Annotated in this window: 94 protein-coding genes (1 of these 94 cut by a window edge); 52 read left to right on the plus strand and 42 right to left on the minus strand. The window is 52.9% G+C overall.

The features are described from left to right. Positions 1 to 881 precede the first annotated feature (881 nt). The 7 genes from LX87_RS21135 to LX87_RS21165 form a co-directional block, all read right to left on the minus strand. Entirely contained in the window at positions 882 to 3,500 is a 2,619-nt protein-coding gene (locus tag LX87_RS21135; protein WP_229310755.1) for an ABC transporter permease, read from the minus strand. Positions 3,501 to 3,599: 99 nt separating this feature from the next. Next, on the minus strand, positions 3,600 to 3,941 hold the full coding sequence (locus LX87_RS21140) for a PadR family transcriptional regulator (RefSeq protein ID WP_111630257.1): 342 nt from the start codon (positions 3,939 to 3,941) through the stop codon (positions 3,600 to 3,602). 192 nt (positions 3,942 to 4,133) lie between these two features. Then, positions 4,134 to 5,072, minus strand: a complete 939-nt coding sequence (locus tag LX87_RS21145) for an aldo/keto reductase (RefSeq protein ID WP_111630500.1) — start codon at positions 5,070 to 5,072, stop codon at positions 4,134 to 4,136. Between the two features lie 13 nt (positions 5,073 to 5,085). Continuing rightward, positions 5,086 to 5,445: a glyoxalase superfamily protein gene (locus LX87_RS21150; RefSeq protein WP_111630258.1), complete on the minus strand. Its 360-nt coding sequence runs from the start codon at positions 5,443 to 5,445 to the stop codon at positions 5,086 to 5,088. Between the two features lie 38 nt (positions 5,446 to 5,483). Beyond that, complete coding sequence (locus LX87_RS21155) at positions 5,484 to 6,809, minus strand: PQQ-dependent sugar dehydrogenase (protein WP_111630259.1); 1,326 nt, start codon at positions 6,807 to 6,809, stop codon at positions 5,484 to 5,486. A 153-nt stretch (positions 6,810 to 6,962) separates the two neighbouring features. After that, a complete protein-coding gene (locus LX87_RS21160; RefSeq protein ID WP_111630260.1) occupies positions 6,963 to 7,958 on the minus strand; it encodes an alpha/beta hydrolase in 996 nt (331 codons plus the stop codon). Positions 7,959 to 8,025: 67 nt separating this feature from the next. Then, entirely contained in the window at positions 8,026 to 8,958 is a 933-nt protein-coding gene (locus tag LX87_RS21165; protein WP_111630261.1) for a YEATS-associated helix-containing protein, read from the minus strand. 110 nt (positions 8,959 to 9,068) lie between these two features. Between LX87_RS21165 and LX87_RS21170 the strand changes: the two genes are divergently transcribed. The 10 genes from LX87_RS21170 (at position 9,069) to LX87_RS21215 (ending at position 22,202) form a co-directional block, all read left to right on the plus strand. Further along, positions 9,069 to 10,031 carry a sugar phosphate isomerase/epimerase family protein gene (locus LX87_RS21170; protein ID WP_111630262.1) on the plus strand — a complete coding sequence of 321 codons (963 nt, stop codon included), beginning with the start codon at positions 9,069 to 9,071 and terminating at the stop codon, positions 10,029 to 10,031. 330 nt (positions 10,032 to 10,361) lie between these two features. Then, the gene (locus LX87_RS21180) at positions 10,362 to 12,131 is read left to right on the plus strand and encodes an ATP-binding protein (protein WP_111630264.1); all 1,770 of its coding nucleotides are present in this window, start codon (positions 10,362 to 10,364) and stop codon (positions 12,129 to 12,131) included. Positions 12,132 to 12,169: 38 nt separating this feature from the next. Next, a complete protein-coding gene (locus LX87_RS21185) occupies positions 12,170 to 13,036 on the plus strand; it encodes a sensor histidine kinase (RefSeq protein WP_111630265.1) in 867 nt (288 codons plus the stop codon). 154 nt (positions 13,037 to 13,190) lie between these two features. Next, positions 13,191 to 13,877 (plus strand): response regulator transcription factor, encoded by a 687-nt coding sequence (locus LX87_RS21190; RefSeq protein ID WP_111630266.1) that lies wholly within the window; start codon positions 13,191 to 13,193, stop codon positions 13,875 to 13,877. 1 nt (position 13,878) lies between these two features. Next, positions 13,879 to 15,246, plus strand: coding sequence for a sensor histidine kinase (locus LX87_RS21195; protein WP_111630267.1), 1,368 nt, complete (start codon positions 13,879 to 13,881; stop codon positions 15,244 to 15,246). A 193-nt stretch (positions 15,247 to 15,439) separates the two neighbouring features. After that, positions 15,440 to 16,693, plus strand: coding sequence for a TolC family protein (locus LX87_RS21200; protein WP_111630268.1), 1,254 nt, complete (start codon positions 15,440 to 15,442; stop codon positions 16,691 to 16,693). An 8-nt stretch (positions 16,694 to 16,701) separates the two neighbouring features. After that, positions 16,702 to 17,784 (plus strand): efflux RND transporter periplasmic adaptor subunit, encoded by a 1,083-nt coding sequence (locus tag LX87_RS21205; RefSeq protein ID WP_111630269.1) that lies wholly within the window; start codon positions 16,702 to 16,704, stop codon positions 17,782 to 17,784. Between the two features lie 98 nt (positions 17,785 to 17,882). Continuing rightward, positions 17,883 to 21,020, plus strand: a complete 3,138-nt coding sequence (locus LX87_RS21210) for an efflux RND transporter permease subunit (RefSeq protein ID WP_111630270.1) — start codon at positions 17,883 to 17,885, stop codon at positions 21,018 to 21,020. 387 nt (positions 21,021 to 21,407) lie between these two features. Further along, a complete protein-coding gene (locus LX87_RS28990) occupies positions 21,408 to 21,584 on the plus strand; it encodes a hypothetical protein (protein ID WP_211325346.1) in 177 nt (58 codons plus the stop codon). Positions 21,585 to 21,791: 207 nt separating this feature from the next. Beyond that, a complete protein-coding gene (locus LX87_RS21215) occupies positions 21,792 to 22,202 on the plus strand; it encodes a response regulator (protein ID WP_211325347.1) in 411 nt (136 codons plus the stop codon). On the opposite strand, the gene LX87_RS21220 is transcribed toward LX87_RS21215, so the two are convergent. From LX87_RS21220 to LX87_RS21235, 4 genes are all read right to left on the minus strand, one after another. Continuing rightward, positions 22,199 to 23,161, minus strand: a complete 963-nt coding sequence (locus LX87_RS21220; protein ID WP_111630272.1) for a threonine ammonia-lyase — start codon at positions 23,159 to 23,161, stop codon at positions 22,199 to 22,201. The genes LX87_RS21215 and LX87_RS21220 overlap by 4 nt on opposite strands. A 60-nt stretch (positions 23,162 to 23,221) precedes the next feature. Next, the gene (locus tag LX87_RS21225; protein ID WP_229310756.1) at positions 23,222 to 24,100 is read right to left on the minus strand and encodes an alpha/beta fold hydrolase; all 879 of its coding nucleotides are present in this window, start codon (positions 24,098 to 24,100) and stop codon (positions 23,222 to 23,224) included. Between the two features lie 135 nt (positions 24,101 to 24,235). After that, positions 24,236 to 24,712 carry a methylated-DNA--[protein]-cysteine S-methyltransferase gene (locus tag LX87_RS21230; RefSeq protein WP_111630274.1) on the minus strand — a complete coding sequence of 159 codons (477 nt, stop codon included), beginning with the start codon at positions 24,710 to 24,712 and terminating at the stop codon, positions 24,236 to 24,238. Between the two features lie 107 nt (positions 24,713 to 24,819). Continuing rightward, positions 24,820 to 26,040, minus strand: coding sequence for a PQQ-dependent sugar dehydrogenase (locus tag LX87_RS21235; protein WP_229310757.1), 1,221 nt, complete (start codon positions 26,038 to 26,040; stop codon positions 24,820 to 24,822). A 294-nt stretch (positions 26,041 to 26,334) separates the two neighbouring features. Between LX87_RS21235 and LX87_RS21240 the strand changes: the two genes are divergently transcribed. From LX87_RS21240 to LX87_RS21250, 3 genes are all read left to right on the plus strand, one after another. Then, the gene (locus LX87_RS21240) at positions 26,335 to 27,159 is read left to right on the plus strand and encodes a serine O-acetyltransferase (RefSeq protein ID WP_111630502.1); all 825 of its coding nucleotides are present in this window, start codon (positions 26,335 to 26,337) and stop codon (positions 27,157 to 27,159) included. A 71-nt stretch (positions 27,160 to 27,230) separates the two neighbouring features. Beyond that, positions 27,231 to 27,782, plus strand: coding sequence for an RNA polymerase sigma factor (locus LX87_RS21245; RefSeq protein WP_111630275.1), 552 nt, complete (start codon positions 27,231 to 27,233; stop codon positions 27,780 to 27,782). Between the two features lie 79 nt (positions 27,783 to 27,861). Then, positions 27,862 to 28,206: a thioredoxin family protein gene (locus LX87_RS21250; RefSeq protein ID WP_111630276.1), complete on the plus strand. Its 345-nt coding sequence runs from the start codon at positions 27,862 to 27,864 to the stop codon at positions 28,204 to 28,206. Between the two features lie 204 nt (positions 28,207 to 28,410). On the opposite strand, the gene LX87_RS21255 is transcribed toward LX87_RS21250, so the two are convergent. The 3 genes from LX87_RS21255 to LX87_RS21265 form a co-directional block, all read right to left on the minus strand. Next, a complete protein-coding gene (locus tag LX87_RS21255; RefSeq protein ID WP_111630277.1) occupies positions 28,411 to 29,277 on the minus strand; it encodes a hypothetical protein in 867 nt (288 codons plus the stop codon). A gap of 211 nt (positions 29,278 to 29,488) precedes the next feature. Then, entirely contained in the window at positions 29,489 to 30,082 is a 594-nt protein-coding gene (locus LX87_RS21260; RefSeq protein WP_111630278.1) for a TetR/AcrR family transcriptional regulator, read from the minus strand. A 173-nt stretch (positions 30,083 to 30,255) separates the two neighbouring features. Next, positions 30,256 to 30,996, minus strand: coding sequence for an SAM-dependent methyltransferase (locus LX87_RS21265; protein ID WP_111630279.1), 741 nt, complete (start codon positions 30,994 to 30,996; stop codon positions 30,256 to 30,258). Between the two features lie 130 nt (positions 30,997 to 31,126). Here LX87_RS21265 and LX87_RS21270 point away from each other — a divergent pair, with 130 nt between their 5' ends. Then, positions 31,127 to 32,047, plus strand: coding sequence for an ROK family protein (locus tag LX87_RS21270; protein ID WP_111630280.1), 921 nt, complete (start codon positions 31,127 to 31,129; stop codon positions 32,045 to 32,047). Between the two features lie 93 nt (positions 32,048 to 32,140). On the opposite strand, the gene LX87_RS21275 is transcribed toward LX87_RS21270, so the two are convergent. The 3 genes from LX87_RS21275 to LX87_RS21285 form a co-directional block, all read right to left on the minus strand. Continuing rightward, on the minus strand, positions 32,141 to 34,702 hold the full coding sequence (locus LX87_RS21275) for a TonB-dependent receptor (RefSeq protein ID WP_111630281.1): 2,562 nt from the start codon (positions 34,700 to 34,702) through the stop codon (positions 32,141 to 32,143). A gap of 342 nt (positions 34,703 to 35,044) precedes the next feature. Then, positions 35,045 to 35,671 carry a hypothetical protein gene (locus tag LX87_RS21280; protein ID WP_111630282.1) on the minus strand — a complete coding sequence of 209 codons (627 nt, stop codon included), beginning with the start codon at positions 35,669 to 35,671 and terminating at the stop codon, positions 35,045 to 35,047. A gap of 8 nt (positions 35,672 to 35,679) precedes the next feature. Beyond that, on the minus strand, positions 35,680 to 36,171 hold the full coding sequence (locus LX87_RS21285; protein WP_111630503.1) for an RNA polymerase sigma factor: 492 nt from the start codon (positions 36,169 to 36,171) through the stop codon (positions 35,680 to 35,682). Between the two features lie 213 nt (positions 36,172 to 36,384). Here LX87_RS21285 and LX87_RS21290 point away from each other — a divergent pair, with 213 nt between their 5' ends. Next, the gene (locus LX87_RS21290) at positions 36,385 to 36,885 is read left to right on the plus strand and encodes a DUF4385 domain-containing protein (RefSeq protein WP_111630283.1); all 501 of its coding nucleotides are present in this window, start codon (positions 36,385 to 36,387) and stop codon (positions 36,883 to 36,885) included. Positions 36,886 to 36,963: 78 nt separating this feature from the next. Here LX87_RS21290 and LX87_RS21295 read toward each other — a convergent pair whose 3' ends face one another. The 3 genes from LX87_RS21295 to LX87_RS21305 form a co-directional block, all read right to left on the minus strand. Beyond that, positions 36,964 to 39,231 (minus strand): NADP-dependent malic enzyme, encoded by a 2,268-nt coding sequence (locus tag LX87_RS21295; protein ID WP_111630284.1) that lies wholly within the window; start codon positions 39,229 to 39,231, stop codon positions 36,964 to 36,966. Positions 39,232 to 39,445: 214 nt separating this feature from the next. Further along, complete coding sequence (locus tag LX87_RS21300) at positions 39,446 to 39,688, minus strand: hypothetical protein (protein WP_111630285.1); 243 nt, start codon at positions 39,686 to 39,688, stop codon at positions 39,446 to 39,448. A gap of 187 nt (positions 39,689 to 39,875) precedes the next feature. Continuing rightward, entirely contained in the window at positions 39,876 to 41,141 is a 1,266-nt protein-coding gene (locus LX87_RS21305) for an MFS transporter (protein ID WP_229310758.1), read from the minus strand. Between the two features lie 272 nt (positions 41,142 to 41,413). On the opposite strand from LX87_RS21305, the gene LX87_RS21310 reads away from it, so the two are divergent. The 5 genes from LX87_RS21310 to LX87_RS21330 all read left to right on the plus strand — a co-directional run bounded on the left by LX87_RS21310 (position 41,414) and on the right by LX87_RS21330 (position 45,754). Continuing rightward, positions 41,414 to 42,550: a Gfo/Idh/MocA family protein gene (locus tag LX87_RS21310; RefSeq protein ID WP_111630505.1), complete on the plus strand. Its 1,137-nt coding sequence runs from the start codon at positions 41,414 to 41,416 to the stop codon at positions 42,548 to 42,550. Between the two features lie 146 nt (positions 42,551 to 42,696). Then, positions 42,697 to 43,842 (plus strand): Gfo/Idh/MocA family protein, encoded by a 1,146-nt coding sequence (locus LX87_RS21315; protein ID WP_111630286.1) that lies wholly within the window; start codon positions 42,697 to 42,699, stop codon positions 43,840 to 43,842. Between the two features lie 34 nt (positions 43,843 to 43,876). Next, positions 43,877 to 44,251, plus strand: a complete 375-nt coding sequence (locus LX87_RS21320) for a four helix bundle protein (protein WP_111630287.1) — start codon at positions 43,877 to 43,879, stop codon at positions 44,249 to 44,251. A gap of 58 nt (positions 44,252 to 44,309) precedes the next feature. Next, positions 44,310 to 45,362, plus strand: coding sequence for a sugar phosphate isomerase/epimerase family protein (locus tag LX87_RS21325; RefSeq protein WP_111630288.1), 1,053 nt, complete (start codon positions 44,310 to 44,312; stop codon positions 45,360 to 45,362). A gap of 188 nt (positions 45,363 to 45,550) precedes the next feature. Next, positions 45,551 to 45,754 (plus strand): hypothetical protein, encoded by a 204-nt coding sequence (locus LX87_RS21330; protein ID WP_111630289.1) that lies wholly within the window; start codon positions 45,551 to 45,553, stop codon positions 45,752 to 45,754. 98 nt (positions 45,755 to 45,852) lie between these two features. On the opposite strand, the gene LX87_RS21335 is transcribed toward LX87_RS21330, so the two are convergent. After that, positions 45,853 to 46,404, minus strand: coding sequence for a hypothetical protein (locus LX87_RS21335; RefSeq protein WP_146624524.1), 552 nt, complete (start codon positions 46,402 to 46,404; stop codon positions 45,853 to 45,855). 85 nt (positions 46,405 to 46,489) lie between these two features. Here LX87_RS21335 and modA point away from each other — a divergent pair, with 85 nt between their 5' ends. From modA to LX87_RS21395, 12 genes are all read left to right on the plus strand, one after another. Then, positions 46,490 to 47,227, plus strand: a complete 738-nt coding sequence (gene modA, locus LX87_RS21340) for a molybdate ABC transporter substrate-binding protein (protein ID WP_111630291.1) — start codon at positions 46,490 to 46,492, stop codon at positions 47,225 to 47,227. Beyond that, entirely contained in the window at positions 47,224 to 47,895 is a 672-nt protein-coding gene (modB, locus tag LX87_RS21345; protein ID WP_111630292.1) for a molybdate ABC transporter permease subunit, read from the plus strand. Before modA ends, modB begins: the two co-directional genes overlap by 4 nt. Continuing rightward, positions 47,895 to 48,743: a sulfate/molybdate ABC transporter ATP-binding protein gene (locus LX87_RS21350; RefSeq protein ID WP_229310759.1), complete on the plus strand. Its 849-nt coding sequence runs from the start codon at positions 47,895 to 47,897 to the stop codon at positions 48,741 to 48,743. The genes modB and LX87_RS21350 overlap by 1 nt, the downstream gene beginning before the upstream one ends. 632 nt (positions 48,744 to 49,375) lie before the next feature. Next, on the plus strand, positions 49,376 to 50,215 hold the full coding sequence (locus LX87_RS21355) for an MBL fold metallo-hydrolase (protein WP_111630293.1): 840 nt from the start codon (positions 49,376 to 49,378) through the stop codon (positions 50,213 to 50,215). A 19-nt stretch (positions 50,216 to 50,234) separates the two neighbouring features. Beyond that, positions 50,235 to 51,002, plus strand: a complete 768-nt coding sequence (locus LX87_RS21360) for a patatin-like phospholipase family protein (RefSeq protein ID WP_111630294.1) — start codon at positions 50,235 to 50,237, stop codon at positions 51,000 to 51,002. A 408-nt stretch (positions 51,003 to 51,410) separates the two neighbouring features. Beyond that, a complete protein-coding gene (locus tag LX87_RS21365) occupies positions 51,411 to 54,416 on the plus strand; it encodes a SusC/RagA family TonB-linked outer membrane protein (RefSeq protein ID WP_111630295.1) in 3,006 nt (1,001 codons plus the stop codon). 78 nt (positions 54,417 to 54,494) lie between these two features. Further along, a complete protein-coding gene (locus LX87_RS21370) occupies positions 54,495 to 55,892 on the plus strand; it encodes a RagB/SusD family nutrient uptake outer membrane protein (RefSeq protein ID WP_111630296.1) in 1,398 nt (465 codons plus the stop codon). Between the two features lie 269 nt (positions 55,893 to 56,161). Next, entirely contained in the window at positions 56,162 to 59,209 is a 3,048-nt protein-coding gene (locus tag LX87_RS21375) for a SusC/RagA family TonB-linked outer membrane protein (RefSeq protein ID WP_111630297.1), read from the plus strand. A gap of 47 nt (positions 59,210 to 59,256) precedes the next feature. Continuing rightward, a complete protein-coding gene (locus tag LX87_RS21380) occupies positions 59,257 to 60,630 on the plus strand; it encodes a RagB/SusD family nutrient uptake outer membrane protein (protein WP_111630298.1) in 1,374 nt (457 codons plus the stop codon). A gap of 66 nt (positions 60,631 to 60,696) precedes the next feature. Continuing rightward, entirely contained in the window at positions 60,697 to 61,524 is an 828-nt protein-coding gene (locus LX87_RS21385) for a Calx-beta domain-containing protein (protein ID WP_111630299.1), read from the plus strand. 39 nt (positions 61,525 to 61,563) lie between these two features. After that, the gene (locus LX87_RS21390) at positions 61,564 to 62,055 is read left to right on the plus strand and encodes a hypothetical protein (protein WP_111630300.1); all 492 of its coding nucleotides are present in this window, start codon (positions 61,564 to 61,566) and stop codon (positions 62,053 to 62,055) included. Positions 62,056 to 62,116: 61 nt separating this feature from the next. Continuing rightward, entirely contained in the window at positions 62,117 to 64,498 is a 2,382-nt protein-coding gene (locus LX87_RS21395) for a M43 family zinc metalloprotease (protein ID WP_111630301.1), read from the plus strand. A gap of 57 nt (positions 64,499 to 64,555) precedes the next feature. On the opposite strand, the gene LX87_RS21400 is transcribed toward LX87_RS21395, so the two are convergent. Both LX87_RS21400 and LX87_RS21405 read right to left on the minus strand, forming a co-directional pair. Continuing rightward, a complete protein-coding gene (locus LX87_RS21400) occupies positions 64,556 to 65,395 on the minus strand; it encodes a TIM barrel protein (protein WP_211325352.1) in 840 nt (279 codons plus the stop codon). An 84-nt stretch (positions 65,396 to 65,479) separates the two neighbouring features. Further along, complete coding sequence (locus tag LX87_RS21405) at positions 65,480 to 65,809, minus strand: DMT family protein (protein ID WP_111630302.1); 330 nt, start codon at positions 65,807 to 65,809, stop codon at positions 65,480 to 65,482. A gap of 126 nt (positions 65,810 to 65,935) precedes the next feature. Between LX87_RS21405 and LX87_RS21410 the strand changes: the two genes are divergently transcribed. Then, complete coding sequence (locus LX87_RS21410) at positions 65,936 to 66,598, plus strand: endonuclease III domain-containing protein (RefSeq protein ID WP_111630303.1); 663 nt, start codon at positions 65,936 to 65,938, stop codon at positions 66,596 to 66,598. Between the two features lie 125 nt (positions 66,599 to 66,723). Here LX87_RS21410 and LX87_RS21415 read toward each other — a convergent pair whose 3' ends face one another. Further along, complete coding sequence (locus LX87_RS21415) at positions 66,724 to 67,689, minus strand: fasciclin domain-containing protein (protein ID WP_229310760.1); 966 nt, start codon at positions 67,687 to 67,689, stop codon at positions 66,724 to 66,726. 213 nt (positions 67,690 to 67,902) lie between these two features. Between LX87_RS21415 and LX87_RS21420 the strand changes: the two genes are divergently transcribed. From LX87_RS21420 to LX87_RS21435, 4 genes are all read left to right on the plus strand, one after another. Continuing rightward, the gene (locus LX87_RS21420; protein ID WP_111630305.1) at positions 67,903 to 68,544 is read left to right on the plus strand and encodes an RNA polymerase sigma factor; all 642 of its coding nucleotides are present in this window, start codon (positions 67,903 to 67,905) and stop codon (positions 68,542 to 68,544) included. Positions 68,545 to 68,615: 71 nt separating this feature from the next. Continuing rightward, the gene (locus LX87_RS21425) at positions 68,616 to 69,611 is read left to right on the plus strand and encodes a FecR family protein (RefSeq protein WP_111630306.1); all 996 of its coding nucleotides are present in this window, start codon (positions 68,616 to 68,618) and stop codon (positions 69,609 to 69,611) included. Between the two features lie 8 nt (positions 69,612 to 69,619). Next, on the plus strand, positions 69,620 to 72,292 hold the full coding sequence (locus LX87_RS21430) for a TonB-dependent receptor (RefSeq protein WP_111630307.1): 2,673 nt from the start codon (positions 69,620 to 69,622) through the stop codon (positions 72,290 to 72,292). A gap of 3 nt (positions 72,293 to 72,295) precedes the next feature. Beyond that, positions 72,296 to 73,204, plus strand: coding sequence for a DUF4249 family protein (locus LX87_RS21435; protein WP_111630308.1), 909 nt, complete (start codon positions 72,296 to 72,298; stop codon positions 73,202 to 73,204). 172 nt (positions 73,205 to 73,376) lie between these two features. Here LX87_RS21435 and LX87_RS21440 read toward each other — a convergent pair whose 3' ends face one another. After that, on the minus strand, positions 73,377 to 74,243 hold the full coding sequence (locus LX87_RS21440; protein ID WP_111630309.1) for a sugar phosphate isomerase/epimerase family protein: 867 nt from the start codon (positions 74,241 to 74,243) through the stop codon (positions 73,377 to 73,379). Between the two features lie 83 nt (positions 74,244 to 74,326). Continuing rightward, positions 74,327 to 75,673 (minus strand): D-arabinono-1,4-lactone oxidase, encoded by a 1,347-nt coding sequence (locus LX87_RS21445; RefSeq protein ID WP_111630310.1) that lies wholly within the window; start codon positions 75,671 to 75,673, stop codon positions 74,327 to 74,329. Positions 75,674 to 75,807: 134 nt separating this feature from the next. Between LX87_RS21445 and LX87_RS21450 the strand changes: the two genes are divergently transcribed. After that, on the plus strand, positions 75,808 to 75,990 hold the full coding sequence (locus LX87_RS21450; RefSeq protein ID WP_111630311.1) for a hypothetical protein: 183 nt from the start codon (positions 75,808 to 75,810) through the stop codon (positions 75,988 to 75,990). 881 nt (positions 75,991 to 76,871) lie between these two features. Here LX87_RS21450 and fbaA read toward each other — a convergent pair. Continuing rightward, positions 76,872 to 77,951 carry a class II fructose-bisphosphate aldolase gene (fbaA, locus tag LX87_RS21455; RefSeq protein ID WP_111630312.1) on the minus strand — a complete coding sequence of 360 codons (1,080 nt, stop codon included), beginning with the start codon at positions 77,949 to 77,951 and terminating at the stop codon, positions 76,872 to 76,874. Between the two features lie 264 nt (positions 77,952 to 78,215). Between fbaA and LX87_RS21460 the strand changes: the two genes are divergently transcribed. Then, positions 78,216 to 78,755, plus strand: a complete 540-nt coding sequence (locus tag LX87_RS21460; RefSeq protein WP_211325353.1) for an MOSC domain-containing protein — start codon at positions 78,216 to 78,218, stop codon at positions 78,753 to 78,755. Here LX87_RS21460 and LX87_RS21465 read toward each other — a convergent pair. From LX87_RS21465 to LX87_RS21475, 3 genes are read right to left on the minus strand one after another with little or no spacing between them, the layout of a single operon-like run. Further along, complete coding sequence (locus tag LX87_RS21465; RefSeq protein ID WP_111630509.1) at positions 78,679 to 79,371, minus strand: HAD family hydrolase; 693 nt, start codon at positions 79,369 to 79,371, stop codon at positions 78,679 to 78,681. The genes LX87_RS21460 and LX87_RS21465 overlap by 77 nt on opposite strands. Before the next feature lie 17 nt (positions 79,372 to 79,388). Further along, positions 79,389 to 79,775, minus strand: a complete 387-nt coding sequence (locus tag LX87_RS21470; RefSeq protein WP_111630313.1) for a VOC family protein — start codon at positions 79,773 to 79,775, stop codon at positions 79,389 to 79,391. Then, positions 79,772 to 80,965, minus strand: a complete 1,194-nt coding sequence (locus LX87_RS21475; RefSeq protein ID WP_111630314.1) for an MFS transporter — start codon at positions 80,963 to 80,965, stop codon at positions 79,772 to 79,774. Before LX87_RS21475 ends, LX87_RS21470 begins: the two co-directional genes overlap by 4 nt. A gap of 97 nt (positions 80,966 to 81,062) precedes the next feature. Between LX87_RS21475 and LX87_RS21480 the strand changes: the two genes are divergently transcribed. Together LX87_RS21480 and LX87_RS21485 are read left to right on the plus strand one after the other, a co-directional pair. Next, entirely contained in the window at positions 81,063 to 81,947 is an 885-nt protein-coding gene (locus tag LX87_RS21480) for an AraC family transcriptional regulator (protein WP_111630315.1), read from the plus strand. Positions 81,948 to 82,023: 76 nt separating this feature from the next. After that, positions 82,024 to 82,902 carry an SDR family oxidoreductase gene (locus LX87_RS21485; RefSeq protein WP_111630316.1) on the plus strand — a complete coding sequence of 293 codons (879 nt, stop codon included), beginning with the start codon at positions 82,024 to 82,026 and terminating at the stop codon, positions 82,900 to 82,902. Positions 82,903 to 82,924: 22 nt separating this feature from the next. Here the strand turns inward: LX87_RS21485 and LX87_RS21490 are convergent, their stop codons facing one another. Beyond that, on the minus strand, positions 82,925 to 85,039 hold the full coding sequence (locus tag LX87_RS21490; RefSeq protein ID WP_111630317.1) for an outer membrane protein assembly factor BamB family protein: 2,115 nt from the start codon (positions 85,037 to 85,039) through the stop codon (positions 82,925 to 82,927). Positions 85,040 to 85,150: 111 nt separating this feature from the next. On the opposite strand from LX87_RS21490, the gene LX87_RS21495 reads away from it, so the two are divergent. Together LX87_RS21495 and LX87_RS21500 are read left to right on the plus strand one after the other, a co-directional pair. Beyond that, entirely contained in the window at positions 85,151 to 86,527 is a 1,377-nt protein-coding gene (locus LX87_RS21495; protein ID WP_111630318.1) for an L-serine ammonia-lyase, read from the plus strand. 241 nt (positions 86,528 to 86,768) lie between these two features. Beyond that, positions 86,769 to 87,836, plus strand: a complete 1,068-nt coding sequence (locus tag LX87_RS21500; protein ID WP_111630319.1) for an AI-2E family transporter — start codon at positions 86,769 to 86,771, stop codon at positions 87,834 to 87,836. Between the two features lie 59 nt (positions 87,837 to 87,895). Here the strand turns inward: LX87_RS21500 and LX87_RS21505 are convergent, their stop codons facing one another. From LX87_RS21505 to LX87_RS21555, 11 genes are all read right to left on the minus strand, one after another. Further along, positions 87,896 to 88,408 carry a dihydrofolate reductase family protein gene (locus LX87_RS21505; RefSeq protein WP_111630320.1) on the minus strand — a complete coding sequence of 171 codons (513 nt, stop codon included), beginning with the start codon at positions 88,406 to 88,408 and terminating at the stop codon, positions 87,896 to 87,898. 59 nt (positions 88,409 to 88,467) lie between these two features. After that, on the minus strand, positions 88,468 to 89,307 hold the full coding sequence (locus LX87_RS21510) for an AraC family transcriptional regulator (RefSeq protein ID WP_111630321.1): 840 nt from the start codon (positions 89,305 to 89,307) through the stop codon (positions 88,468 to 88,470). 236 nt (positions 89,308 to 89,543) lie between these two features. Next, positions 89,544 to 91,499, minus strand: a complete 1,956-nt coding sequence (locus tag LX87_RS21515) for a glycoside hydrolase family 127 protein (protein WP_111630322.1) — start codon at positions 91,497 to 91,499, stop codon at positions 89,544 to 89,546. An 11-nt stretch (positions 91,500 to 91,510) separates the two neighbouring features. Beyond that, positions 91,511 to 94,846 carry a UvrD-helicase domain-containing protein gene (locus LX87_RS21520; RefSeq protein ID WP_170139415.1) on the minus strand — a complete coding sequence of 1,112 codons (3,336 nt, stop codon included), beginning with the start codon at positions 94,844 to 94,846 and terminating at the stop codon, positions 91,511 to 91,513. Positions 94,847 to 94,895: 49 nt separating this feature from the next. Continuing rightward, entirely contained in the window at positions 94,896 to 95,429 is a 534-nt protein-coding gene (locus LX87_RS21525; RefSeq protein WP_111630324.1) for a hypothetical protein, read from the minus strand. An 11-nt stretch (positions 95,430 to 95,440) separates the two neighbouring features. After that, entirely contained in the window at positions 95,441 to 96,538 is a 1,098-nt protein-coding gene (gene hisC, locus LX87_RS21530; RefSeq protein WP_111630325.1) for a histidinol-phosphate transaminase, read from the minus strand. Between the two features lie 168 nt (positions 96,539 to 96,706). Beyond that, the gene (gene hisD, locus LX87_RS21535; protein WP_111630326.1) at positions 96,707 to 97,975 is read right to left on the minus strand and encodes a histidinol dehydrogenase; all 1,269 of its coding nucleotides are present in this window, start codon (positions 97,973 to 97,975) and stop codon (positions 96,707 to 96,709) included. 95 nt (positions 97,976 to 98,070) lie between these two features. Continuing rightward, positions 98,071 to 98,931: an ATP phosphoribosyltransferase gene (hisG, locus tag LX87_RS21540; protein ID WP_111630510.1), complete on the minus strand. Its 861-nt coding sequence runs from the start codon at positions 98,929 to 98,931 to the stop codon at positions 98,071 to 98,073. 143 nt (positions 98,932 to 99,074) lie between these two features. Next, positions 99,075 to 100,115: an isoaspartyl peptidase/L-asparaginase family protein gene (locus LX87_RS21545; RefSeq protein ID WP_111630327.1), complete on the minus strand. Its 1,041-nt coding sequence runs from the start codon at positions 100,113 to 100,115 to the stop codon at positions 99,075 to 99,077. 87 nt (positions 100,116 to 100,202) lie between these two features. Next, positions 100,203 to 100,982 (minus strand): hypothetical protein, encoded by a 780-nt coding sequence (locus tag LX87_RS21550; protein WP_146624525.1) that lies wholly within the window; start codon positions 100,980 to 100,982, stop codon positions 100,203 to 100,205. A gap of 93 nt (positions 100,983 to 101,075) precedes the next feature. After that, positions 101,076 to 101,966: a helix-turn-helix domain-containing protein gene (locus LX87_RS21555; RefSeq protein ID WP_146624526.1), complete on the minus strand. Its 891-nt coding sequence runs from the start codon at positions 101,964 to 101,966 to the stop codon at positions 101,076 to 101,078. Positions 101,967 to 102,118: 152 nt separating this feature from the next. On the opposite strand from LX87_RS21555, the gene LX87_RS21560 reads away from it, so the two are divergent. The 9 genes from LX87_RS21560 to LX87_RS21600 all read left to right on the plus strand — a co-directional run. Next, on the plus strand, positions 102,119 to 102,796 hold the full coding sequence (locus tag LX87_RS21560) for a 3-keto-disaccharide hydrolase (RefSeq protein ID WP_229310761.1): 678 nt from the start codon (positions 102,119 to 102,121) through the stop codon (positions 102,794 to 102,796). Further along, complete coding sequence (locus LX87_RS21565) at positions 102,793 to 104,178, plus strand: Gfo/Idh/MocA family protein (protein WP_111630330.1); 1,386 nt, start codon at positions 102,793 to 102,795, stop codon at positions 104,176 to 104,178. Before LX87_RS21560 ends, LX87_RS21565 begins: the two co-directional genes overlap by 4 nt. Positions 104,179 to 104,191: 13 nt before the next feature. After that, on the plus strand, positions 104,192 to 105,097 hold the full coding sequence (locus tag LX87_RS21570) for a sugar phosphate isomerase/epimerase family protein (RefSeq protein WP_170139416.1): 906 nt from the start codon (positions 104,192 to 104,194) through the stop codon (positions 105,095 to 105,097). 61 nt (positions 105,098 to 105,158) lie between these two features. Continuing rightward, entirely contained in the window at positions 105,159 to 105,947 is a 789-nt protein-coding gene (locus LX87_RS21575) for a phytanoyl-CoA dioxygenase family protein (protein WP_111630332.1), read from the plus strand. 33 nt (positions 105,948 to 105,980) lie between these two features. Further along, on the plus strand, positions 105,981 to 109,058 hold the full coding sequence (locus tag LX87_RS21580) for a SusC/RagA family TonB-linked outer membrane protein (RefSeq protein ID WP_111630333.1): 3,078 nt from the start codon (positions 105,981 to 105,983) through the stop codon (positions 109,056 to 109,058). Between the two features lie 20 nt (positions 109,059 to 109,078). Next, the gene (locus tag LX87_RS21585) at positions 109,079 to 110,692 is read left to right on the plus strand and encodes a RagB/SusD family nutrient uptake outer membrane protein (protein WP_111630334.1); all 1,614 of its coding nucleotides are present in this window, start codon (positions 109,079 to 109,081) and stop codon (positions 110,690 to 110,692) included. A gap of 96 nt (positions 110,693 to 110,788) precedes the next feature. Beyond that, positions 110,789 to 111,598 carry a sugar phosphate isomerase/epimerase family protein gene (locus LX87_RS21590; protein WP_111630335.1) on the plus strand — a complete coding sequence of 270 codons (810 nt, stop codon included), beginning with the start codon at positions 110,789 to 110,791 and terminating at the stop codon, positions 111,596 to 111,598. 119 nt (positions 111,599 to 111,717) lie between these two features. Then, a complete protein-coding gene (locus LX87_RS21595; protein ID WP_111630336.1) occupies positions 111,718 to 114,765 on the plus strand; it encodes an amidohydrolase family protein in 3,048 nt (1,015 codons plus the stop codon). A gap of 73 nt (positions 114,766 to 114,838) precedes the next feature. Further along, a protein-coding gene (locus LX87_RS21600; RefSeq protein ID WP_111630337.1) for an amidohydrolase family protein crosses the window boundary here: on the plus strand, positions 114,839 to 115,343 show its 5' portion. It continues 800 nt past the right edge of the window; only the first 505 of its 1,305 coding nucleotides appear in the window; it begins with the start codon at positions 114,839 to 114,841; the stop codon falls past the right edge of the window.

Genomic DNA, 115,343 nt, shown 5'->3' on the forward strand with positions numbered 1-115,343 from the left:
AAAGAGCAGAAAGGCCGTTTTCCAGCCCGACCGGTATGTTTAAAAATACGGATAATAGAGTTATTAACCGTCCTGTTAAGGGTAAAAACGACCCTATGGGGACAGTGGCACGAATGACACCCGACACACTATGGTTAGGCCATCAATGCCTGTCTTACTTCAGGCGTTGATGACTCGGCTACCAGGTTTGTAAGCGGTTGCCAGTAGACCAAAGTTAAAGCAGTAACTTCTTATAAAACAGCGTAATAATGCTTGATTTTCAGGTTGCGTAATTCCACGCACAACCGGTGAGATTTACTTGAACAGGCAAGAAGGACAAGTGCCGGACAAAACAGCCAGCCCCTTGCAGGCGATAGGCTATATCAATTTGCAGCAAAAAGGGGCGGTGGGGAGGACTTTTGGAGAAGACCGTTAAAAAAGGCTTTTTGACGGTTTATGGCGGTTCATTTTTCGGAAAAGAACACTCACGATAAAGACAAGTAACAACTCGATGAAGCCCCATTTGGCCACTTGCAGAGCGTTTAGTGGCTGGGGCCGCTCAGCGGAAACCTCCTGAAAAGAAACCTTCTGGGAAAGCGGGGGCGATTGATAAATCGGTACAGGTTCCATAACGTCCTTTTTGAATTAGACGCTTCAGACCCGGAAAAGTAACAGAATCTGGTGTGAATTTGTCTGATTATTAGGGTAAGGACCAGGCCGGACCCATTCGCCCACGGCTGAGTCTTCTTTTTAACAGGTTACATGGTGTTTCGGGATGCAGTTTGTCCAGTTATCAGGCTGGTTCTGCAATGCTTCGAGCCTTACGGATGGCTTTTTTAGGCAAATGGCGGGGCAACCGAAGAGGAAGAGAAGGGCAGAGAAACGTTTCTCCGCCCCTGTATCTATTCGCTCCGCAGGGCTTTCACCGGATTCATTCCAGCGGCTTTCATAGACTTGAAACCGACGGTAAGAAATGCGATCAGGAACGTGCTGGCAATGGCGGTGGCAAATACGCCGACACTCACATCGATGTGAAAAGTGAAGTGGTTCAGCCAGGCATTCATGCCGTAGTAGGCCACCGGAGCGGCTACGGCGAAAGCAATCAGAATCAGGCGGGAAAACTCTTTTCCGAAAATCCACAGGATTTGCCCGATACTGCTGCCCAGCACTTTCCGAATGCCGATTTCCTTGGTTTTCTGAGCGGCCATAAACGAAACCAGTCCGTATAGTCCGAGGCCGCCGATAAAGACAGCAAGGGCGGCAAAGGTTTGAATGAGCCTGAGCATGAGGTCTTCGGTTTTGTAAAAATTGGCGATATGCTCATCCAGAAATTCGTATTCGTAAAGCTGGTCGGGATGCAGGTCGCTCCAGGTTTTTTCCAGCGCAGCGAGCGTCGGTTTCACCGTTGTTCCATCAATTTTAACCGCGTAGCTGCCATACAAATCGCTGGCCGACATGATGCAAACGGCGTTAATGTCTTCGTGAAACGATCGGTCATGGAAGTCGCCCACAACCCCGACAATCGGCCCGGTTGTCTGACCTTTGTTTAAACTGAGGGTTTTTCCGATCACCTCCTGCGGAGATTTCAGGCCCAGTTTTTTGGTAAAGGTTTCATTAACAACAAACTCCCGGGCGGAGTCGGCGGGAAACAGATTCCGTCCGGCCACCAGTTTCAGGTCAAACATCGGGATGTACTGCTCATCGGCGGCTTTGACGCTGACGCTGAATAATTCGTCCTCGCTGCGGTTATCGTACTGTGGCGACGTGTTCCAGACATTGTAATTGGAGGCCGGTGCCGACTGGCAGACGGATACGGTTTTGACCCCCGGAATCTGGGCGAGTTGATGCTTGACGGTTTTCAGGCTTATCGGTTTCGTGTCCGGCGCAATGGGCAGCATGACAACGGCTTCCTTATTGAAACCCAGATCGGATTGCGTAGAATACCGCATTTGATCCGTAATGACAATCATGCCGATGAGCAGCGCTTGGGAAATCGCGAACTGGCCCACAATCAGCGTTCGCCGTGTATTGAAACCGCCGATATGCTGCTGCGACAGTTTGCCTTTCAGCGCCACAACCGGCTGAAAACCCGCCAAAATAAGACCTGGATACGAACCGGCAAAGAACGTGACCACCACCGCCAGTGCGGGAAGAAACAGGGCCAGTCGCCAGTCGTCCAGCGGGTTGAGGCTGATTTGAACCTGAAACCAGTCGTTGACGGAAGGCAGCAGCAACCAGGCGGTAACAAACGCCAGGAAGATAGCCAGTGTGGTAATTAAACCCGTTTCGGCGATGAACTGCCAGAAAAGCTGCCCGCGAAAACTGCCCAGCACTTTCCGGACGCCCACTTCCTTCGAGCGGTTGAGGGCCTGGGCCGTAGCCAGATTAATGAAGTTGATGCAGGCGGTGACGATCAGAAAGAAACCAATACAGGCCAGAACCCACAAATTACTTTTGGAAATTGCACCGCCGTAGCGGGGGTTAAAATGAATATCGGCCAGCGGTTGCAGCTTGTAGTGATGGACGTTTTTGTTGGTGGGCCGGTATTTTTTTACGTAAGCTGGCAACACCTCTTCAACCTGCGCGGGCGAGACACCGGGTTTGAGCCGGACAAAACATTGCATGGCGCTGTTCATACCGCCCCACGATTCGTCGCTGGCCATCCATTCGTCGTACTGCCTGAGCGTATTATAGGACAGAAAAATCTCGGTTTTTCGGTCGGTATGAACCGGTAAATCCTTCAGAATGCCGGTAATGCGGAATTGAACTTTGTTGTCCAGATGGAAGGTCTGGTTGATCGGATTCTGATCGCCGAAATACTTTCGGGCCATTCTCTCGGTCAGAATAGCCGTATTGGGTTCGCGCAAAACCGTTTTGAAATCTCCCTGCAACAGCGGATAATTAAAAATGTCGAAGAAATCGGTTTCGGCAAAAGCGACTCCGGCATCTTCCTTAAACTTGCGGATTTCTCCACCGGTTTTCAGGCTGATTAAAACATCATTGGAGCTGGCAATCCGGGCCACCTTCTCACCGAACGTATAATCATTCCGGAACACCTTGCCGAACGGATTGGGCACGTTGGGCCGGTAACTAACGGTTTCGCGGTGCTGCTCGGTCACGAAGCGGTAAATCCGGTCGGCGTTTGCGTGGAAATTATCAAAGCTCAGGTGGTAGCTAATCAGCATGAAAATCAGAATACCGCAGGCCATGCCCAGTGCCAGGCCCGATACGTTGATGAGCGTGTAGGATTTTTTTCGCTCCAGATTCCGGAGGGCAATTTGGAAATAATTACGAATCATGGCAGTATGGCTTGGTTTCGGATGGTCCGACGGTTTGCGTTTGAAAAAATACGGTTGCAGGTAGTGCAGGACGGCCCAGATAAAGGCGCGCCGGGCTTTGACCAAGCCGTTCTGTTCGAGTTGTTTATAAAAGACCTCGTGCAAATCGCCCTGCACATCTTCGCGCAGGTGAGGGGCCACGAAAATCTCCAGCAGGCGGTCGGCCCAGCGCGGTGGCTTCATAGGAGTGAAGAGTGATGAGTGAAGAATTATGAGTTAGGAGTGATGCGTAAAGAGGATGCGTCAGCCTGACTTTTAACTCATCACTCTTCATTCTTCACTCTATAAAGGTTCGATTAGTTGAAATTTTCCGGGTGGAATGGCCTGCCAGAGCCGAGTGCGCACTTCCTGAATGTCGTTCAGCGCCCGCACCCCGGCCTGGGTCAGTGCGAAAAACCGTTTGCGTCGGCCCCCGCGTTCGGCAGTGGCTCCGCCCATTTGTGAGGAAAGAAAGCCTTTTTCTTCCAGCCGGTACAGGGTGGCATGGACGGCACTCATCGTGATCGACCGGCCGGTTTGCTGCTGAACTTCCTCCCAGATTGTAACTCCGTAGGCTTCGGCCGGACAAGCCGCTACCACCAGTAAGACAATCTCTTCAAACTCGCCTAAAAAGGACCTTCGCATGATGGGTACGAGCTGGTTTAATTAGTTGTAATTTTGCAAAACAAATAGAGTGCCAGAGGAGGGAAAGGCTTTCAGGAGCGTTCTGAGTAGGAAAACGAGCAGGGAAGGTGTCCGAAATCGTACAGGGTTTTGTCCAGGTGCGGACAGTGTACGTACCAACCGGAGCAACGGCAGTTGACCGCCGAAACAGCATTAAAACGACCGAATCAGGGCCGCCATTTTTTCGCGTAACGCCGAATCGGGCTGGCGACCGTGTCCGGCCAGCATGTTGTCGGCGGCATGGCGCGGGTTGCTGGTGCCCGGAATGACACAGGTGACGGCGGGGTGACCGATGAGAAATTTAAGGAAAAACTGCGCCCAACTGTTGATGTCGTTTTCCTTCGCCCAGGCGGGGAGTTCTTTGCCTTTGACGAGCGAAAATAGACGTCCTTCCGCAAACGGCTGGTTAATAATCGTTGCCACGCCCTTGTCCTGCGCGGCTGGCAGGAGTTTCTTCTCGGCGTTGCGGGAGAGGATCGAATAATTGAATTGCACGAAGTCGATGGGGTATTTGGTAAAAATATCGACCAGATCATCGTGCATGGAGTCGGTGTAATGCGTAATACCGATGTAGCGGATTTTTCCGGCGGCTTTCCAGGCTTTTAGGGTTTCCAGATGCGTTTTCCAGTCGAGCAGGTTATGAATCTGCATCAGATCCATCGTCGGTCGTTTCATTTTTCGCATCGAATCGTCCATTTGCTGAATGCCCGCTTCCCGGCCCCGCGTCCAGACCTTGGTAGCGTAAAAGAATTCGTTCTGGATGCCGGACCCGGCCGTCAGCGTTCCCACCACTTCCTCCGACCGGCCGTACATGGGGGACGAATCGATGAGCCTGCCACCCGCCTGATGCACGGCTTTAAGTGCCTGCAACAACGGTTCCTGTTCGGTTTTACCGGCAACGTCGAACGTTTGCCAGGTGCCAATGCCGACAACGGGCAGTTTTTCCTTGCTGGACGGAATCGGGCGGTTTAGCATGGTCGTTTGGTTTGAAGAAGAAAAAGCCGTCAATCCGCCGGATGCCAGCGTTGCAGTCGAAGCCGCCAGCAAACCGAGGGTTTCGCGCCGGGAATACCGTTGGTGGAGCGTTTTCATAAAGCCGTTGATTTTAGTTTCGTTCAAAAAACTCAATCCGGTTGCTGAAGGGGTCGGTTACAGTAACCGTCCACGCACCCCAGAAAGCTTCATGTAGGCCGGGTTTCATGTATCGGTAATTTTTGGCGGTCAGCTCCTGATGGAAAGCAGCCAGATTTGGGTATTCAATCAGGACTTTTGAACCGGGGCAGCAGTCGCCGTGGTGTTCGGACAGGTGCAGCCGCAGATCGCCCTTCGTGATTTCCAGATAAATCGGGAAATTCTCTTCAAACCGGTGTTCCCAGGCGATGCCGAAACCAAGCCATTCGACATAGAATTCAACGGCTTTCTGGTAATCAAAAATACGGAAAATCGGGATGATGGGAGAGGGCATAGGGCGGGGCCACGGGAAAAAACCGTGGCCCCGCTAAGTTACTGTTTTGCACTCACTCGCCAAACCCGGTTACCGGCGTCGTCGGCCACGAGCAGGGCTCCGTCTGGCGTTACGGTAACACCCACCGGCCTGCCGTGTACATCCTTGTCATCGATGATGAATCCGGTCAGAAAATCTTCCGGCTTTCCGCTGGGTTTTCCGTTCGTAAATGGTACGAAAATAACTTTATAACCCGCAAAGGCCGAGCGGTTCCACGACCCCCGCTGACCGATGAAGGCACCGTTCCGGTATTTTTCCGGAAACGCTTTCTTGTCGTAAAAAGCCAGCCCCAGCGAAGCCGTATGCGAACCCACCGCCACATCGGGTATAAGAGCTTTTTTGACCAGATCGGGCCGTTCACCTTTCCGGCGCGGGTCTTCGTGTTGGCCGTAGTAGGAGTAAGGCCAGCCGTAAAAACCGCCTTCTTTTACACTGGTGATGTAATCCGGAACCAGATCATCGCCCAGTTCGTCGCGTTCGTTCACCGCCGTCCACAGGGTTTTGGAGTCCGGATTCCAGTCCATGCCCACCGGATTGCGGAGGCCGCTGGCGAATATCCGTTCGCCCGTTCCATCAGGGCTGATTTCCAAGATATTGGCCCGGCGTACCTCGTGTTCCATACCGTTATCGCCCACATTGCTGCCCGAACCCACGGAGATATAAATCTTCGAGCCGTCGGCGTTGGCAAGCAGGTTGCGCGTCCAGTGGTTGTTATAACCGCCCGCGGGCAGCGACATAATGGATTTGCCTTTGGCCGTGATTTTGGTCTGTCCGGTCTGGTAGGGAAACGTCACAATGCCGTCAGTATTGGCAACATACAGCGTATTGCCGATCAGCAGCACACCAAACGGTTGATTTAAGCCCTCCAGAAACGTTTCGCGCAGTTCCGGTTTGCCGTCTTTATTGGCGTCGCGCAGGAGCGTGATGCGGTTGGCGCTTTTGCCGGAAGCTTCTGAGTCTGCCTTTCCGCTAATGGCGGACGTTACTTTTTTAACAATCCCTTTCCGCTCGGTTTGCGATTCTACCACCAGCACGTCGCCGTTTGGCAGGACGTAGGTAGTACGCGGATTTTTGAGGTCGCGGGCAAACTCGGTAACCACAAAGCCCTCGGGTGCCTGGGGTGTCTGACCGTCTTTCCAGCCAATGACGTTGCTAAAATGATTGGACCCTTTGCCCGGGGGCGGCAAATCCGGTGCTGTGGGTGCTTCGGCGGTGGCGGTGGTATCGGTATTTTCGGCGTTTTCGGATTTTTTACCCTGACCGCATGACGACATAAAACCCGCCAGCAGGATTGCGTACGTGAAAAGAACGAATGGTTTTTTCATTGTTGAACAGAAATTAAACATATTCTGTATCAACCGACTGCGCAGCGCCTTTGTTTAGCGTGGGCCTTTCTTCTTCGTGCCGGTATTGCCTGTAATTTTCATCGTAAAGCCGGTGTGCTGCCCGGTGGCCTGTCGCGGGTGATCGTAACCGTGTCAGCGCATCTGAGGGGCTGTAACCGGCTTGGAAACGGATTGTGGTTGCGGACTGGCCTGTAAAAAACGGCTTATTGTGGCCCGCCATTTTTCCGGTTCGTTGGTGCAGTACGACTGGTGGGCGGAGTGTTCAAAAATGACCAGTTGTTTTTGTTGGGTACCCAGATTCTCAAAAATAGCGTCGGTTTCGTGCCGCAGCACCCGCGGATCGTTGGCCCCCCAGTTGAGCAACACCGGCATGGTGAGTCCTTTCGCATATTCCGACGGACGGTATTGGTAGGCACTCATGCTACGCTCCAGACCGCCCCACAAAAGCAGCAGTTCCGATGCGGGATGGGCCGGAATGTTCATAGAGCGAAGGCGTCCCTGAACGGCATCGTATAGAGACGCAAACGGGCATTCCAGAATCACCCGCGACGGTTTCAGGCGGTGCTCGGGAACGGCTTTCAGGATAGTGGCCGCACCCATCGAAACGCCCCAGAGAATAATGTTTTTCTCACCACCCCGGGTTACAAAATCGTAGGCGGCTTTCAGGTCGTTGGTTTCGCGAAAACCGATTGTGCAGATGTTGCCCTGGCTGTTGCCGTGCGCCCGGAAATCGAACGACAGCGTATTGTAGCCCAGTTCATGAAAATAATCCATTTCGCAGAGCACCCGCGATTTGTTCGACGCGTGGCCGTGGCAGAGGATGATGGTGCCTTTGGCCTGCTCCACCGGAATGTACCAGCCTTCCAGCTTTTGACCCAGTTCGTTGGTCAGCCGCAGGGTTTCGTACGGTATTTTGGGATGATCAGTAACGACCGATTTCTTTAGTTTCAGGCCGAACAGGGCGGCATTCAGCTTCTCGCTGGTGGAATAACTCTCCGGTTTTTTGGAGGGCGTTTTCTCGGGATTATCATAGAAATACGTGAATCGGGCGGCATGAAACGCCAGAATGACATTCAGCAGGGCAAAAAAGACGAGCAGAACCAGCCCGATACGGCGGAGGGCAACCATAGGAATCAGCGAAAGTTAAGTTCTGGCAAACATACCCAATTTTAGCATCCGTTTACTGATAGGGCTTTTACCGGTTGCGGAACGACAGCGGCACATCCGGCGCATCGGACAGGTCCAGTTCCAACTGCGTTCCATCGGATGTTTCGGCTCCCACCGTAAAGGCGCCCCAGGCGATTTTTTCCAGAACCGCCCGATTGTTTACCACCGGAACGCTTACGGTATCCGGAGTGAATGTGTCGTGAAGATGAAAGGTTACGCTACCGGTAAACGGGTGATTCTGTGGGTCGGTCGAAACTACTTCCATCCGGACGTTGAACCAGTCCTCGTCGTCATCGATGGCGGTCACGGTGGCCTGGAGTTGCCTGAAATTAACAGTGGGTTTTCCGCCCCATCGTCCTTTTTGCGGGTCATCCGGGTGGAGTAGGGCCGACGTATCGGGCGATGGTCCCCGCGTGGCTTCCCGTGTTATCGGAAGGGCGGTGCCGGTTTTGCGGGCGATGGAGTTTTCCTGAATCTTTTTCTTAACGGCCTGCAACGTTGCCCGGTTACCGATTGCTTTCTGCTGGGTTTCCTCGACTTTCTGATCGGTTTCACGAACGGCTTGCTTGGTGGCATCCACCTCTTTTTTCAGTTCGCTGAGCAGCCGGTCGCTGACGGTGGTGATAAACCGGGTGGAGGTAATGGCGGCAATGGTGCAGAAGCTAAAGAATACCAAATAGTTCTGAACTTTGCGGCCCATTGCTTCCGCGATTGTTGGGGCCGTCGCGTTTTCGGGAAGCACCCGCACCAGTTCGTCCAGAATTTTGCTTTGGGTGAGAAACAGAAAAACCGGAACAATCAGGGACGCGCCCAAACCCGTCAGGATACATTTCCACCAGATTTTGGGCGGTTCGCCCTGCGCTGTGGGGAGAAAACCGTTTACTAAACCGCCGATAACGCCCGCCAATACCATTGTTCCCAGAATGGTCCACAGATCGGGTGAGGAGAGAATGGAGTGCATACGGTTACAGTCAGGTAACAGGGAAGAGATGTAAGGTAGTGAATAAGAAGACAGGTCGAGTAGATCAATCCGTAAAATTTCTTATCGGGAAAACTCATTCACGAAATGCCATGTCCGCTCCGCTTCAACGACGTGAACTGTTAAAAGGGCTCCTGGCGACTGGTCTGGTTGGCCCGCTATCCGGGGCGATGGCCAGTTTGCCGCCACTCGCCGACGAGAAGCCTTTCAGCGTTCATATTTTCTCCAAACACCTTCATTTTCTGCCGTATACCGAACTGGCGGCTACGGCTTCCGACCTGGGTTTCGACGGGGTGGACCTGACGGTGCGGCCCGACGGCCACGTGGAGCCCGCCCGCGTTCGGGAGGATTTACCCAAAGCTGTACAAGCCCTCCAACAGCGGAACCTGCGGGCGTCGCTGATGACTACGGCGGTGGTAAAAGCCGACGATGCCGTTAGCCGAACGGTATTGGAAACCGCCAGCCAGCAGGGCATCCGGTATTACCGCACCGGCTGGCTGCCGTATCCGGCCAATCAGTCCATGCCGAATGCCCTCAAACAGTGTCGGCAGCAACTGGGTGAACTGGCCAAACTGAACCAGCGGCTGAACCTGGCGGGTGCGTATCAAAACCACGCGGGGACCAATTTCGGATCGGCGGTCTGGGATCTGGCGACGGTTCTGGAGGAAATCAACAGCCCGGGTCTGGGCTGCCAGTACGACATTCGGCACGCGACGGTCGAGGGTGGAACCTCCTGGCCGACGGGGTTGCGAATGATTCACCCGCACATCCGGTTTATTGCGGTGAAGGATGTGATCTGGGAAAAAGTGGACGGTAAATGGAAGGCCGTAAGCGTACCGCTGGGGCAGGGGATGGTCGATTTTCCGGCGTATTTTGCCCTGCTCAAACAATTGAACGTCCGGGTGCCGATTTCGCTGCACCTCGAATACCCGCTGGGCGGAGCCGATCAGGGCAAACGCGATATTACCATTCCCCGCGAAAAAGTGTATCAGGCCATGCAGACCGATTTGCAGACCCTGCGGGCCATGCTGAAAAAGGCAGGTCTGGTCAGTTGACCCGCTTGTTTGGTTGACGGCAAACGACTCGGTCGTTTGATTGGCTGGATAGCAGCCAGATTGTATAATACGGGCAAAATCTTGTTTGATATCGGACAGGCTTTTCCCGTATTAGCATTGTTTTGAGTTTTAAGGCTATCTTTGTATTGTTTCCAATATCTTTCATCCCTTTAGCAGTCCCTTGAAAGGCCGTTAGGCCGAAGAATATACCGTTGTACACCTCGCATCCTGCTGACATCTACCCTATTTTTGATCAAATGAGCTACATCCATAACAGATTCTGAAAGCCCGGAATCTGATTTAAGATAATTTTATGTGTCAGAATTACCTATGAATACAAAATTACCCCTTTGGAACTGGTCACTGGCCAAAACGCTGAATAGCGTTACAGAGCCCTTGATGAAGGAGCAAGTACGGATTTTTTATTTCATGTTTATCATGAATATTCCCAAACTCCTGCTTGCCATCGCCACGTTTTACCAGGCAGGCGATCAGCCGGCCATGTTCAAACAGATTCGCATCTTCCTGGTTTCGCTGATTGTTCTGAAAATACTGCTGGCCCGACCCAGGCGAATTTATAGTTTGATTCACTTTTTGCAGGTCTCCACCATTCTTGTTTTATGGTATGCGTTTTATAAGCATAAATTGACCTGGGGGATTAATGCCCACCTCCAATTGGTTCTGTTTATGTTGTCTGCTTTTTTCGGATTAGGTCGAAACTGGGGCTTTATTTATTCCATTCTGAGTCTGATGCCTTACCTGATCGGACTGATTGGTATGAGCGGAGTCATTACGCCTTTCAACGTCTTTTCCGAGGAGCCTGTTACGCTGAAATATGTCTTGATGACCATTATCAATTTTGCCGTTCTGGTTGGTTCAAGCTATTATTTTCACCGGGCTCTCTACGGCGCTATTCAGCAGGGACAAAGCCTGAATAACCAGCTTCAGGAGTCGCTGCAAGCCAAATCTAACTTCCTGTCGACGATGTCGCATGAACTGAGAACTCCGCTCAACTCCGTTATCGGCATGACCAACCTGCTGCTGGCCGACCGTCCGCGCGAAACCCAGAAAGAAAATCTAAATATCCTGCGGTTTTCGGCGGAAAGTCTGCTCTCGCTCATCAACAATATTCTGGATTTTAATAAAATAGACCTGAAAAAGGTCGAACTGGAAACCATTCCGTTTCACCTGCCCAGGTTACTTGACGATACCAGCGCCAGTATGGCGCCCAAAGCGTACGAGAAAGGGCTTCTCTTCGAGCTGTCGGTTGATCCGGAGTTAACCCGGCAAAATGTTCTCGGCGATCCGACCCGGCTCACCCAGATTCTGTTTAATCTGGTAGGGAATGCCATCAAGTTTACGCAGCAGGGGAGTGTTGCCCTGACCGCCCGGGTGGTGGCCCGGCAAGCCGATTCCCTCGACATCCGTTTTACTGTTACCGATACCGGTATTGGCATCAGTGATGAGCAGCAAAAGATGATTTTTGAGCCTTTCGTCCAGGCGTCCAGTATGGTCAACCGCAGGTTTGGCGGAACGGGTCTGGGCCTGGCTATTGTCAAACATTTGCTGGAACTGCACCACAGCGCGATTCATGTAAAGAGTCAGCCGCAGCACGGAACGCAGTTTTACTTCGATCTCCACTACAAAACCAGCCCGCTGCAAGAAACCCCGGCGAATGGAATAACCGCAGTGCCGCAGAGTCTGGAGCAGGTGCGGGTATTGCTGGCTGAAGATAATGCCATGAATATCACGCTGATGGAGCGGCTTTTGACTCGCTGGGGCATCGAACTGACCGTAGCGGAAGACGGTCGGCAGGTGCTCGAACTGATGGAAACAAATCAGTATGATATTATTCTGATGGATATTCAAATGCCCGAACTAAACGGTTTTCAAACCGCCGAACGAATTCGCCAGTTAGCCGATCCGCAAAAAGCCGGAATTCCGATCATTGCGCTGACGGCGGCCATATCGACCGAGGTTATTGCCCGGATTAAGGAAAGCGGCATGAACGACTACATCAGTAAACCGTTCAAACTGGAAGATTTATACTATAAACTGGCCCAGAGTGTGGCTTCCCATCTGCCAAACACGGCATCGTAGCCTAAGGAGCAGATGAGTTGTATGTGAGAATGAGATTTATGAACGAGAAAGGGGCTTTTTCGCTTTCGGTTGTCTTTCTGCTCAGTGTGAGCAATCCGGCCGTTTGTCAGGTGACCATACCCATCCTGTCTTCTACGGCGGAATTCGGTTTTCTGGGGACCGCCATTGCACTGGCTTTGCTGGGTCTTTTGGCATATCGGCTGTATCAGCTTCAAGCCAGACAAAAGGTCTTGATCAGTCAGAAAAAGGAGTTGGAAACACAGGTTGCGCAACTGCAACACGATGCGCAGCGTCAGAATGCCTTTTTTTCAGACATCAGGCATGATTTACGGAGTCCTGTCGCCAATTTGACGAATGAGCTTGTGCTGCTCAAATCAAAAGCCGGGCACTTGCCGGAACTGGCTCGTTTTGAGCGGTCGGTGCAGGAATTGAACCTTCGGCTGGACAATATCATTTACTGGTCACTGATTCAGCAGAACGAACTGCCGCTTTTTCCGCGCCTGGTTAACCTGGCAGATCTGATGAGGGAAGTTATCGAAGAGTTCGACGGATTAATTAGCCAGAAAAGTCTGGTTATCAAATTCGACGAGCAGGTAGCTACCCGGCTGATCGACGAAATTCTGATCACGCTGATCCTGCGCAACAGCCTGTATTACGCCATCAGTGTAGCCCTGGCGAATGGCGTCATTTTGATCAGTCTACGGCACGAACCCGTCCGAACCGAACTTATTATTACCAACATCGGGCAGGGAGTGACTTCGGATGAACCCCTATTGCCGCAGGGGAAACAAAGCTCCAGCCCCGGCCTGCTTCTTTCGGCAGAACTGATGAAACGCAGCCAGGGGCAGTTACAGATCAAAAACGAATTTTCCCGCCAACCGTCCATTACCCTGAGCTGGCCCTGAGTCGATTCCGATAAAAGCCTCCCGATCCGGATGGCTCGTTTCGGGGTTGTAAATCTGGCTGCTCTGGCATTAGAATACGCTTAGAAATACAGCTTGACGAACCGTGCGTGGTTCGTCTGACGTTATCTTTGCTAATTGTCGATTCAAGAACCGTATGAAATCTATTCTGATCGTTGAAGATGACCGCCGGATTGCCCAGAACATCAGCCGCGGCCTGATGGAAGAGGGGTATCAGACGGAGGTGGCTTATGAAGGCTACAACGGCCGCGATCTGGCGCTGAATAAACCCTTCGATCTGATTATTCTGGACATTAACCTGCCGGGTCTGAACGGCTACGAAATCTGCCGAAATGTCAGGGCCGAAAAACCGTATGTGCCCATCATCATGCTGACGGCACTGGGCGAAATCGAAGATAAGGTGGAAGGGCTGGAACGCGGAGCTGACGATTACCTGGTCAAACCGTTCGATTTTCGGGAGTTGAACGCCCGGATTGCGGCCTGTTTCCGGCGGGTGGATTTTCTCGATAAAGCGTTGAACGATGAGGTATTGCGCATTGCCAACCTCGAAATTAACATTTCGACCAAGCAGGTCCGGCGCGACAATACCCTGATTGAACTGACCGCCCGGGAGTTTGCGCTCCTTGAATACCTCGTTCGGAACCGGGGCCGGGTGGTTTCCAAAATGGATCTGGCGGAAAAAGTCTGGAGCCTGAATTTTGATCCCGGTACGAATGTGGTGGAGGTGTATATCAACTACCTGCGTAAAAAAATTGACCGGGATTTTGAACCGAAACTCATTCACACCCGGGCCGGTATGGGCTATCTGTTAAAAGCAGAATAAGATGAAAATCAGAACCCGGATTGCGCTCCAGTTTTCGCTCATTGTAGCCTCCATCCTCCTGGGTTTTTGCCTTATTATATATTTTACGACAGCCGCCTACAGCCGTGAGGACTTCTACGAACGGCTGAAAAAGAAGGCCCGGACCACCGCCCGGTTTCTGGTTCAGGTCAAGGAAATTGATCAGAACCTGTTGAAAATCATCGATCGGAACACGCTGACGGCTCTGTACGACGAGAAAGTGCTGGTATTCGATGAACGCAACAAGCTGATTTATGCCAGCGTGGATGACCACATCATTCATTACCAGCGCAGTTTACTCGATGAGGTTCGGGAAGCAAAGGAAGTTGAAACCTGGAGCGATGAAAACCAGCTCGTCGGTTTATTTTATGATGAAGGCGGGCGCAAACTGGTGGTGCTGGCTTCGGCTTACGACCGGGTGGGGCGGAGTAAGCAGATAAACCTGCGGATGACGCTCATCTGGTGCCTGATGGGTGGTATCGGTCTGACCGTTGGCCTGGGTATTTTTTTCGCCGGGCAATCGCTCCGACCCATTGGGGAAATTAACACGCAAATCTCGACGATCACGGCCCGAAACCTGCGGCAACGGCTCGACGAAGGGGATCGGAAGGACGAAATCGATCAGTTGGCCGTTAACTTCAACGCCGTGCTGGAGCGGCTCGAACAGGCTTTTGAGCAACAGCGCAGCTTTGTATCCCATGCTTCCCACGAACTGCGCACCCCGCTGGCGGCCCTCAAATCCGAAATTCAACTGGGCCTGCGCCGTCGGCTGAATCCGGACGAATACGGCGATATTCTGACTAATTTACTGTCGGATGCAGATCGGCTTATTGCGCTGACGAACAGTTTGTTATTTCTCGCCCGTACGCTCGAAAACATCAGCCAGATGCCGCTGGAACCGGTTCAGATGGAGGAAGTCATTCTGCTGGCGCGGGATGAACTGCTGAGTGCCCAGCCACGCTACCGGATTGAATTTGATTACGAAAACCTACCCCAGTCGGAAACCGCAACGACGGTTTCGGGAAATGAAGAACTGTTAAAGCGGGTGCTGCTGAACCTGATGGATAACGCCTGCAAATACTCGCCTGACCACACGGCCCGGGTCCGGATCCGGACCGATGAGAAATCCTGCTCGGTGAGCGTCAGTGATGAAGGCATCGGTATGAACCCGGAAGACACCGAGCGTATTTTCGAGCCGTTTTACCGCACCGCCACCGCAGCCGGGTATGACGGTTTCGGCATTGGCCTTTCCATCTGTCAGCGCATCATCGAGTTGCATCAGGGCCAGATTACCGTCAAAAGCCGTCCAAATGAAGGGAGCCAGTTTACCGTGCAGTTAGCCCACCTATAAGCTCCCATGCCCAGCAACCGGCCCCTACAAGCCTGAAAAGCTTGTAGGGGCGGCATCGTCAGTCAGCAAGAGTACCCTCAAAAGGTCGTTCTAATCTTTTTTTAACAAGTCTTTAACTTCTTTCTAATTTGCTTTTAACGGTCTTCTAACACGGATTGATGAATCTTGCAGCCGCAATGTGCAATCGATCTGAATGCGTTTTTTAATCATTATTTCTCTGTGTTGCCTGTTTTCCGGGAGTGGTCGGGCGCAGGATTCGCTCCGTCTGAGCCGTCGGCAGGCGGATAGCCTTTTTATCAAAAACAATCTGCTGCTGCTGGCCGGGCGGTTTCGCATCGAAGCCGGGCAGGCGGAAATCATCCAGGCCAGTTTGTATGACAATCCCACGGTTTCGGTCGAGGTGAGTGCCTACAACATCGAACGACAGCGCGCGTTGGATGTGGGGCGTCAGGGGCAGAAAATCATCTCCGTTCAGCAACTGCTGTACACGGCCGGCAAACGCAACAAGCGGATTGCGCTGGCCCAGGAATCAGCCAAACTCAACGAATACGAGTTTGCGGATTTGCTGCGTTCCCTCCGGTTTGAACTGCGCAGCCGGTTTTTCGAGCTTTATTTTCAGCAACAGACGCTCGGACGTTACGATCGGCAGATCAGCACCTTACAGAGTACTGTAACGGCTTTCGAACGGCAGTACGACAAAAACAACGTGTCGCTGCGGGAGTTGCTCCGGCTTAAGGCACTGCTTTTCCAGTTGAACAACGACCGGCTGGAAATCCGGCTTCGGCAAACCGAAAATCAGCAGGTGCTGAGGACGTTGCTGTCCATTGATCAGCCCATTCTGCCGGTGGTCGATGAAGCGCAGTTGCGGCAATACCGTTTGCCCAGCCAGCCGGTTGACTCGCTGCGGGATATGGCCCTGCGCCACCGCGCCGATGTGCTGGCGAGCCAGTCGCTTACCCGGCAATCGGAGTTGAACTATAATCTGCAAAAATCCCTGGCGGTGCCGGATGTGCGCGTCGGCGGAACCTACGATCAGGCCGGAAGCTACATACCCAATTACCTCGGCGTTTCGGTGAGCATGGACCTGCCGTTTTTAAACCGCAACCAGGGGGCCATCAAAGCCGCCCGTAGTCAGATCAATTACCAGAAGCAGCTCCAGACTCAGAAAACCGTTCAGGTGGGTAACGAAGTCCTGGCCGCCCTGCAAAAAGTGCAGGAAGTGGAGCAGACGGTGCAATCGGTCGAATCCCGGTTTTCAGAGCAGTTCGAGCAACTGAATCAGGGGCTGTTTACCAACTTTCAGAAACATAACATCTCGCTGCTGGAGTTTATCGACCTCATCGAAACGTATAACGAAAGCACCCGGGAACTGAATCGGCTCAAAGCCGACCGCATTAGTGCGTACGAAGAATTGAATTATGTCGTGGGAGAGGAATTATTTAATTGAAAATGAGGATGAAATCAGTGGTTAGTTATGTGTTTTTGGGAATGATCGGCCTGGCGACGGCCTGCCATCAGAAACCGGAAGCCGAAGAAGCGCAGGCTTTTATGATGTCGGATACGATGATGAACCGTATTCGGCTGGATACCGTCACGACGCTCCCGGTCCGGAGTGAACTGACGCTGGTTGGCAAGGTGGCCGCCGACGAAAACAAGGTCATTAAAGTGTTTCCGCTGGTGGGTGGCGTAGTGGAGGAAGTGGATGTGGAACTGGGCGATTTTGTGAAGAAAGGTCAGCAGTTGGCCGTGATTCGCTCGGGCGAAGTAGCTGATTTTGAGCGTCAGATGATTCAGGCGCAGTCGGACCTTTTGCTGGCCCAGAAAAACCTGAGCGTGGCCGAAGACCTGTTCGAAAGCAAGCTGAACTCCCAGCGCGAAGTAATCACTGCCCGGAAAGACGTAGAAACTGCTCAGGCCGAACTGGCCCGCGTAAAGGAAATCTTTCGGATTTACGGCCTGGGCAAAACGCCGACCTACATCGTCCGGGCGCCGATTGACGGGTTTGTGATCGAGAAAAATGTTAACCGGGAGATGCAGCTTCGGTCCGATAATGCAGACAATCTGTTTACCGTCGGCCAGATCAGCGACGTCTGGGTGCTGGCGAATGTGAACGAAAGCGACATTGGCCGCGTCAAAGCCGGAATGGCCGCCAGCGTGCAGACGCTGAGCTACCCCGATCAGCGATTTAACGGGCGGGTTGATAAGATCTTCAGCGTGCTTGATCCCGGAACCAAAGCCATGACCATTCGAATCCGGCTGCAAAATGAGGGCATGAAGCTCAAACCCGAAATGCACGCAACGGTGTCGCTGCGGTTTGACGAAGGCCAGCGCATGGCTTCCGTACCGTCAAACGCGGTTATTTTTGATAATTCCAAATACTACACCATGGTGTTCCGGAGTCGCTCCGACATTGAAACCCGTGAAGTCCAGATCCATAAATTTCTGGGAGATATTGCCTACGTCAGCTCGGGTCTGAAACCGGGGGAGAAAGTCATCTCGAAGAATCAACTGCTGGTATACGACGCGCTTAACGATTAAGGTGCGGCTTTGGGCGTGGGCATCGGCAGACCAATCGCTATATCCACACCATTTTCGCTTGTTGCCCACGCCCGAAGCCTTCCGTCCCTCTTATTTTCATGGATAAATTCATTCGAAATATTGTCGGTTTTTCGCTCAAGAACCGGTTCTTTATCTTCTTTCTGACCGCCGGGCTTATCATCGCCGGGGTGGTCAGTTACCTGAATACGCCCCTCGAAGCGTTTCCAGACGTTACGAATACGCAGATCATTGTCGTCACGGAATGGAATGGCCGGAGTGCCGAGGAAGTGGAGCGGTTTGTAACCGTGCCCATCGAAGTCGCCATGAACTCGGTGCAGCGCAAAACGAACGTGCGGTCCATTACGATGTTCGGGCTATCGGTTATCAAAATCATTTTTGAGGACGACGTAGAGGATTTTTTCGCCCGGCAACAGGTCAATAACCAGCTTCGAACCGTAACCCTGCCCGAAACCGTCGAACCTGATGTGCAGCCGCCCTACGGGCCGACCGGTGAAATCTTCCGCTTTACGCTCGAAAGCAAAACCCGCGATAGCCGCGAACTGCTGACCCTTCACAACTGGGTAATCGACCGGCAACTGCGCAGCGTGCCCGGCGTGGCCGATGTGGTGGCGTTTGGGGGGCAGGAAAAAATCTACGAAATCCGGGCGAACCCCTCCCAGCTAACAAAATACGACCTGACTCCGCTAGAAGTTTACCAGGCCATCACGCGCAGTAACATCAACGTCGGGGGGGATGTCATTGAGCGCAACGGGCAGGCTTACGTGGTGCGGGGGGTGGGCCTGTTGACGTCCATTGCCGACATTGAAAACATCATTATTCAGGAACTGAACGGCAACCCCGTGCTGGTCCGGAATGTGGCCGAGGTGGCCGAGTCGAGTCTGCCGCGCGTGGGGCAGGTGGGCCTTAACGATAACGACGATGTGGTGGAAGGCATTGTGGTGATGCGGAAAGGCGAAAATCCGAGCGAGGTCCTGAAGCGGGTAAAAGACAAGATTGAGGAGCTGAACACCCGCATTCTGCCCGCCGATACCAAAATGGTGACGTTCTATGACCGCGATAACCTCATTGCGTTCTGTACGCGCACGGTTATGCACAACCTGACGGAAGGCATTGTTCTGGTGACGGTGATCGTTTTTATTTTCATGGCCGACTGGCGGACCACCGTCATCGTTTCCATCATCATTCCGCTGGCGCTGCTGTTTGCGTTTATGTGTCTGAAGCTGCGGGGTATGTCGGCCAACCTGCTGTCGATGGGGGCGGTTGATTTCGGGATTATCATTGACGGGGCGGTGGTGATGGTGGAGGGGATTTTTGTCTCGCTCGACCACCTGGCGCACAGGAAAGGCATGGAGCGCTTCAACCGGATGAGTAAGCTCGGCCTGATCAAAAAGACCGGGGGCGAACTGGGCAAAGCCGTGTTTTTTTCCAAACTCATCATCATTACGGCGCTGTTACCGATTTTCTCGTTCCAGAAAGTGGAAGGAAAAATGTTTTCTCCGCTGGCCTGGACGCTCGGTTTTGCCCTGTTGGGTGCGCTGATTTTTACGCTGACACTGGTACCGGTGCTGTGCTCCATTCTGCTACGGAAAAACGTTCGGGAGAAAAATAACTTCATCGTTCGGTTTTTCGACCGGACCGTTACCGCCGGTTTTGAGTGGTGCTATGCCCGCAAACGGCTGAGTTTTCTGCTGGCGACGGTATCCCTGGGGCTCACGTTTTTTTCGGCCACGCTGTTAGGAACCGAGTTTTTACCGCAGCTTAACGAAGGGGCCTTGTGGGTGGAAGCCAAGCTGCCGATGAGTTCTTCCCTGAGCGAAACGACCAAAATGGTGCGGGTGCTGCGCAAAAAACTGATGGAATTTCCGGAGGTAAACGGCGTTTTGTCGCAGACGGGCCGCTCCAATGACGGCACCGATCCGTCCGGATTTTATTACGTGCAGATGCAGGTCAACCTAAAACCGAAGGACGACTGGACCCGCAAGATCACGACCGACGAGCTGATTGAGGAGATGGACGGAAAACTCAAACAGTTTCAGGGCATTAACTACAATTACTCGCAGCCGATCATTGACAACGTGGCCGAAGCCGTGGCCGGGATGAACGCGTCCAATGCCGTCAAGATTTTTGGCGAAGACCTCAACACCCTCAACGGGCTGGCGAACGAAGTGATCGACGCCATCAAAGATGTGCCCGGTATCAAAGACGTCGGGATTCTGCGCAACATCGGTCAGCCCGAAATCAGTGTGTTGTTTCACGACCACAAAATGGCGCTCTACGGTGTTTCGACCGCCGACGCCCAGGCCGTGATCGAAATGGCCATTGGGGGGAAAACCGCGTCGATTCTGTACGAGGGCGAGCGCCGGTTTGACATCCGGCTGCGCTACGCCGAGAATTACCGTAAAACCGAGGACGACATCATGCGCCTGATGGTGCCGACCCTCCACGGGGGGAAAATACCGCTCAGTGAGATTGCTACCCTGCACAAAACCACCGGACCCGCCTTCATCTACCGCGACCTGAACAAACGGTTTATTGGGGTGAAGTTTTCCGTTCGGGAGCGCGACCTAGGCAGCACCATTGCCGAGGCCCAGCGCAAAGTGGAGCAGAAACTGAAAAAGCTGCCGAAAGGCTATTCGGTCAATTGGACGGGAGAATTTGAAAATCAGGTCCGGGCTACCGACCGGCTGGCGCAGGTGGTTCCGATCTGTCTGGCGGCCATTTTCGTCATTCTGTTCGTGATGTTTGGCAGTGCCAAGGATGCCGGGCTGGTGTTGCTCAACGTACCGTTTGCCCTGATGGGCGGCATTCTGGCACTCCACATTACGGGGATGAATTTCGGGATTTCGGCGGGTGTGGGCTTTATTGCCCTGTTCGGAATCTGCGTGCAGAACGGGGTTATTCTGGTATCGGTTTTCAACCAGAACCGGGCTCATCGCCTGCCGCTCGACGAGGCCATCCGGCAGGGGGTGCAGTCGCGTATCCGGCCTGTGGTGATGACGGCCCTGATGGCGGCCATCGGTTTGCTTCCGGCGGCTGTCTCAACCGGCATTGGCTCGGAAACCCAGAAACCGCTGGCGATTGTGGTGATTGGCGGGCTGATCACGGCGACGGTATTGACGCTGCTTGTTTTTCCGATCTTGTACCGGTATTTCTACCGCAAGGCTCCGGCCACCGTCAAACCGTGGCGTCGGGAGCCGCAACCGCTCGAAGGTTGAAAAAATTAACTTTTTTCTAAGATTACTCTAAGCCTTTTCTAATGCTGCGGTGCCTATTTTGTAGGAGAAACACGGCACGACAGGCGGCAAACCTGGCATATTTCTTCTCAGTGCGGTTCGTCTATTTTAGGAGAAATCCAAACGAGCATACGCGTAGAAGGTACCCTTAACCGATAAGGGGTTGCCCTGATTTTATTGACATTACAATCTTAGTGTTAGATAGAAGTTTTAGCGAGTAATTGCTAATTTCAGGTGATTTCGATAGCCGGTCTCTTCTTGGAGGCCGGCTATTTTTTTAGAAAAAAATCTAATTTTTTTCTAATCCACTTCTAATGCGTATTTAAGCTTGGGATGGCATCTTTGTACTAAGACTAACCCTTATGAAAAATGTCCTGGTTTGAATATAGTCAGTGTGTACTGAACAAAGTAGATTTCGACCGGCGGCTGTTCCGAAAAGAGTTGCGTAAGCTACTGAGGTGGCTTTCTCCGCCGGAACGTTTGCAACTCCTGCGGTGGTGCAGACAGCAGTTAAAGCGAAAAGGGCGGCTGCATCCCAGCGGCTAATCTTCAGGTAGAAGTAGCTGACAAAGGGCTGGAGAAGGTATCTTAACACTTTTGTCCTTGCTTTTTTGTCTATAGTCTTCCTTTTATAGTAGTGTTTTCTTTAGCGTTTTAGGTAGAAAGCGATTAGCCGATTCAGTTACTGAGTCGGCTATCTTGTTGCAGTCCATTTAACTAAAAAACAGATTTAGTATGTCGTTGAAACACCGTATGATTTTTATTGTCGATGACGACGACGATGATTGCTCCATGCTTTGGCAGGCGTTTCAGAAACACCATCCCGGTTGTCTGTTGTTTGGATTTTCGGATGGGCAGGAATTACTGGATCATCTGGCGGATTATTATGATGTGCCGGATTTGATTATCCTGGACCTGAATATGCCGGTAATGGACGGCATCACGACGTTGAAACGGTTGAAACACAGCAGTCGGTTCCGCACCATTCCCACCGTTCTGCTAAGTTCGTCCTTCGAAACCAACCATAATTTGCGTATCAACGAGTTAGGCCCCGGTGCTCTACGGTTTAAGCCCACGAATTACAGCGAATTCGTTCAGTTGACGAATCAGTTGTATCCGGCTGAAACCGTTTCGGGGTTTAATTCCGCAAAGGCGAAGGGTTAAAACGGCAATCTGCCCAGATCGACATTCCCACCGCTTAAGATGATGCCCATTTTCTGACCGGCAAACCGCTCATTGTGTTTGAGTAAAGCCGCGAGCGGAACCGCGCTCGACGGTTCGATTACGAGTTTCATTCGTTCCCAGACGAGTCGCATGGCGGCCACAATTTCGGAATCCGAAACCGTCAGAACATCCGTGACGTGTTCGCGGATGTAGCCCAGCGTTCGTTCGCTGAGGCTGGTCATCAACCCATCGGCGATGGTGTTGATGTACGGCGCTTTTTCCACCCGGCCACTTTGGAACGACAAAACCGCATCGGCTGCGCCTTCTGGCTCTCCGGCAATGACGAGGGTTTCCGGACTCAGAAAATGGGTAATCAAGGCCGTTCCGCTCAGCAAACCGCCCCCACCAACCGGCGTCATGATCACGTCGAACGGTTGATCCAACCCCACATCCTCGATCAATTCCTTGGCGGCCGTTGCCTGCCCGGCAATCACGCGGTCGTCGTCAAACGGATGGATTAAGGTAGCCCCGGTGCGCCCGATCACTTCCAGCACCCCGGCTTCCCGGGCCTCAAGCGTAGGTTCACATTCGATGATTTCGGCTCCATAATCCCGAACGGCATCTTTTTTGACCTGCGGGGCTGTGCGCGGCATCACGATATAAGCCGTTGTACCCACCTGCCGGGCCGCAAAGGCAACGGCCTGAGCGTGGTTACCCGATGAGTGGGTCGTAACCGGGCCCAGCGTGCGACCGTGATACCGTTCCAGTTCCGACAGGTGCAGAACCGCATTCAGACCGCCCCGCGCTTTAAAGGCCCCGATTTTCTGCAAATTCTCCGGTTTAAAATAGATATCCGCGCCACTCAGGCTGTTGATGGTCTGATTGGTCAGAACGGGCGTTCGGTGAATGTGTGCCCGGATGCGATCGTGGGCCGCCTGAATGGTGTCGAGTAAGATCATTAAACGATTGGAATAGCGTAAAAAGGAATGCGGGCAAAGATAGGCTTTAGGCTGGTATCCTTAATTGGCCGAGACCTCATTACTTTTCGGCGGTCGATAACTGCCGCTACGGAGAATGAGACTTTTGACCATATCAGCGTGAGAACTGGTGATCATGTGACCGGCTTCGGGGAGAAAAATATATTCCGCCGGTTTGCCCATCAGTACCTTTTTAGCAAAATCGAGATTGGCCGGGTCTACCAGCCAGTCTTTACCGCCCTGCACCAGCGTAACCGGCACGTTTAGCTTGGACCATAAAGGACGAAGCTGGCGCAGTTCGGCAACGTGGGTGTATTTTTCGGCGGTCGCCAGGTTGAGATGCCGGTGCAGAAAGAGCTTGACGGGAGCCATTTTGCCCCATTTCGAAAACCAGAAAAACTTCTCTTTGTCGGGGTCGAGCGGAGAGGCAATCAGAAAGAGGTGTTTCACCCGGTTTGGATACATGATCGCCAGCCGGGCCGCCACCGGTGAGCCGTACGAGCGACCCAGCACAATAGCCCGTTTGCCCGAATGATTCAGGTTCAGCGCGTGGGCAATCCACTGGGCCTGTCGGGTCAGGGACGTGATGGCTTTGCGGCCCTTCCGGGATTTGCCGTAGCCCGGCCGGTCAACGGACAGAATGTGAAATTTAGTATGCAGCAAGCTATCGTCAAACATACGGAGGTAACCGTACCACGAACCCGGCGCCCCATGAATCAGCAGCAGGGGAGGCAGGGTGTCTGCACCAATGCTGGCGACGTGCAGCTTCAGGCTGTCGTTTTCGATGGTAAAAAAAGTAGGCTTGACCGCCCGATGGGCAAAGTGCTTCTGAATCTGACGGTCGCTCATCCGCCAGCGACGAAAACAGCCCGAAAGACTGAAAAGAAGCAGGAGAAACAGAATGCTAGGAAATACTCTCACGCAACAGATTAAGCTACATTTGAATCATTTATGGAATACGGTTTACGGAGGGTCGCCACCGCCAGAACCGGTATTCTTAAAAAACGTGTTAGTCAACAGAAATGATATACTAAATCACGAAACCGTAAGCCAGCTTTAAAATAAACTCAACTGGCCGTTGGCAATCTGTTCGTGTTCCAGTAGCCATTTTTTTCGGCCCAGACCGCCCGCATACCCCGTCAGATCACCGTTGGAACCGATGATTCGGTGGCACGGAATAATAATCCAGATGGGGTTTTTGCCGTTGGCCGCAGCCACCGCCCGAATGGCTTTTTCGTCGCCCAGGCGCCGGGTTAGTGCCAGATACGACATGGTTTTGCCGTAGGGTACCTCAACCAGCATCTGCCAGACCGACCGCTGAAAAGGGGTGCCCTGCGGACAAAGCGGGAGGTCAAACGACTTACGGCGGTTCTGAAAATATTCTTCCAGTTGCCGCGCGCATTTGTGCAGCACGGCGGGCACAAATGCCGAGTCCGGGCCGGGTTGGTCGCTGCATCGAACGCTCGTAATACCGTCTTCGTTGCCGCTGATGACAGCAAATCCGACCGGCGTGTGAATCGTTGTCGTATACATGGCGGATGGGTTGGCGTTCATAGCGACCAATCTACAGAAAATACGCTAAAAAAAAACAGACCCCTACCGGAATCTGTCGATAATTCTAGCGTCGAAAACGGAAGTGATTAATTGGTAGTAAAGCGCTTAATGGTGCCGCTGCTGTAGTCCAGTAAGTACACTTCCTGCCGGGCGTCTTCTCCAAAAGCCGAAACCGATCCGCCCTGGCTGCTAAGCAATTGATTGCCCGTTTTCTTGCCGTCTTCAAAACTCAGCGCCCACACCTTGCCGCTGCCAAAATCAGCATAGAGGTATTTTCCTTTCAACGTGGGTGTACTGCTTCCTCGGTATACCACTCCGCCCGTAACCGATATGCCCTCGCCACGAGGGTACTGGTGAATGGGGTCCATGAGCTGGCCCTGGTTGCAATCGTTTTTCGGATTAAAACACTCCTGGGCTTCCTTGAGCCGCCAGCCGTAGTTACCGCCTTTTTTGATGATGTCGATTTCTTCGAGTAGGTTCTGTCCTACGTCGCCCACCCAGAGCTGACCGGTTTCCCGATCAAAACTAAAGCGCCAGGGGTTGCGCAGACCATAGGCGAAAATTTCCGGAAGAGCGTTGGCATTGCCTACAAACGGATTGTCAGCCGGAATACCGTAATGGTCTTTATCGGTTTTGTCCACGTCAATGCGCAGCATTTTTCCCAGATAGGTCTTCAAATTCTGGCCGTTGTTCTGCGGGTCGCCACCACTGCCGCCATCGCCCGTAGCAATGTACAGAAAGCCGTCGGGTCCAAAGGCCAGTTTACCGCCATTATGATTGGAATACGGTTGCGCAAACTTGAGCAGAACCGTTTCGGTAGCGGGATCGACACGGTTGGCCGTGGGCGACGCTTTAAACCGGGAAATAACGGTTTCGCGGGGATTGTTTTTCGTATAATTAACGTAAAAGTACCCGTTCTGCTTAAAATTGGGGTGAAAAGCCAGTCCCAGCAGGCCCATTTCTCCGCCCGAAGCCACCTTATTAACTATGTCGAGATAGGTTTCGGCGGTTTTGGTCGCCGTGTTGTTTTCAAACATTCGAATTTTTCCTTCCTGTTCAATCAGAAACAGACGATTGGTACCGTCGCCTGCGTGAGTCAGTTCGACGGGCTGTTTAAAGGTCAGATTGGGGAAGGCATTTTGCAACTGCACGGCAACGGGTGCAGTTGTTTCGGTGCCCGTCGGCTCAGTGGCTGTCTCTCCATTTGCATCATCCGGTTGACACGCCAGGGATACCAGAAAGGCGAAGCCAACCGTTGCAGCCAGAGAGCCCATCAGCGTTGCAGCCGTTTTTTTTAAATATGTCATCGAAGTATTGATGAAGTTCGGTACTTTCGTCATATCAAGATTGTAGCCAGAAGGTAAAGACGAACTTTTTAGCACTGTTTTTGTTTCTTTTTCAACCGATTACCGGGAAAGTTGTTTTCATGCTCATTACCAGACAAATCACAGCCTGTTGTTGTCGTTCCTCAAACCGGGGAAGTCGGTCTACGGTATTTGTCTACCCTGTTGACCCTTCGAAAGAAGGATTTTTTTTGGGCCACGGTTTTATTACTCGATCGAATTGATTCTTTCTATAGACTTTTACTGAGCTGCTACTTCATGACTTCTGCCGAACAGCAACATTTCTTTGAACGAATGGCTACGCAAAACGCCAGCTTTCGATACCGTTTGCCTTCCAAACCGGATGTGGGCCGGTTCATCGACAGTCTGATTCGTTTTCTGTTTCCAATTACCCAGGATTGCAAACAATTTGTGGTCAGCACCGCCGATACGTATCGTGAGCTGAACCGGCAGTTGGGGTGTCTGCTGAAGCCGCTGGAAGAGCATCTGCCGGTCGATAAGGACTTGACGGCGGAACGGTTTTTCGACCGGCTGCCGGACACGTACGATGCCCTGCTGCTGGATGCACAGGCCATTGCCGCCTTTGATCCGGCGGCTGCGGGCGTGGAAGAGGTGATTGCGATTTATCCCGGTTTTTACGCCATCGCCGTATACCGTATTGCCCACGTGCTAACGGGGCTGGAGGTGCCCCTGTTGCCCCGGATGATGACCGAGTACGCCCACGGCCATACCGGTATTGATATTCACCCGAACGCCAAAATTGGTTCATCCTTCTTTGTCGATCACGGTACGGGCGTGGTGATTGGAGAAACGGCCATTATCGGCTCCAACGTTAAAATCTACCAGGGTGTTACGCTGGGTGCTACGAACGTTGCCAAGTCGATGGCGTCGAAAAAGCGCCACCCAACTATCGAAGATAACGTCATCATTTACGCCAATGCCACGATCCTGGGTGGTCGGACGGTGGTGGGACATGATTCGGTGATTGGCGGTAACGTCTGGCTGACCCAGAGCGTCGAACCGTATTCGCTGGTATACCACACGAGCCAGATTGAAGTCCGGTCGCTGGCTGCCGAATCCTAAAAAGTTAAAAAATCGGGAACCATCGGGTGATCCTTTGCGGCTTTGTGGTATAAAGGCTAAATGGATTTGCCATGAACTGCATTTGTGATCATAACCTGCTGGAATTGTTACGGTTGGGCGATACGTCGGCCTACGAGTGGGTTTATAAAAAGTATTACCCGACGGTTGCCCGGTTTATTCAGCGCAACAACGGTAACGAAGGGGATGCGGAAGACGTTTTTCAGGAATCGGTGATTCTGCTCCACCAAAAAGTAACTGCCCCCGGCTTTCAATTAACATCAACGCTAAAAACCTTTCTGTTTTCGATTGCCAGAAATCTCTGGCTGAAAAAGCTGCGGGATGAAAAGATGGTGACCATTCCGGAAGAGCAACTGATTGCGTTGCAGGATACCCAAGATTTTATGACGGACGAGCCCGCGTCCGCCGATGTTCAGCACGAACGGCTTAACGCCTGGATGGCCCGTATTACCGGCCACTGCCAGCGCGTGATCAAATCCATTTACTTCTCGCACGAGCCGATGGATCACCTCATGGTGACGATGGGCTGGAAAAACCGCCATACCGCCGTCAATCAGAAATACAAGTGCATCCAGCAGTTGAAGCGGGCTTCGGAAATCAGCTGAAATTTCTCAATTAATTTTTGAATACCGGGTGATTTTTACCCGTCAATTGGAATCAACAGAAAACAAACGATTCGCAACGATGACGATTGAAAACACCAAAGCGGTTTACGCGACCGATCAAAACTGGGACGCTCTATTGGAAAAACCGGGCGTGATGCTCGTTGATTTCAGTGCAGAATGGTGCCCGCCCTGCCGCCGTCTCGAACCTATTATTCATGAATTAGCCGGTGATTTTGCCGGTACGGCCACTGTTGCTACCATCGACGTCGAAATGAATCCGGCGGTGACGGCCCGTTACAACGTCCGGAATATGCCGACCCTGCTGGTGTTTAAAGACGGCCAGCTCGTCAACCGGCAGGTGGGCTTCACGACGAAGTCCGTTCTGGCGGATTTGATTGAAGGCCAGCTTGTTACACTTCCCTGACCAGCGCAATGGCGTCGTTGGAAAGGGTTTCAAATTCCAGCGCATCCGGTGTTGCTGCGCCCGTCGCGGGTATCGTTGGTGTTGGCGTTTTGTTGTATACGCCAACACCAACGATGCAGGTAAACCGCAGGCGTCTGTCGGTGAATGGGGGAGACCGGTGAAAAAGCCGTCCGGCGATGGCTTGACGATAAGAATAGGCGGGTTTTAGTGGGCCAGAACAAAGCCAAGCCAGGGAGTCAGGCGCTCGTATTCCTTGCGCAACTCCTTTTCTAGTAACGCATTACGAGCAATTAGGTCCTGCATGGACTGCCGGATGATGAGACGGTTTTCGGGCGAATCGGGTAGGGGCGCTAACCGGTTTTCGAGGCTTCGGAGCTCATTTACAAAGGCCGTATCGTGCGGAGCTGTTGTCCATGCAAGGGACACAGTTAATTTCCAGACGACCTGACTACAAAATGCTTCCAACAGGGGGCGATTGCTAACTTCACTTCGGTCGTTGCCAGGTTTGATTTGCCATTGTATGTGTTGACCATCACTCGCTTTGATCCACTCAAAAAACCGGGCTGTGGTTTGCATCAATTCGGGCATCGTTACCGTAATTTTAGGCGGTACGGTATATCCTTCCACGTCAGTGCCTTTGGCTTGCAGGTAATAGGTCGTCATGGTCAGAAAATGGCGGTTTAACACGCTGTCTTTTTGCAGGGCCTGGTGTAAGACGGTATTTAAGGTGTTGAGCGTGTCCTTAAGAAAGGTGCTTTGTTGTACCGGAGTGAGGGTAGATAAATGAAACTCCCGTGGGGCTGTTATAGGAGGAGCAAGGGTTGAATACCGACTTAATACGTAGCTCCAGTAAATGGCATTTTGAGGAGTATATATTTCAGCCAGAACGTGGTTTGGTGGTAATGTATCCAGCACCACGGTCAGATAATACCGACTATCTCCCGTTGGTATGACCTGGAATTTGGTCAGGAAGGGCAGTTGCTGGCTGACCCGCTGAACCGTCCAGCGTTGACTGAAACCCGATTGCTGCAACAGAAACAGAAAGCCCAGAACGATCGTTAGCGGTTTCATGGTGAGAAGGTTTACGGTATTCTCCCTACAATCAGCTTGTTGGGAGTGAAGGTAATCATCTTCTCAACGAAATGGTGAACGGTTAACTTTCTTTAACAAACGTGGGATCGCTCGAAACCGGATACGAAGAAAACGGCAAAATAAGGCACTCGTATCTCAGCATTGCCGATAAAAAGCAACGTAACGTTTGATTAAAACGGGTAGGGTGAACTTACCGCAGTCCGCGGACAAACCGGCGGATGGAGTCACGGTATACCTGCTCCGATAATTCCAGCGACTGCCGATCCCGCAGCATCAGGGCGAGGCTGATCATTCCGTGCGACAGCGACCACCACTCAAAATAAAGCTTTTGGATGCTTTCCTGCGACTTGGGAATAAACGTAAAAATGATCTCCCGAATCAGTATACTAACCGCTTCCATTCCGCTGGATTCGCAAATGGGGCGATTGCAGTAGGCACCGTTCAGGTTGTGCATGACCTGGTAAATTTCGGGCTGGTGCATGGCAAACTGCCACTGTGCAACCGACATTTCGAACAGCCGTTTTTCGGGATCACGGTAGAGCTTTTTGATCCGTTCGTATTCGTGTTGCAGTTCACGAAAGCCGTCATTCCGGATTTCGTCCAGCAGGATATCTTTACTATCGAAATATTCGTAGACAATCGGGGCACTGTAATCAATGGCATCGGCAATCTTGCGAATTGACACGGCTTGCCAACCTTCCCGGCGAGCGATGTCTTTCGCAGTCAGAACAATAGCAGATCGGGTTTGCTCCCGGCTGCGTTGTTTGCGCTCAAGTGTCTCCATTCGGTTTTTTGTCAAGTTAACAGTGTTAAATCGCCGTTAAACTACACATAACTCGTCAGATCATCTAATTAAATTGCAATTATTCTTGTTAAAGTTCAATGTTTGCACTGAATAATATTGTTAACTTATTCGTTTTCAGATGTTACCATTAATGCCTCCCTGAGTACCGTAATTTACTCGGTTTTTTGAGCAATCAGCAGTAGACGTTCATCCCCAAGTAGAAAGTCCGAACCATCCAGGCTGCTGTACCGATCGGTAAGGATCAAACCCGCCTGTGTAAAAAGCCTTTGTAACTCAGCCATTGTATAGACATAATGTTTCGCCATACGCTGTAAGGTCTGACCATCCCGCAGATACGTCAACTGGGCGTTGATACAACTTTCGTGGATGTCGTACTCATTTTCCATCAGAAACGTAATGTCACCAATTTGCATCCAGTTTCGTTCCTGAAAATCGGGTAAGACGCTCTCGGCAACCATGGCCGTGTCGGCAACAAACCGGCCACCCGGAACAAGAGACTCCGCAATTTTTCGGAGAAAAGCCAGCATCTGATCATGTGGAAAAAAGCTGAAGCTGTTGCCCAGGCAGTAGGCCGCCTGAAAACCGTCACCTGGCGGTACGGTCAGAAAGTCCCCCAGATGGGTTTCAACAGCTAATTTCTCGGCTTTAGCGGCTTTTCGAAGTGCTTCGATTGACTCGGCTGAAATATCAATACCGGTCACGGCGTAGCCCATGCGGGCCAGTTCGAGTGCATGCCGACCGTGGCCGCAGAACACATCCAGTACCCGCTGACCGGGTTGTAATTCGAGAACATCGTTCAAAAAATCGCATTCCAGTTCGGTTTGCTCGTCGGTTTGGGCCGCATTCCAGGCTTCCTGCACCAACCCGTTAAAAAAATTATCGTACCAGGCCATGAGAGAGTGATTCGTTAAGCGTTACGAATTGGGGGTTATCAGGAAGCGCGTCGGCAACTCTTCACACCTAACTCTTACTTCTTAACTCCTTTTTTTCGTAATTCGCGAGTCAAAATTCTTGAATCCATTCATGCAAACCTATTGGGGGATCGATTTAGGCGGAACTAAAATTGAGGGCGTGGTGCTGTCGGCACCTTCGCCGGATGCCGTCGTTATTCGGAAACGTATTGATACTGAGGCCGATAAAGGATATGGGCACATTGTAAGCCAGATTACGAAATTAGTCGGTTTACTCAGAGCCGAAACCGGTTACCAGCCTGATCATATCGGCTTCGGAACGCCCGGTACCTTTGATCCGGCCCGGCACGTTATGAAAGGCTGTAACACGACCTGCCTGAACGGAATGCCGTTACCGCAGGAACTGGAAAAAGCACTGGGCGTGCCGGTGTCGATTGCCAACGACGCCAACTGCTTCGCTCTGGCGGAGGCTACGATGGGGGCCGTGCCGGAGGTGGTGCCGGATTTTCGCGCCGTTTTCGGGGTGATTATGGGCACGGGCGTTGGCGGTGGTGTTGTTTTTCGCGGAAAAGACGGCCAGCCCTTTGTGCAGAACGGTTTACAGGGCATCGGGGGAGAGTGGGGCCACATTATTCTTGAAGAAAACGGATACCCGTGTTACTGCGGCAAGCGGGGTTGCAACGAGCAGGTTTTTTCCGGCCCGGCCCTGCAACGGTATTACGAAGACGTTAGTGGCGAAAAGCGGAAGATGAAGGAGATTGTCGAGCGTCACTACGCGGGTTCGGACCCGTATGCAAGCCAAACCGTCGACCGGCTGCTGGAAAATTTTGGCAGAGCCATTTCGGTCATTATCAACGTGCTGGACCCCGATGCCATCGTGTTGGGCGGAGGTGTTGGCAACATTGATCTGCTCTATACCGAAGGCGTCGAACGGGCTAAGAAGTACGTCTTCAACGAAGGCCGGCTGGAAACCAAATTTCTGAAACCCAAACTCGGCGACAGCGCAGGCGTCTTCGGCGCAGCCATGTTGTAATTAAAAATTAAAAGTTAAGAGTTAAAAGTAGGGCTCCGCCAGATCATACGCGCCAGCCAACTTTTAACTCTTAACTCTTTATTCTTAACTCAATTACCGTTGCCGGTTATTCTCACCGCCTTGTTGGCCGCCACCGTCTTTAACGTCGTCGTTGTTGACGGATTTTTTCCGGCGCTGGGGCTGGTCGAAGCTCATTTTACCGATCCGGTAGCTGAACGTCAGGCGCACACCCCGGTTGTAAATGTAATTGATGTTGGTCTGCTGGAAGGTCGGTGAAGTAAGCTGGGTTTGCATCTTAAACCGATTGGCCAGAAAGTTTTCGCCCGCCAGACCCAGGCTGCCTTTCGTTTGTCCTTTGCTGTCCTTGAAGTCTTTCTTGACCCCCAGCGTGTAGAATCCAAAGCCGGACTGGTAACCTTGCAGTTGCACGCTCCGGCCCTGCATGAACCCAAATCCCTGCACACCCCAGCCATTTTTCAGGCTCAGGTTGGTAAACAACCGGCCCGTTACTACCCAGCCCGAATTGCTGGCATTCAGCGAAGCTGTCGGGCTGTTGTTGGTGATGTATGAATAGTAGGTATCTACACCACCGCCCACCTGCCATTTCGGCAACAGGGTGATGTTTCCGAACACATTGGCTCCATAATTCTCCTTATGGCCGATGTTCTGGTAGGTTGTCGTAATGACACCATCCTGCGTGGTTGACCGGACGCTTTCGATGGAATTGTCCGTCCGGCGGGCAAATAGTGAGAAGTTCAGGTACGTCTTCTTGATGAAAACGCTGGAACTCAGTTCAACGTTGTCGGTCAGTTCCGGTTCCAGATACGGGTTTCCAAAGGTAATGTTCTGCGGATTGGACGCATTTACGTTCGGGTTCAGAAACTGGATACCGGGGCGTTGCAAACGGCGGTTGTAGGCCACCTTCACGGTTTTGCCGCCTTTCAGGGCTTTCGAGATGTTGATGCTCGGAACCAGGTTGCCGTAGCTCGGAATGTCGATGGTCTGGCCCGGTGTTTCCGATCGGAAGTTGGCATCGATTACCGTGTATTCATACCGCGTTCCGGCTTTGACGGTATATTTACTTTTCGACGTGTAGGTGTACGACACATACGTACCGGCTACATTCTGGTTGTAGTCCAGACCATTGTTCGGGCGCAGCGGGTCCTGGCCGTAGGCACCGTCGGGTCCGGTTGAAACGAAATATTTGTAGTCGCTGTCAACCTGCCGGAAAATTCCCTTTCCACCAAATTCGAGTTGCTGATTCGTCTTGATTGGTGTTTGGTAATCAATCTGAATGGTCGATTCCTGGTTATAACTCAGGTTGTCGTTGCGGTCGCGGCCCGTGATGATGGCCGTGTTGCCAAACAGTTCGGCTTCGTAATCGTTCGTCCGGTTGTTGCGGCTGAATTGCGTCAGAATGCTCAGCTCCTGCTGTGGTTTTTTGAAGGTTCGTGTGTAGTCAACGTTCAGATCGACGGTTCCCGACAGGTTTTTAATATCCACATCCCGGCGGGACGTTTCGCTGGAAACCAGCCCGCCCGGGAAGAAGGCCGTGGCCAGGTTTTGCGAGGATTTTCCGTTTTGGGCACCGTAGCGCAAGCTGGCCGTCAGGCTCTGGTTCTTGGCAATGTCGTAATCAAAACCCAATTGGTAGTTTCCGAAGAGAAACTGGTTTCTCGAATCGGCCATTTGCCGGGTTTCGGTGGTTACATCGCCGAAAAAGCTCCGTTGTGTGTTCTCAAACTTGCCTTTCATGTTATAATTGGCGCGACCAAAACCACCCAGCGAAAAGCCCATTTTCCCGGCGCGGTAATTTCCGTTCAGACCCAGGTTGGAGCCCCGGTTTCCAACACCGGCATCCATGTTCAGGGTCAGGCCCTGTAGGGTGTTTTTCTTGGTGATGATGTTGATAATCCCGGCGGAACCTTCGGCATCGTACTTGGCCGACGGCGACGTGATAACCTCCACCGACTTGATCATGTCGGCCGGAATCTGCTTCAGGGCGTCGGACACGCTGGCGGCCACAATCGTTGACGGTTTGTTGTTGATCAAAACCCGGACGTTGGTGCTCCCGCGCAGACTGACGTTTCCGTCCAGATCGACCGACAGCATCGGTACTTTTCGCATCACCTCGGCGGCATCACCGCCTTTGTTCGTAACGTCCTTGTCGGCATTGTACACCAGCCGGTCGACTTTCTCTTCAATCATCTGCGCCTGACCGACTACGTTTACTTCCTGAAGCGTTTTCACATCCGGCGACAGCGCGACGTTTCCGACGTTGATGTCCGTACCGCGCTCAATTTTCAGAACGCGGGTTTCTTTGTTCTGATACCCCAGAAACGAAACCTGAAGCCGGTATTCGCCGGGTACGAGTTTCGTTAAAGAAAACTTGCCTTTTTCGTCGCTGGTCGTACCGTCAACGGGTTTGCCGGTTTGCACATTGATCAGCGCAATGGTGGCAAATTCAACGGGTTTGTTCGTCGTAGAATCGGTTAATACTCCGGTAATTTTACCGTTACCGCGGGGCGCATCGGGATTCACGGTTCCGGGGATGGCGGGGGTGGGCCGGGCACCTGGAGGAGGACCGGCCGGAGGTTGCTGAGCATACGAAAGTGTGGAGCAGCAAATAATACTAAAAAGTATTAAATTTTTCATAATTTTTATATGAAGATCAGTTAGGTTCCTTAGGGGGCGAGATGGAATTGAACTATACAAAGATATTACGAACTTCAGTCAATAAGATAAACGATTTATCTGCCATTCTGGCGAATATGTGGAACGGTAAAATTTGCCCCTCAGATGGTGCCTGAAAGTGATAAGCGGAAGCGATTACTCATGCAAAAAATACTCTCAAATTTAGGCTTGCGTACAGACTTTACATACGGGTTTTCGACGAATGGCTATTTTCGTGGGATAGACACCTGATTTTGCGGGGTAAGTTAACTTGCAACGGGAGCCAGCAGCGGCAAAGAGAGGGGGAACGGTAGGTTTAAGCAGTTACAAAATGGATTTTAACTGATCCAGTTCCTGAAGGTTCTCCTTTAATTCGAGGCCTATCTTGTCTTCAAAGGCATTGAAAAGCCACCGGGCCAGCCCGTAAAACAGCAGAATGAAGGCGGCTTGCGACCCCAGGGCCAGGCTGATTTTCAAGGCGCTGTAGGCTTCAAATTTTCGGGCAATCATGGAAATTGTAAAGAGAAATCCGGCCAACAGACACAACATCCAGACTTTTGATAAGGCAGCCTGGGCTTTTTCGTGCCAGCCCAAAACCGTTTTCAGGCTATCATAGAGGTTTTGCTGACTTAAGCTGATGCGGCTCAGGTTGCGGTAATTTTTCACCACTACCGTCAGCGCAACAACCGCCAGACCAATGTAGATCACCGACGGGATGTATAGATACCAGCGTTCATAATCGAAAGCATTGCCGATGATAGCCGCCGAGAAAAAAACGATAACAGCCGTCATTACAACACCGGCCACTTGCAGATGACGCGCCATTTTAGCTAGCGTTCCTTTCGACCGGTCTTTGATCATCAGAATAATCATCCGCTCGGTCAGTTGCTGATGCGCCAGGAGTTTTTCGTCGTAAGCCTTCCAGGTTATTTTTAAGTCGTCGAGGGTCATGGTATTGGTTAGTAACGGGTTGTCGATTTAAGAAGTCTCTCCAGTTTCGCTTTGATCCGGTTCAGTTTGACACCGACATTGGTTTTGGTAATACCGATAATGGTCGCAATCTCGTCGTAACTTCGGTCGTCGAGGTAAAGCGTGATGACGGCTTTTTCGATGGGGGAGAGTTGTTCGATGGCTCCGTAAAGCGCTCTCACCTCCTCGTCGGTTGTATCCTCCCGTAAATCCGGAATCTGGAGTTCGTTTTCCGAAAAAGGTACGCCCTGTACCTTGACGGCTTTTCGGCGGAAATTCGAGATGGCGGTGTTCAGCGCAATCCGGTACATCCAGGTCGTTACACTCGATTCGTTTTTGAACCCCGGATAAGCCCGCCAGAGTTGCAGGACAATCTCCTGAAAAAGGTCTTCCCGGTCGGCGGGTTCCTTACAATACAGCGAACAGACCTTGTAAAGGATGCCGGGATGACGGTTCAGTAAGCTGACAAATTCCTTTTCCATAGCGATCATCTGGGCGGGCTTTCAGGGTATTAGTCGCCGGAGTGGCGGAATTATTACAACGGTATCGAAAAAAGAAAGAGAAAAGGGCAAACCGGTTGCTGAAAAACCAAAAGCCGTAGCCTGCGTTTACTCAACAGCAAGCCCGAAAGGCTTAACGCTGGATAACCCCGGATGCAATCCGGGTGGCAGACCGTCTAACGACCCGTACCGCTCATGAAAACCGAAGACCGGAAATTTAACTATCATCTGGATTACCGAGAACTGAATCTGCGTGAACAGCCGGAATTATACCGCGTCGGAAAAGGTGAGCAGGGCGTGTTGCTCGTGCAGCCGTACAAATCCGAAATCCTGCCGCACTGGCGGTTCAAAACGCCGGAGATTGCGCGGGAGTCGTCGGAAAAGATTTACGAGTTGTTTCTGGACTATAAAAAGAAAGAGGACTTTATCGGGATGGACATGGCCCGGAAGTTTCTGCAAATGGGCGTAACGCGCTCCCGACGGTATGCCAATCACCGGACGGGGCAGAAGTACGACGGTCCCGTTCCGGACGACAAAAAAGGCCGCAGCGGAAGCCACGGCCGTGATCAGTTACCGCTCGATGTTGATCCGGTCAAAGCCGAAAGTGCCGCCATCTTCCGCGAAAAATACCTCCAGGCCCGCGAAGACCCGGAGTACAAGCAGCTACGAAAAGAGTGGCAGGAAAAATATGGATGAGTGAAGAATTAAGAGTGATGAGTTAAAAGTTAATAAGTGCGTCAGCCAACTCTTAACTCATCACTCTTAATTCTTCACTCATTTCCCTTGTGCTTCGACGACGGCGATGGCAACCATGTTGACGATTTCGCGTTCGGAGCTGCCCAGTTGCAGAACGTGAACGGGTTTGCGCAGACCCAGCAGAATAGGGCCAATGGCGTCAATACCGGCAGATTCGGTCAGGAGGTTATAAGCGATGTTGGACGCAGACAGGTTCGGAAAAATCAGGGTGTTGGCGCCTTCGTCAACCAGTTTGCTGAACGGGTGGTTGAGTTTCAGCAAATCCGTATTGAAAGCCAGGTGGGCCTGAATTTCGCCATCAACAATCAAATCCGGGTGTTTGCGTTGCAGGATCTCAACGGCCTGGTTCATTTTGACGGCATCGTCGCCTTTCGCACTGCCGAAGTTGGAGTAGGAAACCAGCGCAATCCGGGGCTTGATATTAAACCGTTCAACGGCCCGGGCAGTCAGCTCCGTGATTTCAACAATCTCATCAACGGTCGGGTTGAAGTTGACGGTGGTGTCGGAGAAAAACAACGGGCCACGTTTGGTCAGCAGAATATACATCCCGGCCACTTTTTTAACTCCGGCTTCTTTGCCAATGACCTGTAGGGCCGGGCGAATCGTGTCGGGATAATTACGGGTTAACCCCGAAATGACGGCATCAGCTTCACCGGCTTCGACCATCATCACCCCGAAGTAATTCCGGTAGTACATTTGCTTGGTCGCTTCCGTCGCATTAATGCCCTTTCGTTGACGTTTTTCGTAATAAAGTGCGCTAAACTTCTGAATCAGTTCATCCTGCTCGGGTGCGCGCGGGTCCAGAATGGGTACATTGCTCAAATCCAGGTTGTTTTCAGAGATCAGGGACCGGATGGGTCCCACTTCTCCGAGTAAAATCGGAAACGCAATTCCCTCATCCCGAACCTGTTGAGCCGCTTTTAATACTTTCAGGTTTTCGGCGTCGGCAAATACCACCCGCTTCGGGTTCGATTTGGCCTTGTTCAGGATTACCCGCGAAATCTGATTATCCTGACCCAGTCGCCGGGCCAGTTGCTGTTCGTAGGCTTCCCAGTCCGTAATCGGTTGTCGGGCCACACCCGAATCCATTGCGGCTTTGGCCACGGCGGGGGCTACGGTGGTGAGCAGGCGCGGGTCAACGGGTTTCGGAATGATGTATTTCCGGCCAAACATCAGGTTGGATTCGCCATAAGCCAGATTGACCAGATCAGGGACGGATTTTTTCGCCAGATCGGCCAGAGCGTGAACGGCAGCCAGTTTCATGGCTTCATTGATCTCCGTCGCCCGAACGTCCAGCGCACCCCGGAAAATGAAGGGAAAACCGAGTACGTTATTGACCTGGTTGGGATAGTCGGACCGGCCCGTTGCCATAATAATATCGTTGCGCGCGTCGGTGGCGTCTGGGTAGGAAATTTCGGGCGTGGGGTTTGCCATCGCAAACACAATCGCGTCGTTTGCCATCGAGCGCACCATGTCCTGCGTTACGACATTGCCTTTTGAAAGACCGATAAACACATCGGCACCCACCATGGCTTCTTCGAGCGTGTGCAGGTCGCGGCTGGTAATAAACTGGCTTTTGCGTTCGTCGAGATCGGCGCGGTCGGCACGAATAACGCCTTTGCTATCGCACATGACGAAATTCTCGACGCGGGCGCCCAGCGAAATATACAACTTCGAGCACGAGATGGCCGAGGCTCCCGCGCCGTTGACGACAATTTTAACGTCTTCAATCTTTTTGCCGGTAAGCTCAAGCGCGTTCAGCAGGGCGGCTGCCGAGATGATGGCGGTGCCGTGCTGGTCGTCGTGCATGACCGGGATGTTCAGTTCGCGTTTCAGGCGTTCTTCAATCTCGAAACACTCCGGAGCTTTAATGTCTTCCAGGTTTACGCCCCCGAACGTTGGTTCCAGAATCTTGACGGTGCGGACAAATTCGTCCACATTTTTGGTGTTCAGTTCAATATCGAAAACGTCGATGTCGGCGTAAATTTTGAACAGCAGCCCTTTGCCTTCCATGACGGGTTTGCCAGCTTCGGGGCCGATATCGCCCAGCCCCAGAACGGCGCTACCGTTGCTGATGACAGCCACCAGGTTACCTTTGGCGGTATACTTATAAACGTCTTCGATGTTTTCGGCAATAGCCAGACACGGCTCGGCCACACCCGGTGAATAGGCGAGGGTAAGGTCGCGCTGGGTGTTGTATTCTTTGGTTGGAACAACTTCAATTTTACCCGGACGGCCTTTGGCGTGGTATTCGAGGGCGTCTTCCCGGCGGATTTTCTTCTCCATAATATGTTATAGGGATGGTCAAACAGCGCTAAAATGTAAGTTTTCCGAACGGTTGTCGGTTCGGATGGGTTTGTTGGTACTCGGGTCGCTAAGGTAAGGAAAAAGTGGGCGATTATGATTTCTTAAAACTAAGATGACCCGCTGGGTATAGCGGGTCATCGGGAAATAGAGATCAGCAGGTGTATAAAGTCTGTCAAATAGGCCGTGGTTTAATTTAAAAAGATGCTTTAGCGGGTTTAGGTAGAGTTGAGGTATTTTTAGCGACCGACTGGTCATTCAATTTCCCGGTGTCTTTAAGGATCATCTGAACAGGAATGCCTTTGGGTAAAATCTGTTCGTACTGAAATTTCCAGAAAGCCATACCGGCTATCAGGGCGGAAAGCATTGTCAACTGGATAACCTGCCAGCGTGATAAATGCAATTTCGGCCATTCACGGTTTTGGGTTAAATGATTCATTGATCGTACTTTATGGCTAGAGTTGTTAATTAAAAACGACTTCCCGAACTAGCTCATCAGTGTGTTGTTGAGTTATATGATCAAATATACTAAAAATATGATATAATGCTACTAAATCTGAAAAAAATTAAAAAGGCGGACCGATTTTTCGGTCCGCCTGCTTTTTCAAAAGATATGGCTACGTTTTTTAGAGCTGAGGTTGCTGATTGGCTAACTGGTCGTCACCCGGTCCCCGTTTGCGGTTGCGCATCCAGAACCACAGTACCGTGAAAGCCACGATCAGGATGATTGGAAACGTGGTCATTTTGGCAAGGGTAGCTTGCCCGGCAGCCAGTTCAAGCGCATCGCCCGACAGGCCGGTAGCGGTTTTTTCGGCCCGTTCGCTATCGATCCAACCTCCGATAAACGGTTGGAAGATTGACGTTGAGAACATCCCGACGCCCCCGATGATCGACATACCCAGCGCCCCGCTCAACGGAATGCGCTCGGCCACGAAACCAACCATCGTTGGCCAGAAATAACAAACGCCCAGCGCAAAAAAGACGGCGGCAACGTAGGCCATAGCGCCGGTTTGAGTGCTAAACAGATAAATACCGATGAGGGCAAATACGGCTCCACCCAGGAGTACACCCGTCTGGTCGAGCCGGTGAATCAGAGGGCCACCGAAATAACGGCCAATGGCCATCAGAAGCGTTGTGAGCGCCAGAATCAGCATCGGAGCGGCACCGCTTTTTGCCATGATCAGACCCACCCACTGTTGCGGGCCGAACTCGGAAATAGCCGTGAAGGCCATGCAGCAGAACATAAACAGGTAAAGCGGAGTCAGCATGGCCTTGAAGTTTTTCGACAGAGACGTAGCCCCTTCCACTTTAGAAGCCGGGAAGGTCTGACCGAAGAACAAAAACGCGTACACCACGGTCGGGATCATAATCACCCAGATTTGGCTCTGCCACGACATACCGGCATCGGTCATGAATTTGGAAATCAGACTGCCGAGGAAAATGCCGCCCGGGAACCACATATGGAAGCGGTTGAGCATTTTGTTCATGGTGTTGCCGGAATACATATCGGCAATCAGGGGGTTACAGGCCGCTTCCGTACAGCCGTTTCCAATTCCGATGAATAGGGTCGAAATCAGCAGTGTTGTGTAGCCACCGGCGTAGATAGTCAGCAGAATTCCCAGCGTGTGGCAAAGAAAGGCTACCGACATGATAATCCGGGGACCCACCGAGTGGTATACAAGGCCACCGACGATCATGGAAATGGGGAAACCTAAAAACCACATGGAGTTAATAAAGCCTAACTGCTCAGCAGTCAGCCCAAATTCGTTGCCCAGTTGGGGCAGAATACCGGCTCTGATACTAAAGGAGAAAGCCGTGGTGATAAGGGCAAAGCAACTGGCATTAAAAAGGCGGCTTTGATTGACGGACGTCGTCGCCATAACGGTCTGCATAAAGGTGATGTAGGGGGTTTAGTTGGAAAATTTTAGGTCGATACTAATGTTTTATTGAATGGAAATATACAAAATTTCCGAAAAATAAGTGAATCTGCTAATTTCCCCGCCAAATTCTTCTGATTTTAAATTTTCAACTTTTTGATGGGGAAGTAGTAGGATCTGATTTTCTAAAGCTTCACCTTTCAAAACACGAAATCTTCGATCAGAAAGTCTAACGATACTAACCAAACTTCAGTTTATTCTACATTATGGCGCACAGAAAAATGCGGATGGGCATGATTGGCGGAAGCCTTGAAGCTTTCATTGGGGCCGTCCATCGCCGGGCAGCCGTCTTCGACGGAGAAATCGAACTGGTCTGCGGAGCGTTTAGTTCCAATCCGGAAAAATCGAAAGCAACCGGTCATGCCCTGTATCTGCCCGAAGAGCGGGTGTACGGGAGCTATGAAGAAATGATCCTGAAAGAAAAAGAATTGCCGGAAGGCGAGCGGATGGATTTTGTGTCGATTGTGACGCCAAACCACGTCCACTTTCCTCCGGCTAAACTGGCCCTCGAAAACGGTTTCCATGTGGTTTGCGACAAACCCATGACGCTGAATCTGGAAGAGGCCAGGGAACTGGCCCGCATTGTGAAGGAAACCGGCAAACTGTTCTGCCTGACCCACAATTATACAGGGTATCCGATGGTGAAAGAAGCCCGCGAGATGGTTCGTAGCGGCAAACTGGGCAAACTCCGCAAGGTGGTGGTCGAATACCCACAGGGCTGGCTGTCGACGCTGGAGGAAGCCACCGATTACAAACAGGCCATCTGGCGGACCGACCCGGAAAAATCGGGCGCGGCTGGCTGCATGGGCGACATTGGAACCCACGCTGAAAACCTGGCCGAATACATCACCGGCCTGAAAATTACCGAACTCTGCGCGGATCTGAGCATCTTTGTCGAAGGCCGGAAGCTGGACGACGACGGCAACGTTCTGCTGCACCTGGAAGACGGGGTGAAAGGCGTTCTGCATGCGAGCCAGATCGCCAACGGCGAAGAAAACAGCCTGAACATCCGGATTTACGGTGAACTGGGCGGGCTGGAATGGCATCAGATGGAGCCTAATACGCTGATTTACAAAACACAGGAAGGTAAGCGGATTTTCCGTCCGGGTGTGGGCGAACTGTCGGCGGCTGCCAAAGCGCACATTCGGGTTCCGTCGGGTCACCCGGAAGGGTTCTTTGAAGCGTTTGCCAATCTGTACCGCAACTTTGCCATCACCCTGCGGAGCAAGATGGAAGGCAAGGAACCCGATCCAATCTACGCCGATTTTCCGTCGGCCGAAGACGGTGTGCGCGGGCTGGCTTTCATCGAAACCGTTATCCAGTCGAACAAGTCCAGCGAGAAGTGGACGAAGTTTGTGGACTAGTGACTGAAAGTAAAATTTGTTACACAGAGGACATCAGGGATTATCAGGGTTGATCAGAGAAACTTTGATAACTCTGATGTCCTCTGATAAACTCTGTGTAATAACTCCTTTTTAACCTCTTAAATACATTCTTTTAAATCTCACAAATGGAAAAAATCAAAGTTGGTGTAGTTGGTACGGGCTTTATCGGTCCGGCTCACATTGAAGCCCTGCGTCGGCTTCCGAACGTCGAGGTAGCGGCTCTTTGTGAAGTCACGGCAGAACTGGCCAGACAGAAAGCGGATTCGCTCGGCATCGCCCGTTCCTACACCTTTGACGAATTGCTCAAACAGGACGACATCCAGTCCATTCACATCTGTACCCCCAACTTCCTGCACTATTCACAGTCGAAAGCCGCCCTAGAAGCCGGAAAGCACGTTATTTGCGAAAAACCGCTGGCCAAAGACCTGAAAGAAGCCGAAGAACTGGTACAACTGGCCGCCCAAACCGGTCTGGTCAATGCCGTTCACTTCAACTTACGGTATTACCCATTGGCCCGGCAGATGAAGGTGATGCGCGAAAAAGGCGATCTGGGCGAGGTATATTCGATCATCGGTTCATACTTGCAGGACTGGCTGTTCTACGAAACCGACTACAACTGGCGGCTCGAACCCGATAAGTCGGGCGACTCGCGGGCCATTGCCGACATCGGTTCGCACCTGATGGACATTATCGAATACATTACCGGTTTGAAAACCGTAGCGGTACTGGCCGATTTCAATACCATTCACAAAACCCGCAAAAAACCGCTGAAGCCGGTTGAAACGTACTCGGGCAAGATGCTGCAACCGGAAGATTACGCCGATGTACCCATCAACACCGAAGACCACGCCAACGTGCTGCTGCGGTTTGATAACGGCAACAAGGGCGTTATTACGGTATCGCAGGTTTCGGCGGGCCGGAAAAACCAGATGAAGCTGGAGATTGCCGGATCGAAGAAAACCTTCGCCTGGAACTCGGAAGCCCCGAACGAGATGTGGATTGGAAACCGCGACGGCTACAACGAAAACCTGATGCGCGACCCATCGCTGATGTATGCCGAAGCGCAGTCGGTCATTTCGTTCCCGGGTGGTCACAACGAAGGGTTCCCCGACACCTCCAAGCAGATGTTCAAGGAAGTATACGCGGCTATTGCGGCCGGTAAACAACCCGAAAACCCCACATTCCCGACCTTCGCCGACGGCTACCGTGAGCTGTTGATCTGCGAGAAGATTCTGGAATCCAACCGCAAGCAGGCGTGGGTTGAAGTGTAATTTTGAATGAGTGAATGATAGAATGAGTGAATAAATGGATGGAGTTTCATCGGCTTCGAATAAAGAAGAATTTATTGAAGAATTTAAGCGAAGAACGAAGCAGTATGTCCTGAGGAGCATAAAGGTTTTCCAGGCATTGCCAAATACGAGTGAAGCACAGGTAATTGGCAAACAATTTTTACGTTCGGCTTCTTCGGCTGGAGCAAATTACCGGGCGGCTTGTCGTGCCCGGAGCAAAGCCGAGTTCTACGCTAAATTGAGTGTCACAATTGAAGAAGCTGATGAGTCGCTGTTCTGGATGGAGATTTTGTCCGAATCCGAAATCATACCGTATTCAAGGCTTGAAAGCTTAATGAACGAGGCTACAGAAATTGTGAAAGTCCTCTCTAAAGCCCGAAAAAACACCTGATGTTTGTTCACCTATTCTATCATTCACTCATTCACTCATTCAAAATTCTAAAATCACCATGAAAACCATCCAAGGACCCGCCATCTTTCTGGCGCAATTTCTGGGCGATACCGAACCCTTTAACTCGCTGGAATCCATCGCCAGGTATATGGCTGATCTGGGTTATAAAGGCATCCAGATCCCGACCTGGGACCCCCGCATGATCGACCTCAAGCAAGCCGCCGAAAGCACCGGCTACTGCGACGACCTGAAAGGCAAGCTGAAAGACATCGGCGTGGAAATCACCGAGCTTTCAACGCACTTACAGGGACAACTCGTGGCGGTTCACCCGGCTTACGGCGAAATGTTCAACGGGTTTGGTCCGGCGGAGCTGGCCAATAAGCCGAAAGAACAGCAGGAGTGGGCCACGCAGCAACTCCTGTGGGCCGCCAAAGCCAGCCAGAACCTCGGCCTGACGTCGCACGTGACGTTCTCCGGCGCTCTGCTGTGGCCCTATGTCTACCCCTGGCCGCAACGTCCGGCCGGTCTGGTGACGACGGCGTTCCAGGAGCTGGCCAAACGCTGGACCCCCATCCTGAATGCTTTCGACGAAGCCGGTGTGGATGTGGGCTACGAACTGCACCCCGGCGAAGACCTGCACGACGGCGTTACGTTCGAAATGTTCCTCGATTACGTCAACGGCCACCCGCGCGCCGGAATCAACTATGATCCGAGCCACTTCGTATTGCAGCAGCTGGACTACCTGCAATTCATCGACTTCTACCACGACCGGATTTATGCCTTCCATGTCAAGGATGCGGAGTTTAATCCGACCGGCAAACAGGGCGTTTACGGTGGCTACCAGGGCTGGGTCGAACGTGCGGGACGGTTCCGTTCGCTGGGCGACGGTCAGGTCGATTTCGGCGGTATTTTCAGCAAACTGTCGCAGTATGACTACGATGGCTGGGCGGTGCTGGAGTGGGAGTGTGCCATCAAACACCCCGAGCAGGGCGCGGCCGAGGGCGCACCGTTTATCCAGGATCATATCATCCGGGTGACGGAACGGGCCTTCGACGATTTCGCCGGAACCGGTGCCGACGAGGAGTTTAACAAGCGCGTACTGGGCTTGTAAGAAAAGAGTGGGGGAGTTGTCGCCTGAATCCGGCAATCCGGGTTCTGCGGCAACTCCCTCAAAATTTTAAACCAGTCCTGGTTTTTGACGGTTTAAAGAGTCGTGATTCCGTTTGTCATAAAGCAGGCGGATTGATTGCGAACCACCCTACTTTAGGTTCGTGAATGTCACTTTAAACGATCAAAAGCATGGCAGGTCAAGGATCGGGCGGTAATGTACTGGCAGCCCTCTGTAGTTTCTTTATTCCCGGATTGGGTCAGTTGTTGCAGGGCCGTTTGCTGATGGCCATTGTCCAGTTCGTACTGGCTGGCGGGCTCTGGTTTATCCTTCTGGGCTGGGTCATTCATCTGTGGTCCATTATTGATGCGGCCCGGTATAATCCGGCTAAATAAAAGGCAATACCTAGCCCACAATCATCTGACTGCGACGCCTTCGGTTGTCATAGTAAAGCCCTATCATTACCTGATAGCAATTCTATAAACCATCCGGTTTATTTTCGGCCCAGATAGACATTAAGCGAAGCCTGAAAACTGGGCTGAAACCAGTTGGCATCGGTGAGCTTTCCGATTTTTCCGACACCTTCAATCGAAAATTGCCGGGAGAGGGTTATTTCAAGGCCCAAAGCACCATTTAATTTAGCGCTCTCGTAGCGGGTTGGCGAACCGGGCGTCTCGTTGTCAATATCCATATCCCAGCCCTGAAAATGCCCGTAGGAAACCCCGCTTTCTGCAAAACCGCTGATAAAGCCGCCGTTCCAGAGGTAGTAGCGGGCAAATAACCCGGCTTCTTTCCGGTTAGACAGAAAACCGTGTACTTCTCCTTCAACGCCGACCCAGAAGCGGTGGGCTGGAAAATAACCCGCCTTAGCCGTCGCGCCCAGAAGAGTAAGACCGGCACCGATTAACCAACTGCCTCGCTGGTGTTGTGCTACGGACTCCGCTTTCCATTCCGGGTTTTTCGGACCCGTTAATTTTTTCAATGCCTGCGCCGGGGCCGAGAAGCTGACCGTGCACAATACGAGAGCAAGTAAATGGTGTTTCATCGCCGTGTTGGTATGCTATAAATCTAGGCATTTACCTCTGTTTTTTCAATAACTCGTTATATTTGGAAAACTATAACGAGTTGCGATGCGTCACTGGCTGATTCTGTTTCTTGTTGCCTTGACCGGAGCTGCCCAAGCCCAGAAAATCCGGGTGGCGGTGGCCGCGAACGCCCAGTTTGTCATGGAAAAGCTGAAAGCCGGATTTGAGAAGAAAACCGGGCTGGACGTGGAAGTAATCGTTAACTCCTCGGGCAAATTAACCACCCAGATTCAGAATGGTGCCCCTTTCGACGTGTTTCTGTCGGCCGATATGAAGTACCCCGCAGCGGTTGACAAGGCCGGTCTGGCGGCTACCAAACCGAAAGTTTACGCCTACGGGTTGCTCGTACTCTGGACCCGGTCCGACATCGACCCGGCGAAAGGGCTTGCCGTGTTGAGCGATCAGCGGATTCATAAAATTGCCGTCGCTAATCCCAGAATGGCCCCCTATGGTGCAACGGCCATTGCAGTGCTGGCTCAGCAAAAACGGCTGGAGGCTTTGCAACCTAAAATCGTTTACGGCGAAAGCATTGCGCAGGTGAACCAGTACCTGATTTCGGGCGCGGTTGAAGCGGGTTTTACGGCAAAATCGGTCGTGCTGGAACCGTCAATGCAGGGAAAGGGGCGCTGGGCCGATGTAAAAGGAGCCGAACCGATGGCGCAGGGTGTGGTTTTATTGAAGGGTGCCAGAACCGATGCCCGCCAATTTTATGACTATCTGTTTTCGCCGGAAGCCCGGGCTATTTTCCAGCGATACGGCTACCAAAAGCCTGTTCATCCATGACGAATTTCGACTGGCAGCCTCTCTTATTGACCTTACGGCTGGCTACGGTTACAACCGGGTTGCTGTTGCTGGTCGGGATTCCACTGGCTGGTTGGCTGGCCTTTACGCGATTTCGGCTCAAACCGGCGGTCGAAGCCGTGATTAGCCTGCCGCTGGTGTTGCCGCCGTCGGTGCTGGGCTTTTACTTTCTGCTGGCGTTTAGTCCAACGGGTTTTCTGGGGGCAAAGTTGCTTTCCTGGTTCGATCTGCGGCTGTTATTTACGTTCGAGGGACTGGTGGTAGCATCGCTTTTTTACAGCCTGCCGTTTATGGTTCATCCCGTTCAGGCCGGGTTGGAAAACCTGCCGGCGTCGCTGCGGGAAGCCGCCTATACACTGGGTAAATCGCCCCGGGAGACGTTTTTACGCGTCTTGTTGCCCAATATAAAACCGTCATTGCTGACGGGCGTTGTGCTTTCATTTGCGCATACGATTGGTGAATTTGGTCTGGTTCTGATGATTGGCGGCAACCTGCCGGGGCAGACCCGCGTGGCTTCCGTAGCGATTTACGACGAAGTAGAATTGCTGCATTATGACACCGCCAATGTCTACGCGCTGTTGCTGTTGGCGGTATCTTTTGGGATTTTACTGGCGGTGTATGCCATCAATCGGCGATGGGTGATATTCTGATGTCTACAATTCACCTGCACGCCCGAATGAACCTGCTGTTTGCCAGTGGTCCGGCTCCCCTTGAGGTTGATTTCACGCTGAAAGCCGGAAGTCTGACGGGCTTATACGGCCCTTCCGGTTCTGGAAAAACCACGCTATTGCGAATTCTGGCGGGGCTAACGACGCCGGAAATGGGCCTCATCCGGGTTGACGATCAGCTTTGGCTTGATACCGAACGGCGGATCAACGTGCCAACCCAGCAGCGAAACGTCGGGATGGTATTTCAGGATGCTGCGTTGTTTCCCAACATGAGTGTTCGCGAAAATGTCCAGTTTGCCGCCGAAAACCGTCGGGACCCGATTGTCGAAGAACTCCTGGAACTGGCCGGTTTGACCAGTCTGGCCAATCGGAAACCCGCTACGCTGTCGGGTGGGCAGCGGCAACGGGTGGCCCTGATCCGGGCGCTGGCCCGTCGGCCCCGGATGTTGTTGCTGGATGAGCCCTTTTCGGCCCTTGATTTCGAAACCCGTGCCCAATTGCTGAGCGAACTGGTTCGGTTGCACCAGCGTTTTGGCACCACCACCGTACTGGTCACCCATCATCAGGAAGAAATCCAACGCGTTGCGGATCGGTTTATTAAACTGGAGCGGGGTAGGGCTGCTTTTATTGAACCGAGTGCAAAAGCCCAGCCGTCTATAGAGGGTGTTATTACCGCTCTTCGCCCCGAAGCGGGTCTGGCCAAGATTCAAATTCAGGTACGAAACGAGCAGTTCACGCTGGAAATTCCGTTAAACCCGTCGGAATGGCGGCTTGGGCAAACCGTACGTGTGTTGATGGAGCCTGCTGTGCCGGTGCGTAAGCTGGATTGATACCAAAGAAAAAGCCCCGAAATACTCAGGGCTTTTTGCTACCATTTTCTCTGTCCTACCTACCTTACCCGGTTAGGAGTAAGGCTCAAAAAAAGATCGGTATACCCGTTGCAGATAGTGAAACATAGGGGCCAGATTTTCCGGTTGTGTCCGTATTTGCAAGCGAGGTTTTTAAACTATCGTTAAATCCAGTGTATCTTTCAGTGGGCTGTCATCGAGCCGGTTTGCGTGTCAAGTAGCACGCGTTTTTTCTAAAAGATATGGACGAAGGATCGAGCGTGGGAACACAAAAATTCAATGTCTATACTGGCTCAAAACGAGCAGTATGGCAGGGGATTCCATCATGTTCATACACGTTGTACACTTATAATAACGCCTAAAGGTATAGAATATGTCTGGTAAATGCAAGCATTTACCGGGATACATACATAGAAAAAATATAGTTTTTCTCGAACGGTATTTATGATCAAATTTTTATGCCGTTCTTAAACATTTTTTAGCTATTGTTGAAAATGAATGTCTGTTTATGGATTTTTCACTAAAAGAATTTTCATCAAAATGATGAGAAGGCAGGCCGAGTTTGGTGCTGTTCTGGTTCTGTATAAGCGGCTTCGACGGATAAAAATGCAATGATGACCCTTAAAACAATTGATACCGGTTTTTTTAAGTTAGATGGGGGCGCCATGTTTGGTGTGGTCCCCAAAGCACTCTGGAATAAGCAGAATCCGGCCGACGATGCCAACCGGTGTACCTGGGCCATGCGGTGTTTGCTGGTAGAAAACGGTCAGCAGTTGCTGTTGATCGACACCGGTCTGGGCGACAAACAGGATGACCGGTTTTTCAGTCATTACGACCCCCACGGCGAGGCTTCCCTGTTGAAGTCCATCCGGCAGGCGGGCTATTCCGAAAAGGATATTACCGATGTGCTGCTCACGCACCTGCATTTTGATCATGTGGGGGGAGCGGTTCGGCGGGCTGGGGAGCAGTTGCTGGCTACCTTTCCGGCGGCCACGTACTGGAGCCACAGCCAGCACTGGCAATGGGCCGTCAATCCGAATCCCCGCGAAAAAGCGTCGTTTCTGAAGGAAAACATCCAACCCTTGCAGGAGAGTGGTCAGTTGCAGTTTGTCGATCAGCAAACGTTCCCCTTCCCGGACATCGAGCTGTTGCCGGTTGACGGGCATACCGAGAAAATGACTTTGCCAATTATTCGGGTGGGCAGCCAAACTGTCGCTTACGTGGCGGACCTGCTCCCGTCGGCGGCCCACATTCCGCTTCCGTGGGTGATGAGCTACGATGTGCGGCCGTTGCTGACCATGCAGGAAAAAGCGCAGTTGCTGCAACAGGCAGCCGACGAAAACTGGATTCTGGTTTTCGAACATGACCCTCTGATTGAAGCCGCAACCGTCGAAGCGACTGAAAAAGGCATCCGGGTTCGTGATAAAGGCACGCTGGTTTCGTTTTTAGAATAACAGAAACCAACCGATTGATATGAAATTTGGCTTAGTGCTTTCCGGGGGTGGAGCGCGGGGCATTGCGCACCTGGGTGTTCTGAAAGGATTGCTGGAGGAGGGGTTTACGTTTAGTCAGATTGCCGGAACCAGCGCGGGGGCCATCACCGGTGTCATGCTTGCCAATGGCTATACGCCCGATGAAATCCTGAGAATCATTGAAACTACACCGTTGTACCGGCACATCCGACCCGCCTTTACCCGCATGGGGCTGCTGCGCATTGATAGGGCGGAAGCCATCTTCCGGACTTATTTGCCCCACGATAGCTTCGAGGCACTGAAAATTCCGATGCACATTGTTGCCACGGATTTGACGGAAGGCTGTCTGACGGTATTTGATACGGGCGAGCTTGTTCGGCCCATGCTGGCATCCTGCTGCCTGCCCGGTATTTTTGAACCCTACCGGATCAACAAGCACCAGTATGTCGACGGGGCTGTGCTGAACAATATGCCGGTGGAGGTGATCGAACAAAAAGTGGATTTTATCGTGGGCGTACACTGCAATCCGTTTGTTCTTCAGAAACCCATCACCTCCATCAAGGGTGTTCTGGAACGGAGCCTGATTCTGGCCGTCCGGAGCAAAACCCGGGAACGTCTGAGCCGCTGTAATCTCCTGATCGAACCGCCGGAACTGAGTCGCTACGATGTGTTTGACTGGCGACGCGCCCGTGAACTCTTCCGGGTTGGTTATCAATACACCCAGTCGATCAAACCCCAGTTGATCCAAACCCTGACTTCCGCTCTGTAGAGTTGGGGTATTCCAGTTTTTTATTGCGATTTTCCTTTTACATGAATTAGGATTCAGAAGATATTTTATGTCTGAAAAAAGCCGGGATAGGGGGATGTGTCAGCGCCCGTTGCGTCGCGTGGATGTTCAAGCCCGGTTCAGGAGCGGAAAACTAAGTAAACGGTTTAATTGCTGATAAATACAATTTCGTTAAAAACTAACCGGTTGTAGGATAGCTTATTATAAAGAGTTCCTGTTCGCGCGAAGAAGCCGATAATCTATCCTGATGTCCAGGTTAGTATGCTGGCATACATTTTTTTTGGCTCCGTCGCTCCTGATATCCCCCAATTTGCATTAAATTGCGATTAAGTTCTTTGTCCGTAATCGGCTAAGGACTGATTTTCCACCTTTTTTAAGAAACCTATTTGTATGAGAAGATCATTACTGCTTAGCTTCCTGCTAACCACGCTCGTATGGATTTCAGCGATCGCGCAGGATCGGCAGGTAACGGGCAAGGTTGTCTCTGCTGAGGACGGATCGTCCTTACCGGGTGTTTCCATTCAGGTGAAAGGAACAGCACGCGGAACGCAAACGGATGCCAGTGGGAATTATTCCCTGAACGTACCCAATTCGGGGGCGACGCTGGTTTTTAGCTTTATTGGAACCACCACGCAGGAAATTGCCGTCGGCAACCGCAGCACCATCGACGTGAAACTGGCCAACGACACCCGCGCCCTGAATGAGGTGGTCGTGGTGGGATACGGTACGCAGCAGCGCCGGGATTTGACCGGATCGCAGCTGACGGTAAAGGGCGACGACATTGCCCGGCTGCCGGTTCAGACCTTCGAAACGGCTTTGCAGGGCCGCACCCCGGGCGTTCAGATTACGCAGGGAAGCGGTAGACTCGGGTCGGCGTTACAGATTCGCGTTCGGGGGGCGGCTTCGATTTCGGCCGGTAACGAACCGCTGTACGTTCTGGACGGTATTCCCATTACGTCGCAGGATGTAAACACGACCGATACCGAATTATTCAGTCCGCTGGCCGACATTGACCCCAACGACATTGAATCCATTGAGATTCTGAAAGATGCATCGGCTTCGTCTATCTACGGTTCACGGGCCAGCAACGGGGTTGTACTGATTACGACCAAACGTGGAAAGGCGGGCCGGACCAACGTACAGATTGGCTATTATACCGGGATTACAAACGCAACCCGCAAGAAGCAGTTTCTGAATGCCGCCGAATACAAAGAACTGTTCTCGGAATCACTGACCAACGCGGGGATTGATCCGAACGATCCGCAGGACGGTTTTCCGGGGTACGGCATTGATCCGAACTCGACCTTCGACAGCGACTGGGCCGGGGTGGCATTTCGTCAGGGAGCGGTCAATCAGGCAAACTTTGGTATCAACGGTGGGAACGAAAAAACCCGTTTCAGCCTGACCGGCGCGACCAACAAGCAGGTCGGTTTTATCGTTGGAAACAACTTCCGCCGGAACAATATGCGGTTGAACGTTGACCATTCAATCAGTAACAAGTTCAGTGTAGGAGCGAGCATTGCCTTTTCCAGCATTAACAATAAAAAGGTATCCGGTGACAATGCGTTCTCGAACCCGATTCAGTTGAACGCCCTGTCTCCGCTTCAGCCGATCTATAATCCCAGCGATCCGACGGGTTATAACCGTAGAACCCTGTATTACAACAACCTGGTTGAGTTGGACAATGCCTATAATTACGCCCGGACGTTCCGCACGTTTGGGAATTTATTCGGGCAGTACCAACTGGTGCCGGGGCTGACGTTCCGCAGCGAGTACGGTTTTGACATTCTGAACCTTCAGGAAGAAATTTACCGGGGCCGGTTGACGGAAGACGGTGCGCCGACCGGTTACGGCTATCAGGCCATGAACCGGGTGAACAACTGGACGACGAACAACACGCTGACCTACCTGAAGAATATCGGAACCGATCATTCAGTTGATGTTCTGGCCGGTATCACCTATCAGGAGCAGAACGTCCAGACCGTATCGGCAACGGGTCGTAACTTCCCGAACGACAAGTTTAAAGAGCTGGCCAGCGCCAGCCAGAAAACCGATGCCAGTTCATCCGAAACCGGTTACAGCATCCTGTCGTACCTGGCACGGGCAAACTACAAATACAAAGACCGTTACCTGCTCACGCTGACGGGCCGGGTTGATGGTTCATCCCGCTTCGGTGCCGACAACCGGTACGGTTTCTTCCCCTCCGCTTCGGTGGGCTGGATTCTGAACGAAGAAGCGTTTATCAAAAACACGCTTCCGTCGCTGAGTTTGCTGAAACTGCGGGCCAGCTATGGCGTAACCGGGAACTCGGAAATCGACAACTTCGCTTCGCGGGGTTTGTACGGAACGATCAACTACGGTGATCAGGTCGGTATCCGCCCGTCGCAGGTTGCCAATGCCGCCCTACGCTGGGAGAAATCGACGCAGTTGGATCTGGGGCTGGAATTTGGGTTCCGTAACAACCGCATCAACGGTCAGATTGATTTCTACAACAAAATTACCGACGACCTGCTGCTGAACGTACCGCAACCCGCCATCAACGGTTTCACGAACATTTTCCAGAATATTGGCAGTATGCGCAACCGGGGTGTCGAATTCAGCATTACGTCGCAAAACCTGATTGGGGCGCTGCGCTGGTCGACCAACTTCAACATCTCGTTCAACCGCAACAAAGTAACGCGGCTCGATGTGTCGCCGATCCGGGCCAACTCCCGCTTCCTGAGTTACGTGACGGAAGGGCAGCCGCTGGGCGTTTTTTACGGGAAAAAGTACGTCGGTGTTAATCCGCAGAACGGGGATGCCCAGTACGAAGGAGCCGATGGTCAGCCCACTAGCGATTATGCTTCCGCTCCCGAGATGTTTGTCGGTAATCCGAACCCCGATTTTACGGGAGGTTTAAACAACACCTTCTCCTACAAAGGATTTGACCTGAGCTTTTTGTTCCAGTTCGTCTACGGCAACGACCTGTTCAATGTAGCGGGTATCTACCAGTCGGTGAATGGTAACTACTTTGATAACCAGACGAAAGATCAGATGAATCGCTGGCAGAAGCCGGGTGACATCACGAATGTTCCGCGGGCCGAGTTTGATGCTGCAAACGGCTCCGGATTGTCGTCACGCTGGATGGAAGATGGTTCGTTCCTGCGGTTGAAAACCGTTTCGCTGGGGTATAACCTGCCGAGTTCGTTGCTGAAAAAAGCGTTCATTCAATCGGCGCGGGTGTATGTATCCGGGTTGAACCTGCTGACGTTTACGAAGTATACCGGTTATGATCCGGAGGTAAACACGCAGTATGTCAACACGACGAATCAGGTGGCCAACATTGCGTTGGGGCACGATTTCTATACTCCCCCGCAGGCCAGAACGTTTACGTTTGGGGTTAACCTTGGCTTCTAAAAACGGCTTTCAGACGCTGTACACGGCACTTTAACAGCTCGCCTGAAACGGCTGATGGATTAAAACCACAACCAGAAAATGAAAAAAACAATCATATCTTTAAGTCTGGCGCTGGCGCTGGGCATCACGGCCTGCGACAATAAGCTGGACATTGAACCCCGCCAGTCGGTCGATTCGGCTACGGCTTTGGCGTCGGCGCAGGACATTGAAAGTGCCCTGATTGGCGCGTATGGCGTATTGAGTGGAACCGGAGGAGGGTTAGCCGACGCTGAATTATACGGAACGAACCTGTTGCTGCTGCCCGACTTGCTGGCTTCGGATAATTACGTGGATTGGCGCGGTTCGTTTGCCAGCTACCGGGAGGTAACCAGCCGGCAGATGCTGGCCACCAACGCCGAAGCCCAGCGTACCTGGATTACGGCTTATCAGGTGATCAACGTCGCCAACAACATTCTAGGGTCGCTCGACAAGGTGACGAATGCGGACGATAAAACGGCTTTTGAAGGGGAAGCGCACTTTCTGCGGGGCATCATGTATTTTGAACTGGTGCGGCTGTTTGGTCTGCCCTGGGGTGCTACCGCTGCGAATGATCAGCCGGGTGTTCCGATTGTGCTACGGGCTACGCTGACGCAGGAGCAGGCGGCCGAAACCAAGGCCCGGAATACCGTAGCCGAAGTCTACGCGCAGGTGCTGGCCGATCTGACGAAAGCTGCGGAGTTAATGCCGGAAGACAATGGACTGCGGGCCAACCGATTTGCGGCCCTGGGTTTTCTGTCGCGGGTTTATCTGCAACAGTCGGATTACGCCAAAGCACTGGCTGCGGCCAACGAAGTGATCGAATCCGGTAATTACCAGTTAAACAATGACGTTACTACGGTTTTCCGGAATAAGAACACCGCCGAAAGTGTGTTTGAAATTCAGGAGAATACCCAGAATAACCCCGGAACCAGCAACGATGGTCTGACCACGTTCTACGCCAGTCTTCCGGCGGGAGAGGCTGTCGTTGGGCGGGGTGATGTACAGGTTCTGAATGCATTCGTCGAATCATACGCCCCGACGGATAAGCGCCGGACGGCGTTGTTTTACATTGGGTTCAAAGGAAACGGAACGCGTTATTACACCGGGAAATGGGCGGATTTTTACGCGAACATCCCCGTGATTCGACTGGCCGAACTGCTGCTGACCCGCGCCGAATGCAACCTGCGGCTGGCATCAGCCACGGGCGCTACCCCTGCCCAGGACCTGAATGCCGTTCGGGTACGCGCGGGTGTGGCACCGATTGCCGCCCCGACCCTGGCGGATGTGCTCAAGGAACGCAACCAGGAACTGGCTTTCGAAGGGCAGCGCATTCATGATATCAAACGCACGAAAGGCAAGACGGGAAGTCTGAACTGGAACGATCCGAAGCTGGTTATGCCGATTCCGAAACGGGAGGTTGATGCCAACAGCCAGTTGGTGCAGAACCCCGGTTATTAAGCCATAAAAGCAGGGGGCCCATAGTGGCTCTTTATACGTTATTTTATAAAAGCCGTCCTTTCAAAGGGACGGCTTTTTATTTGGCACGACTACAACGGTTATTCAAAAATCTGCGTCATTGTTACTGTTACATAAATTTTTATTTGGTATACACCGATAAACATTACTTCATCGTTTATTATTCTGGAAAATAAGTATATTGAACGGCCGGGATAGAGGATACTTACCTTCCCATACCTGGGCATTTTGTTAACACCCTGTAACCGTAGATGATAAAACGTTATACTTTTTTAAGTTGTTGGCTGTTACTCATTGTCCTGACGGGAAGTCTGGCATTTGGGCAAACCCGCCGGGTAACGGGCCGGGTCACCGCAGCGCAGGACGGAACGACGCTGCCCGGTGTTAACGTCGTTGTAAAAGGAACAACCGTGGGTGTCAGCACCGACGCTAGCGGTAATTACAGCATCAATGTACCCGACGATCGAACCGTTCTGACGTATTCGTCCATTGGTCTGGTGGCACAGGACATTCCCATCAACAACCGCTCGGTGATCAACGTGCAGATGGCCGAATCCGTTAATGAACTGGCGCAGGTGGTGGTGACGGGCTACAACTCCGCCCAGAAAAAGGACATTACAGGCTCAATTGCTTCCGTCACCAGCGATAAATTTAAAGAAATTCCCGTTGCCAGCGTCGACCAGGCGTTGCAGGGACAGGCAGCCGGGGTACAGGTCTCGCAATCATCGGGAACACCGGGCGGTGGGATCACGGTCCGGGTACGGGGCAGTACGTCGATTTCGGCCAGCAACCGGCCCTTGTTCATTGTCGATGGCGTCCCGGTGGAAGATGGCCTTTTGTCGTCCCGAGATTTTGGAGGGCAGACGGATAACGCTTTCGCCTTGCTGAATCCGAACGATATTGAATCCATTCAGGTCCTGAAAGATGCGTCGGCCAAAGCTATTTATGGTTCTCGGGCGGCCAACGGTGTTGTCCTGATCAATACCAAAAAAGGGAAAGCGAATCAAAAGACCACCTTTACGGCCGACGTGCAGCGTGGCATTACCGAAATTGTTCGTAAACCGGACTTGCTGAATTCAACGGAGCTCCTGGAGCTTCAGCGCGAAGCCGTTAGTAATGCCGGACAGGACCCGGATAAACTCGGCCTGATAAAAGGGGTTACCGACGGAATCAATACCGACTGGGTGGATGCGGTGCTGCGCCGGGGTATTTACCAGCAATACCAGCTTTCGGCGACGGGCGGCAATGAGCGGACTACCTTTTACCTCAGTGGTAATTTTCGCGACGAAGAAGGTATTCAGTTAAACAACCGGTTCACCCGGATGTCCGGGAAGTTCAGTTTTACCCATAAAGCCAATTCGGCCCTGTCGTTTGGTATTGACAACTTATCTCTCTCTCGGGCGCTCAACAAACGGGTTAAAGGAGACAACTTTCTGGATGGTGTTTATTCGGGTGCAGTGAAAAGCTTGCCTTATTATTCGCCTTATAATGAACAGGGCAAACTCTACGGTCCGAACGATCCGAATTATCAGGGTTTTCCAAACTTTAACCCGGTAGCGCAGGCATTATTGCCGCGTTTTGATTCGTACACCGTTAAAATGCTCGGCGGTCTTTTTGTGGAATACGAATTACTGCAAAATCTGCGGTTCCGGACCAAAGCCAGTATCGATTACAACCAGGTAACGGAAGATCAGTTTGAGTCATCGCAAACGGCTATAGGCGGTTATCTGTCAAACGTTGGCGGACAAGGCTACGGCGTTTATTCATCCGGCACGTATACAACCTTTATTAATACCAACACGCTTACTTACAATACAATTCTGGACGAAAAACACCGAATCAGCGCATTGGCGGGATTGGAGGTTTTACAACGGCAGGAACGGTCGGGCAGTGTACAGGGCCGGTTATTTCCCAGCGATGACTTTACGTACATTACTTCTGCCGGTATTGTTGATCAGGGAAGCTCGACACTCATAAAAAGCGGGTTGATTTCGACGTTTGGCGAACTGCGTTACGATTACGACGAACGTTATTTAGCCACCGCAACGGCCCGCTACGATGGGTCGTCGCGCTTCGGGCGTGACCGCCAATTCGGTTTTTTTCCCTCCGTTTCGCTGGGCTGGCGAATCTCGCAGGAAAACTTTATGGAACGTTTCCGCTTCCTGAACGACCTGAAACTGCGGGGAAGCTTTGGATATACCGGTAACGAACGCATTGGTGATTTTCAGTTTCTGGGAACCTGGGAGTCGGCCACATACAGTGGAGCAACGGGCGTAGGACCAACCGCCCTGGCTAACCCAACGCTGCAATGGGAACGCACCCGCGAAGCCAACCTAGGTCTGGATGCTTCCTTTTTCAATGGCCGTCTTAGCTTCAGCGTGGATGTATACGATAACCTGACCGACCGGTTACTGTTTGCAGAACCCATTGCGGGCACAACCGGTTTTACATTTTTGCAGGGAAATATCGGAAAAGTGTCGAACCGGGGTATTGAACTGGCGGTGTCGAGTGTTAACTTCGACCGGAACGGATTCCGCTGGAGCACGGATCTGAACCTGTCACATAACCGCAATGAAGTAGTCGAACTGGCCAGCACAGAACCGCTGTTCCGTGGCTATTCCGGGAATGGGGTCAGTAATACAAATGTCGTATTGCCCGGTCAGCCGCTAGGGACGTTCTGGGGGTTAAAATTCCTGGGAGTCGATCCGGCGACGGGCGATGCCATCTATGAAGATCTAAACGGCGATGGCCGAATTACACCAGATGATGGGCAGGTAATCGGAAATGCCCAGCCTAAGCTGTTTGGCGGTTTAACGAACCGTCTGTCCTGGAAGGGGTTTGATCTAAGTGTTTTCCTGCAAGGTTCGTACGGCAATAAAATGCTGAATTTTACCAGCACCAGTACGATCAATACCGGCGCAGACTTGCAGACCAACCAATCGCGGAAGGCGCTCCAACGCTGGCAGAAACCCGGCGACATCACCAGTGTGCCACGGTATGTATATGAAAATACGTACAATAACTACCACAGCAGCCGGTTTGTTGAAGATGGGTCTTACCTGCGCTTAAAGAATGTTTCGTTGGGATATAACCTGCCTAAAAAGTATGTAGAACGGCTGCGGATTGTCTCAACGGCGCGGATTTCAGTTTCCGGTACTAATCTGTGGACGTTGACCCGTTACACCGGTCCGGATCCGGAAGTCAGCACCTTAGATGGCTCGACAACGGCTCAGGGTATCGACTTGTATACTATTCCGCAGTACAAAACCTTGATGGCTGGTGTCACGTTGACTTTTTAAGATTTTACGATTCTCAAGCGATCTCAGCGCAGGTTGCGTTTAAAGTTATGAGCCGACTTCCGATTTATATTATTGTCTTTTTGTTTGCACTGACTTCCTGCAACGAAGTACTGGAGCCAAAACCGGTTGATTTGCTCGTTGATGAACTGGTGCTAAATGAGCCACAGGATGTTGAACCGGTCCGGATTGGAGCCTATAATGCCTTGCGGGGCATGGCTTCACCGATTATTATCGCCGGTGACTTTACGGGGGATTACATCCGGCATAACGGAACCTTTACGGACTACCGGGAGCTGGGTACCAAGCAGATAACCCCGGCCAACGGAGCAGTTGAAGCGTTCTGGAACCGGATTTATCGAACCATTTATGTCGCTAATTTTCTTCTGGAACGGTTACCTGAGATCAGTGGCGTAAATAGCGAAACGCGAACTCAGGTATTAGCCGAGGCTCGGTTTCTGCGCGGCTTTGCTTATTTTATTGGAGCTTATACCTATGGTGATATTCCCTTGGTTACAACCACGGATCAGGGCGTAAACCGAACCATTCCCAAGTCGTCGAAGGCTGATATTCTGGCGTTTGCGCTGGCTGATTTGCAGGCTGCTCTGGCTGATCTGCCTGATCCCTCAAGTACGAGCAACTCGACCACAAACGCAACTTATGCCAATAAAATTACGGCCCGGGCGGTTCTGGCGCGGTATTACCTTTATCAAAAGAATTGGGCACAGGCCGAGCAGTATGCAACCCAGGTAATCGACTCAAAAGTCTATTCGATGGTAACGAACTATGTTAATATCGTTACGCAGGATTTTACCACCGAATCCATTCTGGAAGTTGGATATGGCCTTTCGGATGATCCCGGAACGGGAGATTATGCCTTAAACAACCTGTTGGTAGGCCGTCGGGAGGTTATTCCTGCGGATCAGCTCGTCGTATCACTCTATTCAACGGAATCGGGTGAACGCAGGCAGACGCTTTCCTTCAATCCCCAAAATCAGCGCGGTGATGATAATGGCTGGACGGTATTAAAGTACGGTACCGCCAGCGAAGATAACAACAACATTGTGCTGATGCGGCTGGCGGAAATGTACCTGATTCGGGCTGAGGCTCGGGCGCAACAGAATAAAATAACCGGAACGGGCGGGGCCGTTGCTGATATTAACGTGTTACGGGCCCGGGCCAAAGCCCCCAATGTCGTAGCCGCTAGCCAGGCCGATGCCTTGTCGGCGGTTGAACGCGAAAGGGTATACGAACTGGCTTTTGAAGGACACCGCTGGTATGATCTGGTCCGAACAGGCAGGGCGCAGGCGGTGATGTCGGCGTTCTCACCTAACTGGAACAGTCGGTATGAGCGCTGGCCGATTCCGCAGAGTGAAATCCAGCGAAATCCGTCTTTACAGGGACAGCAAAATCCGGGCTATTAGGCCGCCAGATCAAAGAGTTTGGCACCGGATAAAAAAGAGTAGTGGCGCACAAATGAATAGCAAATAATGAAATTGAAAGGTATACTAACCAGTACCGTACTCGCTTTACTCATTGGCCTGGCTATTGTCGCCTGCGAGACACAGGACTTCGACCGGACGTTTGAAGGCCCCTATTTTGTGCGGTTTACGGACACCACGCTGACGTATAAAGAAAGCTACAGCCAGGAGATTCCTATCCGCGTACACAACGTCGGGCCGCAACGGAATGAGCCGATTACCGTTACCTATACCGTCAGCGGGTCCGCCCGCGAAGGAAAAGACTACAGCATTGAAGGCACAAAAGGAACCGTAACAATTCCAGCGAATGAAAGCTTCGGTGAAATTCGCCTGAAATTGATCAACAACGCCAATAACATTCTGGAGTCGCAGAATCTGGTCTTTACGCTGACGGGCGTGCAGTCGGGTGATTTGCAGGTGGGTTTTGGAAAAGACGGTATTATGGGAAAAAGCATGACGTTTGTGATTCAGGATGACTGCCTGCTGAGCGGAACGTACACGGGAACCCGGCGGGTTGGCAACCAGTCGGCAACCATTCGCGATATTGCTATTACCAGTTCGGATTGCAAAACCTACACGGTGACCAACTGGAACATCGGTTTGTTTAGCTTTGAAGCCATTAAGGCATCGCTAACGTTTATTGACAACGGCGACAATTCACTCACCATTCCTGTGCAATCCAATCCGGAACTGGCGGCTCCGCGCGACACCATCAGTGGTACCGGTTCGTGGAACCCGCAAAACCGCCAGATTTCGCTCAATGTGCGCATTAAAGTTCCGGTGTCGGAAACGAAGGATTCGGTGGTTACGTTTCCGTTAACTTACGTGCCTCAGTAACTTATGTAATCAGGAGTTTAATATTATGTTCAGGAAGCGATGAAAACATGGATCCGATTGCTCGTTCTCTCCCTGCCGGTCATGGGGCTGTTTGCGGGCTGTTCCGAAAAAGTTGAGCCTAAGCCCATTACCTATAGCCAGTTATTAACCGGAACGGAGAAAAAAGCCTGGCGGCTGGTTACCTTTCAGGTTATAGATAACGGCAAGTCGAGTGGCGTTCAGAACGCCAGTTCATTATTTGAGTATGCCTGCGAAGCCGATGATCAGTATGTGTTTTATGCAAATGAAGAGCGCAGGTTCGAATACACCAACGGGCCCGCCAAATGCAACGACAACGAAGCGGATGTGCTGATTGAGGATAATTGGACACTCATCAACGGTAATTCCACGCTGGAATTTGCATTTCCTGTATTAGGGGGGAAATATCCGTGGACGATTAAAAATCTAACGGAAAACTCACTCACCATTGAATACTATTTTCCGGATATTGAAGCCAGTTACCGTTTTACTTTTAATTCAACCACAAAGTGAGGTAGGTAGTAAGAGTGGTACTTGCTGAACCGGCTTCTTCACCTATTGCACACGGCTGCCTATGTCTCGACGATTACTCCTTTCCCTTATCTTGTTTCTGGGTATATACAATACGCTGCTGGCCCAGTTACCCAACAACGACAAGTGCATTACCATGTACAATGATAGCGTACTACGGACCAAATACCCGCAGCTCGGTACGCTGGATGAGTTTGAAAAAACGTTGCAGAAACGCATCGAAACCATCAAGCAACTGGAGCGAACCGGGCGCCTGAAAGCCGCCGTTCTTACCATTCCGGTGGTGGTGCACGTAGTCCATGCGGGCGAAGCCGTTGGCACCGGCCGCAACATCAGCCAGGCTCAGATTCAGTCGCAGATTGAAACGCTCAACGAAGACTTTCGCCGGAAAGTCGGCACCCGGGGCTACAACGAAAACCCCGTCGGGGCAGATATCGAAATCGAATTCTGTCTGGCAACGGTCAATCCGCAGGGTGTAACTCTGCCGCAGCGCGGTATTGACCGGATCAATGGGCAAACTGGTTTTGGCAAAGGCACCTGGGCGCAGAATGACATCGAAAACCTGCTGAAACCCAATACATACTGGGACCCTGAACGGTATTACAACATCTGGGTGCTCGACTTTGCCGCTACGGACAACCGGCTGGTCGGTTACGCCCAATTTCCCAATCAATCGAATCTGGCCGGTATGAACCCCAACAATGGTCCGGCCAGCACCGACGGGGTGGTAATCCGTTACAATTCATTTGGCAATGCCGAAAAAGGCAACTTTCCGGTATTGCAGGCGCCTTACAATCTGGGCCGAACCCTAACCCACGAAACCGGCCACTGGCTGGGCCTTCGGCATATCTGGGGCGATGCCAATTGTGGTAATGACTACGTGGATGACACCCCAACGCAGGCATCGGAAAGCCGGGGCTGCCAGAAAGGGCGGACTAGTTGTGGAACCACTAATATGGTGGAAAATTACATGGATTACTCGGACGATGCCTGCTTTAATATCTTTACGATGGGGCAAAAAGCCCGGATAAGGGCCGTCATGGAAATTAGTCCGCGCCGGGCAAACCTGATCAATTCTTCGCTCTGCGGAACCAACGTCGCCGGTCCGCCCATTCCCAACTTCCGGTCTGAGCAACGCCAGGTTCTGCTGGGCGGGCAAGTCCGTTTTGTCGATTTATCAACCAATCTTCCGACAAGCTGGCAGTGGACATTTGAGGGGGGAACCCCGTCGGCATCGGCAGAACAGAACCCAACCGTAACGTATAATACACCGGGTAAATTTAAGGTGACGCTCGTAGCGGCCAATAGCTCCGGTAGTTCTGCACCGCTCGTTCGGGAAGCTTACATTGAAGTTTTAAGTGTTGGATTATGCGCCGACCAGACAAACTTCAACGGAACGCCGACCGTACTGCGACAGCCAAACGGAACCGGTTATGTAGCCGGGCAGAACAGTCGTAAAACGCAGGCGGTTTCCGAGCTTTTTTCAAATTCATTGGCCTACAATAATATGCATGCAGCGGTTCTCCGGTTTGGAGTCGCAAAAGCGGCCAGGGGAGCCTCAACCGAATCCGTCGTTACCATTAATGTCTGGAATGCCCGGGGCATCCAAAATGGTCCGGGGGCGTTGCTGGAATCCAAAGACGTGCCTTTACGGACCATTCTGGACGATGTTGCCAATCAGCGGTCTACTACGGTGGTTTTCGACCGGAACGTGCCCCTGAGTGGGTTACCGTTCCATATTGGAATTTCCATCACCCAGGCAGCCGGGGATACGATTGCGCTAATGACAACCCGAAACGGCGAGTCAACCCAGGCTTCCGCCTGGTTCCAGAATGCACAGGGCGATTGGGCTCGTTATTCCGACAGTCTGGGGCTAAACGTTGCCCACCACATTACGGCCCGTGTCGGAATGAAACCATCGATACAGATCACGGCTTCGGCGCAGTTTGTATCGCCCGGTGAAGCCGTCACGCTCAACGCACGGGGGGCGGGTATCTTTAACTGGTCGGGCCAGAATCTGAGCAGTACATTAGGAGCGCAAGTTATTGCCCGGCCTACCCAAACTACCTCGTATACCGTAACCGGGTCGGGGCTGGATCTGTGTAATGCAACGGCTACGGCCCGGATTTTTGTTGGAGCTGGTTCCATTACCGAAGTGCCTACGACACTACCGGACCAAGCGATCACCATTACGCCCAACCCCAGCGATGGGCTGGCTAAGCTGGCCTTCCGGAACACGTCGCGCGGGGTGCTGACGCTGTCGGTACGGAATCTGACCGGGGTGGAAGTTCTCAGGCAGCAGTTCCAGAAGACCGAAGACGGTTTTGAACGAAACCTGGACCTGCGAACCATGGCAAGCGGCTTGTATCTGATCGAGGTCAGGATCGGTGATCAGGTCGTCAGGAAGAAAATTGTGAAACAATAAAATCGGAGGGGCCAGCTAGTTAGCTGGCCCCTCCGATTTTAAAGAATAATGACGGTATTAGTAAGTTAGCTTCGCCAGGTAATCAAAATCGTATTTGGCGCTTTCCATGGCGGTTTTCGGGTATTCTTCCTGCTCCACAAAGAAGTGTTTCATACCGGCTTTGTCCATGTTTTTGAGCATCTTCACAATGTCGATCTGGCCTTTGCCGAATTCGGTGCTTTCCTTTTTCTTGGCATCCATGTCTTTCAGGTGCCAGAGCGGGAAACGGCCCGGGTACTTGGCAAAATACTTCAGCGGATCGTTGCCCGTCAGGATGGCCCAACCCAGGTCCATCTCCATTTTTACCAGCTTTGGGTCGCTTTTCTCGATCAGAATGTCGTACAGCACCTTGCCGTTTTTCTTTTCAAATTCATAATCGTGGTTGTGGTAACCAAATACCAGATTGGTTTTCTGGCAGTCTTCAGCGGCTTTGGAAAACAGGTCGGCGCAGCGCTCGTAATTGGAAATGGTTTGGCCCTCCGATGGCAGGGATGAACATACGAGGTAACTCTGCCCGGCTTCGGCGGCCATATCCACCGACCGTTTCCAGTCTTTGTCGATGTGCACGTGCCCGCTGCGAACGGTCATGCCCAGGTCACTGGCAATTTTCCTGATTTCTTTCGGTTTCAGACCGTAATAATTCCCTTTGTCGCTGCGAGCCGATTCCAGCTCCTTGTAACCGATCTTGGCCAGTTGTTTCAGCGTTCCGACGGCGTCGGCCAGCATTTCCTTGCGGACCGTATAGAGTTGAATACCAACGTTTTTTACTTTAGCGGCTTCGGAAAGAGATGGGAATAAAAGCGCCCCGGCGGCCAGACTCCCCGATGTTTTCAGAAAATTCCTTCTGCTTGTCATCATAGTTTGATTAAAAATACGGATGCAATAACGGCTCTATAAGTCGTAAACGGATAAAGTCTACTAACCCGGTTTTCGGGCCGCAACCTACCATTTTTTAAAGACAAAAAAGACCGCCAGGACAATGAACAAAAAGCCAACAATGTAATTCCACTTAATTTCTTCTTTCAGATAAAAAACTGCGAAGGCCACAAACACCAGCAGACTGACCACTTCCTGAATGGTTTTGAGTTGAAAAGCAGTGAATTGATACGAACCAATGCGGTTGGCGGGTACGGCCAGGCAATATTCAATAAAGGCAATCAGCCAGCTAATCAGAATCACTTTCCATAAGGATTCACCTTTGTAGCGCAGGTGCCAGTACCAGGCCGTGGTCATAAACAGATTCGAAAAAAGTAATAGAACGATGGTTCGCATGATGGTTTACAGAACGTTTGAAGAGAGTAAGCCGATAGATGGTTTCAATACCGTTACGAACGTAAATCTCCGTGAACTCTTTGGGGAAACCATAAACTTCGCGGCCTTTTTTGGGTTTAAGATTGCGTGAAGCCCAATTTTGATTTAACGCTGGTCCTGAGTCGGGTGGAGGAAGCCATCCGTCCCTATCCAAAAGCCGCCATGTTCGACTTGTTCGAGCGGGGGTACAACACGGTTTTTGAACAACTGATTTCCTGCATCATTTCCATCCGGACGCTCGACGAAACCACCATTCCGGTGTCCCTGCGGCTTTTTGAAGTCGCCCGAACGCCCCAGCAACTCCTGAAACTCGACCCGGCGGCTCTGGCCGAACTGCTCTACGGAACGCAGTATCCGGACCAAAAAGCCTACACAATGCTGGGGATTGCCAAACGGGCCGTGGAAGAATTTAACGGCCAGATTCCCGCCGATTTCGAAACGCTGACTTCGTTTAAAGGCGTTGGCCCCAAGTGTGCCAATTTGACGCTGGGCGTAGCCACCGGGCAGGCCGCCATTAGCGTCGATATTCACGTGCACCGCGTCACCAACCGCTGGGGATATGTCCGGACCGGTCAGCCCGAGCAGACCCTGAAGGTATTGGAAAAGCAGGTGCCCGTAGCGCAATGGATTGACATCAACCGGCTGCTGATGCCGTTCGGAAAGCACATCTGTACCGGAACGCTGCCGAAGTGCTCCACCTGCCCCGTCCTGGAATACTGCGAACAGGTGGGCGTAACCAGGCATCGCTGACCAGCCCTGAAACCGTTTTTTGGAAGAACCGCCTGACATAAAAAAACTCCGTCCAAAATTGGCGGAGCTTTTCGATAGGGTTCGCAATCCTGCGAACGTTTGTAGAACGGCTTCTACTGCGTAAATCAGGGCAGCAGCACCCGGTCAATCACGTGTACAACACCGTTGGTTGCCAGGATGTTGGCCCGTGTTACCTTGGCGGTCTGGTTGTTGTTGCCATTGCCCAGGAAGCCGACGCCGGTATTGGAGACGTCCGCACGGAGCGTACCCCCCTGCGCCGTGGTCACCGTGGCGTCATCAGTTAGGTTAGTAGAAAAGGCCCGGCTTGCAATCACGTGATACGTCAGAATGTTTGTCAGCGTCTGAACAGGCGCGGCATTGATTGCAGCGGCATCCGCAAAACCGGCTGCCTGAAACGCGGCATTGGTCGGGGCCAGCACCGTCAGCGGACCCGCAGCCGACAGGGCATCCAGAACAGGGGCTCCACCCCGGGTAACGGCGGCTACCAGCAGACTCAGCTCCGGATTGGCCTGGGCAATCTGAACGATGTTTTGCGTCGCAGGCATCAGCACTCGATCAATCACGTGAATGACACCGTTTGAAGCTCCCAGGTCGGCCTGCGTAACGCGTGCGCCGTTGACCGAAACACCGGTAGCGTCTTTGGTGACGTAAAGCGTGCCGTTGCTGAGCGTCGGTACGGCGGTATTGGCCGCCGTCGGGATGTCGGCCGCTCCGATGCGCTGACCCACCACATGGTATTGCAGAACGGCTTGCAGGGTTTCAACGGGTGCCGCATTGATGGCGGCTTCGTTGGCAAAACCGGCCGCCTGGAAAGCCGCATTGGTCGGCGCAAAAACCGTCAGCGTACCCGTTCGCAGGGCGTCGGCCAGCCCGGCCCGGACGACAGCCGCTTCCAGCAGGCTAAAGTCGGCATTGTTGACGACGGCATCAGTGATGTTGGAAAGCGCCGGTTGATCGTCGTCATCGTCGTTGTTACAACCCGACAACGTTACCAGTGATGCACTGAGCAGGACGACCGTAGCCATACGCAGGCGGCTGAACGGTCGGAGAATGGATGGAATGGACATCATGAACTCGTTTGATTAAACAGGTTTGTTACTGACCAGCCCCGGCTAATCCGGGCCTGTTGCCTCATAGTATCGCGTCGTTGAAGGATCTCACAAAAAATTTTCTTCTTTTTTGAAAAAACCGGTTTTCGGATTTCCGGAGGCCAGACCCTAACATTTTAGTTAGTCAATCCGTTACCCCCTCTGACATTAGATAGACCAAACCGACAAGTCTGTATGGCTTACTCCGTACCGGAAATACCGCATGCGCTCTGGCAGGGCCTGAAACGGCGCGACCCGCACAGCCTGAGCGCGCTGTATCGGTTGACTTACAGCGATCTGCTGAATTTTGGAATGTATTTTGGCTTTACTGCCACCGTGACGAAAGATGCGATTAACCAGTTGTATGCCGAATGGTGGGAGCGGGGAGAGCAGTTGCCCGAGGTCGTCAATCTCCGTTCGTACCTTATTACCGCCCTTCGGCGCAAGCTCATGAAAGATTTCAGGCACGATGCGCGGTTTTCCGAACTGACCGTTCTGGATGGAGCCACTCTGGACGGAGCCGCTCTGGACGGAGCCGCCGAACCGCCTTATGAAGAACTGATTGTGCAGGCACAGGAGCAGGAGCATAGGCAGCAACAGCTCCGGCTGGCACTCGACCGGCTGACGCCCCGCCAGCGCCAGTTGATTGAACTGCGGTTTTTCCGGAACAAACGCAACGAGGAAATCGCCGAGTCGACGGGGATGCACATCAACACGGTTTACAATACCCTGTCGTCGGCGCTCAAACTGCTCCGGCAGACGCTGGCCCCCGGCTCGAAAGAAAAAACTTCGCTGATTCATGTTTGGTGGTTGCTTTTTGCCATATTCGGCTTGTGAGATTCCAGTGGTTACTGGTACTATTGATCAGCACTTAACCCCGGTCCTCTTTTCGGGTATTGACGGTATTCATGCAGTTCGAGGATTACAAGACCGACGATTTTTTGATGGACGACAGTTTTGTGGCCTACCGCACCAGGAGCAATTCGGCCGCCGTCGCGTTCTGGACGGAATGGCAGCGCGGGCTTCCCCCTAATCTGGCGGAATTCCGGGAGGCTGAGCGGCTTTTTGATGTACTCAGTGGCAACAGGCCCGAGCTGGAGCAGTCGCTCGAAGAACTGAAAGGGTTGATTGCCGACCGGGAGAAAACCCGGGCTGTCGACTGGCAACCGAAGCGGAAAGGCTTCTGGCGGGGGCGGTGGCTTCTGGCGGCCTGTGTGCTGCTGGTGTGCGGGCTGGGTGGCTACTGGTTATGGCAGAATCAGCCGGTTTCTTACGAGACAGCCTACGGTGAGCAGCGCGTAGTGCCATTGCCCGATGGTTCACAGGTGACGCTCAACAGCCATTCGCGCCTGACGTTCCGGCGGAACTGGTCGGCGGCTGAAAACCGTGAGGTAACGCTTGACGGTGAGGGTTTTTTTGTGGTTCGGCATTTGGCAACGAACGCGCCGTTTCGGGTATTGACGGCTGACGCCTTTCGGGTTGAAGTCCTGGGAACGGAATTTACCATGACCCACCGCGACCGGCTGCAACGCGTGGTGCTGCACGAAGGGAAGGTGCAGGTCAGCGGGGCTGCGGATGGGAAAATCCTGGAGCTGCGGCCGGGGCAACTGGCCGAACGAGACACCCGAACCGGCCAGTTGAGCCAGCGTACCGCTCTACCTGAACGGTACAATGCCTGGCTGCGGAACCAGCTGTCGTTTGACGGGGCCACCCTGCCCGAAGCGGTTCGGCAGATCGAGGAGCAGTTTGGCGTACAAATCAGGTTGGCGCCGGGTGCTGATGCGGGACGACGATTTACCGGTATTTTGCCCATGAAAAATCCCGATCACCTCATCAACATTGTAGCCAAGTATAATGGGTTAACCGTCAGGCGTGAAGCCGATGCGTATGTCTTAACCCGCTGAACCCGAGCATGAATATACCTGTACGCAGCAGCGGATGGTGCCGAATCTGGATGTATGGCTGGTTAACGGCGCTGGGGTTAACCGGAACGCTGTCGCGTGCCCAGTCGCCGGTAGCGCTGGAGCGTTTGCTGCAAACCCTGAATCAGAAGCGGGGGACTTATTTTCTGTACGATGAAGGGCTGCTGAAAGGGGTGCGGATTACGGCATCAGTGAATTGGAAAGCCCCAACCGAAACCATTCTGGCAACCCTGCTGACCGGCACCGGATTGACGTTCCGTCAGTTAAATGACTGTTACCTGATTGAGTCCGGGCCAACGATCGCCAGTCCGGCACCTGCTAGCCGGGCCGCAGGGCAGACGGTGACCGTCAGCGGCTTTGTTCGCGAAAAAGACAGCCGCGAGCAGATCAACGGCGCAACGGTTTATGCCGGGACGGCTGCCACAACCACCAACCCGTATGGCTACTACGTCCTGCGGATTCCGGCGCGTGATACGGTCGAACTGACCGTGTCGATGGTGGGATACCAGCGGTTTTACCGCCGGATGAGCTTTGTTAAGCCGGGTTCGCTGGATATCGATTTAATGCCCAATACCTTGCTGGATGAAGTGGTGCTGACCGATGCGGCTGGCGAGCGGGCGTTGGGTTCGGCCAGAACCGGGCGGTTGCTGCTGCCAGCCGCGCAGATTGCCAGTACGCCCGCTTTGCTGGGTGAAAAAGACGTACTCCGAACGTTGCAGTTTGTCGCGGGAATTCAGCCGGGGCTGACCGGGCAGGTGGGACTGCACGTGCGCGGGGGCGGGGCCGACCAGAACCTCCTGATGCTCGACGAAGCCCCGGTTTATAATGCCAATCACCTGTTTGGTTTTTTTTCCGCCATTAATGTCGATGCTTTAAAAAACGTGAAGCTGGAAAAAGGCGGTTTTTCGTCGCGGTACGGCGGTCGGCTGTCGTCGGTGGTGGATATGGCGATGCGGGAGGGCAACCGGCAGCAGTTGAAAGGTGCTGCGGGCACGGGTATTCTGACTTCCCGGCTGTTGCTGGAAGGGCCGCTGGTGCGCGGTAAGGCGTCTTTTCTGGTGGCCGCCCGTCGCTCAAACCTGAGCCCTGTGTTGGGTAACTTCATTGCGTCGGTGGTAGAAGATTATAGCGGAACTGCCTGGAAAGCGGGCTTTTATGACCTGAATGCCAAGCTGAACGTTGACCTGAACCGGTCGAACAAGCTATATCTGAGCGGGTATGTTGGCCGTAATCATTTTGGCGGAGGGGATAGCCTGAACCAGACCCAGCGGTGGCTGAACGAGCTTACCTGGCAGAATCAGACCGGCAACCTGCGCTGGAATCACTTGTTTTCCGAAAAGCTGTTCAGCAACACGTCGCTGATTTTTAGTCGGTATGACTTTGAAACGCACCGCCAGTACGTCAGCACCGCAGAACCCCGGGCCGGACTGGTGACCGATTTTTGGCGGTATTTCGACGGCCTGACGGATGTAACCGTCAAATCCGATTTCGACTACTTCCCGGTTTCCCGGCATCACCTGCAAGTGGGCCTGATCAGCACGTACCGGGCTTACCGGCTCAATGGCTTCCAGATGACAACCTCGTCGGCGCTGGAAAACCAGTCGGGGCTGGAAAAAACCGCATCGCTCGAAACATCGGCCTATGCCGAAGATACCTGGCAATCCGGCAACCGGCTCACCCTCAGTGCCGGTGGACGATTGACCCATTACCGCAGCGGGGGGCATACGTCCCTGCGGGCCGAACCCCGGCTGGCTATAGCCGTCAAACTGACGGAAAAACAGGCACTGCGGGCGTCTTTTTCCGACATGAGTCAGTTTGTTCACCTGTTGTCGAACACCGGGCTGGGGCTGCCTACCGACTTATGGGTCCCGGCTACCGACCTCATTAAACCGCAACGGGCGCGGCAGGTGGTACTGGGGCTGGTACGGGATTTCAACCCGCGCTGGCAGCTCACCGTCGAAGCCTACCGAAAATGGATGCGGCACGTGATCAGCTACCGCGAGGAGGCCGACTTCATTGGCATTACGAGCGCCGTTCGGGCCGCTGAAGTAAGCTGGGAACGCAATGTTACCTCGGGACACGGACAGGCTTCCGGTCTGGAAACGACCCTGCAATCGCACTCCGGTCGGCTGACGGGCTCGCTCAATTACACCTGGTCCGTAACGCGCTGGCGGTTTCCTGAACTCAACAACGGGAAGGCGTTTTATCCGTTGCACGACCGGCGGCACAGTGTATCGCTGACCGGTTTGTATACCTTTACCCCCCGTTTGCGGCTGTCGGCGGCCTGGACGTTCAGCTCCGGCAATCCGTTTTCGGTACCCGTATCCGGCGTACCCAGTTTCGGGCATTGGGGACTCGGAAAACCGGATGTGGCCATCAGCCCTTCCGAGCAACTGTTTGGAACGGAAACACCCCTGGTACAGGTCCAGACGGCATTCAGCAACTTCCGGGCGCAGGCCAGCCACCGGCTGGATGTAACGCTACAGGCCGACCTGGGCCGGGGGCGGTTTCGGCACCGGCTGGAAGTAGGAGCCGTCAATGCGTACGGACGTCGGAATCCGTTCTATTACGACCTGATTATCAACCCGGCCGGAGTGTTGTCGCTTCGGCGCGTGTCGCTGTTTACGTTTGTGCCTTCTGTCAATTACCTGGTTTATTTCTGACCGATGCGAACCGTACTGACGCTTTTTCTGGGAATGATGCTGACGGCCTGTCTCCGGTCGGTCGATGAATTGTCGGTGGATGCCTTACCCATCGACCGGGTGACCAAGCCGAATGTGGTCTGTTTCATCTCTCCGCAGGATACGGTTTTGACCGCCAAAATCGCGATGTCTGAACCGCAGATCGTCTCGTCGTTTACCGAATCGCTGGTGGTCAAAGATGCGGTGGTGTTGCTCAGCGACAGCAGCCGGAGCATTCAGCTCGTGTATGACGATAAACTGATGTATTACCGGGCCGTTCCGCAGGGGCGGTTTACGATCCGGCCCGGAATGACGTACCGCCTGACGGTGAGCATGAGCGGGAACCGGAGTGTGACGGCGGAGGCCACGGTACCGCAGGCCGTTCTGATTGACCGGGTTTCGGTGGATTCGACGGTGACACGCAACAGCGCCAATGCGGCCCTGACCACGTATACCACCACCCTTTACTGGACCTCACCGGGCACGGGCAGGAACGGCTCGAATTATTACCGGGGATGGGCCGAAATTGATCAGCAGATTGTCGAACGGGAAACCGGTCTGCCCGTAAGCCGTCGGACCAGCGAGCCGTCGTTTTTTGTCGAACGGGAAACCGGGCAGGCTGGAGCGCTGCGGCTTATGACCGGCCAGCACACCCTGCTGACGGGGCCGACGACGGGTACGCAAACGCAGCGAATCCGGGCTGGGTTGCTGACAACCGATGAGAATTATTACCGGTATCACACGTCCCTGCGGGAACAGTTTGTGAATCAGCAGCAGAACTTTGCCAATCCAACCGTGCTGTATTCCAACATTGCGGGCGGGTACGGTTTGTTTGCGGCTTACAATGGTTCGTATATAACCGTAGAGCCAGCGAACCAGCGGTCCAGTAAGTAGGCGGTTCCAGTCTAAAACCGCCGTCGTTGCGCCGTGGTACGGTTTTCAGGAAACCAACCCCTTTGAAAAACGGATGCTGGCCGGGTATGGGTTGGGCTGAAAGCGTAAAAAAAGTGCTGTTCGGGCGGATTTTCCCAAACAGCACCTCGGCACCGGCGGTTTGCGACCGGTTTCACTCCGTCAGATTCTTCAGATACGCGATGCTTTTGGGTACCTGATAAGCCCAGATATTGCTTTCATCTTCGATAAAGTAATGCTTGATACCCACTTTCTTCGCGGTTTTCAGAACCATCGGCATATCAATCTGACCTGTTCCCAGAATGACGTCGTTTTCCTGCGGAGTTCCGCCGGTTAAATCGCCCTTAACGCCTTTTTTGAGGTCTTTCAGGTGCATCAGTTTCCAGCGGCTGCCGTATTTGTTCAGCAGTTTCACCGGATCAGCGCCCCCGTGCGTGGCCCACAGAATATCCATTTCGAAGGAAACGTATTTAGGATTTGTGTTTTTGACTATGTAATCGAACAGCGTTCCGTCTTCGTACGGCTGGAACTCAAAGCCGTGGTTGTGGTAGCAGAAGGTCAGGCCGTTTTCCTGCAAAATCTTGCCAGCGCGGTTGAAGTCTTCCACGGCTTTTTTGGCATTTTCGAGCGTAAAATTACCTTTCTGGTGCGGAATCCAGGCGCACATTACATACTTTGCGCCCAGCTCTTTCGCGTTTTTTACAACTCCCATCGGATCGTTCACCAGTTGTTCGTAGCCTGCCCCGGTACCCGGAATGCTGATGTTTCGTTCTTTCAGCAACTTCTTGAATTCGGCGGTGGTGATGCCTTTCGGGGTGCCGCCTTCCATCTCGGTGATGCCCAGCGACTGGATGGTGTCCAGCGTTGCCACAATGTCTTTCGGGAAGCTGTGACGGTAGGTATACGATTGAATACCAATCGGGAAGGTGTAGATTTTCTTGCCTTTCTGGGCAAAGCCGTCATTGAAATTGAGTAAAGAGGTAGCCAGTAGGCCAACTGCAACCAGGTTTCGTGTTATCATGGATTGAATTAAAAGTAATGAATGAAATGTATCGTTTAACAATTTAATGAAATAACCGCCAACTGCGGCAAGGCTTGTGCTTTTCAGACGCGACCAAAGATATTCTTGTCCAGAAACGCATTCCGGAATTTGCCTTTCGGGTCGTATTCGTTCAGCATCTTACGGAAGTCGGGCAGTTTCGGATACCGTTCCTGAAGTTGGGCCGGGGTGATGGAAAACAGCTTACCCCAGTGCGGACGTGCCTCAAAGCGAGCGAGTTCTTTCTCGATCATCGGCAGGACTTTTCTGACGGAGTTCCAGTCGGGTTTCCAGGTGAAGTGAATCGCTACGGAACGCTGTTTGTAACACGGGCTCATCCAGAAATCGTCGGCTTCGATGGTGCGGATTTCGGAAATGAAGAGGTGCGGGCTGATGTGGTCGCGAAGCCGCTCGACGGCCAGAATCGCTTCGACAGCGTTGCGGTAAGGTACAAAAAACTCGGATTGCAGTTCCTTGCCGCTGCTGGGCGTAAATCCCATGCGGAAGTGGGGTAGCCGTTCGTACCAGGGGCCGGGCACGCCCATTTGCTCGGTGCAGTTCACGGCCGAAAGCTCGGCAATGGGGTGGAGGTTCTTCTTAGCGAGTTGGGCGCCGTAAAATTCCGTCTTGGCGGCTGTGGGCTGACCTTTACCAATGAGTTCTTTCAGCCAGACTTCGTTGACGCGGCCTTTTTGCCAGTCGGTAAACAGACTCACGCTGTAGGCGCTCGATTCGATGGCTTCAAAATGCTCTTTGAGCTGGCTCATGGGCAGGTTTACGTACACAAACTGCCGCATTTGATACGTCGGCTGCACATCCAGCGTGATTTTGGTGACCACGCCCAAACCGCCCAGGTGTACCACGGCCGCCCGGAAATCTTCGCCGTCTTTCCGCGACAGGGTCCGAACCTCACCATTGGCCAGCACCATTTCCATCGCGGCCACCGCCGTCGACAGGTTCCCGTTTTTGATGCCCGAACCGTGCGTTGCTGTGGCGCAGGCTCCGGCAATGGAGATGTGGGGCAGGGAAGCCAGATTGTGCAGCGCAAAGCCCTTGCTGTCCAGATAGGTAGCCAGATGGCCGTATTTCATATTGGCGTCTACGGTGACGGTTTTGGCCCGTGTGTCCAGGCTGTGAACCTTCGTCATATCCACCAGTGAAATCATCTGGTGGGTGCTGTCGGCAATCCCGTTGAAACAGTGCCGCGTTCCCAATACCTTCAGTTTGTCGTATTTTTTAACCAGATCCTGGGTCTGTTGCAGGGATTTGGCCGGATACAGGCGGTTGGTACTATACGCGTAGTTGCCCGCCCAATTCAGGAGTTTTTTGTCGTCCATCCAGTTTTCGAAGGTAGAAAGTACCGGTGTTGCCAGTAGGGAAGAGGAAAGTTTCAGAAAGGTTCGTTTTTTCATGGTTCGGAATAGGTTACCGGAAGTGCCGAATAATAAACTTCTTTGCCAATATACCAGAATAAAAAGTCGAGTGCAGATATTCGGTACAGTATGGCGAAATTTTAAACGCTGATCAACACTAAATTCCTCCAACCATGAAAGTAACGATAGAAACAACGCAAAAAGAATTTGAAGTGGTCAACGTGGTACTTACCCGGCTGGTCAACGAACTGAAAGGGCAACCGGATGCGCTGGAAAAGTGGAGGCTGAACCAGATTGACCTGGGCCGGATTGAGCGGTTTCGCGACACCCTGCGGTCGGCGCCGGTGAGTGAATAACAACGGATACGCAGGACCGCTATTGAAATGCTGGAATGGAAGAAAATCGCCCTCTTTCAGCAGGGTGCGGACGGTTTTTGAAGTTGATAATTCCGGCTATATTGACGGGCGGTCAACCGAAGGATGTACCCTTCTACGGAAGTTAATGTGTGCGAGATGGGTTTTAAAGGTAATGACAGTATCAAATAACAGACAAGGTTATTGGAGATCAGCTAATTTTATTAATTCTTCTATTAGTTTATTTCTGCCCTTAGCGAAGGGTAAATAATACGATCATGTAAGTCGATGAAATAGTGAAAAGGGAATTAGCCTTCGCCAATTTTGATGAATTTTTTCCGGCATCCCTGACAAAGATAGGAGCGGTGCGGAACAAAGCATAAAAGGGTCCGGGTAAGTATTGAGCGGGGAATCCGTTCGGTGGCCGCTTCATTCCTGCCACAGTAAGGACACGTTTTTTCGGTCGTAAACCGGCGGGAGAAGAACATAACGTTCAATCCGCCAGCTACTAAAGATAAAGCTTTCATGAGCACGTTTAGTGAATTGGTATTTGCAACAATACGGCTTTTCATGCCTATAAGGCTACCGGGGATTAAGTATAAATGACATATTCTTGGTTTGTTTTTATTGATTCGTTTTTCTGTTCAATACGTTGTAAGTAAATCTACACTGTGCAGGCTCGGGATAGGAGAATAAGCGGGTATAAAAGAGGTCGATAACCAGACAGGCTTCGCGCTACTATATATACCATCGCTGCAAAAGAAAAGCCCGTAGTAACGAATAAGGGAACGGTAAAATCCGGGCGGAATAAAATAAAAAAGGTTACGAGCCTCACGACCCGTAACCCCTTAACTCTTCATTTTTAACTCTTAACTCATCACTACTTACGCCAGCCGGTTGATGCAGTTCAGGTCTTCGAATGCCACTTTCAACCGTTGTACCACGCTTTCTTCGGCTTTGCGCAGCCAAACGCGCGGATCGTAGTATTTTTTGTTTGGTGAATCGGTGCCGGTCGGGTTGCCAAGCTGGCCTTGTAGATAGTCTTTGTTGGCTTCGTAGTAGTTTTTCACACCGTCCCACGTTGCCCACTGAATATCCGTATCAATGTTCATTTTGATGGCTCCGTAGCGGATGGCTTCCCGGATTTCCTCGCGGCTCGATCCTGAACCACCGTGGAATACGAAGTTTACTGGCAGCGGGCCCGTGCTGAATTTCTCCTGAATGTAATCCTGCGAGTTTTTCAGAATAATCGGCGACAGCTTCACGTTACCCGGTTTATAAACCCCGTGTACGTTTCCAAAAGCCGCAGCAATGGTGAAATTCGGGGAGATTTTCGATAGTTCTTCGTAGGCAAACGCTACTTCCGACGGTTGGGTATACAGTTTTGAATCGTCAACGTCCGAGTTGTCAACGCCGTCTTCTTCGCCACCCGTTACCCCGAGTTCGATCTCCAGCGTCATGCCCATTTTGGCCATGCGCTCGAAGTATTTCGCGCAGATTTCGAGGTTCTCTTCAATCGGTTCTTCCGACAAATCGATCATATGGGAGCTGAACAGCGGCTTGCCAGTCTGGTCGAAATGCTTTTCACCGGCCTCCAGCAGCCCGTCGATCCAGGGCAGCAGTTTCTTGGCGCAGTGGTCGGTGTGCAGAATTACGGGAACACCGTACAGTTCGGCCACGTGATGAACGTGCAGGGCGCCGGAAATAGAACCGGCAATGGCTGCCTGCTGATTGGCGTTCGATAGGGTCTTGCCCGCATAGAATATACCACCACCATTCGAAAATTGAATGATAACCGGCGAATTGACGGCTTTGGCCGTTTCCAGCACGGCATTGACGGAATTAGTACCGACGACATTCACGGCCGGAAGGGCGTAATCGTTTTCGTTGGCGTGACGGAAAATTTCGCTGACGCCTTCGCCGGTTACGACACCGGGCTTAAATCGGGTGGCTACTTCGCTCATAGTCAATAGGAAAATAGATTAATGCAAGAAAAATTTAGTTAATTCTGAGATGGCTCCTAACCGTTGCATTCAGCCCGCAAATTACAATTTATTTTACGGTTATTACACAGAGTGGGCCAGAGAAAACTCCGCCAGGGGCCGGGCAGCTCCGTCTGCTATTTTTTGGTAAACCCATTGTATAAAACCGTCGGATAACAATTTCTTTCGGCGACTGGTTAAAATTGCACAGACGACCGTCTGTCTAGTAACACAAAAACCGTGGAAGTGTCTCTGAAACAGTTGCTGGAAGTTTTTCCCCGCCCCGGTCGGGTAGAATGGATCGGCATCCGGCCAATCCGAAAAGCCCCCCTTCAGCCGGTGCTGGAGGTGGATGTTTCGGAGAAAAGCGGCCTTGTTGGCGATCACTATGGTGGTCGAAATGGCAACCGGCACGTGACCTTGATTCAGGCCGAACACCTGCCCGTGGTGGCGGCCCTGACCGGCCACGAATCCATTGACCCCGGCCTGCTGCGGAGAAACATCGTAGTTTCCAGCCTGAACCTGCTGGCGTTGAAAGACCATAAAATCCGGATTGGCGATTCGGTTATCCTGGAAATTACGGGCTACTGCCATCCGTGTTCCCGCATGGAAACCAACCTGGGTCCGGGCGGCTATAACGCCATGCGCGGCCACGGCGGGCTGACGGCGCGGGTTTTACAGGGCGGCACCATTCGCCAGGGCGATGCTGTTACGGTTTTGCCAACCGATCAGCCGGTATTGAGCGGGTTAGCAGGTCCTGAAACCGGCTCGGATTTAGCGCCGTAAAATCCTGAATCACTTCATTGGCGCCGGCCTCGATGAGTTTTTCCGGCGTTTCGGTTGTCGCCAGCCCGACCACATAGGCCCCTGCGCTGCTGGCCGCCCGGATGCCGGTGGTAGAATCTTCAAAAATGACGCTTTCCTGCGGCTCAACGCCTAAAAACCGCATGGCCTGCTGGTAAATTTCCGGATCGGGTTTGGGACGGGAAACCTTGCTTTCGTCGAGCAGCACGTCAAAATACGGACGCAGATTCAGGGCATCCATCACAAAATCGAGGTTCTCCACCGGCGCCGATGTTCCGACGGCCGTGCGGATACCGGCTTTCCGCAGTTTTTGCAGAAATTCGGGCAAACCGGCAACGGGTGTCATGTCCGGACGGTATAAGTCCCGGAACAGGGTTTCTTTTTCGGCCGCTAACTGCCGGGCTTCGTCCGGCGAAAGAGACCGGTCGGCAAACAGGTGGCGCAGAATGTCGTCGTTGTGTTTGCCTGAAACGTAGCGGACAAAATCCTCGTCGGTCAGCGCTTTTCCGTAGCGTTCAAAATAACGGCGCCAGGCCAGGCGGTGGTGCGGATTGGTGTCAACAATGACCCCATCCATATCAAAAATAGCAGCTTTCATCGTGTTTATAAATTCAATCATACCGTGATCTCAATCCGGTTGTTTTCCGGGTCGAGCACCACACTTTCATAATAACCATCACCAGTTGTTCGTGGTCCATCTACCCACGTAAAGCCGTCCGTTTTCAATCGGCTGGTGAGTTCGTCCACGCGCTCCGGACTTCCAACCGACAGGGCAAAATGGATCAATCCCGTTCGTTGCTTCAGGGCATCAGCCGCATCGTCGGGAATATCGGGCCGGTGCATTAGCTCCAGTTGACAGCCTGTTCCAAATGAAAGAAAATAGGAACGAAACTGCTTTACTGGGTTGTGATACAGGGGCGAAGCGGTTGCGCCGAAATACGTTTCGTAAAAAGCCCGCATTCGCTCCAGATCACGCGTCCAGATGGCAAGGTGGGCGATCATAGCGTCAGTTTTCGGGTTAATACAGCGGAGAGTAGCAGAATACCGGCTACCAGTCCAAAACCGTAGGCCAGCCCATACGCTTCAGCCACAAAACCGATGACCGGAGGACCCGCCAGAAAACCAATGAAACTGAACGTTGCGAAGGTGGCCAGACCCGTTGCCGCCGGAATACCGGCTACGTGCATGGAAGCCTTGTAAAGAATCGGTGCCCCCAGCGAACAACCCGCCCCCAGCAGGGCAAAACCCGTCAGGGCAACTGCCGGAACCGGAACGGAAATGGCCAGCAGCAAACCCGCAGCGGCCACCAGACTGCCCATCCCCAGAATCCGCTTGACGCCGATGCGCGGTATAAGGGCGTCGCCAATGAAACGGCCGAGGGTCATCACTAGCGAAAAACAGCCGAAGCCCAGCGCGGCTATCTGGCTGGAGGCTCCCGTGGCTTCGTGGAGGTAAACGGCACTCCAGTCCAGGGCGGCTCCTTCGCCCATTGCCACCCCCAGGCCAATGATAATCATCAGCAACAGCATCATGTTGGGGCGCACAAAAGCCGCCGACGATTCGGTGGGCGGTTGCGCCGGAATCGTTTTCAGAATGGGCCGGAGCGCAAAGGTGAGCAGAAGCAGCGCCAGCGTCATGCCCAGCATGTGCAGCGAGGGCGACACGTGCAGAGCGATGCAAATCCCGGCCAGCAGCGACCCGAGCATCCCGCCCAGACTCCACATGCCGTGGCACGACGACATAATCAGGATGTTGTGTTCGCGTTCGACATCGGCCGCGCTGGTGTTCATGGCCACATTGAGCAAAGCCGCGCTCAGGCCCACAAAAAACAACCCAACGGCCATCAGCGCGATATTGGGCGCATTAATTGGAAGCAGTGTGCTTAGACAGAGGGCCAGCGCGCTCACGAAACACGTGCGGGCGGCACCCAGCCGGGCAATAATCCAGCCCGTGAACGGATTCATGAGCAGCAGGCCGACCGGCATGGCAAAAAGCACCATACCCAACCCGGCATCGGTCAGGTGCAGTTTCTGTTTCACATGGGGAATGTGCGCAACCCAGCCGCCCAATAACAGGCTTTCGGTGGTAAAAACCAGGCCAACGGCCCGGGCGTGGGGGTGCGTAAAGAACGTTTGTAAGCTACTCAATAGCGTTGGTGCGGCAGACGGTTTCTCGTCGATGGTTACATTCATGACTGTTTCGTAAAGGTATGGCAAAAGTAAGGCGGTTTTTTGAGTTGATATTGGGTTTAATTACCTTATTTTGGTGCTGTATTGATATATCTATCTTATGAAGGGGCTACGAAATGTTAATAGTGCATCTGTTGCGAAACCACAGTTCGAGAAAATCGAACCGGAATTTGGCAGTTCTTTCCGGCTGATTCACCATACAGAACCGGATAGCTGCTGGGTCTATTGGCATTACCACCCTGAGTATGAAATTGTTTACATTCCACGCGGTAGCGGAAAACGGCATATCGGACACCACATTTCTACTTATGAAGACGGTGAGCTGGTTTTTCTGGGCCCAAACCTGCCTCACCTGAACTTTAGCCACGGTATTGTGGGCGACTTTGAAGAAATTGTGGTGCAGTTGCGCGAAGATTTTCTGGGCAAAGACTTTATGCAGCGGCCGGAACTGACGGCCATCCGGCGGTTGTTCGAGCGGGCGCACCGGGGTATTTCCTTTTCCGGAGAAACCAAACGACGGGTAGGGCAGCAGGTGGCTTCGCTGGTGGAGTTGCCGCCGTTTGAGCGTATGATGACCCTGCTGACGATTTTCCAGCAACTGGCGGTGTCATCCGAATACCAGGTGCTGAATGCCGACAGCGTCAGTCTGGACCTCAACGGCCGTGAGCAGGAGCGCATCAATCGGATTTACGGTTTTGTCGAAACGCATTACGCGCAACCCATTGAGATTCAGCAGGTGGCTTCACTCGCCAGCATGACGGTTCCGGCTTTCTGCCGGTATTTCAAAAAGATGACCCAGATGACATTTACCGACTTTGTGAACGAATTTCGGATTACGCAGGCCCGCAAACTCCTGACCGGCGACCGCAGCATTGGCGATGTGTGCTACGAAAGCGGTTTCAATAATCTTTCCCACTTTAATAAAGTTTTCAAGCAACGAACGGGCCAGACACCGGGCGAATACCGCCGGGCGCTGGCGGTTTAGAGGGAAAGCCGTTTCGTTTTCTTACAATTTTAAGCGGACCTGAAGGGCGAACTTTGTCGTATAAATCATCTCAATCATGATAAATACAACCTCACCTTCGATTCTCATTACCGGAGCCACCGGCACCATCGGTTCCGAACTCGCCCGGCAGTTGTCCGCCAAAGGTATCGCTTTTCGCGCCCTGGTTCGCTCCCTCGAAAAAGCCCGTTCTTTATCAGAACCCCCTGGGGGTGAATGGGTTGTGGGCGACTTTAGCGATGCTGAGAGCATTGGCAAAGCCCTCGACGGTATTGAGCGCGCTTTTCTGCTGACCGACTCATCCGAGCAGGCCGAAACGCTGCAAACCGGGTTCGTTGACATCGCAAAGCGGGCCGGTGTTTCGCATATCGTTAAGCTTTCGCAACTGGCCGCCAGCCCGGATTCGCCGGTTCGTTTTCTGCGGTATCATGCCGCCGTGGAGCAGAAAATTAAAGCGTCTGGAATGGCTTACACGTTTCTACGGCCTAATTTATTCATGCAGGGCCTGCTGGGCTTTCGCGATCCAATTGTAAAACAGGGGCAGTTTTTTGCCACAGCGGGCGATGCCGCCATCAGCCTCGTCGACATCCGGGACATTGCCGCCGTGGCCGCCGAAGTCCTGACCGGCAACGGACACGAAGGTAAAATCTACGACCTGACCGGTCCGGAGGCCTTAACCCACGCGCAACTGGCCGCCCAACTTTCCGACGTGCTGAACCGTCCGATTCAGTACGTCGATGTTCCACCAGCCGCTATGCGTCAGGCTCTGCTGTCAGTCGGTTTTCCCGAATGGCAGGCCGATGGCTTGATCGAAGATTATGCCCATTACGCCCGGGGAGAAGCCTCGGCGGTTTCCTCCGCCGTACAGGATGTAACCGGCCAGCCTCCCCGTGATTTCAGAAGTTTTGTCCGGGAGTATGCGGCAGAGTTTTCATGATCCGTGTAATCCCGATTCAGACTTACGGCAGCGCGAACGCGACGTAGCTGTCACCCTTTCTGGTGCCCAGTTTGGTGCCTCCGCAGGCGATAACAATGTATTGTTTGCCGTTCACTTCGTAGGTGCTGGGTGTCGCGTATCCGGCTGCCGGAAGTTCGGTTTGCCAGAGCACATCACCGGTTTTCTTGTCGATGACCCGGAACATACCGTCCTTGCTGGCGGCAATAAACAGCAGACCACTCGCTGTGACCACCGGACCGCCGTAGCTCTCGGCTCCGGTTTGCGGAATGCCTTTGGCGGTGAGTTCTTTCAGTTCGCCGAACGGTTTTTGCCAGAGATGTTCACCGGTATTGAGGTTGATGGCCGTCAGCGTACCCCAGGGCGGGCGAATGCCGGGATACCCCTTGTTGTCGAGGAACTTCGTATAACCGTTGAATTTGTAGGGCACATACGGTTCTTTGCTGCCGGGTTTGGCCGAACTCGCTTCCACTTTTTCGTCCCCGAACAGGAACGATACCAGCGCCTGCTTTTCGACCTCAGTGAGTCGCGTGAAACCGGGCATCATGCCTTTGCCGGTCGTGATGATTTTATGAACGAAATCGCGGTCCCGGCGCTGGCTGATGTTGACCAGAGAGGGGTAGCCGCTGGTTGGATTGCCTTTGCGATCGGGGCGGTGGCAAACCGAGCAGTTGACCGTATAAAGCCGTTCGCCGGGACTGAGGTGGGCCAGTTCTTCGTCTTTTGGCGTTTCGCGCAGACTCAGCAGCCAGGCCATTTCATTGGAATTCACGTACATAATACCGTCGGGATCAACGGCGGCCCCGCCCCATTCGGCCCCACCGTCCAGACCCGGATACACGAGCGTCGGTGTTTTGCCCAGCGGCTGAAACGGCCCCACTTTCGCGCGTCGGTAAACGGCCAGCAGCGAATCACGGTTTTCGGCGTACGGATTCAGATCGGCTTCCGAAAGGGTCTGGCGGGCAAACGGTGCCGGTTTGCTCGGAACGGGCTGCGTCGGCCAGGTGGGTTCGTCGGGTAATTCCGATTTTGGGTACGGCACTTCGTTAATCGGAAACAACGGCTTTCCCGTTACGCGGTCAAATACGAAGACGTGGCCGGTTTTGGTCACCTGCGCCACGGCATCGACGGTTTTGCCGTTCATCCGCAGCGTCACCAGATTCGGCGGAGCGGGCAGGTCACGGTCCCAGATGTCGTGGTGCACAAACTGGTAGTGCCAGAGCCGTTTGCCGGTTTTGGCATCCAGCGCCAGCAAACAGTTGGCAAACAGGTTCTGGCCCTTGCGGTTGCCGCCGTAAAAATCGAAAGCCGCCGATCCGGTGGGCACGTAAACAATGCCGCGCTTCCGGTCAATGGACATGCCGGACCAGTTGTTGGCCCCGCCGACGTTTATGTTTTTGTAGGTATCTTTCGGCCAGGTGTCGTAGCCAAATTCGCCGGGGTTTGGAATGGTTCGGAACACCCAGGCAATCTGGCCCGTCCGGACGTTGAATGCCTGAATGTAACCCAAGGCTGCATCGGAGCCCTCAGAAAGCCGCAACGGCATGATAATCAGGTCGCCGAAGATGGTGCCGGGCGTGTTGGAAATCACAAACTTATCGGCTGCTGTCGGCCCCAGTCCGGCTTTCAGGCTGGCTTTTCCATTGGTGCCAAAACCCGGAATCAGCGCCCCTGTTCGGGCATCGACGGCGCAAAGTGAAGCTCCCGAACCGAACAGAATGCGTTTATCATCTTTGTCGCTCCAGTACGTAACGCCCCGCAGCGTGTTGACGCCCCCTTTGCTGGATTCCTTATACCGCCATTTTTCCTGACCCGTGGCCGCATCCAGCGCAAACACCTGATTGGAAGCCGTCACTCCGTAGAGCGTACCGTCGACAATGATGGCATTGCACTGCACCTGTCCTGAGTCCCTGGAGTGGTATTCCCAGGCAACTTGCAATTTATGGACGTTGGACGCGTTGATCTGGTCGAGCGGGGAGTAGTGGTTCCGGTCGGGGCCGCCGAGGTATTCGGGCCATTCGCGGGATAAAGCGGTTTGTTGGGGAGGGTCGGTGCTGAATTGAGCCGCCGTAAAAAGAGCCGCCGACAAAAAAAGGACGGGCAACAGCAAACGTTTCATTCGGTTTAGGAAAAGCTAAAGTGGGTTTCGCTAGTTTTGTCAGGTCAACGGCCTGCAATTGGCTAATGAATTTGAAAGATACAACTTGGTTATTATTCCTACCCATTTTTCATGAATAATTCACCCATCACCACCTCCATTTTTGATCTGTTTAAGGTTGGGCCGGGTCCGTCGAGTTCGCATACCATTGGCCCCATGAAGGCGGCTTTCGACTTTCTGGAACGGTTACGGCAACGGCCCGAATCGACGCTGAAAACGGCGGATTCCATTCAGGTTCATCTTTACGGTTCCCTGAGTGCAACCGGCAAAGGCCACGGTACCGACCGCGCGCTGGTGGCCGGTTTGCTGGGCTGGCAACCCGAATCGACCGATCCGACGGCTTTGCTGGCGTTGTTGAAAGACCCGAACGTAACCTATCCGGTTCGGGTTGGTGAACGGGAGTTTGCCGTAGGCGTTGCACACATTCATTTTGAGCGGAAAAAATACGAGTCGCCCTACGCCAATACCGTTGTTTTCCGGCTGGCCGACGGGGATAAAACTCTTTTCGAGGAAGAGTATTACTCCATTGGGGGCGGTTTTATTCTGCGAAAAGGGGAGGACACCGCTGAGAAAACAGCGGCTGAAATACCGTATCCGTACCAGACCATGAAAGAGTTGAAAACCCGTCTGTACGACCATCAACTAACGCTGGAACAGTTGATGCTAGCGAACGAAATGGCCCTGACGGGCTGGTCGGCGAAGGAGGTTAATGGGCGAATCGACCTACTTCTGGATTTTATGCACAAAGCCGTTCGGCGCGGATTGCGGCACAAAGGAACGCTGCCGGGGTCGATCAAACTGCGCCGGAAAGCCCCGGTTCTGTACCAGCAGGCGCGGGGACTGGCGCAGTCGTCGGATAGCTTTCTGATTTTTCTGAATGCCTACTGTCTGGCGGCTTCCGAGGAAAATGCGGCTGGCGGGATTGTGGTAACGGCTCCCACGTCCGGGGCGTCGGGCGTGATTCCGGGACTGACGTATCTGGCCCGGCACCATTTTCATTACGACAAAACCACGTTGCGTAAAGGCATGTGGGCGGCTGCGGCCGTTGGTTTTCTGGTGAAGCACAACGCCAGCATTTCCGGGGCTGAAATGGGCTGCATGGGTGAAATCGGGACGGCTTCGGCCATGGGGGCGGCTTTTCTCACCTACTGCGCGGGCCAGCCGATTGACGCGGTGGAAGCAGCCGCCGAAATTGGCATCGAACACCACCTCGGCATGACCTGCGACCCGATTGGCGGTTACGTCCAGATTCCGTGTATTGAGCGAAACGCGATGGGCGCGGTGAAAGCCTACAACGCCTTTCTGCTGGCTACTGCCGGAACGCCCGCCAATCAGAAAATTTCGCTCGATGCCGTCATCAAGGTGATGAAAGCCACCGGGCGCGATATGTCTACCAAATACAAGGAAACCTCCGAAGCTGGTCTGGCGCTCAGCGCAACGGAGTGTTGACCCGCTCGGTAATCTCCAACCCAGTTCGATGTGACTCTTTCCGCGTTCCAGACTCCGGGTTTTAACGGTCAAAAACCGTACGCTGCAACTTTCTTTTTTAGGGCCTGGCCTGCGTATGAACTTCTTCTTTTATGGAGTAGCGGAGGCAAAATCACTTGAGATTTAAATGATTGACTAATTTGTCTTAAACAAAAGCCGTTACCGGGTGTATTATTGTGGTGAAGTTACCTACAAACGTGTTATGGCTACCATTTATACTCCCAAACAACAACGCATCTTACTCATTGTCAGTCTGGTTATCATCGCCGGGTTTATTCTGGTCGGGCTGCGTCAATATACCATTGCTTTATTGGGGTCGGGAATTATATACGTTATTTTTCGGCCCTGGTTTACCAATCTGGTACACAAGCGAAAGTGGAACCGTCTGCTGGTTACCATTCTGCTTATTCTTTTCTCCGTCATCGTGATCATCATGCCGTTTATGGCGCTGAGTCTGTTGCTGATCAATCGGATTCAGTACTACAGCCAGCATACGGACCAGATACTGGGGCTAATCAGCAAACTTGAGAAGGCCACCGGTATTCAAATTACGGATCAGGCAAATGTCAAAAATCTGGTGCAGCAGGGCGCCGGTTTTGCCAGCCGACAATTCCCTTCCCTGCTGAGCGGAACGCTGGACGTGGTTATCTCGCTGGGTTTGCTCTATGTGGGGCTGTACTTCATCTTCATGGAAGAAGAGAAATTTATCAAAGGATTGCGTAAATACCTGCCTTTTGAGGATGATACGCTGGACCAGTTGGGCGAAGACCTGAAAAATATGGTGAACGCCAATATTCTGGGACAGGCACTGGTTTCGTTGGTGCAATCCATCCTGACCGGTTTGACGCTTTGGATTTTTGGCGTGCCGGACGCGGCTTTCTGGGGTACGGTGGCGTTCTTTTTCGCTTTTATTCCGATTCTGGGAACACCCATTGTCTGGGGACCTGCCGGTATTCTGATGATTTCGCAGGGCGAAACGGGTAGCGGCATCGGGATTCTGGTCGTGGGCGCCATCGTGATTATCAACGTTGATAACCTGCTGCGGGTGATTCTGGCCCGGCGTATGGGCGATGTTCACCCGTTCATTACGTTGACAGGTATTGTCCTCGGGGTTCCCGTCTTCGGGATTCTGGGGTTGGTGATCGGGCCGCTATTGCTGGCGTATTTTGTGGTTTTGTTTAAGGTGTTTGAAAAACAGAATCAGCGGCTTCGGCTGGAAGCGGCCAAGGAGCATGAAATTCTGGAACAAAAGGCTAAACGAGCCGTCTGAAAATCAGGCCATCACCCACAACGGCCCACGGTCTTAAACCCTGGGCCGTTGTCTGTCGATCAGGCTTTTACGTATCGAAGTTCAATCAGACCGCGTTCGAATGATCGGCTGGACACAAACCGCCAGGGGTGCCTTTTTTCGGTCGGTTGAAACAGCGGAATACCTTTCCCCAGACTAATTGGGTGGACGAAAACCTGAAGTTCATCAATCAATCCGGCGTCGAGGAGCAGGGCATTGATTTGCCCACCGCCAACCAGAAAAATGTCTTTTCCCGGCTGCTGTTTCAGGTCGGCGACAAAGGCCGTAATATCGCCCGAAATAAACTTTACATACGGGGCTTCCGTCGCGTCGGAATTGCGGGTAAACACGTAATTGGTCAACGATTGGTACGGAAATTCACCCAAGCTTTGGGTTAATTTGTACGTCTCGTTGCCCATCAGCGTCGTATCGACGGTTTGGATGAACGCGCTGTAGCCGAAATCTCCGTCGGCAAATAGCCAATCGATTTCGCCGTTTGGTCCAGCGATGTAACTGTCCAGACTCGTGGCGATGAATAATTTTACCTTTCTCATCAAAGAGTTGTTTTTCCGGTAAAATTAGCCCGCGCAGTCAGCGAAAACTTGTATAAAAATTACCCTTGTGCTTTACCGGCCTGCCAATAGCAGGGCGTTTCGGGCCGGATGCAGCCGGCCAGCACCTGCCTGCGGTATTCGCCCGGTGTCAGGTTGGTGAGCGATTTGAAGAGGTGATTCAGGTGAGCCTGATCGAAAAAGCGGAGGTCGTGCGCCAGTTGGGTGAGAGACTGGTGCGGGTTGTTGGCAAGTTGCGTCACCGCATCGTTGAACAGCCGCAGGTGCAGAAACCGTCCCGGCGAGATACCGACGTGCCTGTTAAAAGCCGTTGTCAGCGATTTTGGACTGATTCGGAGGGAGCGGGCCAATTCACGGATCATCCCATCGTGCCAGCGGCCTTGCCGTAAGGAGTCGGCTGCGTAAATGAGATAAGCCGGAACGTCTTTATCCTGAAACCGTTTCGTCAAAAACCGTTCGAGCAGCGTCAGTTTTGCGTGGGCATCCGACGTTTCGCGTAATTGCTCACTGATTTCATCGACCAGACGGTGAAAAACCGTATTCCCCGAAAGAATCTGATTCGTCAGTTCGCAAGCCGGAATTCCCGTCAGGGCCTGCAACGCCCACGGTTTCAGAAACGCCCCAAAGGTTTCGTGCCGCCCCCAGGTCTGGCTCCGTTGCGGGCGGGTGTAAAGGCTACTGAGCCAGTTTTCGGCATTCCGGATGACCGGCGGCTGGTCGGCCTGCCCAACCGAAAAATGCTCTGAGAAGTTGAAAATCAGTTCGTGTTGCAGAATCGGGAAGCCAATATCCTGCTGATTGAAATAATCCGCCGAGATGTACCAGAGTTTGTCAACGAACAAACGAAGAGGTTCAGACGGTTCTCGGACAATAACGTTCATACGGATTTTGAGAAGTTATCTGGAGCAACGTGGACGACTGCCGTTAAGTTTCGGAAAATAGAAGATCGGTTCTTTCAAAGAACCGCTGGTCTGAAAGAGCGTCCGGAAGGGAGTTGGGCAGTAAAGCACCCGGTTAAAAAAAAAGTAACGCTCGATGCGTTACTTTTTGAAACTTCCTGCGTCTAAGGGAATTCGCTTTTCGATTTGGAAAATAATTTGACTATTTTTCAGGCGCCTTATTTGCCAACCTGACCAAACCAAACCGCCATCTCGGTCGCGCCCCGGTTGTTCCAGGCGTAGTACGGAATAAGCGTCGTCGGTTTGGCACCGCCTGTCTTCAAAACCGTAACGCCACCCAGAAAATCCTTCCGGAACTCCGGTGTATACCGTTGATCGGACGCTTGGGTGAGGCTGAGGGCCTGCCCGTTGTTATCGAGTCCTTCGGCGCAGTAAACAATTGGTCCCCGTTCAATCGCCACTTTGCCGTGATTCGCTTTTACCTTTGCATTGGCAACGACCTCGCGCACGGGCATATCGAGCGTCAGCGTCACCACGTCGTTTGGCTTCCAGGTTCGGTGTAGCTTCAAATAACCGTTTTCAATCGTTACCGGAGTTGCTTTGCCGTTGATGGTCAGCTTAATGGAAGGTGTTTGCTGGGCGGTGTAACGATAGAGGTCCCCGGGAATCGGCTGGTTGGTGGCCCAACCCGGAACCCGGATTAATATCGGAAACGCCGTAGCTTTTTGGGGGGAAACCGTTAGTTTGATGGCACCATCCCACGGGTAAAGGGTCTGTTGCTGAATCTTCACCGCCGTTTCATTCAGCTTCACTTCCGTCTGACTGTCGGAAAACAGGTTGACAAACAGTTCGTTATTACGCAGGGCGTAGATGTAGCCCGGCAGGGCGGGCAGAAAGCGGGCCACGTTGCTCGGGCAGCAGTTGATTCCAAACCAGGGCGAACGCTGGGCCGCCAGACCGTTGCTGAAATCTTTTTTGCCGTTCGACGACATGGGGTTGACGTAAAAAAACTTGTCTCCTTCCAGTGACAGCCCACCCAGAAAACCGTTGTATAGCACCCGTTCAAACACATCCATGTATTTGGACTCACCCGTCAGCAGAAACAGCCGGTGGTTCCAGAGCAGGTTGGCCACGGCCGCGCAGGTTTCGGCGTAGGCGGCATCGTTGGGCAGCACATACGGATCGTCGAAGGCTTCACCGTTTTCACGCGCGCCCACGCCCCCGGTCACGTACTGTTTGCGGGTAGTGGCGTCCTCCCAGATTTTCATCACCGCTTCCCGAATGGCCTGATCGTTTTGCAGGGCCGCCAGATCGGTCATTCCGGCGTAGAGGTACTGCGCCCGCACGGCATGACCCACGGCTTCGGTTTGCTGCACCACGGGTTTATGATCCTGAAAATAAGCCGGGCCGAGGTTGTGGGCATCCTGGAACAGGGCCCGTTTGTCGCCCCGCCCGCGCATGTCCACAAAAAAGCGCGCCAGATCGAGGTAGCTTTTTGTGCCCGTAACGCGGTAAAGCTTGACAAGGGCAATTTCAATTTCCTCATGACCCGGCACCACCATCAACTGCCCCGGTTTGGGACCAATGGTTTTTACTAAATGGTTGGCGTTTTTAATAGCAATGTCCAGCAAATTCCGTTTGCCCGTCGCCTGAAAATGAGCGACGGCGGCTTCGTAAAGGTGCCCAACGTTATACAACTCGTGGCTGCCGTTCTCAAATCCATACCGGTGTGGACCGGCAATCCAGTCTTTCAAACCCGTACTGTCGCCGTAGATAGTGCGGATGGTGTAGAGATAACCGTCGGGTTCCTGCGCGGCTGCGAACAGGGTAATCAGGCTGTCGAGGTAGCGGTCGAGTTTGGCGTCATACCGGTTCTGGAGTGCGTAGGCAGCTCCCTCCACCACTTTGTACACGTCAGACTCGTCGAACCGAACCCCGTTGAAGGTGCCTTTTTTTAGTCCACCAGCCACGGCGAAGTTGTCGAATTTGCCGTTTTCTTCCAGTTTATGAAAGGCGTGTGGAAGGGTGACGGTGCGGGCTTTTTCCAGCCGGTCGTACCAGAAACCGGATTGTATTTTTACCTGCGAAAGCGGAACGGGAGTAATGGGGTAATCCTGCGAAAAACCGCGATAGGCGACGGTTAGAAAAAAGAAAATCCAAACAAATTGCTTCATACGCTGAGTAATCAGGTTAGTTTAAGGACGCTGCGATCCGGGATGAGCACCAGCCAGCCTTCCACGCGTGAATGCCCCATTTGCTGATACATCCGCATGAAAGACCGCATCCGGGCGTGCTGGGCGTCGTCGGCCTGTTCGGTCAGGTAGTTGGCTAAAACCGTTCTGTCCGGAAAATGCACGACCCGGTTCGGGCCGCTGCGCTGCGATTTGCCCCCGTTGCTGCCCAGAATCCGCCGGTTGTTGTCGCACCGACTGGCTGGCGTAAAGAGCAAACCGATTTCCGGATGATTCAGCAGCGCGTCCAGTGCCGACAGCATGGCTTCCTGCTCCGACGCCCGCAAAAGCCCCTCGGCCACCATTCGCCGGATGGTTCGTTCGCCATCGTCCGGCGTCTGAATCAGCGACAGGGCCGTGCAGACTTTTTGCCACCACGCCCGGCTTTTCTCGAAAGCCGTCGGGTCGAACGTCCGCTCGATGCGCCGGAGCCGGAGCGGTTGCGTACCTTCGCGGTTGCCCACCCAGACCGAAAAAGGTTCACTCGTTAGTAACGGTCGTTTGGCGGGTTGAGTTATACAATCGTATAAAGAATAGCTTGATTTTTCGTCATCCCAGCATGGATTACCCCGTAAATCAGTGAGATAGGTATACAGCCAGAAATCAATGCCGTTGGAATTTTTGTAGCCGCCGTCTTTGGTGGGCGAAAAGTCCTGCCTGGCTGCGATGATGTACAGCCGGTCGGTGGGGCGCGTGAAGGCCACGTACACCAGGTTCATGCACTCGACAAACGTGCGGTAGAGTTCGTCCTGGTACTGACCCGCCAGCGGAGTTTCATCCAGGTCTTTCCGAATCGTGATGGTGGCGGTTTTCAGTCGCTTGATCTCCTGCCGCGTCGTTCCCGGAATCGCCAGTTCGTCCAGCTCGCCCAGCGGCCCCAGTTCCGCCCACATCGTTTCGTTGTTGCGGGGTTTGTACGACCAGTCGGCAAACGGGATGATAACAACCGGATATTCCAGTCCCTTGGATTTGTGGATGGTCTGGATGGTAACGGCGGAGTGGTCGGGCGGGGCGCTGACCGATACTTTCTCCTGTGCGGTTTCCCAGTAGGCCAGAAAATCCGGGAGGTGGCTGCTGTAGCGGCTGCTGTAACTCAGCACTTCGTCGGTAAACCGGAACAGGTAAGCGCAATCCCGTTCGTTCTCGTAAAGATCGAAATACTCGGCCAGCTTTTCGGTTAGTTCGTAAATGGTGAGTTGTTGCAGCGTAACCGGGTCGAGCGGGTCTTTGTCGATTTTCGAAATCAGGCGGAAAATCTCCTGCACATCCTCGGCCTTCGCCATCTCGTCCATAAACTCCATCAGTTCGGCGTTGGGCCGATCCGGGTTGATGAGCCGGGTGTAGAGGAATAGCATATCATAGCGCACCATCCGGTTTTCGGGCTGGTGCAGCAATTGCAGCAGCGAAACCAGAAACCGAACCCGTTCCGACGACTGGAGCGTCAGCGAATCTTCGGAAGTCAGCGGGATGTCGTTGGCTTCCAGGTAGTCGGCAATTTTCCGGGCGTTTTTCTTGAACCGGCACAGCACGGCAATGTCGCCGTACTGATAACCGTCGGCCACGGCTTTCCGGATCAGGGCCAGCGTCCGTTCCACCATTTGCGTGTTGAAGTCCGGCCCTTCTTCGTCCTCATTTTTGGCGGCAAACCGGTCGGGCTTTTCGATGAAGTCGAGCTGAACGTGGCCCGGCACCCCGGCTTTGGCCGACGCCTGCCGGAATTGCTCATCGAAAACCTCGGTCACTTTTTCGAAATCCGTACCCGCGTAGAAATCGGCCATGAACCGGAAAAAGCTGTTGTTAAACTCCACAATCGACTCGGCACTGCGCCAGTTGGTCGCCAGTCGGTCGGGTTGCAGATGGGCTTGCAGACCTGAAAGCCGTTCGAGCGTCATTTCGCTGGTTTCGTGCGCCGACATCAGCGGGTCAAGCTTGCCGCTGTGCAGGGCCACAATCTGGTCCATGTCGCCCCCGCGAAACCGGTAAATGGCCTGCTTGGCGTCGCCCACGGCCAGATTAAACCGCTGGTAGGCCAGGTTGTTGTCGATCAGCGGCAGCAGGTTGACAAACTGAAGCTTGGAGGTATCCTGAAACTCGTCGATCAGGATGTGATGAAACCGTTCGCCCAGCCGTTCGTAAATAAACGGCACGGGTTCTTCGGTTACGACTTTCACAATTAGCCGGTTGAATTCCGAAATGTGAATCCGGTTCTGTTCCCGCAGTAAATCGTCGCACTCCTGTTTAATTTGCTTCAGCAGGGCCACTTTTTGCAGGTGCTGCTCGATGGCCCCAAACGTTCGGTAGCGCAGCCGACTGTCCTGCCGGAGTTTTTCAATTTGCAGAATGTAATCCCGTAGTTGCTCCTTAATTGCTTCAATCTGAAGCTGTTCGGGGGTTAAGGTCTTTTTGCCGGAGTGCCAGACATCCTCGTCGATGGCTTTCCGTACGTACGAATTGGGGTCTTCCGGAAAACCCGTGAGCGAAACCCGTTTTTTGAAATACGCGCCAACGCCCTTGTCGCCGTAGTAAAAGGCTTTTTCGGAAATACCGGCCTGCTGAATCAACCGGTGTCCGTCCTGCGCCAGTTGCTCAATCTGTTTCTCGACTTCGCGGTTTTTTTCGCGCAGATTCCGCCGAATCGTTCGGAAATGGTCCGGATTGAGTTCCTTCAGTTTCTGTACGTAGTCGTAGTTCCGGTCGCCTAGCTGGCCTTTCGAAAAATCGGCGAGGGTTCCGGCCAAGCCGTACCAGCTTCGGCCATCGGTGGCGTTTTCGAGGTAAAACTCTTCGAGTGCTTCCGACAGATAGGGGTAATCTTCCTGGCCAACTTTCTCGAGCAGCCGGTCGATGGCGGTTTGCAGGATGGCGTCGGTGTCCATTTCCACCTCAAAGCTATACGGCAATTCCAGGTCGTCGGTGAAAGCCGTCACGACGCGCTGCACGAAGCTGTCGATGGTCAGGACGGAAAACGCGGAGTAGTCGTGCAGAATCGTATGAAACGTCTGCCGCGCCCGGTTCTGGAGTTCCGCCGGTTCAAGCTGGAGTTCTTCGGACAGGTCCCGGAGTTGCGAATTAAGGTCGCCGGAGGTGATTTTCTGAAGCTGTTCCAGAATCCGGTCCTTCATGTCGCGCGCGGCTGCGTTGGTGAAGGTAACGGCCAGAATGTGCTTGAACTGGTGGGCTTCGAACGATTTGCCCAGTTCGGTCCGGTCACGCAGGGCCAGTTTGAGATATTCCTTGGTCAGCGTGTAGGTTTTTCCTGATCCGGCGGATGAACTGAAGACTTTAAACATAGGAAGCAGGAGAGAAGGGGAAACCGATAGTTTCCCCTTCATTCTTCATTTATAAATTTAGACGAACCCCAAGACCGGACTGAAAGCCGAGAAAAAACGGAGCCGGAATGACTTCAACATACGCGCCGGTTTCCAGAAAAACGGACAACGGTTTGTTGGGCAGAAAATATTCCAGACCCGCTACGCCCGACCCGCCGATGGAAATCGTATTATCATAAAAATTGCCCACCCTGAACTGATCGGGGTAATACCGTCGGCGGTTGATCTGACCACCAAAGCCGTAATAATAATGGAGTGTTTCGGCTTTACCGATGGACCCATGCCAGAGATAATGGCCCTGAACACTAAAGCCGACATTCTTATAAACGCCTTTGCGGTAGCCGCGCCGGGTGCCGTAAATACCGCCATAGGTGCCGAAGTTTAAATCAAAGGCGTGGTTTTCACCGAAATACTTCCGAATGTTGACACCCGCCGGTTCGCCGATGCGGAAACCGACGGCCCAGTTGTTGGTTTGGGCGTGGGCCTGCCGGGAAATGGTCAGCCCAATCAGGAGAACGACAAGCAGAGAAAGCGTTTTTTTCATAGAATACTTACTTAAACGGTTGTGGAAATTTGATCCGCGTAGGTCTGCAACATGCTCAATACCTGCCGGTTTTCCGACTCGGTTCCGACGGTAATGCGCAGACAGCCTTCGCACAGTTTGACGCGATGCCGGTCGCGGACGATGATCTGCTGCCCGATCAGGTAGTCGAAAATCGCTTTTGGGTCGTCAAATTTCACCAGCAGGAAGTTGGCATCCGAAGGGTAAACGTGCCGAACCAGCGGCAAATTGAGCAGGTTTTGGGTTAATTCTTCCCGTTGCGCCAGAATCCGGGTCACCATCGCGTCTTTAATAGAGACGTTGTTCAGGGCTTTAAGTAACAATTGTTGTGTCGGACCGCTGACGTTGTAGGGTGGTTTAATTTTGTTCAGAACCTCAATCAGGGCTTCCGATGCAAAGCACATCCCGGAGCGCAGAGCCGCCAGCCCCCACGCTTTGGAGAAGGTTTGCAGCACGACCAGATTCGGGTATTGGTCCAGTAAGGTCGTAAACGACGGCGTGCTGGCGAAATCAATGTAGGCTTCATCGACCACCACCAGCCCGTTGAAGTTGTCCAGCAGCGTCAGGACATCGCTGCGGTCGATCAGGTTGCCGGTTGGATTGTTGGGCGAGCAGACAAACAGCAGTTTCGTCCGGGGCTGAATGGCCGCCAATATCGCCGGAACGTCCAGTTGAAAATCCGGTTTCAGCGGGACTTTAATCAGTTGCACATCGTTGATGGCCGCGCTCACTTCGTACATGCCGTAGGTTGGCGGCACGATCAGAATCGAGTCCTGACCCGGTGTGCAGGTTGCCCGTACGAGCAGGTCAATGGGTTCGTCGGAGCCGTTGCCGATAAAAATCTGCGTAGGCCGAACGCTCTTGATGGGGGCCAGTCGTTCCTTGATGGCATACTGGTGCGGGTCCGGATAGCGGTTATAATAGGCCTCCGTTTCCGAATCATCCAGTGTCGAATCAGACACGACTGATCCGAACGGGTTTTCGTTGGCGTCCAGAAAAATCCCCTCTTTGCCGGTATACTCGTCGCGGGCCGAGGAGTAGGGGGTGAGCGTCAGGATGTGGGGGCGGAGGATGGTATTGAGGTCAAACATGGAATCTGAAACTTAGGAAATCGACTGTAGCTTTTTGCCGAGCTACAGAAGGACGGATTTTTTACCCAATACGGGTTAATGGTTTATCGGTAAACAGCCGGATTAATGGTTTTCAGCCCCTGCGGGCATACTCACTACTATGCAAGATAACAAATCTGCCGTCGTGTTTCATTGCAAACTCGCCAGCCGCAGGCTCACCGCGTGCTTGTGGGCTTGCAGCGACTCGGCTTCGGCCATGGCTTCAATCGTGGGTCCCAGCGCCTTAATACCGTCCTCGGTAATGGATTGAACCGTAATTTTTTTGACGAAGCTGTCCAGCGAAACCCCGCTGTAGGCCCGGGCAAAGCCGTTGGTCGGTAGCGTGTGGTTGGTGCCGGATGCGTAGTCGCCCGCCGATTCGGGGGTGTAATTCCCCAGGAAAATCGAACCGGCGTTGGTAATCCGTTCGGCTACGGTTTCGGCGTTGCTGACGCTCAGAATCAGGTGTTCGGCGGCATAGGCGTTCAGCAGGTCGACGGCTTCGTCTTCGGTTTCCACCAGAATGGCCTTGCTGTTTTTGATGGCCTGTGCGGCTAGTTCATGCCGGGGCAAACGCTCCAACTGCGATATCAGGGCCAGATGGACCGTTGATAAAACGTTTTTGTCTGTAGAAACCAGCAGAACCTGGCTGTCGGCTCCGTGTTCGGCCTGTGACAGCAGATCGGCAGCCACAAAAGACGGAACCGCAGTTTCGTCGGCGTAAATGGCTACTTCCGAGGGGCCAGCGGGCATGTCAATCGCCATGCCTTCCTTCGCCACCAGCATTTTGGCGGACGTAACGTACTGGTTGCCCGGTCCGAAAATCTTGTACACTTTCGGAATGGATTCGGTGCCGTAGGCCATAGCCGCAATCGCCTGGGCACCCCCCACGCGGAAGACTTTCGTAACGCCCACCAGTTGAGCCGCGTACAGAATGGCGGGGTGATCGCTGGGTGTACAGAGAATGACTTCTTTGCAACCTGCCAGTTGGGCCGGAATGCCCAGCATCAGCACCGTGCTGAACAGGGGAGCTGTGCCGCCCGGAATATACAGCCCGACTTTCTCGATGCCCACGCTCCGACGCCAGCACGTGACGCCCGGCATGGTTTCGATTTTCTCGACCGGTTGCCGCTGGGCTTCGTGAAATTTCCGGATGTTCTGGTAGGCCTGCTGGATAGCGGCTTTCAACTCAGGGGAAATCTGATTTTCGGCAGCTTTGAAATCGGCGGGCTGAACGGGACGGCCCGTATAGGTCAGTTTATCAAACTTCTCCGACAGTTCCGCCAGCGCCTGATCGCCCCGGTTGCGAACCTGTTCCAGAATGGGCGCAACGGCTTTTTCAATCGCTTCGGTCGACTGCACGGGTCGGGCCAGCAGCCGGGGCCACTCCGCACGGGATGGAAAAGAAAGGATTTGCATCGTTAGACAAAAGAGAATAGACAAGAGAGATGAGACAGGATGAGTAATAGGGTGAACATCTTTTTTCTCTTGTCTATTCTCTCTTCTCTGAAAAATCAATAAATCATTTTTTCAATCGGGATTACCAGAATACCCTGCGCACCAGCGGAGCGAATGGCTTCGATATTTTCCCAGAAATCGTTTTCCGTAATGACCGAATGGACTGAACTCCAGCCCTCGGTAGCGAGCGGTGTCACCGTGGGGCTTTTCATGCCCGGCAGGAGCGACGTGATTTGCTCCAGTGCGGTATTCGGTGCGTTCAGGACGATGTATTTATTGTTTTTAGCGGCCTGAACGGCTTTGATCCGGAACAGCAGTTTTTCCAGCAACGCCTGTTTTTCGGCCTCCAGCGTCGGGCGGGCAATCAGGATGGCTTCGGAGCGGAAAATCACCTCCACTTCCTTCAGCCCATTGCTCAGCAGCGTACTGCCCGAGCTTACAATGTCGCAGATGGCTTCGGCCAGCCCAATGCCCGGCGCAATTTCGACCGAGCCGCTGATTTCGTGAATCTCCGCCGAGACCCGCTGCTCCTGGAGGTAATTGCCCAGAATGCGCGGGTAGGAGGTGGCAATGCTTTTACCGGCCAGATCCTGAATACCGTGCCATTCGGTGGCGCGTGGAATGGCCAGCGACAGACGGCATTTCGAAAAACCCAGGCGATGGACGGTTTCGACCTGATGCGTGGACTCGACGGCCACGTTTTCGCCCACGATGCCCAGATCGGCCACGCCATCTTCGACGTAGCCCGGAATATCATCGTCGCGCAGGAACAGAAACTCGGCGGGGAAATTCGACGAAACGGATTTCAGCTTGCCGGTGCCGTAGTCGAAGCGAATGCCGCACTCTTTAAACAACTGGTACGAATCCTCGCTCAGTCGACCGGACTTTTGCAATGCAATACGGAGAATAGAAGACACTTTGAATCGGGTCTGAATTTGAAAGCGCAAAGGTACTAATAAAAACGCACCCAAGCCGCCGACTTTTTGGATTATCAAACCCGCTGACTGGCCCGGTGGACTAAAAACCGTTCCGGTAATGAAGACCACCGGGCCGTTCTGGGCTACAAATAATGCTCGGCGTTGAAAACCTGCTGCTGAACGTTGGCCGACGTAACGGTGTAGTTGAACCCTTTCTGCACCGAAAAAGCCCCAACTTCGCCCTTGCGGTTCAGCGCAATGAAACCCACCTGAAAGTCTCTGGCCCGCGCCGGATCACGCTTGACAATCCGCTCCACGGCCCGGCGGCAGGCTTCTTTGGGCGACAGGCCCTGCCGCATGAACTCAACCACCAGGTGCGAACCGCACATCCGGATCACTTCTTCGCCCTGACCCGAGCAGGTCACGGCCCCCACTTCGTTATCGACGTACAGACCCGCTCCGATGATGGGCGAATCGCCGACGCGCCCGCGCATTTTGAAGCCCATGCCGCTGGTGGTACACATACCCGACAGATTGCCCGATGCGTCGAGGGCTACCGTCCCCATCGTGTCGTGGTTGGGCGAGCCGTTGTCGAGCTTGTTGGGTGCAAAGGTTTTTTTATCGTTCAGGGCGGGTTTTTTCTGATTCAGTTCAACGTTAATGATGGGCTTGTATTCCGATTTTTCCAGCCATTTCCGGTAGCTTTTGTCTGCATCGGCCGACAGTTTGCCGGATTCGAGCGGAAAGCCGTTGGCCACCGCGAACTGCTGGGCACCTTCGCCGACCAGCATAACGTGGGGCGTGGTTTCCATGATTTTCCGGGCCACCGAAACTGGGTGTTTGATGCGTTCCAGAAAGGCCACGGAGCCGCAGTTGAACTTGTCGTCCATGATGCAGGAATCGAGCGTAACGCGCCCGTCACGGTCGGGATTTCCGCCCAGCCCGACGCAGCAGTTGATGTCGTTTTCGATGGCTATACCGGCCTGTTCCACCGCATCGATGGCCTTTCCTCCGCGTTGCAGAACCGGCCAGGCGGCTCCGTTGGCAATGGTTCCGCTGTCCCAGGTGGAAACAACAATGGGTTGACCCGCTACCAGCCCGCCCGATAAACCCGGCAGACGGTTAAAACCCAAAAAGGGCAGCGAAAACGTGCTTAAACGGAGAAAGGAACGACGACTTTTCATGGGTGATGAATCAAAATAGGTCAGTAAAAATAAAATAATCGCGCAAGTTACTCGCAAAGTTCGAGCAAAACAGCGACCGGTCGGCAATCAGAGTGAATTATAATACGCAAACAGGTCGGCCAGCGCCGTCGGGTTTTTCAGGTCCGGCTTTTTCTCCTTTAAGTACGCACTGATCTGCGATTCTTTATCCTGCATCACGCTCAGCAAACCTTTTCGATTGGGTGTCAGCTTCGTCAGGTTTTTGCCGTCGCTGGCATACCAGACGGCTTCCCGGATCAACTCTGTGTCCTTGGTGCCGACGCTCAGGGCGGGGTTATAAGTGGGTTTTTTGACGTAAATCTGGTGTCGGACCAGGAGTTTGAGCCTGCCGTCGGTCACCTGCTCAAAAAAGCCGCGCAGGTCGGCGGGTGCCCCGGCTTCGGTGGCGTTGATGAAGCGGGTTGTCTGGCCGTTGCGCTCCATGTTGAACTGCCGAACGCGCTCTCCGCTGACGGCTTTGACGGTTTTCGTATCGACCAGAAATTCGAGGTCATTCGCCTGGAGGTTGTACCGAACCGGGGCGTCGGTGATTTCGGTAAACGGTTTGGTGCCGGGTTTGGCCATATTCTGGTAAAAGGTAACCGTTGTGCGGGCGAAAGCCGTGTCCAGATAGGGATAGCCGAGAATCCGGCCGTCCGGGCCGGGCATGGTGTAAATGGGCGTAATGTCGTAATTCGAAGCCCTGAAATAGGGCCCCCGGTTCAGCAGGTCGCGGGTCACGTTGGGGAGCGCGTTCTGGGCGTTGGCGGTGAGACCCGTCAGCAACGTTAGAAACGAAAAAATCAGACCGTAGCGAGAGAAGGGGCCATTCATGAAATGTGCTGCCATAGGTTCTGTCGAGCTAATGATAAAAGGATACCTGAAGATAGTAATCAGAAGCTTATGAGTAGCACTCCCCAAAACGACCTGCGGTCATCAGCTTTAAAACTGCTGCCGGAACCGGGCCGGCGTTACACCCTGTTTTTTTCGGAATGCCTGCACAAAGTACGAAACGTTTTCAAAACCAGCCTGTTCGCTGATGAGCGTAATGCTTCCGTCGGTTCGGGTGAGCAGATCACAGGCGTAGCGGATGCGCAGATCGATGACAAACTGCGTGAGCGTCTGACCCGTTTGTGATTTAAAATACCGGCAGAAAGCGGCCGGATTCATGTTGGCCAATTCCGCAATTTCGGGTAACGAAACGGGAGCCTGGACCCGTTGCATCAAGTGGCCCACAACCCGGCTGAGTCGTTCGCTTTGGCGGCTCAACTGCGGAGTCGGCACATAACCGGGCGAAATGGCTACGACGGCTTCGGACCGGGCAATCTGATCGAGAATGTGCAGGAGTGCCGTCAGTTGGGCCAAACCGTCCAGATTGACCATTGCCCGAAGCTGGTCGGCAATGTCGGCACGCAGCGGATCGAGTAGTTTCAAACCCACGCCCGCCCGGTTGAGGAGCCGCTGAATGGGCTTCGTTTCGGGCAGTTCCCAAAATGGCTCACCCGCAAAATTGGGCGTAAAACGGGCCACAATGGCCTCCGCCTGAAGGCTGTTTCCGGCTTCCGAATACACCGCATCATTCTTCCAGTAGTGCGGCAGATTAGATCCCAGCAAAATAATTTCTCCGTCTGAAAACCGGTCGATACTGTGTCCGATAAACCGCATTCCGGCACTGGAGACCACATAATTCAATTCGATTTCCGGATGAAAATGCCAGGGATTCGTAAAGAAAGGAAGCCGCTCGTGCCGCAGATCAAACGAACGGTGGGGCTGTTGGGGAACCAGAAGACGGTCGGGGCGCATGAATGACCAATTACGTTGGATTTGCAGCATTTCTTGAAAAAAGATTAAAAATGCAAAATCTACTATAAAACTGGCAAATGGTGTATCAAAATAATGAAAGAAAATAAAGGAATTTTGCCGGTATGGAAACAAAGTTTACGGCAGCAATAATGATATGTCTGGGGTTAGCCGGCCCCGTAGCTGTGGCGCAAAACGCAAATGTGCTTAGTGCAGCCGAACGGAAGCAGGGATGGGAACTGCTTTTCGATGGTAAAACCACATCCGGCTGGCGGGGTGCTTATGCGACGGAATTTCCCCAAAAAGGATGGGTCGTCAAAGCGGGTGAACTGCGGGGCGAACTCCACGAAGGAGCCGAGTCCGGGGATGCCGGTGATATTGTGACGGTTAAGAAATACCGCCACTTTGAGCTGGTATTCGACTGGAAGTTAGGCAAAGGCGGCAACAGCGGGGTGAAATACTTCATTGAAGAACGGCAACCCAAACCGGCTATCGGTTCGCAGGCCGGTTATGAATACCAGCTCATCGATGATGCGGACTATATTTATAACGGCAAGCACCTCCCCGCCGATCTTAAAACCGCTTCAATTTACGACGTGGTAGCCGCCAGCAAACCGGATGTGACGATGGGGCAGTGGCACCAGTCGCGCATTGTTGTGAACAATAACCGGATCGAACATTGGCTCGACGGCGTAAAAGTGCTGTCCGTTGACCGAACCTCCGAGTCCTTCCGGCAGGGCGTAGCCGACAGTAAATTCAAGGATTACGCGGGCTTTGCTCAGATTCCGGAAGGTCATATCCTGCTCCAGGATCATGGCCATAGTGTTGCCTTCCGAAACCTAAAAATTAAACCCCTCCCATGAACCGTCGAAACTTTATAAAAAACAGTGCCGTTGCTGCCACCGTGCTGCCTGCCATTGGTATACCGACCATCGTACCGGCTACGGTGTTCGGCAAAAACGCCCCCTCGAACCGTATAACCGTGGGGCTGATCGGAACCGGTCGCCAGGGCTACGGCCAGAATTTGCAGGGAAGCAATCTGAGTACGCTGGGCGTCCGGATACCGGGCCTGCTTGATGTGCCCGATGCCCAGGTGGTGGCCGTTTGCGATGTCGATAGCTGGCGGATGAACAAAGCTAAAACCGCCATTGAAGATCATTACGCCAAAAAAACGGCTGGTGGAAGCTACAAAGGCTGCTCGACCCACCGCGACTTTCGGGAAATTATTGCCCGCAAAGACATCGATGCGGTGATGATTTCGACGCCCGACTTCTGGCACGTGCCGATGGGCATTCTGGCGGCCAAAGCCAAAAAACACATCAGTTGCGAAAAACCACTCAGCATGAGTGTGCATCAGGGTCGATCATTGGTCGATGCGCTGAAAAAATACGGACGCACCGGTGTACCGATTGTGGATCGGACCGATAGTGAATTCCGTTCGATCCGCCCGCAGAATCAGGCCGTTGAACTGGTGAGGAATGGCCGCATCGGTACTTTGCAGAAAATCGAAATCTCGTTTCCGTCCGACCCGCCCCCGGTTCCGGCGCAGGCTGATATGCCCGTTCCCAAAGAGCTGGACTATGACTTGTGGCTGGGACCGATGCCGTATGTGCCCTATACCGATATGCGGGTCCATACACCGTTCGACCTGACCAAACGGCCAAACTGGATGCGGATTGATACCTACGCGCAGGGCATGATTGCCAACTGGGGCGCGCATTACTTCGACATGGCGCAATGGGCCAACAACAGCGAATATTCGGGGCCGGTCGAGGTGGAAGGCAAAGGCGAGTTTCCGAAAAGTTTGTGGAATTCCATGATCAACTTTACCGTCACGTACCGCTACGCCAACGGCGTCGAAATGACTTGCCTACAGTCGCCGACCAGCACGCCCAGCATCAAGTATATCGGCTCGGAAGGCTGGATTCTGGTGGATAATTACCCGGGCGTCCTCAGTGCCAGCAATCCGGCCATACTTACCTCAAAACCGTCAGGAAACGAACTGGATTTGTCGAAAACACTCTGGGATAAGGTGGATTTTGTGGAAGCGATCAAAACCGGTCGCAAAACACTCGAACCCATCGAGGTGGGTCACCGCACGATTTCGATCTCGCAAATCGGGCTGATTGCCTGCCAGATCGGCGAAAAGTTGAACTGGAATCCCGAAAAGGAATTATTCGTCGGAAATAATGCGGCCAATGCGCTGCTGGCGGCTCCACTGGTGCGTAAAGAATGGGCCATTTAAGCGACAACGAACGATGAAAAAGCTATTGGTTTTCGGGTGGCTGGTCATACTGGCCGGGACCGTTATGGCGCAGCGATTGCCCAAAAAACAGAACGATTTTTTTGTGTTGCACAACGCCATACGCGGGGATTCAACGTATAAGACCTTCGATCAGCAGGTGCAACTCATTAAAAGTCTGGGTTTTGACGGGGTTGAAATTAACCAGCTTGACTCGTTTGACGGTATGAAAGCCGCGCTGGATAAGCACCAGTTTACCGGTTCGTATTTCTACATTAAAATGGACCTCGACGACCCACAACTGGATAGCCGGATTGAACCCGCTATCCGGGCGTTACGCGGGTCAAAAACCATTATTGCCCCGTTTATTGTGAGTGGTAAAAAGCGGTTTGCGCCCTCTTCCGGCGGGGCCGACACGATTGTGGTTCGCCGGATGCGTCAACTGGCAGACTGGTCTAAACAGGCTAATTTACAGGTGGTTATTTATCCGCACGTTGATTTCTACGTCGAACGGATTGACCATGCTCTCCGGTTGGTGAAACAGATTGACCGACCCAATGTAGGGCTGACGTTCAATCTTTGTCACTGGCTGGCTACCACGCCTAAAGCCGAACGGGCTGATTGGAAAGGGTTGCTTACCACCCTAAAACCGCACCTGAAAATGATCACCATTAGTGGGGCCAATAATGTCGATGCTGCGGGCATGAACAACGGGCCGGGCGGTATCTGGAACCAGTATATCCTGCCGCTCGGAACCGGCAGTTTTGATACCTACGAGTTGGTACGGTTTGCGGTTCAGGACCTGGGTTTTCGGGGGCCAATCGGGGTCCAGTGTTTTGCCATGAAAGGCGATAAACCCACCAATCTGCGCAATACCATCGCGGTTTTGCGCGAATACCAGGCACGACTGGCAAAACGCTAGTAATTCAAACACACTTCTGATTTTTCCATCTGCTTTATCTTCTTTAATCGAATAGACTATCATGACATTTACCAACGATCATCTCCAGACGTATCAGCGCGACGGCTACGTCATTGTGCGCAATCTGTTCTCCAAAGCGGAAGTCGAGCGGCTGTATGCCATTGCCGTGGGCGATGAAGTCCTGAGCAGCAAAACCTACGACCGCGTCGATGCATCGGGCATGAAAACCCGGCTGGCGCTCTGGTATACCCTGGACGACAGTTTGTACAGCAAATTTGCCCGGTCTGCGCGAATTATAGCCGGTGTTGAGCAGATTCTGGGGGGTACGGCTGCGCATTATCATTCCAAACTGATGCAGAAAGAACCGCGTACCGGCGGGGCCTGGGAGTGGCATCAGGATTACGGCTACTGGTATAAAAACAACGGTTTTCTGTTTCCGGATATGCTATCCGTGCTGACCGCCCTGACGCCTTCGACCAAAGAAAACGGCTGTTTGCAGATGATTAAGGGGTCGCATAAAATGGGGCGGATTGAACACGGTTTTGCGGGTGAGCAGGTTGGGGCCGATATGGAGAAGGTAAACGAAGCCCTCAAAATCATGCCGCTGGAATACCTGGAAATGGAACCCGGCGATACGGCATTTTTCCACTGCAATACGCTGCACGCATCGGCGGCTAACCTGTCCGACAAACCGCGCTGGTCGATCATTACCGCGTATAATCTGGCCAGTAACAAACCGTACAAAGACGTACACGAAAGCAGTTATACGCCCATTGAGCCGTTTACGGGCAATTTACTGGCCGAAGAAGAGGTTGGCATTTCGAATGCCGCCGATTTTCTGGTGAAGTAACAACGCATTTCCTCTCCTAAACCCTTACATAATATGACTGTTTTTCTTAAACGCTCTGACCGGGCGCTGTCTATTATATTGTTTTTTATGTCGGTTGTATTGGGGGCCGCTTCTGCGGTTGCTGAACCGATTTACACAGGTAATAGCCCGGTCGATCAGCTTATTTCGGGAACCGTAACGGATGAAACCGGAGCGGTGTTGCCCGGTGCCAACGTCGTGCTAAAGGGAACCACCAAAGGAACGACGACGGGTGCAAACGGTACGTTCCAGATTGAAGTTCCGGGTCAGGAAAGTACGCTGATTGTCAGCTTCCTGGGTTATATCACGCAGGAAGTTGCAGTCGGTAATCGGACCGACCTGAAAATTACCCTTCAGGCCGACCGGAAAGCCCTCGACGAAGTGGTCGTGGTGGGCTACGGAACGCAATCCAAACGGAATGTTACGGGAGCCATCGCCAGCGTCGATATGAAGGCGCTGGAAAACCTGCCCAACACGAATGTGGGTCAAGCCTTACGCGGTCGGGTGGCGGGGGTTCAATTTACCGATAATGGACGGCCGGGTCAGGGCGGTTCCATTCTGGTACGGGGTGCGCGCTCTATTACGGCGAGCAATAATCCCCTGATCATTCTGGACGGTATCTTTTTTGAAGGCAGTATCAATGATATTAATCCCGGCGATATCGCTTCGATGGAAGTACTGAAAGATGCGTCGGCAACGGCAATTTACGGGGCCAGAGCAGCCAATGGGGTTATTCTAATTACCTCCAAAAAAGGCACAACGGAGAAACCAACCATCCGGTTTGGCGTGTTGTACGGGGCTTCAAACTGGAGCAACCGGCCCAAAATGCTGAGTCCGGAGCGGTATATCCAGCAAAGGCTGGATTGGCGGGCGCAGGCTAATTTGCCGTCTGACCCCGCCAAAATTGCGGATTACCTGGATGCCACCGAAGCTAAAAATTACCTCGCCGGAAATACCGTAGACCCCTGGGATCTGGTTTCGCAACAGTCCAGTATCCAGAATTATGATTTAAGCATCTCAGGCCGGTCTGGGCGGACAAATTATTTTATTTCCTCGAATTTCAATAAGGATAAAGGGCTGATATTTAACGATAATTCAACCCGGACGAGCGTTCGGATGAACATTGAAAACCAGGTTGTTGACTGGTTGAAAATCGGCGTCAATGCCCAGTATTCGGAGCGCGATCTTTCTGGCGTCGAAGCCAACATGGCCAGTGCATTCTGGACATCGCCCTTTGTATCGCCCTGGTTGGATGAAGCCAAAACCGACCCCAATCCCTTTCCAACAGAAGATCTTTTGGGCGGGTCGGCCTTATTCGGTGCCATTACCAATCAGAATCAGGAAGTGCAGCGGAACCTGTTTGCCAATTTCTTCGGCATTGTCGATGTGCCCTTCATCAAAGGCTTATCCTACCGCATCAATTATTCGCCGAATTACCGCTGGTATAACGTCAATAATTTCAGTCCGATCTACCAGCGGAATGGTCTGAACAATCTGGGTAGTGCCAGCCGGCGAATTGATTTTAACAAAAACTGGGTCCTGGAGAATATTCTGACGTATACGAGGCAACTCACAGAGAACCATGCTTTTGACCTGACACTTTTATACGGACGAAACCAGGCAAACAGCGAGTCCATTCTGGCGTCCGGCGTTGATTTTACCGGTGTCAGTGATGTCAATGGCTGGAACAACCTGTCGCTGGCCCGCATTCAGACAACCACCTACCCCAGTGGCGTTCTGGGCGCGTCGAATGTCGATGCGATCTCATCCATGGCCCGGCTGAACTACCGGTTTATGAACCGCTACCTGTTGACGCTCACCGCCCGGCGGGATGCGAACTCAGTGTTTGGGGCCAATAAAAAATTTGGTACGTTCCCGTCGGTCGCGCTGGCCTGGGTGGTATCCGATGAGGCATTTATGGAGAAAGTGCCGTTGGTCAACTCCCTTAAACTCAGGGCTTCTTACGGTTCGGTCGGCAATCAGGCAATTTCAGCCTATCAGTCACTGGTGCGCCAGAATCAGGTACAATATGTATTTGGCGACGGAGGTGCAACGACCGTGGGTATTCTTCCCGCCAATATGGCCAATCCGAATCTGAGCTGGGAAACCACCACGACTACCAACATCGGACTGGATTTTGAATTACTAAAAGGACGGCTTGGCGGTACCGTCGAATGGTATAATCTGGCGACGAAGGACTTGCTGCTGAACCGCCAGTTGCCCACGCCTACGGGTTTTTCGAATGTGTTGACAAATGTCGGCGCAACCAATAACCGGGGCGTCGAGATTGCGCTGAACAGCGTGAACCTAACCCGGGACAAATTTGAGTGGAGCAGCAGTTTGACCTTTTCGGCCAATAAAAATAAAATCGTCCACATTTACCGGAGCGATGTAAACGGCGATGGCGTGGAGGATGATGATATCGGTAACCGCTGGTTTATTGGCAGTCCGATCAATGTGATCTACGATTATACATTTGATGGCATCTACCAGCAGAATGATCAGATTCCGGTGGGTCAGAAAGCGGGTTTTGTCAAAGTCAAAGACCTGAACGGGGATGGCAAGATTGACGCCGACGACCGGAGTGTGATCGGAAACCGCGACGCCATTTACCGCTGGGGGCTGGCCAATAACTTTAAATACGGTCGGCTAAATTTAATGGTGATGCTCAATTCGCTGATGGGCTGGCAGGCCGTCAATAATGTCACCGCCAATAGCAATTCGGTAAGTGGGGCCGGTGATGGTAATTTCCCGGATCGGGCGGTGAACCGGCCCGACCTGGGCTGGTGGACGCCCGAGAACAAATCCAATACCCGGGCTTCGCTGGTGTATACAAACCCGCTGGCTACCGCGGCTGATTTGATTCAAAGCCGGGATTTTGTTCGTATTCAGGAAGTTGCCCTGTCGTACGACCTGCCGGTGGACCTGCTGAGTCGGTTGAAAATGAGCTCGCTGAGGGTGTTTCTGAGTGGCCGCAATTTGCACACGTTTACCAAGTGGACGGGGATGGATCCGGAGAGCGGTTATGCCACCCGGGGAACCTCGTTTCCAACGCCCCGCACGCTGTCGGCCGGTCTCAATGTAAGTTTCTAACCCTTTCCCAGCCTTGAATCATGAAAGTAACGATAACGAAATTCCTGAAATGTGCGGTGATCGGCGGGCTGCTGCTGACTTCGCAGGCCTGTAATGAGTCGATTCTGGATGAAAAGCCCCTGGCGTTCCTTTCCCCCGATGTTACGCTGGTGAAAAATTCCGGCTTTCAAAGTGCCATTGTGGCGCTTCATCAGGGTGTCCGGGAGGTGTTTGGTCAGGATGACTTCAATACCTGGTGGACCTTGTATCTGGCCACCGATATTGGTTCGATTGGCGTTCGTGATACGTACCTGAGAGATTATGCTACGCAGATGACCCCTACTTTTAGGGGCGTTACCTGGTTCTGGGACTGGGGGTACGTCACCATGCTGCCACGCGCCAATCAAATCATTGAATATGCCCAGCGCCCAACGGCGGTTTGGGATGATGAAGCCCAGAAAAATGCGGTGATTGCGGAAGCCCGGTTTTTCAGAGCCTATACCATGAATCTGCTCACCAATCTGTACGGAGACATTCCGATTGCGGATAAAGCCTATACCGAACCCAAGGTTGATTTTCAGCGGGCACCCCGGAAAGAGGTGCTTGCTTTTATCGCAGCGGACCTGGAGTTTGCCTCCCAGCATTTGCCGTTGACCACCACCATTCAGGGCCGGATCACCAAAGATTGCGCCGATCATCTTCTGTCGGAGGTGTACATCAGTGCCGGAGAATACGATAAAGCCATTGCCGCAGCCACTGCTGTCATTTCTTCGGGCAGAAATAAGTTGGTAACGGAACGGTTCGGTTCGCTCCGGAATCAGCCGGGTGACCATTATTCGGATATGTTTAAAGACGGAAATCAGAACCGCTCTTCGGGCAATACCGAAAATCTGTGGGTGGTTCAGTATGAATTTCAAACGCCGGGTGGGGTTACTGCTGCGGGGCAGGCAAAGCTCTGGCTGCGGGGTTGGGGTGCCCGCTACTTCGATGTTCGCGATCCGGATAATGCCCTCGGTGGGGTGGTAACGGATAGTTTAGGGCGGGGCGTAAGCTGGATACGGCCTTCAAACCATGTTTTGTATACGATTTGGGATGATCCGGATGATATCCGAAACTCACGGTTTAACATCCGGCGGAAATGGTATTACAACAACCCGGCTTCAAAATACTTTCGCCAGGAGATAAAACCGCATCAATATCTCGACACGCTTTATCATATTTACCCGTCGTTCATCAAAATTGAAGGACTGAGTTTAGCGGGTGCTACCAGTGGCCGCACATTCAGCGATTTGCCCATGATGCGGCTGGCGGAAACGTATCTTCTCCGGGCCGAGGCTCATTTAAGGAAGGGCGATAAGGTCAATGCGGCTGCCGATATCAACACCGTTCGGGCGCGCGCAAAAGCCAGACCCGTAACACCGGCTCAGGTAACCATCGATTATTTGCTGGATGAGCGATTGAGGGAACTGATTATTGAGGAGCCCCGCCGGTTAACACTCTCCCGAATGGGCAAACTGGTTGAACGCACCAAAAAATACAACGGGTTTGCGACAACCATAACCGGTATTCAGGAGAAAAATGAGCTGTTTCCGATTCCGCAAACGTTCATTGATGCCAACTTTGGATTCAAAATAAGCCAAAATCCGGGGTATTAATCAGCATAAGTTCACACTCATCAGAAGGTAAAAGAACCTGCTCTTTTGCTTTCTGATGAGCTTTTTGTTTTTTTCTGCCGAAACCCGTAACCTGATATGGAACTTACATTTTTTGCCCCCGCCTGGGGAAACACCCTGCCTTTCGATCAGTTCTGCCGGAACGTAAAAGCGGCTGGGTACGACGGCGTTGAAATGGCCCTGCCGTTCGAAGAAGCCGAAAAGTCGGCCATCCTGGACACGCTGGCGAAACACGGTTTGCAATTGATCGGCCAATACTTTCAATCGTTCGAAACCGACCTCGACGACCACGCGCGGAATTATGAGAAGTACCTGCGCCACCTGAGCGCGGCCCAGCCGGTGTTGATTAACTGCCAGACCGGTAAGGATTTTTTTACGTTTGAGCAGAATCAACGGCTTTTTGAACTGGCCGACCGGATTTCAGGCGAAACCGGCGTGAAAATCATCCACGAAACGCACCGGGGTAAGGCACTTTTTGCGGCCCATATTACCCGCGATTACCTGCAAAAACTGCCCCAAATTCGATTAACCCTCGATATTTCGCACTGGTGCAACGTACACGAATCGCTGCTCGAAAACCAGACCGAAGCCGTCCAGCTCGCCATTCAGCATACCGATCACATCCACAGCCGCGTGGGGCATCCCGAAGGGCCGCAGGTCAACGATCCCCGTGCGCCGGAATGGGCCGAAACCCTCAACACACACCTCGCCTGGTGGGATCAGGTGGTCGCCCGCCATCGGCAGAGCAAAACTGCGCTGACGGTTACGACCGAGTTTGGCCCCGCAACCTACCTGCCCGTGCTGCCGTACACGCAAATGCCGGTCGCGAGCCAGTGGGACGTTAATGTGTTTATGCTGAACCTGCTGAAAAACCGCTATTCCGGTTAAGGCTCAATGCCGGGAATTGTTAGGTGCAAAATAGAATTTGGTTGTTAGAGCAATGAACAGACTCCTTTCGTAGATTTGTAAAACTATCTACCTGTCTCATCACCTAACTAATTCCCTACATGCGGAAACTTTTCCTGACCGGTATGCTGGCCTGGGGACTCACCCAGGTCGGCTGGTCGCAGGTCACTTTTCCCCGGAATGGCGTCTACGACGAACGACCGGGGCTGTACGCCTTCACGAATGCCACCATCATCGTTGATCCTAAAACCACCCTCGAAGGGGCTACGCTGCTCGTCCGCAACGGGCGCATCGAAGCCGTGGGCAAAACCGTCAGTATCCCGGCGGGCGCGGTGGTGGCCGACCTGAAAGGCAAGCGGATTTACCCCGCGCTGGTTGACATCGAATCGGATTACGGGATGCCCGAACTCAAGCGGAATCCGCCCGGCGGTGGGCGCGGTGCTCCGCAGTACGATTCCAACAAAAAAGGCGCTTATAACTGGAACCAGGCGATCCAGCCGGAAGTCGATGCCGGAATCATCTTTAAAGCCAATGTACAGCAGGCCAATGAACTCCGGAAAATGGGCTTCGGAGCGGTGGTTACGCACCCGCACGACGGTATTGCGCGCGGAAATTCGGTGCTGGTCACGCTGGCCGACGACCGCGAAAACAACGTCGTGATCCGTGACCGGGTTTCGGCGCATTACTCGTTCAGCAAAGGCACCTCAACGCAAACCTATCCGAACTCGCCGATGGGCGCGGTGGCCCTGCTGCGGCAAACTTATTACGACGCCGACTGGTATAAAAAAGCCGGAAAAACCGTCGAGTCCAACCTGTCGCTCGAAGCCTTCAACCAGTTGCAGAGCCTGCCCTCGGTTTTCGAAGTGCCTGACAAACTGGGCGTGCTGCGGGCCGATAAAATCGGGGAAGAATTCGGCATTCAGTATATTATCAAAAGCGCCGGGGACGAATACCAGCGGATCAATGAGGTGAAAGCCACGGGCGCGTCGCTGATTGTGCCGCTGAATTTTCCGCAGCCATTCGACGTAGAAGATGCCTGGGATGCCGACAACGTGACGCTGGCCGAAATGAAGCACTGGGAAATGGCTCCCGCCAATCCGGGTATGCTCGCCAAAGCCGGGGTGCCGTTTGCGCTGACAACCGCCAACCTGCGCAACAAAACCGATTTCTGGGCCAACCTACGCAAAGCCATCGAATACGGTTTGACCGAGCAGCAGGCGCTGACGGCCCTGACCACGACGCCCGCCCAACTGCTGAAAATCGACAACGAAGTCGGCAGCCTGAAACCGGGTTTGCTGGCGAACTTCCTGATTACGTCCGACAATCTGTTCAGTGCCGATAACGTGATTCTGGAAAACTGGGTGCGGGGTAAACAGTATGTGTATCAGGACAAAAGCGCCCCCGACTGGCGCGGCACCTACAACCTGACCATCGGTGACCGGAGCAACCTCAAGCTCAACATCACCGGAAAACCGGGTAAACCCGAATACCAGGTTCTGGTCGATACCGTAAAAGTAACGCCCAAAGTGTCGCTGACGAACGACCTGATTTCCCTGCAAATTCAACTGAACAAGAAGCAGGGGGGAACCACCCGTTTAACCGGTTACCGTGAAGGAACAACGCTGAAAGGCGAAGGCGAAATGCCGGATGGAAAAGTCGTAAAATGGTCGGCGACACTGGCACAACCGTTTACGGCTTCGGCAGCAAAACCGGATAGTGCGAAGAAAACCGCCCCGGAATACGGCAAACTGCTGTATCCGTTTGTGGGAATGGGCAACCTGGAAAAACCTAAAGCCCAAACGCTGCTGATCCGGAACGCGACGGTCTGGACCAACGAAAAAGACGGTATTCTGGCGAGTGCGGACGTGCTGGTGCAGAATGGGAAGATAGCGAAAGTAGGCAAGGGGCTGGCAGCTCCGGCGGGTGCGCAGGTGATCGACGGAACGGGCAAACACCTGACCAACGGCATTATTGACGAACACTCGCACATTGCGCTGTATTCGATCAACGAGGGCGGACAGTCGAGTTCGGCGGAGGTCAGGATGAGCGATGTGGTCAATTCCGAAGACATCAACATTTACCGCCAGCTGGCCGGGGGTGTCACGACCTCGCAACTGCTCCACGGTTCGGCCAACTCCATCGGCGGGCAGTCGGCCATTGTGAAACTGAAGTGGGGAGAAGCTCCGCAGGAAATGATGGTGAAAGGGGCCGACGGTTTTATCAAGTTTGCCCTAGGCGAAAACGTCAAACAGGCCAACTGGGGCGACGCGGTTCGGATTCGGTTTCCGCAAACCCGGATGGGGGTGGAGCAGGTGTATTTCGACCACTTCACCCGCGCCCGCGAATACGACAACGCCTGGAAAGCTTATAACTCGATGAGTGCGAAGGAGAGGGCCAAAGCCGTGCCGCCCCGTCGGGATGTGGAACTAGATGCGCTGGCCGAAATTCTGAACAAAAAACGGTTTATCACCTGCCATAGCTACGTACAGTCGGAAATCAATATGCTGATGAAAGTGGCGGATTCGCTGGGCTTTAAGGTCAACACGTTCACGCACATTCTGGAGGGCTACAAAGTGGCCGATAAGATGGCAAAACACGGCGTGGGCGGCTCAACCTTTGCCGACTGGTGGGCCTATAAAATGGAAGTGAAAGACGCCATTCCGTACAATGCCGCCCTGATGGCGCGGGCCGGTGTGGTGGTTTCCATCAACTCTGACGACGCCGAAATGGCCCGTCGATTGAATCAGGAAGCCGCCAAAGCCGTGGAGTACGGCGGTATTTCGGAAGAAGAGGCCTGGAAAATGGTGACGCTCAACCCGGCTAAACTGCTGCACCTGGACAACCAACTGGGCAGCATCCGGGCAGGCAAGGACGCCGATCTGGTACTCTGGAACAACAACCCGCTGGCGGTATACGCCCGGCCCGAAAAAACCATCATCGACGGCACGGTTTACTTTGATGCGCAGGACGACGACCGCAAACGCGACGAACTGCAAAAAGAACGCGCCCGGCTGATTCAGAAGATGTTGACGGCCAAAGCCGGTGGTGCCTCGACCCAACGGCCCACGTTCCGGCGGCAACGGATGTGGCATTGCGAAGACGTAGAAGGTGTCATGGCCGAAGGCGAAGAACAGGAGCAAACGAAATAAGACAAGAGAGTAAAGACACAAAAGGCGAATTGAAACGTCTTTTGTCGCGCGTCTCTCTTCTAAAATCTGAAGCATGAAAAAAATAACACTTGCTATATCGCTGCTGGCATCGCTGAACGGCTTTGCGCAGAACCCCGCTCCGGCGGGTCCGCAGACCCGGGCCGTAGCCCTGACCGGAGCGACCCTCCACATTGGTAACGGTCAGGTGATTACCAACGGCACCATCGTTTTTGATAAAGGCGTCATTACCGCCGTGGGAAACGGTGATACGCCGATCAACGGCGCGGAACGGATCGATGCCACCGGCAAACACATTTATCCAGGCCTGATATCCCCGGCGGCTACGGTCGGTTTGCAGGAATTTGCGTCGGTGCGGGCCACGCTCGATTTTCGGGAAACGGGTTCGCTGAATCCGAACGTCCGGTCGCTGATTGCCTACAATACCGATTCGGAAGTGATTCCGACGATTCGGAACAACGGTTTGCTGATGACGCAGGCTGTCCCTGACGGGGGCGTGATGGCGGGCAGTTCGTCGGTGATGCAGACTGACGGCTGGAACTGGGAAGATGCGGTTTTGA

It is taken from the genome of Larkinella arboricola (genome assembly GCF_003259745.1).
In the GTDB taxonomy this organism is placed as follows: Bacteria; Bacteroidota; Bacteroidia; order Cytophagales; family Spirosomataceae; genus Larkinella; species Larkinella arboricola.

Excerpts from the sequence above, each read along its gene's own strand:
- LX87_RS21135 (WP_229310755.1), bottom strand. The coding sequence starts at position 3,500 with ATGAAGCCACCGCGCTGGGCCGACCGCCTGCTGGAGATTTTCGTGGCC.
- LX87_RS21140 (WP_111630257.1), bottom strand. The coding sequence starts at position 3,941 with ATGCGAAGGTCCTTTTTAGGCGAGTTTGAAGAGATTGTCTTACTGGTG.
- LX87_RS21145 (WP_111630500.1), bottom strand. The coding sequence starts at position 5,072 with ATGAAAACGCTCCACCAACGGTATTCCCGGCGCGAAACCCTCGGTTTG.
- LX87_RS21150 (WP_111630258.1), bottom strand. The coding sequence starts at position 5,445 with ATGCCCTCTCCCATCATCCCGATTTTCCGTATTTTTGATTACCAGAAA.
- LX87_RS21155 (WP_111630259.1), bottom strand. The coding sequence starts at position 6,809 with ATGAAAAAACCATTCGTTCTTTTCACGTACGCAATCCTGCTGGCGGGT.
- LX87_RS21160 (WP_111630260.1), bottom strand. The coding sequence starts at position 7,958 with ATGGTTGCCCTCCGCCGTATCGGGCTGGTTCTGCTCGTCTTTTTTGCC.
- LX87_RS21165 (WP_111630261.1), bottom strand. The coding sequence starts at position 8,958 with ATGCACTCCATTCTCTCCTCACCCGATCTGTGGACCATTCTGGGAACA.
- LX87_RS21170 (WP_111630262.1), top strand. The coding sequence starts at position 9,069 with ATGTCCGCTCCGCTTCAACGACGTGAACTGTTAAAAGGGCTCCTGGCG.
- LX87_RS21180 (WP_111630264.1), top strand. The coding sequence starts at position 10,362 with ATGAATACAAAATTACCCCTTTGGAACTGGTCACTGGCCAAAACGCTG.
- LX87_RS21185 (WP_111630265.1), top strand. The coding sequence starts at position 12,170 with ATGAACGAGAAAGGGGCTTTTTCGCTTTCGGTTGTCTTTCTGCTCAGT.
- LX87_RS21190 (WP_111630266.1), top strand. The coding sequence starts at position 13,191 with ATGAAATCTATTCTGATCGTTGAAGATGACCGCCGGATTGCCCAGAAC.
- LX87_RS21195 (WP_111630267.1), top strand. The coding sequence starts at position 13,879 with ATGAAAATCAGAACCCGGATTGCGCTCCAGTTTTCGCTCATTGTAGCC.
- LX87_RS21200 (WP_111630268.1), top strand. The coding sequence starts at position 15,440 with ATGCGTTTTTTAATCATTATTTCTCTGTGTTGCCTGTTTTCCGGGAGT.
- LX87_RS21205 (WP_111630269.1), top strand. The coding sequence starts at position 16,702 with ATGAAATCAGTGGTTAGTTATGTGTTTTTGGGAATGATCGGCCTGGCG.
- LX87_RS21210 (WP_111630270.1), top strand. The coding sequence starts at position 17,883 with ATGGATAAATTCATTCGAAATATTGTCGGTTTTTCGCTCAAGAACCGG.
- LX87_RS28990 (WP_211325346.1), top strand. The coding sequence starts at position 21,408 with ATGTCCTGGTTTGAATATAGTCAGTGTGTACTGAACAAAGTAGATTTC.
- LX87_RS21215 (WP_211325347.1), top strand. The coding sequence starts at position 21,792 with ATGATTTTTATTGTCGATGACGACGACGATGATTGCTCCATGCTTTGG.
- LX87_RS21220 (WP_111630272.1), bottom strand. The coding sequence starts at position 23,161 with ATGATCTTACTCGACACCATTCAGGCGGCCCACGATCGCATCCGGGCA.
- LX87_RS21230 (WP_111630274.1), bottom strand. The coding sequence starts at position 24,712 with ATGTATACGACAACGATTCACACGCCGGTCGGATTTGCTGTCATCAGC.
- LX87_RS21235 (WP_229310757.1), bottom strand. The coding sequence starts at position 26,040 with ATGACATATTTAAAAAAAACGGCTGCAACGCTGATGGGCTCTCTGGCT.
- LX87_RS21240 (WP_111630502.1), top strand. The coding sequence starts at position 26,335 with ATGACTTCTGCCGAACAGCAACATTTCTTTGAACGAATGGCTACGCAA.
- LX87_RS21245 (WP_111630275.1), top strand. The coding sequence starts at position 27,231 with ATGAACTGCATTTGTGATCATAACCTGCTGGAATTGTTACGGTTGGGC.
- LX87_RS21250 (WP_111630276.1), top strand. The coding sequence starts at position 27,862 with ATGACGATTGAAAACACCAAAGCGGTTTACGCGACCGATCAAAACTGG.
- LX87_RS21255 (WP_111630277.1), bottom strand. The coding sequence starts at position 29,277 with ATGAAACCGCTAACGATCGTTCTGGGCTTTCTGTTTCTGTTGCAGCAA.
- LX87_RS21260 (WP_111630278.1), bottom strand. The coding sequence starts at position 30,082 with ATGGAGACACTTGAGCGCAAACAACGCAGCCGGGAGCAAACCCGATCT.
- LX87_RS21265 (WP_111630279.1), bottom strand. The coding sequence starts at position 30,996 with ATGGCCTGGTACGATAATTTTTTTAACGGGTTGGTGCAGGAAGCCTGG.
- LX87_RS21270 (WP_111630280.1), top strand. The coding sequence starts at position 31,127 with ATGCAAACCTATTGGGGGATCGATTTAGGCGGAACTAAAATTGAGGGC.
- LX87_RS21275 (WP_111630281.1), bottom strand. The coding sequence starts at position 34,702 with ATGAAAAATTTAATACTTTTTAGTATTATTTGCTGCTCCACACTTTCG.
- LX87_RS21280 (WP_111630282.1), bottom strand. The coding sequence starts at position 35,671 with ATGACCCTCGACGACTTAAAAATAACCTGGAAGGCTTACGACGAAAAA.
- LX87_RS21285 (WP_111630503.1), bottom strand. The coding sequence starts at position 36,171 with ATGGAAAAGGAATTTGTCAGCTTACTGAACCGTCATCCCGGCATCCTT.
- LX87_RS21290 (WP_111630283.1), top strand. The coding sequence starts at position 36,385 with ATGAAAACCGAAGACCGGAAATTTAACTATCATCTGGATTACCGAGAA.
- LX87_RS21295 (WP_111630284.1), bottom strand. The coding sequence starts at position 39,231 with ATGGAGAAGAAAATCCGCCGGGAAGACGCCCTCGAATACCACGCCAAA.
- LX87_RS21300 (WP_111630285.1), bottom strand. The coding sequence starts at position 39,688 with ATGAATCATTTAACCCAAAACCGTGAATGGCCGAAATTGCATTTATCA.
- LX87_RS21305 (WP_229310758.1), bottom strand. The coding sequence starts at position 41,141 with ATGCAGACCGTTATGGCGACGACGTCCGTCAATCAAAGCCGCCTTTTT.
- LX87_RS21310 (WP_111630505.1), top strand. The coding sequence starts at position 41,414 with ATGGGCATGATTGGCGGAAGCCTTGAAGCTTTCATTGGGGCCGTCCAT.
- LX87_RS21315 (WP_111630286.1), top strand. The coding sequence starts at position 42,697 with ATGGAAAAAATCAAAGTTGGTGTAGTTGGTACGGGCTTTATCGGTCCG.
- LX87_RS21320 (WP_111630287.1), top strand. The coding sequence starts at position 43,877 with ATGGATGGAGTTTCATCGGCTTCGAATAAAGAAGAATTTATTGAAGAA.
- LX87_RS21325 (WP_111630288.1), top strand. The coding sequence starts at position 44,310 with ATGAAAACCATCCAAGGACCCGCCATCTTTCTGGCGCAATTTCTGGGC.
- LX87_RS21330 (WP_111630289.1), top strand. The coding sequence starts at position 45,551 with ATGGCAGGTCAAGGATCGGGCGGTAATGTACTGGCAGCCCTCTGTAGT.
- LX87_RS21335 (WP_146624524.1), bottom strand. The coding sequence starts at position 46,404 with ATGAAACACCATTTACTTGCTCTCGTATTGTGCACGGTCAGCTTCTCG.
- modA (WP_111630291.1), top strand. The coding sequence starts at position 46,490 with ATGCGTCACTGGCTGATTCTGTTTCTTGTTGCCTTGACCGGAGCTGCC.
- modB (WP_111630292.1), top strand. The coding sequence starts at position 47,224 with ATGACGAATTTCGACTGGCAGCCTCTCTTATTGACCTTACGGCTGGCT.
- LX87_RS21350 (WP_229310759.1), top strand. The coding sequence starts at position 47,895 with ATGTCTACAATTCACCTGCACGCCCGAATGAACCTGCTGTTTGCCAGT.
- LX87_RS21355 (WP_111630293.1), top strand. The coding sequence starts at position 49,376 with ATGACCCTTAAAACAATTGATACCGGTTTTTTTAAGTTAGATGGGGGC.
- LX87_RS21360 (WP_111630294.1), top strand. The coding sequence starts at position 50,235 with ATGAAATTTGGCTTAGTGCTTTCCGGGGGTGGAGCGCGGGGCATTGCG.
- LX87_RS21365 (WP_111630295.1), top strand. The coding sequence starts at position 51,411 with ATGAGAAGATCATTACTGCTTAGCTTCCTGCTAACCACGCTCGTATGG.
- LX87_RS21370 (WP_111630296.1), top strand. The coding sequence starts at position 54,495 with ATGAAAAAAACAATCATATCTTTAAGTCTGGCGCTGGCGCTGGGCATC.
- LX87_RS21375 (WP_111630297.1), top strand. The coding sequence starts at position 56,162 with ATGATAAAACGTTATACTTTTTTAAGTTGTTGGCTGTTACTCATTGTC.
- LX87_RS21380 (WP_111630298.1), top strand. The coding sequence starts at position 59,257 with ATGAGCCGACTTCCGATTTATATTATTGTCTTTTTGTTTGCACTGACT.
- LX87_RS21385 (WP_111630299.1), top strand. The coding sequence starts at position 60,697 with ATGAAATTGAAAGGTATACTAACCAGTACCGTACTCGCTTTACTCATT.
- LX87_RS21390 (WP_111630300.1), top strand. The coding sequence starts at position 61,564 with ATGAAAACATGGATCCGATTGCTCGTTCTCTCCCTGCCGGTCATGGGG.
- LX87_RS21395 (WP_111630301.1), top strand. The coding sequence starts at position 62,117 with ATGTCTCGACGATTACTCCTTTCCCTTATCTTGTTTCTGGGTATATAC.
- LX87_RS21400 (WP_211325352.1), bottom strand. The coding sequence starts at position 65,395 with ATGATGACAAGCAGAAGGAATTTTCTGAAAACATCGGGGAGTCTGGCC.
- LX87_RS21405 (WP_111630302.1), bottom strand. The coding sequence starts at position 65,809 with ATGCGAACCATCGTTCTATTACTTTTTTCGAATCTGTTTATGACCACG.
- LX87_RS21415 (WP_229310760.1), bottom strand. The coding sequence starts at position 67,689 with ATGATGTCCATTCCATCCATTCTCCGACCGTTCAGCCGCCTGCGTATG.
- LX87_RS21420 (WP_111630305.1), top strand. The coding sequence starts at position 67,903 with ATGGCTTACTCCGTACCGGAAATACCGCATGCGCTCTGGCAGGGCCTG.
- LX87_RS21425 (WP_111630306.1), top strand. The coding sequence starts at position 68,616 with ATGCAGTTCGAGGATTACAAGACCGACGATTTTTTGATGGACGACAGT.
- LX87_RS21430 (WP_111630307.1), top strand. The coding sequence starts at position 69,620 with ATGAATATACCTGTACGCAGCAGCGGATGGTGCCGAATCTGGATGTAT.
- LX87_RS21435 (WP_111630308.1), top strand. The coding sequence starts at position 72,296 with ATGCGAACCGTACTGACGCTTTTTCTGGGAATGATGCTGACGGCCTGT.
- LX87_RS21440 (WP_111630309.1), bottom strand. The coding sequence starts at position 74,243 with ATGATAACACGAAACCTGGTTGCAGTTGGCCTACTGGCTACCTCTTTA.
- LX87_RS21445 (WP_111630310.1), bottom strand. The coding sequence starts at position 75,673 with ATGAAAAAACGAACCTTTCTGAAACTTTCCTCTTCCCTACTGGCAACA.
- LX87_RS21450 (WP_111630311.1), top strand. The coding sequence starts at position 75,808 with ATGAAAGTAACGATAGAAACAACGCAAAAAGAATTTGAAGTGGTCAAC.
- fbaA (WP_111630312.1), bottom strand. The coding sequence starts at position 77,951 with ATGAGCGAAGTAGCCACCCGATTTAAGCCCGGTGTCGTAACCGGCGAA.
- LX87_RS21465 (WP_111630509.1), bottom strand. The coding sequence starts at position 79,371 with ATGAAAGCTGCTATTTTTGATATGGATGGGGTCATTGTTGACACCAAT.
- LX87_RS21470 (WP_111630313.1), bottom strand. The coding sequence starts at position 79,775 with ATGATCGCCCACCTTGCCATCTGGACGCGTGATCTGGAGCGAATGCGG.
- LX87_RS21475 (WP_111630314.1), bottom strand. The coding sequence starts at position 80,965 with ATGAATGTAACCATCGACGAGAAACCGTCTGCCGCACCAACGCTATTG.
- LX87_RS21480 (WP_111630315.1), top strand. The coding sequence starts at position 81,063 with ATGAAGGGGCTACGAAATGTTAATAGTGCATCTGTTGCGAAACCACAG.
- LX87_RS21485 (WP_111630316.1), top strand. The coding sequence starts at position 82,024 with ATGATAAATACAACCTCACCTTCGATTCTCATTACCGGAGCCACCGGC.
- LX87_RS21490 (WP_111630317.1), bottom strand. The coding sequence starts at position 85,039 with ATGAAACGTTTGCTGTTGCCCGTCCTTTTTTTGTCGGCGGCTCTTTTT.
- LX87_RS21495 (WP_111630318.1), top strand. The coding sequence starts at position 85,151 with ATGAATAATTCACCCATCACCACCTCCATTTTTGATCTGTTTAAGGTT.
- LX87_RS21500 (WP_111630319.1), top strand. The coding sequence starts at position 86,769 with ATGGCTACCATTTATACTCCCAAACAACAACGCATCTTACTCATTGTC.
- LX87_RS21505 (WP_111630320.1), bottom strand. The coding sequence starts at position 88,408 with ATGAGAAAGGTAAAATTATTCATCGCCACGAGTCTGGACAGTTACATC.
- LX87_RS21510 (WP_111630321.1), bottom strand. The coding sequence starts at position 89,307 with ATGAACGTTATTGTCCGAGAACCGTCTGAACCTCTTCGTTTGTTCGTT.
- LX87_RS21515 (WP_111630322.1), bottom strand. The coding sequence starts at position 91,499 with ATGAAGCAATTTGTTTGGATTTTCTTTTTTCTAACCGTCGCCTATCGC.
- LX87_RS21520 (WP_170139415.1), bottom strand. The coding sequence starts at position 94,846 with ATGTTTAAAGTCTTCAGTTCATCCGCCGGATCAGGAAAAACCTACACG.
- LX87_RS21525 (WP_111630324.1), bottom strand. The coding sequence starts at position 95,429 with ATGAAAAAAACGCTTTCTCTGCTTGTCGTTCTCCTGATTGGGCTGACC.
- hisC (WP_111630325.1), bottom strand. The coding sequence starts at position 96,538 with ATGTTTGACCTCAATACCATCCTCCGCCCCCACATCCTGACGCTCACC.
- hisD (WP_111630326.1), bottom strand. The coding sequence starts at position 97,975 with ATGCAAATCCTTTCTTTTCCATCCCGTGCGGAGTGGCCCCGGCTGCTG.
- LX87_RS21545 (WP_111630327.1), bottom strand. The coding sequence starts at position 100,115 with ATGAAAAGTCGTCGTTCCTTTCTCCGTTTAAGCACGTTTTCGCTGCCC.
- LX87_RS21550 (WP_146624525.1), bottom strand. The coding sequence starts at position 100,982 with ATGGCAGCACATTTCATGAATGGCCCCTTCTCTCGCTACGGTCTGATT.
- LX87_RS21555 (WP_146624526.1), bottom strand. The coding sequence starts at position 101,966 with ATGCTGCAAATCCAACGTAATTGGTCATTCATGCGCCCCGACCGTCTT.
- LX87_RS21565 (WP_111630330.1), top strand. The coding sequence starts at position 102,793 with ATGAACCGTCGAAACTTTATAAAAAACAGTGCCGTTGCTGCCACCGTG.
- LX87_RS21570 (WP_170139416.1), top strand. The coding sequence starts at position 104,192 with ATGAAAAAGCTATTGGTTTTCGGGTGGCTGGTCATACTGGCCGGGACC.
- LX87_RS21575 (WP_111630332.1), top strand. The coding sequence starts at position 105,159 with ATGACATTTACCAACGATCATCTCCAGACGTATCAGCGCGACGGCTAC.
- LX87_RS21580 (WP_111630333.1), top strand. The coding sequence starts at position 105,981 with ATGACTGTTTTTCTTAAACGCTCTGACCGGGCGCTGTCTATTATATTG.
- LX87_RS21585 (WP_111630334.1), top strand. The coding sequence starts at position 109,079 with ATGAAAGTAACGATAACGAAATTCCTGAAATGTGCGGTGATCGGCGGG.
- LX87_RS21590 (WP_111630335.1), top strand. The coding sequence starts at position 110,789 with ATGGAACTTACATTTTTTGCCCCCGCCTGGGGAAACACCCTGCCTTTC.
- LX87_RS21595 (WP_111630336.1), top strand. The coding sequence starts at position 111,718 with ATGCGGAAACTTTTCCTGACCGGTATGCTGGCCTGGGGACTCACCCAG.